This is a genomic window from Klebsiella sp. M041 (assembly GCF_059759695.1).
The window spans coordinates 286,483-401,825 of the sequence record NZ_JCAXWU010000001.1 but is presented as its reverse complement, the minus strand read 5'-3'; the positions used below and the strand labels follow the sequence as shown (position 1 = coordinate 401,825).

The 115,343-nt window shown below is 59.4% G+C and carries 98 protein-coding genes, 1 tRNA gene, 2 pseudogenes and 1 riboswitch (2 of these 102 only partly in view); of the genes and pseudogenes, 44 read left to right on the top strand and 57 right to left on the bottom strand.

From position 1 onward, the window contains the following. From AC6CWS_RS01870 to dalD, 6 genes are all read right to left on the bottom strand, one after another. Positions 1-185, bottom strand: partial view of an ABC transporter substrate-binding protein gene (locus tag AC6CWS_RS01870; protein ID WP_080901727.1) — the beginning only. The gene continues 1,438 nt to the left of window position 1, outside the view; only the first 185 of its 1,623 coding nucleotides appear in the window; its start codon is at positions 183-185; the stop codon falls past the left edge of the window. Positions 186-304: 119 nt separating this feature from the next. Further along, positions 305-1,459 (bottom strand): mandelate racemase family protein, encoded by a 1,155-nt coding sequence (locus tag AC6CWS_RS01865; protein ID WP_498256379.1) that lies wholly within the window; start codon positions 1,457-1,459, stop codon positions 305-307. 297 nt (positions 1,460-1,756) lie between these two features. Next, positions 1,757-2,419, bottom strand: a complete 663-nt coding sequence (locus tag AC6CWS_RS01860; protein WP_080901726.1) for an HAD family hydrolase — start codon at positions 2,417-2,419, stop codon at positions 1,757-1,759. 48 nt (positions 2,420-2,467) lie between these two features. Further along, positions 2,468-3,745, bottom strand: a complete 1,278-nt coding sequence (dalT, locus tag AC6CWS_RS01855) for a D-arabinitol transporter (RefSeq protein WP_032453479.1) — start codon at positions 3,743-3,745, stop codon at positions 2,468-2,470. A 69-nt stretch (positions 3,746-3,814) separates the two neighbouring features. Then, a complete protein-coding gene (gene xylB, locus AC6CWS_RS01850; protein ID WP_080901725.1) occupies positions 3,815-5,278 on the bottom strand; it encodes a xylulokinase in 1,464 nt (487 codons plus the stop codon). 9 nt (positions 5,279-5,287) lie between these two features. Then, positions 5,288-6,655 carry a D-arabinitol 4-dehydrogenase gene (gene dalD / locus AC6CWS_RS01845; protein WP_080901724.1) on the bottom strand — a complete coding sequence of 456 codons (1,368 nt, stop codon included), beginning with the start codon at positions 6,653-6,655 and terminating at the stop codon, positions 5,288-5,290. A 206-nt stretch (positions 6,656-6,861) separates the two neighbouring features. On the opposite strand from dalD, the gene AC6CWS_RS01840 reads away from it, so the two are divergent. Further along, entirely contained in the window at positions 6,862-7,803 is a 942-nt protein-coding gene (locus AC6CWS_RS01840; protein ID WP_080901723.1) for a sugar-binding transcriptional regulator, read from the top strand. 81 nt (positions 7,804-7,884) lie between these two features. Here the strand turns inward: AC6CWS_RS01840 and fbaB are convergent, their stop codons facing one another. The 3 genes from fbaB to thiM form a co-directional block, all read right to left on the bottom strand. Beyond that, complete coding sequence (fbaB, locus tag AC6CWS_RS01835; protein ID WP_004201578.1) at positions 7,885-8,937, bottom strand: class I fructose-bisphosphate aldolase; 1,053 nt, start codon at positions 8,935-8,937, stop codon at positions 7,885-7,887. Between the two features lie 146 nt (positions 8,938-9,083). Further along, complete coding sequence (gene thiD, locus AC6CWS_RS01830) at positions 9,084-9,884, bottom strand: bifunctional hydroxymethylpyrimidine kinase/phosphomethylpyrimidine kinase (RefSeq protein WP_009307429.1); 801 nt, start codon at positions 9,882-9,884, stop codon at positions 9,084-9,086. Next, entirely contained in the window at positions 9,881-10,654 is a 774-nt protein-coding gene (gene thiM, locus AC6CWS_RS01825; RefSeq protein WP_080901722.1) for a hydroxyethylthiazole kinase, read from the bottom strand. The genes thiD and thiM overlap by 4 nt, the downstream gene beginning before the upstream one ends. Before the next feature lie 34 nt (positions 10,655-10,688). Then, positions 10,689-10,786: riboswitch (TPP riboswitch) on the bottom strand. Between the two features lie 239 nt (positions 10,787-11,025). On the opposite strand from thiM, the gene AC6CWS_RS01820 reads away from it, so the two are divergent. Next, complete coding sequence (locus tag AC6CWS_RS01820; RefSeq protein WP_023290409.1) at positions 11,026-13,002, top strand: alkyl/aryl-sulfatase; 1,977 nt, start codon at positions 11,026-11,028, stop codon at positions 13,000-13,002. A gap of 67 nt (positions 13,003-13,069) precedes the next feature. On the opposite strand, the gene AC6CWS_RS01815 is transcribed toward AC6CWS_RS01820, so the two are convergent. Further along, positions 13,070-13,705, bottom strand: coding sequence for a helix-turn-helix domain-containing protein (locus AC6CWS_RS01815; RefSeq protein WP_080901721.1), 636 nt, complete (start codon positions 13,703-13,705; stop codon positions 13,070-13,072). A gap of 201 nt (positions 13,706-13,906) precedes the next feature. On the opposite strand from AC6CWS_RS01815, the gene AC6CWS_RS01810 reads away from it, so the two are divergent. Then, complete coding sequence (locus AC6CWS_RS01810) at positions 13,907-15,883, top strand: alkyl/aryl-sulfatase (RefSeq protein WP_023290411.1); 1,977 nt, start codon at positions 13,907-13,909, stop codon at positions 15,881-15,883. Between the two features lie 140 nt (positions 15,884-16,023). Beyond that, a complete protein-coding gene (locus tag AC6CWS_RS01805; RefSeq protein ID WP_023290412.1) occupies positions 16,024-16,446 on the top strand; it encodes a universal stress protein in 423 nt (140 codons plus the stop codon). Here AC6CWS_RS01805 and AC6CWS_RS01800 read toward each other — a convergent pair. Beyond that, on the bottom strand, positions 16,443-17,357 hold the full coding sequence (locus AC6CWS_RS01800) for a LysR family transcriptional regulator (RefSeq protein ID WP_044524193.1): 915 nt from the start codon (positions 17,355-17,357) through the stop codon (positions 16,443-16,445). The two genes, AC6CWS_RS01805 and AC6CWS_RS01800, sit on opposite strands and share 4 nt — an antisense overlap. Positions 17,358-17,477: 120 nt before the next feature. Between AC6CWS_RS01800 and AC6CWS_RS01795 the strand changes: the two genes are divergently transcribed. Together AC6CWS_RS01795 and AC6CWS_RS01790 are read left to right on the top strand one after the other, a co-directional pair. Beyond that, positions 17,478-19,289 carry an adenine deaminase gene (locus AC6CWS_RS01795; RefSeq protein ID WP_080901720.1) on the top strand — a complete coding sequence of 604 codons (1,812 nt, stop codon included), beginning with the start codon at positions 17,478-17,480 and terminating at the stop codon, positions 19,287-19,289. Between the two features lie 2 nt (positions 19,290-19,291). After that, on the top strand, positions 19,292-20,635 hold the full coding sequence (locus AC6CWS_RS01790) for an NCS2 family permease (protein ID WP_023290415.1): 1,344 nt from the start codon (positions 19,292-19,294) through the stop codon (positions 20,633-20,635). Here AC6CWS_RS01790 and AC6CWS_RS01785 read toward each other — a convergent pair. Further along, positions 20,625-21,524: a LysR family transcriptional regulator gene (locus AC6CWS_RS01785; protein WP_080901719.1), complete on the bottom strand. Its 900-nt coding sequence runs from the start codon at positions 21,522-21,524 to the stop codon at positions 20,625-20,627. The two genes, AC6CWS_RS01790 and AC6CWS_RS01785, sit on opposite strands and share 11 nt — an antisense overlap. A 183-nt stretch (positions 21,525-21,707) precedes the next feature. Here AC6CWS_RS01785 and AC6CWS_RS01780 point away from each other — a divergent pair, with 183 nt between their 5' ends. Beyond that, a complete protein-coding gene (locus AC6CWS_RS01780; protein ID WP_004201590.1) occupies positions 21,708-22,025 on the top strand; it encodes an RcnB family protein in 318 nt (105 codons plus the stop codon). Then, on the top strand, positions 22,000-22,461 hold the full coding sequence (locus AC6CWS_RS01775) for a GNAT family N-acetyltransferase (RefSeq protein WP_080901718.1): 462 nt from the start codon (positions 22,000-22,002) through the stop codon (positions 22,459-22,461). Before AC6CWS_RS01780 ends, AC6CWS_RS01775 begins: the two co-directional genes overlap by 26 nt. On the opposite strand, the gene apbC is transcribed toward AC6CWS_RS01775, so the two are convergent. Continuing rightward, positions 22,458-23,567: an iron-sulfur cluster carrier protein ApbC gene (apbC, locus tag AC6CWS_RS01770; protein WP_023290418.1), complete on the bottom strand. Its 1,110-nt coding sequence runs from the start codon at positions 23,565-23,567 to the stop codon at positions 22,458-22,460. The genes AC6CWS_RS01775 and apbC overlap by 4 nt on opposite strands. A gap of 153 nt (positions 23,568-23,720) precedes the next feature. Here apbC and metG point away from each other — a divergent pair, with 153 nt between their 5' ends. Then, positions 23,721-25,754 (top strand): methionine--tRNA ligase, encoded by a 2,034-nt coding sequence (gene metG / locus AC6CWS_RS01765; protein WP_080901717.1) that lies wholly within the window; start codon positions 23,721-23,723, stop codon positions 25,752-25,754. Between the two features lie 109 nt (positions 25,755-25,863). On the opposite strand, the gene AC6CWS_RS01760 is transcribed toward metG, so the two are convergent. Genes AC6CWS_RS01760 through AC6CWS_RS01750 form a run of 3 tightly spaced genes read right to left on the bottom strand, consistent with a single transcriptional unit; the run spans position 25,864 to position 28,783 of the window. Beyond that, entirely contained in the window at positions 25,864-26,334 is a 471-nt protein-coding gene (locus AC6CWS_RS01760) for a YehS family protein (RefSeq protein ID WP_023290420.1), read from the bottom strand. A 47-nt stretch (positions 26,335-26,381) separates the two neighbouring features. Then, entirely contained in the window at positions 26,382-27,101 is a 720-nt protein-coding gene (gene btsR, locus AC6CWS_RS01755; RefSeq protein WP_023290421.1) for a two-component system response regulator BtsR, read from the bottom strand. Then, entirely contained in the window at positions 27,095-28,783 is a 1,689-nt protein-coding gene (locus AC6CWS_RS01750; protein WP_004189065.1) for a sensor histidine kinase, read from the bottom strand. Before AC6CWS_RS01750 ends, btsR begins: the two co-directional genes overlap by 7 nt. 229 nt (positions 28,784-29,012) lie before the next feature. Here AC6CWS_RS01750 and AC6CWS_RS01745 point away from each other — a divergent pair, with 229 nt between their 5' ends. Beyond that, positions 29,013-29,126 carry a protein YohO gene (locus AC6CWS_RS01745; RefSeq protein ID WP_002912762.1) on the top strand — a complete coding sequence of 38 codons (114 nt, stop codon included), beginning with the start codon at positions 29,013-29,015 and terminating at the stop codon, positions 29,124-29,126. Here the strand turns inward: AC6CWS_RS01745 and AC6CWS_RS01740 are convergent. The 5 genes from AC6CWS_RS01740 to bglX form a co-directional block, all read right to left on the bottom strand. Continuing rightward, entirely contained in the window at positions 29,101-29,838 is a 738-nt protein-coding gene (locus tag AC6CWS_RS01740; protein ID WP_080901715.1) for an ABC transporter permease, read from the bottom strand. The two genes, AC6CWS_RS01745 and AC6CWS_RS01740, sit on opposite strands and share 26 nt — an antisense overlap. Next, complete coding sequence (locus AC6CWS_RS01735; RefSeq protein ID WP_023290423.1) at positions 29,822-30,769, bottom strand: ABC transporter ATP-binding protein; 948 nt, start codon at positions 30,767-30,769, stop codon at positions 29,822-29,824. Before AC6CWS_RS01735 ends, AC6CWS_RS01740 begins: the two co-directional genes overlap by 17 nt. Then, positions 30,762-31,919, bottom strand: a complete 1,158-nt coding sequence (locus AC6CWS_RS01730) for an ABC transporter permease (RefSeq protein ID WP_072422111.1) — start codon at positions 31,917-31,919, stop codon at positions 30,762-30,764. Before AC6CWS_RS01730 ends, AC6CWS_RS01735 begins: the two co-directional genes overlap by 8 nt. Positions 31,920-31,926: 7 nt before the next feature. Then, a complete protein-coding gene (gene osmF / locus AC6CWS_RS01725; protein WP_023290425.1) occupies positions 31,927-32,844 on the bottom strand; it encodes a glycine betaine ABC transporter substrate-binding protein OsmF in 918 nt (305 codons plus the stop codon). Between the two features lie 136 nt (positions 32,845-32,980). Then, entirely contained in the window at positions 32,981-35,278 is a 2,298-nt protein-coding gene (gene bglX / locus AC6CWS_RS01720) for a beta-glucosidase BglX (RefSeq protein ID WP_080901714.1), read from the bottom strand. 194 nt (positions 35,279-35,472) lie between these two features. On the opposite strand from bglX, the gene dld reads away from it, so the two are divergent. Continuing rightward, entirely contained in the window at positions 35,473-37,218 is a 1,746-nt protein-coding gene (gene dld, locus AC6CWS_RS01715) for a D-lactate dehydrogenase (protein ID WP_065812292.1), read from the top strand. Positions 37,219-37,303: 85 nt separating this feature from the next. After that, on the top strand, positions 37,304-37,858 hold the full coding sequence (locus AC6CWS_RS01710; protein WP_002912829.1) for a GNAT family N-acetyltransferase: 555 nt from the start codon (positions 37,304-37,306) through the stop codon (positions 37,856-37,858). Between the two features lie 160 nt (positions 37,859-38,018). Here AC6CWS_RS01710 and pbpG read toward each other — a convergent pair whose 3' ends face one another. After that, positions 38,019-38,969, bottom strand: coding sequence for a D-alanyl-D-alanine endopeptidase (gene pbpG, locus AC6CWS_RS01705; RefSeq protein ID WP_168377440.1), 951 nt, complete (start codon positions 38,967-38,969; stop codon positions 38,019-38,021). 188 nt (positions 38,970-39,157) lie between these two features. Further along, positions 39,158-39,745, bottom strand: a complete 588-nt coding sequence (locus AC6CWS_RS01700) for a Yip1 family protein (protein ID WP_023290429.1) — start codon at positions 39,743-39,745, stop codon at positions 39,158-39,160. Between the two features lie 153 nt (positions 39,746-39,898). On the opposite strand from AC6CWS_RS01700, the gene AC6CWS_RS01695 reads away from it, so the two are divergent. Further along, positions 39,899-40,468 (top strand): DedA family protein, encoded by a 570-nt coding sequence (locus AC6CWS_RS01695; RefSeq protein WP_080901713.1) that lies wholly within the window; start codon positions 39,899-39,901, stop codon positions 40,466-40,468. Positions 40,469-40,500: 32 nt separating this feature from the next. Here AC6CWS_RS01695 and mdtQ read toward each other — a convergent pair whose 3' ends face one another. After that, complete coding sequence (mdtQ, locus tag AC6CWS_RS01690) at positions 40,501-41,940, bottom strand: multidrug resistance outer membrane protein MdtQ (RefSeq protein ID WP_080901712.1); 1,440 nt, start codon at positions 41,938-41,940, stop codon at positions 40,501-40,503. A 128-nt stretch (positions 41,941-42,068) separates the two neighbouring features. Between mdtQ and AC6CWS_RS01685 the strand changes: the two genes are divergently transcribed. Next, positions 42,069-42,803 (top strand): class I SAM-dependent methyltransferase, encoded by a 735-nt coding sequence (locus AC6CWS_RS01685; RefSeq protein WP_023290432.1) that lies wholly within the window; start codon positions 42,069-42,071, stop codon positions 42,801-42,803. A 33-nt stretch (positions 42,804-42,836) separates the two neighbouring features. Here the strand turns inward: AC6CWS_RS01685 and AC6CWS_RS01680 are convergent, their stop codons facing one another. The 5 genes and pseudogenes from AC6CWS_RS01680 to dusC all read right to left on the bottom strand — a co-directional run bounded on the left by AC6CWS_RS01680 (position 42,837) and on the right by dusC (position 49,890). Further along, positions 42,837-44,231, bottom strand: coding sequence for a glycoside hydrolase family 1 protein (locus tag AC6CWS_RS01680; protein ID WP_080901711.1), 1,395 nt, complete (start codon positions 44,229-44,231; stop codon positions 42,837-42,839). 15 nt (positions 44,232-44,246) lie between these two features. Next, positions 44,247-46,218 (bottom strand): annotated as a pseudogene (gene bglF, locus AC6CWS_RS01675) (PTS beta-glucoside transporter subunit IIABC). A 29-nt stretch (positions 46,219-46,247) separates the two neighbouring features. Further along, positions 46,248-47,081, bottom strand: coding sequence for a transcriptional antiterminator BglG (gene bglG / locus AC6CWS_RS01670; RefSeq protein WP_023290435.1), 834 nt, complete (start codon positions 47,079-47,081; stop codon positions 46,248-46,250). Between the two features lie 155 nt (positions 47,082-47,236). Beyond that, a complete protein-coding gene (locus AC6CWS_RS01665) occupies positions 47,237-48,601 on the bottom strand; it encodes a carbohydrate porin (RefSeq protein ID WP_080901709.1) in 1,365 nt (454 codons plus the stop codon). Positions 48,602-48,957: 356 nt separating this feature from the next. Continuing rightward, positions 48,958-49,890 carry a tRNA dihydrouridine(16) synthase DusC gene (gene dusC / locus AC6CWS_RS01660; protein WP_048297901.1) on the bottom strand — a complete coding sequence of 311 codons (933 nt, stop codon included), beginning with the start codon at positions 49,888-49,890 and terminating at the stop codon, positions 48,958-48,960. A 358-nt stretch (positions 49,891-50,248) separates the two neighbouring features. Between dusC and AC6CWS_RS01655 the strand changes: the two genes are divergently transcribed. The 4 genes from AC6CWS_RS01655 to sanA all read left to right on the top strand — a co-directional run bounded on the left by AC6CWS_RS01655 (position 50,249) and on the right by sanA (position 53,413). Next, the gene (locus AC6CWS_RS01655; protein WP_023290438.1) at positions 50,249-50,653 is read left to right on the top strand and encodes a CidA/LrgA family protein; all 405 of its coding nucleotides are present in this window, start codon (positions 50,249-50,251) and stop codon (positions 50,651-50,653) included. Next, on the top strand, positions 50,643-51,338 hold the full coding sequence (locus AC6CWS_RS01650; protein WP_004201621.1) for a CidB/LrgB family autolysis modulator: 696 nt from the start codon (positions 50,643-50,645) through the stop codon (positions 51,336-51,338). The genes AC6CWS_RS01655 and AC6CWS_RS01650 overlap by 11 nt, the downstream gene beginning before the upstream one ends. Positions 51,339-51,466: 128 nt before the next feature. Further along, positions 51,467-52,351: a cytidine deaminase gene (gene cdd / locus AC6CWS_RS01645; RefSeq protein ID WP_080901708.1), complete on the top strand. Its 885-nt coding sequence runs from the start codon at positions 51,467-51,469 to the stop codon at positions 52,349-52,351. A 345-nt stretch (positions 52,352-52,696) separates the two neighbouring features. Then, positions 52,697-53,413: an outer membrane permeability protein SanA gene (sanA, locus tag AC6CWS_RS01640; RefSeq protein ID WP_004201624.1), complete on the top strand. Its 717-nt coding sequence runs from the start codon at positions 52,697-52,699 to the stop codon at positions 53,411-53,413. Positions 53,414-53,483: 70 nt separating this feature from the next. Here the strand turns inward: sanA and mglC are convergent, their stop codons facing one another. The 6 genes from mglC to folE all read right to left on the bottom strand — a co-directional run bounded on the left by mglC (position 53,484) and on the right by folE (position 60,463). Next, on the bottom strand, positions 53,484-54,494 hold the full coding sequence (gene mglC / locus AC6CWS_RS01635) for a galactose/methyl galactoside ABC transporter permease MglC (RefSeq protein WP_002912871.1): 1,011 nt from the start codon (positions 54,492-54,494) through the stop codon (positions 53,484-53,486). A gap of 15 nt (positions 54,495-54,509) precedes the next feature. Next, on the bottom strand, positions 54,510-56,030 hold the full coding sequence (gene mglA / locus AC6CWS_RS01630) for a galactose/methyl galactoside ABC transporter ATP-binding protein MglA (RefSeq protein ID WP_004201625.1): 1,521 nt from the start codon (positions 56,028-56,030) through the stop codon (positions 54,510-54,512). Positions 56,031-56,148: 118 nt separating this feature from the next. Beyond that, on the bottom strand, positions 56,149-57,147 hold the full coding sequence (gene mglB / locus AC6CWS_RS01625; protein WP_023290441.1) for a galactose/glucose ABC transporter substrate-binding protein MglB: 999 nt from the start codon (positions 57,145-57,147) through the stop codon (positions 56,149-56,151). A gap of 296 nt (positions 57,148-57,443) precedes the next feature. Beyond that, entirely contained in the window at positions 57,444-58,466 is a 1,023-nt protein-coding gene (gene galS, locus AC6CWS_RS01620; RefSeq protein WP_080901707.1) for an HTH-type transcriptional regulator GalS, read from the bottom strand. 155 nt (positions 58,467-58,621) lie between these two features. Beyond that, positions 58,622-59,779, bottom strand: a complete 1,158-nt coding sequence (yeiB, locus tag AC6CWS_RS01615; RefSeq protein WP_080901706.1) for a DUF418 domain-containing protein YeiB — start codon at positions 59,777-59,779, stop codon at positions 58,622-58,624. Between the two features lie 15 nt (positions 59,780-59,794). After that, complete coding sequence (folE, locus tag AC6CWS_RS01610) at positions 59,795-60,463, bottom strand: GTP cyclohydrolase I FolE (RefSeq protein WP_023290444.1); 669 nt, start codon at positions 60,461-60,463, stop codon at positions 59,795-59,797. A gap of 360 nt (positions 60,464-60,823) precedes the next feature. On the opposite strand from folE, the gene fghA reads away from it, so the two are divergent. Further along, a complete protein-coding gene (gene fghA / locus AC6CWS_RS01605) occupies positions 60,824-61,657 on the top strand; it encodes an S-formylglutathione hydrolase (RefSeq protein ID WP_080901705.1) in 834 nt (277 codons plus the stop codon). Between the two features lie 57 nt (positions 61,658-61,714). Here the strand turns inward: fghA and cirA are convergent, their stop codons facing one another. Next, positions 61,715-63,688, bottom strand: a complete 1,974-nt coding sequence (gene cirA, locus AC6CWS_RS01600) for a catecholate siderophore receptor CirA (RefSeq protein ID WP_064157251.1) — start codon at positions 63,686-63,688, stop codon at positions 61,715-61,717. Between the two features lie 246 nt (positions 63,689-63,934). Here cirA and AC6CWS_RS01595 point away from each other — a divergent pair, with 246 nt between their 5' ends. After that, entirely contained in the window at positions 63,935-64,594 is a 660-nt protein-coding gene (locus AC6CWS_RS01595; protein ID WP_139789855.1) for a hypothetical protein, read from the top strand. On the opposite strand, the gene AC6CWS_RS01590 is transcribed toward AC6CWS_RS01595, so the two are convergent. Continuing rightward, positions 64,584-66,053, bottom strand: coding sequence for an amino acid permease (locus tag AC6CWS_RS01590; protein WP_023290447.1), 1,470 nt, complete (start codon positions 66,051-66,053; stop codon positions 64,584-64,586). The genes AC6CWS_RS01595 and AC6CWS_RS01590 overlap by 11 nt on opposite strands. A gap of 179 nt (positions 66,054-66,232) precedes the next feature. Continuing rightward, positions 66,233-67,099 carry a DNA-binding transcriptional regulator YeiE gene (gene yieE / locus AC6CWS_RS01585; RefSeq protein ID WP_004201638.1) on the bottom strand — a complete coding sequence of 289 codons (867 nt, stop codon included), beginning with the start codon at positions 67,097-67,099 and terminating at the stop codon, positions 66,233-66,235. Between the two features lie 265 nt (positions 67,100-67,364). Here yieE and AC6CWS_RS01580 point away from each other — a divergent pair, with 265 nt between their 5' ends. Together AC6CWS_RS01580 and nfo are read left to right on the top strand one after the other, a co-directional pair. Further along, positions 67,365-68,414, top strand: coding sequence for a YeiH family protein (locus AC6CWS_RS01580; RefSeq protein WP_080901704.1), 1,050 nt, complete (start codon positions 67,365-67,367; stop codon positions 68,412-68,414). A gap of 71 nt (positions 68,415-68,485) precedes the next feature. After that, entirely contained in the window at positions 68,486-69,340 is an 855-nt protein-coding gene (gene nfo / locus AC6CWS_RS01575; RefSeq protein ID WP_023290450.1) for a deoxyribonuclease IV, read from the top strand. Positions 69,341-69,393: 53 nt separating this feature from the next. Here the strand turns inward: nfo and fruA are convergent, their stop codons facing one another. Genes fruA through fruB form a run of 3 tightly spaced genes read right to left on the bottom strand, consistent with a single transcriptional unit; the run spans position 69,394 to position 73,174 of the window. Further along, positions 69,394-71,088, bottom strand: coding sequence for a PTS fructose transporter subunit IIBC (fruA, locus tag AC6CWS_RS01570; RefSeq protein ID WP_044524221.1), 1,695 nt, complete (start codon positions 71,086-71,088; stop codon positions 69,394-69,396). A gap of 16 nt (positions 71,089-71,104) precedes the next feature. Next, positions 71,105-72,043 carry a 1-phosphofructokinase gene (gene fruK / locus AC6CWS_RS01565; RefSeq protein ID WP_002912941.1) on the bottom strand — a complete coding sequence of 313 codons (939 nt, stop codon included), beginning with the start codon at positions 72,041-72,043 and terminating at the stop codon, positions 71,105-71,107. After that, positions 72,044-73,174, bottom strand: coding sequence for a fused PTS fructose transporter subunit IIA/HPr protein (fruB, locus tag AC6CWS_RS01560; RefSeq protein WP_023290452.1), 1,131 nt, complete (start codon positions 73,172-73,174; stop codon positions 72,044-72,046). Between the two features lie 336 nt (positions 73,175-73,510). Between fruB and setB the strand changes: the two genes are divergently transcribed. Next, a complete protein-coding gene (setB, locus tag AC6CWS_RS01555; protein ID WP_032453530.1) occupies positions 73,511-74,692 on the top strand; it encodes a sugar efflux transporter SetB in 1,182 nt (393 codons plus the stop codon). Positions 74,693-74,726: 34 nt separating this feature from the next. Here setB and AC6CWS_RS01550 read toward each other — a convergent pair. Further along, a pseudogene (locus AC6CWS_RS01550) lies at positions 74,727-74,819 on the bottom strand (hypothetical protein); the annotation flags it as partial. Between the two features lie 34 nt (positions 74,820-74,853). Beyond that, complete coding sequence (locus AC6CWS_RS01545) at positions 74,854-75,108, bottom strand: YkgJ family cysteine cluster protein (protein WP_023290454.1); 255 nt, start codon at positions 75,106-75,108, stop codon at positions 74,854-74,856. A gap of 147 nt (positions 75,109-75,255) precedes the next feature. On the opposite strand from AC6CWS_RS01545, the gene yeiP reads away from it, so the two are divergent. Continuing rightward, positions 75,256-75,828, top strand: coding sequence for an elongation factor P-like protein YeiP (gene yeiP / locus AC6CWS_RS01540; RefSeq protein ID WP_002912951.1), 573 nt, complete (start codon positions 75,256-75,258; stop codon positions 75,826-75,828). 71 nt (positions 75,829-75,899) lie between these two features. Here the strand turns inward: yeiP and uxuA are convergent, their stop codons facing one another. Next, positions 75,900-77,090 carry a mannonate dehydratase gene (uxuA, locus tag AC6CWS_RS01535; protein ID WP_023290455.1) on the bottom strand — a complete coding sequence of 397 codons (1,191 nt, stop codon included), beginning with the start codon at positions 77,088-77,090 and terminating at the stop codon, positions 75,900-75,902. A gap of 207 nt (positions 77,091-77,297) precedes the next feature. Between uxuA and AC6CWS_RS01530 the strand changes: the two genes are divergently transcribed. The 9 genes from AC6CWS_RS01530 (at position 77,298) to yejF (ending at position 88,953) form a co-directional block, all read left to right on the top strand. Continuing rightward, on the top strand, positions 77,298-78,764 hold the full coding sequence (locus AC6CWS_RS01530; RefSeq protein ID WP_080901703.1) for a mannitol dehydrogenase family protein: 1,467 nt from the start codon (positions 77,298-77,300) through the stop codon (positions 78,762-78,764). 120 nt (positions 78,765-78,884) lie between these two features. Continuing rightward, positions 78,885-79,862 carry a CobW family GTP-binding protein gene (locus AC6CWS_RS01525; RefSeq protein WP_023290457.1) on the top strand — a complete coding sequence of 326 codons (978 nt, stop codon included), beginning with the start codon at positions 78,885-78,887 and terminating at the stop codon, positions 79,860-79,862. Between the two features lie 37 nt (positions 79,863-79,899). Then, on the top strand, positions 79,900-80,613 hold the full coding sequence (locus tag AC6CWS_RS01520) for a phosphatase PAP2 family protein (RefSeq protein ID WP_080901702.1): 714 nt from the start codon (positions 79,900-79,902) through the stop codon (positions 80,611-80,613). 426 nt (positions 80,614-81,039) lie between these two features. After that, positions 81,040-81,609: a bifunctional murein DD-endopeptidase/murein LD-carboxypeptidase gene (gene mepS, locus AC6CWS_RS01515; RefSeq protein ID WP_004201653.1), complete on the top strand. Its 570-nt coding sequence runs from the start codon at positions 81,040-81,042 to the stop codon at positions 81,607-81,609. Positions 81,610-81,796: 187 nt separating this feature from the next. After that, positions 81,797-83,359: a cyclic di-GMP phosphodiesterase gene (locus AC6CWS_RS01510; protein ID WP_080901701.1), complete on the top strand. Its 1,563-nt coding sequence runs from the start codon at positions 81,797-81,799 to the stop codon at positions 83,357-83,359. 68 nt (positions 83,360-83,427) lie between these two features. Next, entirely contained in the window at positions 83,428-85,233 is a 1,806-nt protein-coding gene (locus tag AC6CWS_RS01505) for an extracellular solute-binding protein (RefSeq protein ID WP_080901700.1), read from the top strand. A gap of 9 nt (positions 85,234-85,242) precedes the next feature. After that, positions 85,243-86,337: a microcin C ABC transporter permease YejB gene (locus tag AC6CWS_RS01500; protein ID WP_080901699.1), complete on the top strand. Its 1,095-nt coding sequence runs from the start codon at positions 85,243-85,245 to the stop codon at positions 86,335-86,337. Beyond that, a complete protein-coding gene (locus AC6CWS_RS01495; RefSeq protein ID WP_023290463.1) occupies positions 86,337-87,362 on the top strand; it encodes a microcin C ABC transporter permease in 1,026 nt (341 codons plus the stop codon). Before AC6CWS_RS01500 ends, AC6CWS_RS01495 begins: the two co-directional genes overlap by 1 nt. A 1-nt stretch (position 87,363) precedes the next feature. Next, a complete protein-coding gene (yejF, locus tag AC6CWS_RS01490) occupies positions 87,364-88,953 on the top strand; it encodes a microcin C ABC transporter ATP-binding protein YejF (RefSeq protein ID WP_080901698.1) in 1,590 nt (529 codons plus the stop codon). A gap of 3 nt (positions 88,954-88,956) precedes the next feature. On the opposite strand, the gene AC6CWS_RS01485 is transcribed toward yejF, so the two are convergent. The 3 genes from AC6CWS_RS01485 to rsuA all read right to left on the bottom strand — a co-directional run bounded on the left by AC6CWS_RS01485 (position 88,957) and on the right by rsuA (position 91,544). Continuing rightward, a complete protein-coding gene (locus tag AC6CWS_RS01485) occupies positions 88,957-89,301 on the bottom strand; it encodes a YejG family protein (protein WP_002912974.1) in 345 nt (114 codons plus the stop codon). 330 nt (positions 89,302-89,631) lie between these two features. Then, positions 89,632-90,828, bottom strand: a complete 1,197-nt coding sequence (locus AC6CWS_RS01480) for a Bcr/CflA family multidrug efflux MFS transporter (protein WP_023290465.1) — start codon at positions 90,826-90,828, stop codon at positions 89,632-89,634. Then, positions 90,825-91,544, bottom strand: a complete 720-nt coding sequence (gene rsuA / locus AC6CWS_RS01475) for a 16S rRNA pseudouridine(516) synthase RsuA (RefSeq protein WP_023290466.1) — start codon at positions 91,542-91,544, stop codon at positions 90,825-90,827. Before rsuA ends, AC6CWS_RS01480 begins: the two co-directional genes overlap by 4 nt. 147 nt (positions 91,545-91,691) lie before the next feature. On the opposite strand from rsuA, the gene radD reads away from it, so the two are divergent. Together radD and rplY are read left to right on the top strand one after the other, a co-directional pair. Continuing rightward, positions 91,692-93,449, top strand: a complete 1,758-nt coding sequence (gene radD, locus AC6CWS_RS01470; RefSeq protein ID WP_080901697.1) for a DNA repair helicase RadD — start codon at positions 91,692-91,694, stop codon at positions 93,447-93,449. 136 nt (positions 93,450-93,585) lie between these two features. Next, positions 93,586-93,870: a 50S ribosomal protein L25 gene (gene rplY, locus AC6CWS_RS01465; protein ID WP_032453540.1), complete on the top strand. Its 285-nt coding sequence runs from the start codon at positions 93,586-93,588 to the stop codon at positions 93,868-93,870. 58 nt (positions 93,871-93,928) lie between these two features. Here the strand turns inward: rplY and AC6CWS_RS01460 are convergent, their stop codons facing one another. Further along, positions 93,929-94,816 (bottom strand): LysR family transcriptional regulator, encoded by an 888-nt coding sequence (locus AC6CWS_RS01460; RefSeq protein ID WP_080901696.1) that lies wholly within the window; start codon positions 94,814-94,816, stop codon positions 93,929-93,931. A gap of 103 nt (positions 94,817-94,919) precedes the next feature. On the opposite strand from AC6CWS_RS01460, the gene AC6CWS_RS01455 reads away from it, so the two are divergent. Continuing rightward, positions 94,920-96,206, top strand: coding sequence for a serine hydrolase domain-containing protein (locus tag AC6CWS_RS01455; protein WP_080901695.1), 1,287 nt, complete (start codon positions 94,920-94,922; stop codon positions 96,204-96,206). A gap of 20 nt (positions 96,207-96,226) precedes the next feature. Here the strand turns inward: AC6CWS_RS01455 and AC6CWS_RS01450 are convergent, their stop codons facing one another. Continuing rightward, the gene (locus AC6CWS_RS01450) at positions 96,227-96,823 is read right to left on the bottom strand and encodes an NUDIX domain-containing protein (protein ID WP_032453543.1); all 597 of its coding nucleotides are present in this window, start codon (positions 96,821-96,823) and stop codon (positions 96,227-96,229) included. An 81-nt stretch (positions 96,824-96,904) separates the two neighbouring features. Here AC6CWS_RS01450 and AC6CWS_RS01445 point away from each other — a divergent pair, with 81 nt between their 5' ends. After that, positions 96,905-97,672, top strand: a complete 768-nt coding sequence (locus AC6CWS_RS01445) for a DeoR/GlpR family DNA-binding transcription regulator (RefSeq protein WP_080901693.1) — start codon at positions 96,905-96,907, stop codon at positions 97,670-97,672. 13 nt (positions 97,673-97,685) lie between these two features. Here AC6CWS_RS01445 and yejK read toward each other — a convergent pair whose 3' ends face one another. After that, a complete protein-coding gene (gene yejK, locus AC6CWS_RS01440) occupies positions 97,686-98,693 on the bottom strand; it encodes a nucleoid-associated protein YejK (protein WP_498256378.1) in 1,008 nt (335 codons plus the stop codon). Positions 98,694-98,879: 186 nt separating this feature from the next. Here yejK and AC6CWS_RS01435 point away from each other — a divergent pair, with 186 nt between their 5' ends. The 5 genes from AC6CWS_RS01435 to eco all read left to right on the top strand — a co-directional run bounded on the left by AC6CWS_RS01435 (position 98,880) and on the right by eco (position 103,002). After that, complete coding sequence (locus AC6CWS_RS01435; RefSeq protein WP_004195346.1) at positions 98,880-99,107, top strand: YejL family protein; 228 nt, start codon at positions 98,880-98,882, stop codon at positions 99,105-99,107. Positions 99,108-99,125: 18 nt separating this feature from the next. After that, the gene (yejM, locus tag AC6CWS_RS01430; RefSeq protein WP_049013176.1) at positions 99,126-100,886 is read left to right on the top strand and encodes an LPS biosynthesis-modulating metalloenzyme YejM; all 1,761 of its coding nucleotides are present in this window, start codon (positions 99,126-99,128) and stop codon (positions 100,884-100,886) included. A gap of 76 nt (positions 100,887-100,962) precedes the next feature. Next, positions 100,963-101,039 (top strand) — tRNA-Pro (locus tag AC6CWS_RS01425). A 187-nt stretch (positions 101,040-101,226) separates the two neighbouring features. After that, positions 101,227-102,336, top strand: a complete 1,110-nt coding sequence (locus AC6CWS_RS01420) for an AI-2E family transporter (RefSeq protein WP_032453546.1) — start codon at positions 101,227-101,229, stop codon at positions 102,334-102,336. Positions 102,337-102,510: 174 nt separating this feature from the next. After that, complete coding sequence (gene eco, locus AC6CWS_RS01415; RefSeq protein WP_023290474.1) at positions 102,511-103,002, top strand: serine protease inhibitor ecotin; 492 nt, start codon at positions 102,511-102,513, stop codon at positions 103,000-103,002. A 55-nt stretch (positions 103,003-103,057) separates the two neighbouring features. On the opposite strand, the gene mqo is transcribed toward eco, so the two are convergent. Beyond that, complete coding sequence (gene mqo / locus AC6CWS_RS01410) at positions 103,058-104,692, bottom strand: malate dehydrogenase (quinone) (RefSeq protein WP_032453547.1); 1,635 nt, start codon at positions 104,690-104,692, stop codon at positions 103,058-103,060. 281 nt (positions 104,693-104,973) lie between these two features. On the opposite strand from mqo, the gene AC6CWS_RS01405 reads away from it, so the two are divergent. Further along, positions 104,974-106,212 (top strand): SulP family inorganic anion transporter, encoded by a 1,239-nt coding sequence (locus tag AC6CWS_RS01405; protein ID WP_023290476.1) that lies wholly within the window; start codon positions 104,974-104,976, stop codon positions 106,210-106,212. Here the strand turns inward: AC6CWS_RS01405 and mgtE are convergent. From mgtE to AC6CWS_RS01375, 6 genes are all read right to left on the bottom strand, one after another. After that, complete coding sequence (gene mgtE / locus AC6CWS_RS01400; RefSeq protein WP_080901692.1) at positions 106,175-107,611, bottom strand: magnesium transporter; 1,437 nt, start codon at positions 107,609-107,611, stop codon at positions 106,175-106,177. The two genes, AC6CWS_RS01405 and mgtE, sit on opposite strands and share 38 nt — an antisense overlap. A gap of 149 nt (positions 107,612-107,760) precedes the next feature. After that, positions 107,761-109,404: a multidrug ABC transporter permease/ATP-binding protein gene (locus tag AC6CWS_RS01395; protein WP_080901691.1), complete on the bottom strand. Its 1,644-nt coding sequence runs from the start codon at positions 109,402-109,404 to the stop codon at positions 107,761-107,763. Positions 109,405-109,478: 74 nt separating this feature from the next. Next, positions 109,479-110,132 carry a DNA oxidative demethylase AlkB gene (gene alkB, locus AC6CWS_RS01390; RefSeq protein ID WP_080820375.1) on the bottom strand — a complete coding sequence of 218 codons (654 nt, stop codon included), beginning with the start codon at positions 110,130-110,132 and terminating at the stop codon, positions 109,479-109,481. Beyond that, the gene (gene ada / locus AC6CWS_RS01385) at positions 110,132-111,196 is read right to left on the bottom strand and encodes a bifunctional DNA-binding transcriptional regulator/O6-methylguanine-DNA methyltransferase Ada (RefSeq protein ID WP_080901690.1); all 1,065 of its coding nucleotides are present in this window, start codon (positions 111,194-111,196) and stop codon (positions 110,132-110,134) included. Before ada ends, alkB begins: the two co-directional genes overlap by 1 nt. Positions 111,197-111,269: 73 nt before the next feature. Continuing rightward, positions 111,270-112,322, bottom strand: coding sequence for an FAD:protein FMN transferase ApbE (gene apbE / locus AC6CWS_RS01380; protein WP_080901689.1), 1,053 nt, complete (start codon positions 112,320-112,322; stop codon positions 111,270-111,272). Between the two features lie 103 nt (positions 112,323-112,425). Further along, positions 112,426-113,538 carry a porin OmpC gene (locus AC6CWS_RS01375; protein ID WP_065812277.1) on the bottom strand — a complete coding sequence of 371 codons (1,113 nt, stop codon included), beginning with the start codon at positions 113,536-113,538 and terminating at the stop codon, positions 112,426-112,428. 772 nt (positions 113,539-114,310) lie between these two features. On the opposite strand from AC6CWS_RS01375, the gene rcsD reads away from it, so the two are divergent. Next, positions 114,311-115,343, top strand: partial view of a phosphotransferase RcsD gene (rcsD, locus tag AC6CWS_RS01370; RefSeq protein ID WP_023290483.1) — the beginning only. 1,625 nt of this gene lie beyond the right edge of the window; the window shows 1,033 of its 2,658 coding nt (coding positions 1-1,033); it begins with the start codon at positions 114,311-114,313; the stop codon falls past the right edge of the window.

Genomic DNA, 115,343 nt, shown 5'->3' with positions numbered 1-115,343 from the left:
TAGAGGTTGACCACGATTCCCACCACTTCGTTACCGGTCATCGCCGCCGGGTCAAGGGTGAGCAGGTTATTCATATTCATGCCGATGATAAGCTGATCGGGCGGCGTTTTCGCCACCGCCGCCCCGCTTCCCATCGACACGGCGAGCGTGAATAAGCACGCTGCCAGTAGGGAGTTTTTTTTCATATCTCTGTTTGCCTGTACTGTAGGGTACATGTTGCCGGATGGCGGCATTTTCGCCTTATCCGGCCTACCGGGCCGCAGACCCGATAAGCGCAGCGCCATCGGGCATATATTTTTTTGAATCAGTCGTGGCTAACGGTATTGGCTTCGATATACGCAAAATTAATGTCTTCGCCGAGGCCCGGACGTTGTGACAAATGCACAAATCCCTGGTCATCCATCGGGTCAACAATGCTATTGAGATAAGCCGCCGGTTCATCGTAGTCGAGGAACGGATGCAGCAAGCCGCGCTCGTACCAGCGGCAGTTGCGGATCGCGCCGACCACCGCCAGGCTTGCCGCGCCGTTGCCGTGGACTTCGCAATCCATGCCGAAAGATTCCGCCAGCGCCGCGACCTTCATGGTCGGGGTAATACCGCCCACGCCGTTAGCGCCGGCGCGCAGAATGTCGCAGGATCCGGCTTTCACCCATTCGGCGCGCATGTGGTGCTTGCCGCCGAAGCTCTCCGGCCCGACGATGGGGATCGACAGGTTTTCCGCCAGCCACGCGTAGGAGGACATCGAATCCTCCTCCATCGGCTCTTCAAACCAGGCGAAATTGAGTTTTTCCAGCTCTTTGCCGATCCACAGCGCCTCGGCGCGGCTGTACCAGTGATAGCCGTCAATCATCAGGTCAATATCCGGCCCTACCGCTTCGCGCACCGCCGCGCAGGCTTTAATATCCATTTTGGGATTGGGCGCAAAAGAGATTGGCGGCATCCAGGTGTGCAGCTTGATGGCCTTGTAGCCGCGGGCGACCAGCTTTTCGGCAAAGGCGGCATACTCCTCTGGGGTCGACAGACCACCCGGCAGATCGTCGCCGCACATCGTGCTGCCGTAAGCCGGGACGGTGTCGCGATAGCCGCCGAGCAGCTTGTAAACCGGCATCTTAAGGCTGCGGCCTATCAGATCCCACAGCGCCTGTTCAATAAACGACAGCGCGCGCTCCGTTAGCTGATGTGCACTACCGCGCTGCCAGTGGTTAAGATCCTGCCAGATACGCTCGCGGTTAAACGGGTCCTGCCCCACCAGCACTTTGCGGAAAAAAGTATTCACCACGAACGGGCGCACGACTTCCGGAGGCGCAAACGAAAAACCCTGCGCCCCATCATCAGCGGTGATGGTCAGCATCGCCATTTTGGCCATGCTTTCAGCCCCCGGATGGGAGTGCCCGGCGCTGTCGGAAACCCGACGTGTGGGATACTGGAAAACGGTGACATTCACAGATTCAATTTTCATGCTCAATCCTTATCACGGCCAAATCCGATCGATAGAAGCAAATCAGCAAGGTGGTTTCACATTATTGAAAATACGTTTCAATATCTAATCTAAGTACAATTACGTAGCAGTGCCTCGGACAAACACCGCTAAGCAAGGCAATAAATTTGGGCATTGGCACAACAAGACGTGACTGTTTTCACAAAAGATGAGTGAAATGTGAGGCGGATCGGCATGGAGAAAAAAGTGCGTGAGCGGAGAAGAGAGAGTGACCGACCGTGTACATCCCGGGATTTTCTGCGCTCACGAAAGCGTGAGTTATGCGACCGCCTCTGGCTCGGCGGTAAGCGCTTCCAGCAGTTCAGGCAGCGCCCGGTAGCGGCCCACGGCGGCCTGAAAACGCGCGTGCTGGCTATCTTCGGCAATCACCACCGTAGGAATACCCGCGGCCTGAGCCGCGCAAAAGCCGTTGAAGCTGTCTTCGATCACCAGGCACCGGCTGGCGTCGAGATTAAGCTTATCCAACGTCGTCAGATACACCGCCGGATGCGGCTTGCCCTGTGCTTCATCGTCCGCGCTGCAAATCACATCAAAATAGTGCCACAGCGAGAGCTTGTTCAGCACGGCGGCGATAACCTGGCGGGATGATGACGTGGCGAGGGCAATGTTATAACCGGCATGGCGAAAATAGCGTAACGCCTCATGCACCCCGCGCATCGGCTCGCCTTCGGCGGCGATCAGGCCGGTAATGCGCTGCAATATGGCGTCTTCCAGCAGCGACGGGGCAACGTTAAGCTGAAAATAGCGGCACCAGGTGCCGGCGATCTCATCGAGGCGCTTGCCTTTGGTCAGGGTTTCGCACTCCTCGACGCTCGCCGTTGCCCCCCACTGCGCGAGGGCGTCGATTTGCGCCTGCCGCCACAGGCTTTCGGAATCAATAATCACGCCATCCATGTCAAAAATCACTGCCTGAATACTCATCATTCACCTCATTAAGGCTGGCATGCCTGGCACGCCAGCCGCATCACCTTAAGAGAACTCCACCTGCTCGCTGGCCGGCGCTTCCTTGTGGGAAAATCCAGGCTGCTCGACGCGGATAAACGCACAGAGGAAAAAGGCCACCACGTACAATGCGGTATAGGCGATGACGACCCCAATGGTGCTGAAGAACGGCAGCAGCACCACGGCGATCGCCGGGGCGAGAAAGTTCGACATCCCCGCCGACAGGTTATACACCGAAATCGCCGCGCCTTTGTGCTTCGGCTCCAGCGCCGGGAACACGGCGGCCAGCGGCACGAAGGCGGCGACAAAGATCCCCAGGGCGATGGCCGGGATCAGCGCCATCGCAAAGCTGTGGCCGAAGTGCTGAGGGATGTAGTAAAACGCCAGGCTGGAGAGCGCCATCCCGATGCAGCCGAACCAGCGCACCACCTTCATCCAGCCCAGTTTTTCGCCCAGAATGCCCCACAGCACGTTAGAGAAAATGGTGGTGAAGAAGAAGACCGCCCACACCTGGAGCCATTCCGAGGTGCTAAAGCCCAGCTCATCGACGAACATCATCGGCATAATCACCGCAAAGCCGAACAGCGAGAGGGTATTGATGATCCTGACCATGCTCGACAGCAGAATATTGCGGTTGGTATAGAGCAGCGTCGCGGCGCGGCCCAGCTCGGCAAACTTCTCGCGGGTGGTCAGGTTCTGCATATGCTGCGGCGTTTTAATATGGCGCAGGGAAGCCAGAGCAATCACGCCCCCGGTAACGCAGAAGGCCAGCGCCAGCCACAGGGTGCCCATTTCGCCAATGTGCGGAATGGTGAAACTCGGAATATAGCTGCCGAAGACGCCGATGCCGATGGAATACACCGCCCAGAACCAGCCGATGGCCGAGCTGGCGTTGTCGCTTTTGACGTTATGGACAATCGCCACGATAAACGAGTAAAGGAATAGCGGATACGCGAAGCCGCGAATGCCGTAGAAAACCAGGATCAGCGCATAGTTGGCGTGACCGAGGCCGAAAACGAGGAACAGCACGTGGAATACGCACCACAGCACGAAGCCAATCATCATGGTTTTCAGCGGCGTAATAATTTCCGCCACCACGCCGGAGATCCATGCCGACAGCGCGGCGGCCAGGCCGTAGAGGGTAAAGGCAAAGGAGGCCTCCGCCGGGGAGAATCCGAGCGCTTTGATATAGTGCGAGAGAAAGGCTAATTCAAAACCGTCGCCGGTCATAAATACGGCAATGGCGATGTATCCCCAGAGCAGGTTCAGGGGTAAACCGAGCCACTGTTTATTATTGATAGACATAATGACCTCGTTTTCAGGGTACAGGAGGCCGCTCCGGTCAGTTCACCGGAGCGGTTATGGTGATAAAAATTAATGCTGCCGATAGTGCAGATCGTTTAAATACAGGGCCTTAAACTGCGCGTAGCGTTGCATCAGGGTGTGGTGGCGAACGGGATCCGCACGCCAGGTCTGCCACACTTCCGGTTTTTCACATACCGCGGCAACCGGTTTGCCCGCCGCCAGGCAGGCCAGCCGCGCCGCGCCCAGCGCGCCGCCGGTCTCTCCGCCTTTGTGGGTCACCACCGGCATAGCGAGAATATCGGCCAGCAGCTGGGCCCAGAACGGACTGCGGGCGCCACCGCCCACCAGCGAGCACTGCGCGATCGGCGTCCCGCTCTCTTTCAATACCTGCAGGCCGTCGTTGATGCCAAAGCTCACCCCCTCCAGCACCGCGTAGCCGAGCTGGGCGCGCAGGCTGGAGTGGGTCATACCCCAGAACATGCCGCGGGCGTCAGGATCGTTATGCGGCGTACGTTCCCCGGAGAGATAGGGCAGGAAGAACGGCGCGTTGGCCTTCTCCTCCTCGCTTAGCTCGGCAATCTCCGCCAGCAGCGCCACCTCCGTGGTGCCGGTCAGGCGGCAGAACCACTGCAAACAGCTGGCGGCGCTGAGCATCACGCTCATCTGATGCCACAGATTCGGCAGCACGTGACAAAACGCATGGACCGCCGACTGCGGAGCCGGACGATAGGCGTCGGTCACCACAAACAGCACCCCGGAGGTGCCAAGCGAAATGAACGCATCCCCGGGCGAAACCGCGCCGACGCCTATGGCGCTGACCGCGTTATCGCCGCCGCCTCCGGCTACCGCTACCGAGGCGTTCAGCCCCCAGCGTTCGGCCACCTGCGGGTCAAGGGTGGCGGAAACCTCGCAGCCTTCGACCAGGGTCGGCATCTGGCTACGCGCCAGGCCGCATTTATCCAGCAGAGCGTCGGACCAGTCGCGCTTCGCCACGTCCAGCCACAGCGTCCCGGCGGCGTCGGACATATCGGAGACTTTTTTACCGGTCATCCGGTAGCGCAGATAATCCTTCGGCAGCAGCACCGTGGCGGTGCGCTGAAAATTTTCCGGCTCATGGCGACGCACCCACAGCAGCTTCGGCGCGGTAAAGCCGGGCATCGCCAGGTTTCCCGCCACCTGATGCAGCTCCGGCGCCCTCTCCTCCAGCTCCGCGCACTCCGCGGCGCAGCGGGTGTCGTTCCACAGGATTGCCGGGCGAATCACCTCCCCGTCGGCATCCAGCAGAACCGCGCCGTGCATCTGCCCGGAAAGGCCAATGGCCTTAATGGCCGGCCAGTGCTGGGCGCATTTTTCCCTCAGCGTGGTCATCAGATACTCCGTCGCCTCCCACCATGACTGCGGCGACTGTTCTGACCAGTGCGGATGGGGCCGCTGAATGCTCAGCGGCGCGCTATGGCTGGCGATAACCTCATTGTTCTCATCAATGACCAGCGCTTTGACTTCCGATGTGCCAAGATCGATACCCAGATACATAGCCACCTCTTATTTAATCAGCGTGTAAACGGCGGCGACTTTCTCGCACATCAGCGCCAGGAAATCCGCGTTGTCGGCCAGGCCACCAAACAGGGCTTTATCGCGGGCGAAGACAGCCAGCGGATCCTGAGCCTCATACATCTCATGCACCGCCTGCTCATCCAGGATGCCGTCCTGGTACTGATACGGCAGGGTGCCCTTATGCCACTGCTCCATAAAGACGAAGAACAGCGCCGGCAGCATGGCGGTCGCTTCCGGGCGGACGCCGCGCTGATAGCACTCCTGCAGGGTTGGGGCGATCATCGCCGGAATTTTCGAGAAACCGTCGGCGGCGACGCGCTGGTTGGTGTCCTGGATATGCGGGTTGGTAAAGCGCTTGAGCACCACATCGCGGTAGGTCGGCAAATCAATACCGTTATCGCCCAGGCATGGGATCACATCTTCCGTGACGTAGCGGTCGGCAATGGCGTAGATAACATCGGTGAGCGTGCTTTCGTGAATATACTGCTGGCCGATTAAGGTCCCCGCCCACGCAATGCAGCTGTGCGACGCGTTCAGAATGCGGATTTTCGCCTCTTCATACGGGATAACCGACTCGACCATCTCCACGCCGACCGCTTCCAGATTCGGGCGGGCATCGCGGAAGTTGTTCTCCACCACCCACTGGATAAAGGTCTCGCCCATGACCGGCGCCTTATCGTCAATGCCGGTTTGCGCTTTGATACGGGCCGGCAGATCGGCCGCCGGACGCGGGGTGATGCGGTCCACCATGGTGTTCGGACAGGTGGTATTGGCCGCCATCCAGTCAATCACCGCCTGTTTGCCGGTGAGCTGCAGGAACTCCACCATCCCGTCGTGGAAGCGCTCGCCGTTATGACGCACGTTGTCGCAGTTGAGCAGGGTCAGCGGCCCGGCGTTGTCCGCCATGCGCTTTTCCAGAATTCGCGCGAGGGTGCCGTAAATAGTTTTGCATTCGCCTTTCAGGTCAGCCTGCAGATCGGAGTTGCTGGTTTCCAGCTGATGGCGGGTATTCAGGTAGTACCCCCCTTCCGTCACGGTAAAGGCGATAACTTTGGTTTGCGGGTTGGCCCCTTCGTTAATCAGCGGCTGCAGCCCGGCCTGCCACGGCAGCAGTTTCTGAATTGAGATGATCTCTTCATATTCACGCTCCCCTTCCGGGCTGACGGTCTCCAGGACGTAACGTCCGCCCTGCGCCGTCAGCGCCTGCACCACCTGCTCGGCGTCGTTGCGAATATTGCCCGCCGCGATGCGCCAGCGCTTATCGCCGGAAGCGATCAGACGATGCAGATACCACGCCTGATGCGCGCGATGAAAAGAACCCAGACCGATATGAAGCCATGTGAATTGATTGTTCATGTTCTGCTCTCCTTGAGTGGATGGCGTCACTGTAATTGATCATTTGACCAAAATAAGAGCCACGGATCACATAAGAGCAATTACCCACTTAAATTACAAATGACCATTAAAGAGCAAAAGCTTGCCAGTTATGGCAACCACGGCGAGAATGCGGATATTCGCCGGGCCAATTGCGTGCCCTGGCCAGCAACTTAGGGCGGGAAACCATGAGTAAAGAAGACGATATCCGGTTGGATCAGAAGGTGCGTGCCGCATGGATGTACTACATCGCCGGCCAGAATCAGAGCGAGATCGCCAGCCAGTTGGGCACCTCCAGACCGGTGGTGCAACGGCTGATCGCCGCCGCGAAAGAAGAAGGGATTGTGTCGATTAATCTGCACCATCCGGTGGCGAACTGCCTCGATTATGCGCAGTTGTTGCAGGAAAAGTACCGACTTCTCGAGTGCAATGTGGTCCCCGCCTTTAGCGAAGAGAGTACCCTCGACAGCGTATCGTTTGGCTGCTATCAGCTGATGGCTCGCTATCTGCAGGATGATAAAGAGAAAATCATCGGCCTGGGCTCGGGCCTGACCCTGAAAAAAGCGCTGCAGCGCATCGATTTCGACAGCCTGAATACCCGCTGCGTGGCGCTGATCAGCGCCATGGACGCCGACGGGCAGTGCAACTATTACGATGACGTGCCCCTGCTGCTCACCCGCAAAATTAAGGCCAAGTACTATCAGTGGCCTGCGCCGCGCTACGCCCAGACCGCGGAAGAGTATGAGATGTGGTGCACCAATCGCTTATTTCGCAGCGTCTCCGGCGTCGCCCGGGAGGCGGACGTCATTTTTGTCGGTATTGGTCCGCTGGGCACGCAAAGTCCCATCTTTAAAGACGGCTTTATCAATCAGGCGCAGATGGATGAGCTGACCGCCCGCGGCGGCATCGGGGAGATCCTCGGGCGGTTTATCGATGCAGAAGGCGAGGTGGTAGACAGCGAGATCAACCGCATGATCACCAGCTATGATATCCGCCAGAACCACTGCCCGCGGATTGCTGCGGCCTGTGGAGAATACAAACGACCGGCGATCCTGGCCGCCCTTAAAGGCGGCTGGATCAACGGTCTGGTGACCGATGAACATACCGCGCGCTGGCTGCTGACGCGCTAACGGCGCGGACTGAGGACACATACAAAACGGTAACCCCGGTGCGCGTCGCGCCACCGGGGAACCCAACGATACTGGTGCTTATCAGGCGATAGTCACTTTCCCGTCGAGATAGACATCCTGCACGGCATTGATCAGCTTCACGCCGTCGGCCATCGATTTCTTAAACGCTTTGCGGCCAAGGATCAGCCCCATGCCGCCGGCGCGCTTATTGATCACCGCCGTGCGCACCGCGTCGGCAAGGTCGGTCTCTCCGCCCGCCGCGCCGCCGGAGTTAATCAGCCCGGCGCGGCCCATGTAGCAGTTGGCCAGCTGGTAGCGCACCAGATCGATGGGGTTATCGCTGGTCAGTTTGCTGTACACCCGGTCATCGGTATAGCCGAAGTTAACCGCTTTGTAGCCGCCGTTATTCTCCGCCATCTTTTGCTTGACGATATCGGCGCCGATGGTGGCCGCCAGGTGGTTGGCCTGACCGGTCAGGTCAGCGGAAACATGGTAGTCGACACCGTCTTTCTTGAATGCCGAATTGCGCAGATAGGCCCACAGCACGGTGACCAGGCCCAGCTCATGGGCCCGCTCAAAGGCCGCGGAGATCTCTTCTATCTGACGACGCGATTGTTCCGAGCCGAAATAGATCGTCGCGCCCACGGCCACCGCCCCCATATTGAACGCCTGCTCAACGCTGGCGTAGAGGGTCTGGTCGTACTCGGTGGGGTAGCTCAGCGTTTCGTTATGGTTGAGCTTCACCAGGAAAGGAATACGATGCGCGTAACGGCGCGACACCGAGGCCAGCACGCCGTAGGTCGACGCCACGCAGTTACAGCCGGCTTCGATCGCCAGCTCGACGATATTCTTCGGGTCAAAGTACAGCGGGTTGGCGGCGAAGGAGGCCCCCGCCGAGTGCTCCACGCCCTGGTCGACCGGCAGAATAGACAGGTAGCCGGTCCCCCCCAGTCGTCCGGTGTTGTACAGGGTTTGCATATTGCGTAGCACCGCCGGCGGTCGGTTGTTATCCACCATCACCCGATCAACATAATCTGCGCCAGGCAGATACAGCTGGTCGGCCGGAATGGTTATACAACGGTGCTGCAAAAGGCTCTCGGCATCTTTGCCCAGCAACTGCGTAATATCAGTCATAGCAATCTCCCGTAAGGCCGGCCGGAGCCGGCATGCATTATCCCAACCAATTATTTTGGGCAGGTTAAGCCTGGTACCGACTTAGCCTATTTTCCAGCCGGGAGGGCATTTTTTCAGGAGATTCTGCTGTCCCGTTACGCTGCCATTTACCACCAGGCATGGAAATGGTGCACCGGCCCGATGCCGTGGCCCACCTCCAGGGAGTCGGCCTGCGCCAGGGCCGCCGACAGCCAGGCCTTGGCCTCGGTAACGGTGGCCGCCCAGTCGGCGTGACGCGGACGCAGCGCCGCCAGCGCCGCCGAGAGCGTGCAGCCGGTGCCGTGCGTGTTTTTGGTCTGTACTCGCGGCGCGGTAAATCGCTGTTCCCCTTCGCGGGTGAAGAGCCAGTCCGGGCTCTCGGCATCGTCGAGATGGCCGCCCTTCATCAATACCGCACCGCAGCCCAGCGCCAGCAGCGCCCGCCCCTGCTCCAGCATTTCGCGCTCGTTGCGCGCATGGGGTGCATCAAGCAGGGCGGCCGCTTCCGGCAGGTTCGGGGTGATCAGCGACACCTGCGGCAACAATCGTTGACGCAGGGTCTCCACCGCCGAGGCCGACAGCAGCGGATCGCCGCTTTTCGCCAGCATGACGGTATCCAGCACCACGTTGGCCACCCGGTAGCGCGCCAGCCGCTCGGCCACGGCTTCCACAATATCGGTTTCCGCCAGCATGCCGATTTTGGTGGTATCGATGCGCACATCGCTGAACACCGAATCGAGCTGCGCCGCCACAAAGTCCGGTTCAATACGATAGACCGACTGCACGCCGCGGGTATTCTGCGCCACCAGGGCGGTGATCGCCGAGCAGCCGTAGGCCCCCAGCGCGGAGAAGGTTTTCAGATCGGCCTGGATACCGGCCCCGCCGCTGGGATCGGTGCCGGCGATGGTCAGAGCATTGATGCGTTTCATGCGCGCACCTCCTGATACAGCGCGTCGAGAAACGCCGGAACAAAGCTCCCGGGCCCCCCGTGATGGGCGGCAATTTCCCCGGCCTGCTTCATGAGCCCGCAGGCGGCGGCCACGTTTTCCAGCCGGTCTCCCGGCAGCGCCGCGCTCGCCGCCACCACCGCCGATAGCGCGCAGCCGGTGCCCACCACCCGGGTCATCAGCGCACTGCCGCCCGCCACGCTGAGCACCCGCTCGCCGTCGGTGACGTAATCCACCTCACCGGTGACCGCCACGACGGTGGTCAACTGACGAGCCAGCGCCTGGGCCGCCGGCAGCGCCGCGGCGGCCGTATCGGTGGTATCCACCCCGCGCCCGCCGGCGCTCATCCCGGCCAGCGCCAGAATTTCGGAGGCATTGCCGCGAATGGCCGCCGGCTGGAAGGCCAGCAGCGCGTGACAAAAGGCCGTGCGCACGGTCAGGGCGCCGACCGCCACCGGATCCAGCGTCCAGGGCTTGCCGGCCTGGCGGGCCTGCTCCACTGCGGCACGCATGGCCACTGCGCGATCTTCGGTCAGGGTGCCGACGTTGATTAACAGCCCATCGGCGATGGCGGCGAACTGCGCCGCTTCGCGGGGATCGATCACCATCGCCGGCGAGGCGCCGACGGCCAGCAGAACATTGGCGGTAAAGGTCTGCACCACGTCATTGGTCATGCAGTGCACAAGGGGGGAATGGGCGCGCAGCAGATGGCGCAGGTGCGCGACAGGCGCGGGATTCAACAGCTCAGGCATGGTTTGCTCCCGCCAGACGAGGTAGAAGCAATGACCCTGCGGTCTCTGACTTCCCTACGCTGGCATTATCCAGATCAGGTGGTACGGGTATTTCTCAGCCTTCATTTAAGAAGGGCACCCCGAGTCATAAAAGCGGTACAACATTTTCCTGAAGCAGGGTACGAAATGTGGCGGTGTAACACAAGCTGACCGGCTTTTTTTCCCCGATCGCCAGCTAATACAAAAGGCGTAATTTCTGATTAAAAATGTGTTTTTTGCAAGCAAAACTGGATGAATGTAAATGTGTGGTTATATTTAAAAAATCTGTAACAAACAGTCACCTGCGTTAAATCGGTAAAACCGAACGAACCATGCAATAAATGAGGATTGCAATGAAATTAACCCCGATAGTGAAAGGGTTAGCGTTAGCGGGCATGTTGAGTAGTCTCGCTTTCGCCGCCTGGGCAGATACGTCAGCCAAAGAGGCAACCGAAGCGACCAAAAAAGCGAACGATGCCCTCTACAACCAACTCCCCTTCTCCGATAACACCGATTTCACCAATGCGCATAAAGGCTTTATTGCCGCCCTGCCGCCAGAAGTCATCAAAGGCGAACAGGGCAATGTCATCTGGGATCCGGGCCAGTACGCCTTCATTAAAGAAGGGGAAAAAGCGCCAGAAACCGTAAACCCGAGCCTGTGGCGCCAGTCGCAGCTGATCAACATCAGCGGCCTGTTTGAAGTCACCGACGGGGTCTACCAGATCCGCAACCTCGATCTCTCCAATATGACGATCATCGAGGGCAAAGAGGGGATCACCGTCGTAGACCCGCTGGTCTCAGCTGAAACCGCCAAAGTCGGCATGGATCTCTACTATAAAAACCGGGGTAAAAAACCGGTCGTCGCGGTGATCTACACCCACAGCCACGTTGACCATTACGGCGGCGTGCGCGGCGTGGTTGATGAAGCCGACGTCAAAGCGGGTAAAGTCAAAATCTACGCGCCGTCCGGATTTATGGAAGCGGCGGTGGCGGAAAATATCATGGCCGGGAACGTCATGAGCCGCCGCGCCAGCTATATGTACGGCAACCTGCTGAAGCCGGACGCTAAAGGCCAGGTGGGCGCGGGCCTGGGGACTACCACCTCGGCAGGCACCGTCACCCTGATTGCGCCAACCAACATCATTGATAAGGATGGCCAGAAAGAGGTGATCGACGGCCTGACCTATGACTTCATGCTGGCGCCAGGCTCCGAAGCGCCGTCAGAAATGCTGTGGTATATCGAAGAGAAGAAATTGATCGAATCCGCAGAGGATGTCACCCACACTCTGCATAACACCTACTCGCTGCGCGGGGCGAAGATCCGTGAGCCGCTGCCGTGGTCGAAATATATCAACCAGGCGATCGTTCGCTGGGGCGATAAGGCTGAGATCATTATGGCCCAGCACCACTGGCCGACCTGGGGCAACGAGAACGTGGTTAACCTGCTGAAGAGTCAGCGTGACCTGTATCGTTACATCAACGACCAGACCCTGCGGATGGCTAACGAAGGCCTGACCCGCGATGAAATCGCCGCTAACTTTAAGCTGCCGGACGGCCTCGCCAATACCTGGGCTAACCGCGGCTACTACGGCTCGGTCAGCCACGATGTGAAGGCCACCTACGTGCTGTATCTCGGCTGGTTCGACGGCAACCCGGCCACCCTTGACGAACTGCCGCCAGAAGAAGCGGCGAAGAAGTTCGTCGAGTACATGGGCGGCGCGGATGCCATCCTGAAGAAAGCGAAAGAGGATTACGACCAGGGTAACTACCGCTGGGTTGCCCAGGTGGTGAGCAAAGTCGTTTTCGCCGACCCTAACAACCAGCAGGCGCGTCATCTGGAAGCCGATGCCCTGGAGCAATTAGGCTATCAGGCGGAGTCCGGCCCGTGGCGTAATTTCTACCTTACCGGCGCCCAGGAACTGCGCAACGGCGTGGTGAAAGGTCCGACCCCGAACACCGCCAGCCCGGACACCGTCCGCGCCATGACCCCGGAAATGTTCTTTGATTATCTGGCGGTCCATATCAATGGCGAAAAAGCGGGCAATGCGAAGTCGGTCTTCAATATCGATCTGGGCAATGACGGCGGTAAATATAAACTGGAACTGGAAAACGGCGTGCTGAACCACACCGCCAATGCGCAAGCCAAAGAGGCGGATGCCACCCTGACGCTGGATCGCGCTACCCTGAATAAAATCATTCTCAAAGAAGAGACCCTGAAGCAGGCGGAAGATAAGGGGGAAGTTAAAATCAGCGGTAACGGGGCCAAACTCGATGAAATGTTAGGCTATATGGACCCGTTTGACTTCTGGTTTAACATCGTGACGCCGTAATGATTCGCTGACAGGCGTCGTGGGTAACAAGACAGAGCATTCTGCCTTGTTACCCTCTCCTGCCCGGTCAGTACTCCGCAGGCAGCGGTCGATCGATAGAGATCAGTTTGCCACGTTTCATCGTGATATATCCCCCCGCCTTTAAGTCCGCCAGCACGCGAAACACATGAGTGCGCGAAAGATTGGTACGCCGGATGATAAATAACGCCAGACCCTCGTTTTCACCCTCATGCGTATGCTGCCGATACAAATAGCGATACAGCATCGGACGAATCGTCTGGTAGCTGGTGACCTGGCGACGTTCATTGTGCAGGTCGATGGTAAAGATACTCATGAACACCAACACCTGCGCCAGCGCCTCAACGCGCTGCGGGTGGGTAGCAATAAAAAGGCGATCAAAAGTGGCGTAGGAAATTTTACGCAGCGTCACGGTTGCGCTTCCGGTATATTCAAATTTCGCCAGCGGGCAATACCGCTCCATCAGGCCAATCGGCATATGCTCAATAGTATTACCGATATTCAATCCATCATCCGGCATTAATATGGATAGCGAACCCTCGGTGCAAAAATAAATATACCCCAGTTGCGGGCACCATTTTTTATTGGCGGAGAGAATAACCTCTTCACCTTCCACGAGGATATCGGCAAAAAAGTCGGCTATGGCTAACGTCTTATAATAACTATGTATTTCCTGGAAATTCATTCTCTGCCCTCGCCTGCGCCGTTAGCGACAGTATAGCAGTCCTCGCCTGCTAAAGACGAGGGGATCCTTTGGCGGCGCCGCGCCAGTCCCATATGGGACTATTCAGCGGAATATTAGTCTTTAGAATAAACGACAAGCCATTCACTTTTTAAGCGGGAGATATTTTTTATTTCCGCAAAATAAATTACCTGAGAGGTAGTGATGAAATTAAATCAGATAGCCAAAAATCTGGCGCTGGCCGGAATGTTATCGTCTTTGTCGGTAACCGCCTTTGCCGCCGCGCAACAACAGGATGCCACACCGGCCACGCGGGAGGCGAACCAGGCGCTATACCGTAAACTGCCGTTTGCGGATAAAACCGACTTTAACAACGCCCATCAGGGATTTATCGCGCCCCTGCCGCCGGCGATGCTCAAAGGTGACCAGGGAAATATTATCTGGGATCCGGCCAAATATAATTTCGTCAAAGAGGGCGAAAAGGCGCCGGACACCGTCAATCCTAGCCTGTGGCGACAGTCGCAGCTGCTGAATATCGGCGGTCTGTTCAAAGTCACCGACGGCGTTTACCAGATCCGTAATCTCGATCTTTCCAATATGACCATTATTGAAGGCAAAACCGGGATCACCATCATCGACCCGCTGCTAAGCGCCGAACCGGCTAAAGAGGCTCTGGCGCTCTATTTTGCCCACCGGCCGAAAAAACCGGTGGTGGCGGTGCTGTTTACCCACAGCCATGTGGACCACTACGGCGGTATCCGCGGGGTGGTGGATGAAGCCGATGTCAAAGCCGGAAAAGTGAAGATTTACGCCCCGGACGGCTTTATGAAAGAAGCGGTTTCCGAAAATATCATGGCCGGTACCGCGATGAGCCGCCGCGCCAGCTATATGTATGGCAACCTGCTGAAGCCGGACGCCAAAGGTCAGGTTGGCGCCGGTCTCGGCACCACCACCTCGGCGGGTACCGTCACGCTGATCCCGCCGACCAACTACATTACCCATACCGGTCAGCAGGAAGTGATCGACGGCCTGACCTATGACTTTATGATGGCGCCGGGCTCGGAAGCGCCGTCTGAGATGCTGTGGTATGTCAAAGAGAAGAAAATGATCGAGGCGGCAGAGGATGTCACCCATACCCTGCACAACACCTACTCGCTGCGCGGCGCCAAAATCCGCGATCCGCTGGCGTGGTCGAAATACATCAATGCCGCCATCGACCGCTGGGGCAACGATGCGGAAGTGATTATCGCGCAGCACCACTGGCCGACCTGGGGCAACGATAATATCGTTAAGCTGATGAAAGGTCAGCGCGATATGTATCGCTATATCAACGACCAGACTCTGCGGATGGCGAATTTGGGCATGACCCGCGATGAGATCGCCGCCAACTTCAAGCTGCCGGAGTCCCTTGAGAAACAGTGGTCCAGCCGCGGCTACTACGGTTCCGTCAGCCACGATGTGAAAGCGACCTACGTCTTCTACCTCGGCTGGTTCGACGGCAACCCGGCCACCCTCGACGAGCTGCCGCCAGAGCAGGCGGCGAAGAAGTTCGTGGAATATATGGGCGGCGCCGATGCCATCATGCAGAAAGCCAAAGCCGACTACCAGCAGGGGAACTACCGCTGGGTGGCGCAGGTGACCAGCAAAATCGTCTTCGCCGATCCGAACAATCAGCAGGCGCGTCATCTGGAAGCCGACGCCCTGGAGCAGCTCGGGTATCAGGCGGAAGCCGGGACCTGGCGCAACTTCTACCTCACCGGCGCTCAGGAGCTGCGTAACGGCGTGCAGAAACTGCCGACGCCGAACACCGCCAGTCCGGATACCGTGCGGGCGATGACGCCGGAAATGTTCTTCGATTATCTCGGGGTGCATATCAACGGCGAAAAAGCCGGGGCAGCTAAAGCGGTCTTTAACATCGACCTCGGTAAAGACGGCGGCAAGTACAAACTGGAGCTGGAAAACGGCGTGCTTAACCATACCGCCAATGCGGTAGCCGACAACGCAGACGCCAGCATCTCGCTCAGCCGCGACACCCTGAATAAGATCATCCTGAAACAGGAGACGCTGAAGCAGGCTCAGGCTAACGGCGAGGTTAACATTAGCGGCAATGGCGCTAAGCTCGACGAAATGCTGAGCTATATGGACACCTTTGCCTTCTGGTTCAACATCGTCACCCCGTAAGCGCAACGCGCCCCACGCTCCCCCGCCGCCTGTCAGGCCGCGGGGGAACTTTATCTGCAGACAAACGCGCCGAGGGTTTGCCATCCCCCCGCCCGCGGCTCAAAATACGCTGAGGACAACTTTTTTGCGCGGAGGTATTTATGGCGCTTTATCACCATGCGCTGGTACTGATTAACAGCAGTCAGGACGGCGTCCCGCTGCTCGAGCATGCCGCCAGAATGGCGGAAGAGAACGGCATGCGCATCACTATCGCCCACATCAGCACCGACTACCGGGCGCTGAACTATGTTTCCGACAGCCTGCGCGACGATCAGGTCTCGCAGGAGGTGATCCAGGCCAAAGCCCTGCTCAACGAGCTGGCCTGCACCGTCTCCCTGCCGGTGGATACCCTCTCGCTGGTGACCACCCGCCGCTTTGAAGATGTCGAAACCTGCGTTCGACAGCGGCAGATCGATTTAATTATTGCCGGGCACCATAACCGGCTGCTGGGCGTCCTCTCCTCACACTCGCTGGAGTACATCAACCACTTAACCATAGACGTGCTGATCAAGCACCTGCCCTAGCGCAAGGCGGCCTGCAGCAGGGAAAAACAGTCTTCGATAAGCGGCGGCAGCGCCTGCGGCCCGCGCATCAGGGCCACCGTGCGGGTCAACGCCGGCTGCTGCAGCTGGGCGACCTTGAGCGCCGGGTCCTGCAGATGGGTGGTATACAGCTCCGGCAGTATCGCCACCGCTAAGCGCGAGCGCACCAGGCCATACAGGGTTTCGATATAGTCCACCTGGTAGCGGGTGGTCAGCGTCAGGCGATGGCTCTCCACTAATGCCGCCACCAGCCGCTGAATATTGCCCTTCGAGAAGACGGCAATGTCCCGCCCCACCAGCTGTTTCCACGGCAGATGCGCCTGCGCGGCCAGCGGATCGTCGCGGTGCAGCACCGCCACGAAGGGATCGTCGCGCAGCGGATAGACCAGCAGTTCTGCGGGCAGTGAGCTGTCGATCGCCCCGATGCCGAAATCAATCTCGCCGCGCAGCAGCGCCTGGATGAGCGCATCGTTGGTCTGATCGTGAAATTCAATACGCAGGCGGGGAAAGGCCTGGGCCAGGGTCTGCGGCAGCAGCGGAAACAGCAGCGAACTGACCGACGGCACCAGGCCGATGCGCACCGTCCCGTCGCCGCCCGCCTCGACGATCTGCTGCATATCGAAAAAGGCCGCCTGCGCCACGCTGAGGATCCGCTGGGCGTGGGGTAAAATCGCCGCCCCCAGTTCAGTCAGGGTGACCGCCGAAGCGGTGCGGTTGACCAGCTTGCCGCCGAGCACCGTTTCAATCTGCCGCAGAGCGCTGCTCAGCGCCGGCTGGCTAATCGCCAGCCGACTGGCGGTATCGGTAAAATGGCGCAGCTGGGCCAGGGTGACGAAATACTGAAGCTGTTTAAGAGAGAGCGCGGGCAGCCGCTGCCAGGGTTCGTTCATCATCGGGTTCGCTACGGTGGTCCTGCACAATAACCCGAGCTTATCGGGTGATAAATTTATTCATCTGGGCAAACGTTTGCTGTGCCCCTAGAGTATCCGCATTATCCTTGTGCCGGAGTGGTTATGTCCAGCAATGCTCAAGTCCGCCGTCGCGCCGTGCAGGCCGCGCGCGGCGAATCCCCGTTTGATCTGCTGCTGGTCGATGCGCAGATCGTCGATATGGCCACGGGCGAAATCCGCCCGGCTGACGTCGGCATCGTCGGCGAGATGATCGCCAGCGTCCACCCGCGCGGCAGCCGCGTCGACGCCCATGAAGTGCGTTCCCTGTCCGGCGGCTACCTGTCGCCCGGCCTGATGGACACCCACGTGCACCTCGAAAGCTCCCACCTGCCGCCCGAGCGCTACGCCGAAATCGTCCTCACCCAGGGCACCACCGCGGTGTTCTGGGATCCGCATGAGCTGGCCAACGTGCTCGGCGTCGAGGGCGTGCGCTACGCGGTAGACGCCAGCCGCCACCTGCCGCTGCAGGTGATGGTCGCCGCGCCGTCGAGCGTGCCCTCCACCCCCGGACTCGAAATGTCCGGCGCCGATTTCGCCGGCGCGGAAATGGAGACTATGCTCGGCTGGCCGGAAGTGCGCGGCGTGGCGGAAGTGATGGATATGCACGGCGTGCTGCACGGCAGCGAGCGGATGCAGGAGATTGTCCAGGCCGGTCTCAACAGCGGAAAACTGATTGAAGGCCACGCCCGCGGGCTGAGCGGCGCCGACCTGCAGGCCTACCTCGCCGCCGGCGTCACCTCCGATCATGAACTGACCTCGGCGGACGACGCGCTGGAAAAACTGCGCGCCGGGCTGACGATCGAGATCCGCGGCTCGCACCCCTACCTGCTGCCGGATATCGTGGCGGCGTTGAAAACGCTGCCGCACCTCTCCTCGCAGATCACCGTCTGCACCGATGACGTGCCGCCGGATATGCTGCTGGAGAAAGGCGGGATCATCGCCCTGCTCAACCTGCTGATCGAGCATGGATTACCGGCGGTCGATGCGCTGCGTTTCGCCACCCTCAACGCTGCTATTCGCCTGCAGCGCCACGATCTCGGGCTGATTGCCGCCGGGCGACGCGCCGACCTGGTGGTGTTTGATTCCCTGGAGAAGCTGGCGGCCCGCGAAGTCTACGTTGGCGGGGAACGGCTGGCCCATGCCGGCCGCCTGCTGAAGCCGATCGCCCCGGCGCCGGGCGTGACGCCGCCGCGCGATACCTTGCAGATAGCCCCCCTCGCCGCCGATGACTTTATCCTGCGCATCAAGGGCATTCGCCACGGCGTCGCCCGCCTGCGCCATATCCGCGGCGCGCGCTTCACCCAGTGGGGTGAGGTCGAGGTGCAGATCCGCGACGGCCAGGTCCAGCTGCCCGCCGGCTTCAGCCTGATCTGGGTCAAGCACCGCCACGGCCGCCATCAGGCGACGCCGCAAATCGCCCTGCTTGAAGGCTGGGGCGAGCTGCGCGGCGCCATCGCCACCAGCTATTCCCACGATTCACACAATCTGGTGGTGCTCGGGCGCAATGCTGAGGATATGGCGCTGGCGGCCAACCAGCTTATCGCCTCCGGCGGCGGGATGGCGCTGGCGCAACGGGGCGAGATCCTCGCCCATGTGGCGATGCCGATTGCCGGCATGCTGTCGGATCTCCCGGCCGCCGAGCTGGCGCGTCAGTTCCGCGAGCTGCGCGATCTGAGCAGCAAAATCGCCGACTGGGAGCCGCCGTACCGGGTCTTTAAGGCCATTGAAGGCACCTGTCTTGCCTGTAACGCCGGGCCGCATTTAACCGATTTGGGTCTGACCGACGGCGGCAGCCGCCAGATAGTCGACCCGTTGATAGCCTGCCGGGAAACCCCGGCGCCAACGCCTCACAACAATAATCCTCAGGGAGCCTGAGCATGGCCGATAACACACTTCACTCTTCCGCCCGCGATAACTGGCTGGAGCGCCGCTTTGCGCTGCGCTCGCGCGGCGGCACGCTGCGCAGCGAATGCCTGGCCGGGATCACCGGTTTTCTCGCCGCCGCCTATTTACTGGTGGTCATCCCGGGACTGCTGGCGATAGGCGGAATGGACAAAGGGGCCGCCACCACCGGCACCATTCTGGTCTTCGTCGTCGGCTCGCTGCTGATGGCGTTTTACGCCAACCTGCCGTTTATCGTCGGCCCGGGCATTGGCGGCTCGGTGCTGGTGGGGGTCACGCTGGCCGGTAGCGAGGGAATTGGCTGGCAGACGGGCCTCGGGATCGCCTGCTGGTCGGGGGTTCTCTTCTTCCTGCTGACCCGCTTTGGCCTGCGCGAAGTGGTCACCCGCTCGGTGCCGCAGTCGATCAAGCTGGGGCTGACGGCCTCCATCGGCCTGTTCGTCGCCGTCCTCGGCTTTCGCAACGCCGGGCTGGTGCTCGCCAATGCCAAAACCAACGCCCTGATGCTCGGCGACTTCCTCGCCCCCGGCGCGCTGGTAGCGCTGTGCGGCCTGTTCCTGGCGATAGCCCTGCAGGCGCGTAAGGTGCCGGGCGCCATTTTGTGGGCCATTCTGTGCGCTACCCTGGTGGGGATCCCGTTCGGCGTCACGAAACTGCCGACGCATTTTATCGATGTCCCCCACTCGCTGGCCCCGGTGCTGGGAGAGGTTGACCTGCTGGGGGCGTTAAACATCGCCTTCCTGCCGTTCCTGTTCGTCTTTTTCGCTTCTGAGTTTTTCTCCACCATGGGGACGACGCTGGCGGTGGGCGGCGAGGCGGGTCTGCTGGATGAAGAAGGCAACATGCCGCAGATTAATCGCCCGTTTATGGTCGATTCGATTGCCGCGGCGCTCGGCCCGTGGGTAGGTATTCCGGCGGCAACGGCGCTGATTGAGTCCTCGGCGGCGGCGGAAGCCGGGGGCAAAACCGGCCTGACCGCGCTGTCGGCGGCGGTGATGTTCCTGCTGATGCTGCTGTTCACGCCGGTGGCGCTGATGATCCCGAAGGAGGCCACCGCCCCGGCGCTGATCCTGATCGGCCTGAACATGTTCAGCGGCCTGCGCAAAGTGGATCTCGGCAACTTCACCGACGGCCTGCCGGTGCTGATGATGGTGATGATCACCCTCATCGCCAACAGCTTCGGCACCGGCATCGCCGGCGGGCTGCTGTTTTACATTGTGATCAAGGCCATCGCCGGCAAGTGGCGGGAAATCCCGATTGGCCTGTGGGTGCTGGCCGTCCCGCTGGTCTACTACTTCGCGACCTTAGTTAGACATTAAGCCCTTCACAATGTGATTTCACCTCTTCATATAACAAACGCACCGCGGCAGAGAGCTGTTTGCGGTGCGGACAAATCAGGTTCAACGGCACCACATCCCCCTGGTAACGCGGCAGCAGGCGCCGCAGGCGGCCCGCCCGCAGATCGTCGCTGACGTCGAGCATCGATTTATAGGCAATGCCCTCCCCGGCCACCGCCAGCCGGCGGATCACCTCCGCGTCGTCGCTCATCACCGTGCCGGAGACCTTCTGCTGCAGGACTTCGCCGTCGAGGCTCAGCGACCAGCGGTCGAACGGGCGGCCGCGCAATATGTAGATCAACGCATTGTGCTGGCCGAGCTCCTCAAGGGTCTGCGGCTCGCCGTGGCGGGCGATCCACTCAGGAGAGGCCACCAGCACCCGACGATTTTCCGGCGCCACCGGCAGCGAAATAAACGAGGCGTCATCGTTATTACCATAGCGAAACGCGACGTCCACCGGATCTTTAAACACGTCGGTCAGCTGGTCGGAAAAGAGCAGCCGCAGGCGCAGCGCCGGGTGGCGTTGCCGAAAGTCGCGGAACAGGGTCAGGAGCAGGTTACGCCCGAGATCCGACGGCACGGCGATCTGCAGCATGCCGCGAATTTCATCGTCCGGGGTCTGGATCTTCTGCAGGCCGGCCTCGAGGGTATCGAGCATCTGGGTGGCATACGGCAGCCAGGTCTCCCCGTCCGGCGTCAGGCGCAGGCTGCGGGTCGAGCGGGCGAACAGGCGAATATTGAGGATCGTCTCCAGACGCTTAATCGCCGCGCTCACCTGCGCCGGTTGCTGCCCCGCCTCGCGCGCGGCGTCGCTAAAACTGCCCAGTGCCGCGGCGCGGACAAATAAGGTCAGATCTTCCAGCCTGAACATGCCGATACTCCCCTGCTTCAGATTGCTCCCAAAATAGGCATCACCGTCGCTGCAACGCAAGCGGCGCAGGACTTGCGCCGTGTTTTGCTTACACTTTTTAAAAATCCAGTGCTTGCCATTTCAGCAACGCATCAGGAATGATACGAGGCTGCTATTTTGAGTCCAGGTAATATTGAGGAAACTATGCGTAAAACAAAAATGATGCTTCTGGGCGTACTCCTTGCCACCGCCGGCGCCAGCTGGACGGCTTCTGCCGCGGGGATCGATCAGTATGCGCTGAAAGAGTTCACCGCCGACTTCACCCAGTTTCACATTGGCGACACCGTTCCGGCGATGTACCTCACCCCCGAATACAACATCAAAGGGTGGCAGCAGCGTAATCTGCCCGCGCCGGACGCCGGCAGCCACTGGACCTATATGGGCGGTAACTACGTGCTGATCACCGACACCGAAGGCAAAATCCTCAAGGTGTACGATGGCGAGATCTTCTATCATCGCTGATCCGCTCAAACTCCGCATCCGCCCCGGCGAACCAGCGGACTTTCCGGCGCTGCGCCAGCTCTTTCTGCGGGCGCGCAGTGTGTCGTGGACCTGGCTTCCCTCCACGACGTGGCGGCTGGAAGATTTCGATGCCGCCACCGCGGATGAACAGCTGTGGGTCGCGGAATACGACGGCCTGCCGGTGGGCTTTGCCGCCGTATGGACCGCCGATAACTTTCTTCACCATCTGTTCGTCGACCCGGACTGGCAGGGCAAGCATATCGGCAGCGCGTTGCTGGCGCAGGTCGAACGGACCTTTACCGCCAGCGGGACGCTGAAGTGCCTGATGGAAAATAAAAACGCCCTGCGCTTCTACCAGCGTCACGGCTGGACCATCGAAGCACAGGGCGCCTCGCCCGAGGGCGGATACTGGCTGATGCGCTCGCCGCGGCCTTAAACGGCGCGGAAGGCAATCTCACCCGGGATCACTTCTCCCTGCCAGTACATCTGGGCCGCCACCCGACCCGCCAGCTGGCGGTAGATGTCGGTAAATTCGCTTTCCGGACGCGCCACCACCGTCGGCGTGCCGTTATCGAGATCTTCCCGCAGCGTAATATGCAGCGGCAGCTGGCCCAGCAGCTGGGTGTGGTATTTCTCGGCCAGTTTTTGTGCGCCGCCGGTGCCGAAGATCGGCTCATGGTGCCCGCAGTTGCTGCAGATATGCATGCTCATGTTTTCCACGATCCCCAGCACCGGCACTTCCACTTTTTCGAACATCACGATGCCTTTTTTGGCGTCGATCAGCGCGATATCCTGCGGCGTGGTGACTACCACCGCGCCGGTGACCGGAATGTTCTGCGCCAGCGTCAGCTGGATGTCGCCAGTGCCCGGCGGCATATCCAGCACCAGGTAGTCGAGATCCGGCCACAGGGTCTCCTGCAGCATCTGCATCAGCGCCTTGCTGGCCATCGGCCCGCGCCACACCATGGCGTTGTCGTCGGTCACCAGGTAGCCGATGGAGTTGGTGGCCAGACCGAACTTCATGATCGGCGCCATATGGGTACCGTCCGGCGAAGTCGGGCGGCTGTCTTCCGCGCCAAGCATGGTCGGAATCGACGGGCCGTAGATATCGGCATCCAGAATGCCCACCTTCGCCCCTTCCGCGGCGAGCGCCAGCGCCAGGTTTACCGCCGTGGAGGATTTACCGACGCCGCCTTTCCCGGAGCTGATGGCGATAATGTTCTTCACGCCGTTGATGCCGGGCTGGTTTTTCACGCGCTTGAGGGTCGCGATGCTGTGGGTCAGCTTCCAGTCGATGGCCTTCGCGCCAGTGATGCGCAACAGCTCGGCGCTGCACTGCTCTTTGAGCGCTTCGAAGGCGCTGCTCCAGACGAACGGCATTTGTAGCTCGATATGAACGGTATCGTCCAGCCAGGCGACATGGTGCAGCGCCTTGAGGGTGGTGAGATTATGCTTCAGGGTTGGGTGCTGGAAATTGGCCAGCGTCCCGGCGACCATCGCGCGGAGGCGCTCGGGGGATTTGGCCTGGGATTGCGAATTCATCCCGACTCCTTTGTTGTTTTGAGATGCTTTCAGTAATCACAGAGTTTATCACAGGAAAGGATTATCCATATATGGGCAGCCATTTATGGCGCACCCACAGCCCTTTTGGTAATATCGGAAGCCCTTTTTACAACAGAAGATGTAATGCTCACTATGACTCAAGTCGCGAAGAAAATTCTGGTAACGTGCGCCCTGCCGTACGCCAACGGCTCCATCCACCTCGGCCACATGCTGGAGCACATCCAGGCTGATGTCTGGGTCCGTTACCAGCGAATGCGCGGCCACGAGGTCAACTTCATCTGCGCCGACGACGCCCACGGCACGCCGATCATGCTCAAGGCGCAACAGCTCGGTATCACCCCGGAGCAGATGATTGGCGAGATGAGTCAGGAGCATCAGACCGATTTTGCCGGCTTCGACATCAGCTACGATAACTATCACTCGACGCACAGCGACGAGAACCGCGAGCTGTCGGAGCTTATCTACACCCGTCTGAAAGAGAACGGTTTTATCAAAAACCGCACCATCTCTCAGCTCTACGATCCGGAAAAAGGCATGTTCCTGCCGGACCGTTTTGTGAAAGGCACCTGTCCGAAGTGTAAATCTCCGGACCAGTACGGCGATAACTGCGAAGTGTGCGGCGCGACCTACAGCCCCACCGAACTGATCGACCCGAAATCGGTGGTCTCCGGCGCCACGCCGGTGATGCGTGACTCCGAACACTTCTTCTTCGACCTGCCGTCGTTCAGCGAAATGCTGCAGGCGTGGACCCGCAGCGGCGCGCTGCAGGAGCAGGTGGCGAACAAAATGCAGGAGTGGTTCGAATCCGGCCTGCAGCAGTGGGACATCTCCCGCGATGCGCCGTACTTCGGCTTCGAAATTCCCAACGCGCCGGGCAAATATTTCTACGTCTGGCTGGACGCGCCGATCGGCTACATGGGCTCTTTCAAGAACCTGTGCGACAAGCGCGGCGACACCACCAGCTTCGACGAATACTGGAAGAAAGACTCCACGGCCGAGCTGTATCACTTTATCGGCAAGGACATCGTCTACTTCCACAGCCTGTTCTGGCCGGCGATGCTGGAAGGCAGCCAGTTCCGTAAACCGACCAACCTGTTCGTGCATGGCTACGTGACGGTCAACGGCGCGAAGATGTCTAAGTCGCGCGGCACCTTCATTAAGGCCAGCACCTGGCTGAAGCACTTTGATGCCGACAGCCTGCGCTACTACTACACCGCCAAGCTCTCTTCGCGCATCGATGATATCGACCTCAACCTGGAAGACTTTATCCAGCGCGTTAACGCCGACATCGTCAACAAGGTGGTTAACCTCGCTTCGCGCAACGCCGGCTTTATCAGCAAGCGTTTTGACGGCATGCTGGCCGCTGATCTGGCCGACCCGGCGCTGTACAAAACCTTCACCGACGCGGCGGAAAGCATCGGCGAAGCGTGGGACAGCCGCGAGTTCGGTAAGGCCATCCGCGAAATCATGGCCCTCGCCGACGTGGCCAACCGCTATGTCGATGAGCAGGCGCCGTGGGTGGTGGCGAAACAGGAAGGCCGCGACGCCGACCTGCAGGCCATCTGCACCATGGGCCTGAATATGTTCCGCGTGCTGATGACCTGGCTGAAGCCGGTCCTGCCGCAGCTGGCCGCGCGTGCGGAAGCGTTCCTCAACAGCGAGCTGAGCTGGGACGCCATCCAGCAGCCGCTGCTGGCGCATAAGGTCAATCCGTTTAAGGCGCTGTACAACCGCATCGAGATGAAGCAGGTGGAAGCCCTGGTGGAAGCCTCCAAAGAAGAGGTGAAAGCCACCGCGGCGCCGGTCACCGGCCCGCTGGCGGACGATCCGATTCAGGAAACCATCACCTTTGACGATTTCGCCAAAGTCGACCTGCGCGTGGCGCTGATTGAAAACGCGGAATTCGTCGAGGGCTCCGACAAGCTGCTGCGCCTGACGCTGGATCTTGGCGGCGAGAAGCGTAACGTCTTCTCCGGCATCCGCTCCGCTTATCCGGATCCGCAGCCGCTGATTGGCCGCCTGACGGTGATGGTCGCCAACCTGGCGCCGCGCAAAATGCGCTTCGGCATCTCGGAAGGGATGGTGATGGCCGCCGGCCCTGGCGGGAAGGATATCTTCCTGTTAAGCCCTGACGACGGCGCGAAGCCGGGTCAGCAGGTGAAATAATAAAAAAGCCGGAGAATATCTCCGGCTTTTTTTTGCCCGGCGGCGCTACGCTTGCACGGGCCGACGGGTTTTGTAGGCCGGGTAAGGCGAAGCCGCCCCCGGCTAACCATCACGCCTTCGGGTTATGCACCCGCTGGGTCAGGCCGCGCAGGAAATTGCGCAGAAACTGGTCGCCGCACTCGCGGTAGTTTTTGTGGTCAGGCGACCGCATCATGGCGGTCACTTCCGGCACCGAGACGCGGTATTTCTGCTCGCTCATGATCGCCACAATATCGTCCGTTTTCAGCGAGAAGGCGATCCGCAGCTTTTTCAGCACCGTATTGTTATTCACCCGGCGCTCCAGCGCCAGCTCCGGCGCTGAATCGTCTTTACCGCGCTTGTCATAGATAAGGCCGTTGAGGAAACCCGACAGGATAATGTCCGGGCAGCGGACAAAGCCCTCTTCATCCTCTTTCGTCGTCCAGGTGTCAAAGCTGGCGGAGGTGGATTCCATATCGGATAGCGCAAGAATGCGCACCATATCGTTATTATTGACTTTCAGGGTGTAGCGCAGGCTACGAAGAATATCATTACTGAGCATGAGTGCCTTTTACTGTCGATGATGCAATGGGGCGCAGTGTAGCAGCTTTACAGGCCAATCGCCTCTTTCAGGCTTTTTAAATAGCGCCGGCTCACCGGCACCGTTTGCCCGGCGCGCATCAGCAGCTCCGCCTGACCATTCTCCTCCAGGCGAATCTCCTTCAGGTGCGCCATATTCACCAGATACTGGCGATGACAGCGCAGCAGCGGCGTGCGGCTCTCAAGGGTGCGCAGGGTTAGCTCGGTAAACCCTTCCTTGCCCTCGCGGTCGGTCACGTAGATCCCGCTCATCCGGCTGCTGACGAAGGCCACATCCTCCATCTGCAGCAGCCAGATACGGCTGTGGCCGGTACAGGGTATGTATTTCAGCGTCTGCCGGGCGTCATCCAGCAGCGACACATCCTGCAGATTACGCTCCTGGCGCAGACGGGCGAGGGTTTTCTCCAGCCGGGCAGCTTCAATCGGCTTGAGCAGATAGTCAAAGGCGTGCTCCTCAAAGGCTTTCACCGCGTATTCATCAAAGGCGGTGAGAAACACGATATAGGGGCGGTGCTCCGGGTCGAGCATCCCGACCATCTCCAGGCCGCTGATGCGCGGCATCTGGATGTCGAGAAACAACACGTCTGGACGCAGCTTATGGACCGCGCCAATCGCCTCCACCGCGTTGCCGCATTCGCCGACGATCTCGATATCGCGCTGAGTCTCCAGCAAAATACGCAGGTTTTCCCGCGCCAGCGGCTCATCATCGACGATCAATACTCTCAGCATGCATTCTCCTCCAGGGGCAAACGTAGGGTGACACGGGTAAAGCGCTCCGGTTCGCAGGTGACGCTGATGCCGCAGTCGGCGCCAAAACGCGCCCGAAGCCGCCTGTCCACCAGATTCATCCCCAGCCCGCTGGCCTGAGGGTTGGCCCGGTACAGCCCGGCGTTATCTTCGATATCCAGCTGCAGCCAGCGATCGTCCTGGCTGGCACGAATGGTAATTTCGCCGACGCCAAGATGTTGCGATGTGCCATGCTTAATGGCGTTCTCCACGATCGGCTGCAGGGTAAAGGCCGGCAGCTGGTGATGCGCCAGCCCTTCCGGCACCGCCATCTGGATCTGCAGGTTAGCCTGAAAGCGGGCCTTCTCAATCTGCAGGTAGGCGTTAACATGCTCGATCTCATCGGCGAGGGTGACGATTTCTGTCGGCCGCTTCAGGTTCTTGCGAAAGAAGGTCGACAGATACTGCACCAGCTGGCCGGCCTGCTCGCTGTCGCGACGGATCACCGCCTTCAGGGTGTTAAGCGCGTTAAACAGGAAGTGCGGGTTGACCTGGGCATGCAGAAGCTTGATTTCGGATTGCGTCAGCAGCGCCTTCTGCCGCTCGTACTGCCCGGCGAGGATCTGCGCCGACAGCAGCTGGGCAATCCCCTCCCCCAGGGTGCGGTTGATCGAACTGAACAGGCGGTTTTTCGCCTCATACAGTTTGATGGTGCCGATCACCCGCTGGTTCTCGCCGCGCAAGGGGATCACCAGCGTCGACCCCAGCTTACAGTGCGGATGAATCGAGCAGCGGTAGGGCACCTCGTTGCCGTCGGCATACACCACCTCGCCAGTCTCAATCGCCCGTTGCGTATACGAGGAGGAGATAGGTTTGCCCGGCAGGTGATGGTCGTCGCCGATGCCGGTAAACGCCAGCAGCTTGTCGCGGTCGGTGATCGCCACCGCGCCGATATCCAGCTCCTGGATCAGCACCTGGGCCACCTTCATGCTGTTCTCTTCGTTGAACCCCTGACGCAGGATCCCCTCGGTGGACGCCGCCACCTTCAGCGCCGTGGCGGAAAAGGCGGAGGTGTACTTCTCGAACATCGCCCGCTTGTCCAGCAGAATGCGCATAAACAGCGCCGCGCCGACGGTATTGGTCACCATCATCGGCGCGGCAATGCTCTGCACCAGATGCAGGGCGTCCTGGAACGGGCGGGCGATCAGCAGAATAATCATCATCTGCACCAGCTCGGCCACGAAGGTGATCGCCCCGGCGGTCAGCGGGCTAAAGACTTTGTCCGGCCGGCCGCGCTTGACCAGCACGCTGTGCACCAGACCGCCCAGCAGCCCCTCGACGATAGTGGAGACCATGCAGCTTAAGGCGGTCATCCCCCCCAGCGAGTAGCGGTGCAGGCCGCCGGTCAGCCCCACCAGCCCGCCGACCACCGGGCCGCCGAGCAGGCCGCCCATCACGGCGCCGATGGCGCGGGTGTTGGCGATAGAGTCTTCGATATGCAGACCAAAATAGGTCCCCATAATGCAGAAAATGGAGAAGGTGACGTAGCACAGCAGCTTGTGCGGCAGGCGAACGGTGACTTGCATCAGGGGGATAAACAGTCGGGTTTTGCTCATCAACCACGCGATGACCAAAAATACGCACATCTGCTGAAGCAGCAGCAACACCAGATCAAACTCGTACATACCCGCAAACCACACATTCCTGAAAGCGCGTACCTTACACTGCCTGGAGGAGACTTTCTTTGAAGCCCTGCATAAAAATGAAAAATGACGGGCAGGATCACACTTTTTTGCGGCGCCTGACGCAGCGAAAGCGGCAAAAAGCCCGGCGCGGCGCGCTAAACCGCAATTAATGTTTCATTAACACCTGTGCTTCACCGTATAATCCCCCTGTTAACATCAGGAGCCTATTATGAAGCCAGCGAAAATCGCGGTCGTCACTCTCTTCTTACTTATGGCCATCGGCGGGATCAGCGGCGTGATGCTGGCCGGCTATTCCTTTATTGTACGTGGCGGTGTCGGCTGAGCCAGCGGGCCAGGCGCTCAAATGCGCGGTCGACAATAATCGCCGCCAGCGCCACCAGCAGCGCCCCCTGCACGATATAGGCGGTATTAAACCCGCTCAGGCCGATGATGATCGGCGTCCCAAGCGTATTGGCCCCCACCGTCGAGGCTATCGTCGCGGTACCAATATTGACGATGACCGAGGTGCGGATCCCCGCCAGGATCACCGGGGCCGCCAGCGGCAGCTCCACCTTGCACAGACGCTGCCAGCCGGTCATGCCCATCCCTTCTGCCACTTCTGACACGCCCGACGGTATCGACCCCAGACCGGCCAGAGTCCCTTGCAGCACCGGCAGTATGCCATACAGCGCGAGGGCGATCAGCGCCGGCAGCCAGCCAAAGCCCAGCACCGGCACCGCCATCGCCAGCACCGCCACCGGCGGAAAGGTCTGCCCGATAGCGGCGATGGTCTCCACCAGCGGACGAAACGCGCTGCCCGCGGGCCGGGTGACCGCCACCCCTGCCCCCAGCCCGACAGCGGTCGCCGCAAGGCTGGACGCCGCCACCAGCCAGCCGTGATCGACAGTGAGCGCCCAGAAGCTCTCCTGCTGGTAGACCGGCCGCGGCAGTTCCGGAAACAGCCGGCTGAACAGCGGCGCGCTGTAGGGCAGCCCCGCCAGCAGGCCGATAAACAGCGCGCTAAGCCACCACAGCGGCTCACGAAGCGCCTTCATGACTCGCCTCCTGGCGCAGCAGATCGGCAAAATGCAGCGTGCCGCAGGGTTGCCCCTCGGCATCCACCACCGGCAGCGCTTCGCAGCGCCGGGCGACAAACTGCGACAGCGCTTCCCGCAGGGTCATGGTGACGGTCAGCCCCTCGCCCGCCAGCCGCTCGTCGGGACGCAGATAGTCCCGCACCTCGCGCAGCGACAGCAGGCGCACGCCCAGCTCGCTGCGGCCAAAAAAGGTTTGCACAAAGCGATTCTCTGGCCGCATGAGCATCTCAAGCGGCGCCCCCTGCTGGACCACCTCGCCGCCGTCCATCAGCACCAGGTGGTCCGCGAGACGCAGCGCTTCATCAATATCATGGGTCACCAGGACAATCGTCCGCCCCAGCAGGCGATGGATGCGCAGCATCTCCTGCTGCAGCGCCTCACGGGTCACCGGGTCGAGGGCGCCGAAGGGCTCATCCATCAGCAGTACCTCCGGGTCTGCCGCCAGCGCCCGCGCCACCCCGACCCGCTGCTGCTGGCCGCCGGAGAGCTGATGAGGGTAGCGGTCGCGCAGCGTTGCCTCCAGCCCCAGCAGCGCCATCAGCTCGTCGACCCGGTCGGCGATCCTCCCCCGCGGCCATTTTTGCAACTGCGGCACGGTGGCGATATTCTGCGCCACCGTCCAGTGGGGAAACAGGCCGATGGACTGGATGGCATAGCCCATCCGCCGCCGCAGGGTCAGGAGCGGCTGCTGGCGGATGTCTTCGCCGGCAAAGCGAATCATGCCCCGGTCCGGCTCCAGCAGGCGGTTGATCATTTTCAGCGTCGTCGACTTGCCCGAGCCGGAGGTTCCCACCAGCACCGAGAAAGCGCCTTCGCGCAGCTGCAGGGTCAGGTCCTTCACCGCCGGGTGGCCGGCAAACGCTTTGCTGACCCCTTCAAATTCAATCATTGGCCTCTCCTTTCAGCCAGGCGCCCCACAGGGCGAACAGGGCATCCACGACCACCGCCAGGGCAATGGTCGGCACGACCCCGAGCAGCACCAGATCCAGCGCGCTGCTCAGCAGCCCCTGGAACACCAGCGCGCCAAAGCCGCCGGCGCCGATCAGCGCCGCCACCACCGCCATGCCGACGGTTTGCACGCTGACCACCCGCAGGCTGCGCAACAGCACCGGCATCGCCAGCGGGAGCTGTACCTGACGAAAGCGCTGTCCGGCGCTCATGCCCATCGCCGTCGCGCTCTCCAGCGCATCCCGCGGCACCTGCTGCAGGCCGGTCACCACCCCGCGCACCAGCGGCAGCAGCGCATACAACGTCAGGGCGATCAGGGCCGGCGCCACGCCGGTCCCGGAGACGCCCAGCTCGCCCAGCGCCGGGAAATAGCGCGCCAGACCGGCAAGCGGGGCAATCAGCAGGCCGAACAGCGCCACCGACGGGATAGTCTGGATCACATTGAGCACGGTGAAGGCCGGCGCCTGCCAGCGCGGACGCCGCCAGAGCCATACCCCCAGCGGCAGGCCAATGATCAGGCCCGGCAGCAGGGTGCCAAACAGCAGAAGCAGATGCTGGCGCAGGGCGTCGTCAAACACCTCCTGGCGGTTGGCATACTCCTTCAGCAGCGAGAGCTGATCGAGCGCCCCGGCGGCGAGCAGGATGATGGGCAGAAGCCAGACTTGCGCATTGAGCAGCCAGCGCCACAGCGGCCGGACGGTAAGATGACGAATGGCCTCGCTGGCCAGCAGCAGGCAGAGCGCCAGCGACAGCCACAAACCGCTGCCGGGCGAGGTGCGCGCCAGCGGCGAGCCGTGCCGGGAGAGCTCAATCGCCGCCTGGCCGCTGCCCCAGATAAGCAGCGGGAAAAGCAGTTCGGCCAGCAGCAGATGGAGAAGCGGCGCAACCCTGCCCGGCAGCCAGCAGAGCAGGATCCCGGCGAGGGCTGCCGCCAGCTGAACGCCGGCGAGCCAGGGCATCACCTGCCACAGCCCGCGCCCTTCCCCGGAGAGTAAGCGATTCGGCGCGTAAGCGATAAACGGCAGCGCCAGCGTAACCAGCAGCAGGCCTGTCAGCAGCAGGCCGACGCGGTGAGTACAGCGAATGGTCACCGGTGGCTTACTTCAGCAGGCCTTTCTGCTGCAGATAATCTGCCGCCACGCGCTTCGCATCCTGGCCTTCCACCGCGATGCGGGCGTTGAGCTGCTGCAGGGTCTTTTCATCGAGGCTGGCGAAGACCGGCTTCAGCCAGTCGGCGATCTGCGGGTAGGCTTTAAGCACCGCCTCGCGCACCACCGGCGTCGGGGCGTAAATCGGCTGCACGCCCTGCGGGTCGCTCAGCGTCTGTAACCCCAGAGCCGCCACCGGGCCGTCGGTGCCGTAGGCCATCGCCGCGTTGACGCCGGAGGTCTGCTGCGCCGCCGCTTTGATGGTCACCGCCGTATCGCCTCCGGCCAGCGACAGCAGCTGGTTCTGGTTGAGTTTGAAGTCATACGCTTTTTCAAACGCCGGCAGCGCGTCCGGGCGTTCAATAAACTCCGCCGAAGCCGCCAGCTTAAATTCGCCGCCCTGCTGCAGATAGCGGCTGAGGTCGGCCAGCGAGGTGAGATGATTTTTCTCCGCCAGCTCCTGGCGCACGGCGATGGTCCAGGTGTTGTTAGCCGGCGCCGGGGTGAGCCATACCAGCTGATGTTTCTCCTGATCCAGGCGTTTCACCTTCTCATAGCCCTGCCGGGCATTCTTCCATGCCGGGTCGTTTTCATCTTTAAAGAAGAAAGCGCCATTGCCGGTATACTCCGGGTAGATATCCAGCTCGCCGGCGACAATCGCCCCGCGCACCACCGGCGTGGTGCCGAGCTGGATTTTATTAATCGTTTTGACGCCGTGGTTTTCCAGCACCTGCTGGATCATATTGCCCAGCAGCGCCCCTTCGGTATCAATTTTCGAGCCGACCTTCACCGGCTCCGCCGCCTGCAGCGGCACACTTATCAGGGCGGCCAGCGCCAGCGCGCCGGACCATTTCGTCGCCATCTTCATCCCGCTTCCCTCAGTTCTTTTGCGCTTCGCTTACAGAAGCTTAAGAGAAAAGCGTAGTCCATTTGCCAGCGATACGAAAAAGAAAAGGCCGATTAATCGGCCTTTAACGTGTGACGCTGGGCTTAAGGGCTCTGCCTTACAACAGCTCAAACTCGCTCTGCTTCACGCGGGCGGAGTCCACGCCGATAAAGACATTGAATTTGCCCGGCTCAGCGACGTATTTCATCTGCTGGTTCCAGAACTTCAGCCCGTCGACGTCGATCGGGAAGCTGACGGTTTGCGTTTCACCCGGCTTGAGGGTGACCTTTTTAAAGCCGCGCAGCATTTTCACCGGCCGGCTCATGGAGGCGGTGACGTCCTGCAGATACAGCTGAATGACCGTCGCCCCTTCGCGTTTGCCGGTGTTGGTCACCTGCACGCTGGCGGTCACGCTGCCGTCGCGCGGCAGGGTGGCCGACGACATGGTGACATCGGAGACGCTAAAGGTGGTGTAGCTCAGGCCGTAGCCAAACGGGTACAGCGGGCCGTTGGCCTCATCGAAGTAACGCGAGGTGTACTTGTTCGGCTTCTCCGGATTATACGGCCGACCGGTATTCAGATGGCTGTAGTAGGTTGGGATCTGCCCCACCGAGCGCGGGAAGGACATCGGCAGCTTGCCCGACGGGTTATAGTCGCCAAACAGCACGTCGGCGATGGCATGCCCGCCTTCGGTGCCGGCAAACCAGGTCTCCAGCAGCGCATCGGCTTGCTGATCCTCTTTCACCAGCGCCAGCGGACGGCCGTTCATCAGCACCAGCACCAGCGGTTTGCCGGTGGCTTTGAGAGCGGCAATCAGATTGCGCTGGCTCTGCGGCAGGGTGATGTCGGTCCGGCTGGAGGCCTCATGGGCCATCCCCTGCGCCTCGCCCACTACGGCGACCACCACGTCGGATTGCTTCGCCGCCGCGACGGCTTCGTCGATCATTTCCTGCGGCGAGCGCGGGTCAACCTGCACTGCTTTCTCATACAGATTGAGGAAATCGACAATGCCTTTGTCGTCGGTAACGTTCGCCCCTTTGGCGTAAATCACTTTGCCGTTATCGCCCAGCGCTTCTTTGATGCCGGTCAGGACGGTCACCGACTGATCGGCCACGCCCGCCGCCGACCAGCTGCCCATCATGTCGCGTTTGCTGTCCGCCAGCGCGCCCACCACCGCGATAGTGCCGGATTTTTTCAGCGGCAGCGTATCGAGACGGTTTTTCAGCAGCACCAGGCTCTCGCGGGCCACTTCGCGCGCCTCTTTACGATGCAGACGGCTTTCCGCGTTGGTGTCCTGCGGGTCAGAATCTTTTGGTCCCAGGTGGCTGTACGGATCGTTGAACAGCCCCATGTCATATTTGACGTTGAGCACGTGACGGGTGGCGTCATCCAGCTCAGCCATGGTCACCTTGCCGGATTTCACCAGCCCCGGCAGGTATTTGCTGTAATACTCGTCGCTCATGCTCATGTTGATGCCGGACTTCAGCGCCACGCGCACCGCGTCTTCCGGGTCGGAGGCCACGCCGTGCTTGATCAGCTCTTTGATGGCGCCGTGGTCGGAAACCGTGATGCCTTTAAAGCCCCACTGGTCGCGCAGGACATCTTTCAGCAGCCAGGAATCGGCGGTCGCCGGGGTGCCGTTCAGCGAATTCAGGGCCACCATCACCGCGCCGCTGCCGGCATCGAGTCCGGCTTTATACGGCGGCATATAGTCGTTGAACAGACGCTGCGGGCTCATGTCGACCGTGTTGTACTCTTTCCCGCCCTCCACCGCGCCGTAGGCGGCGAAGTGCTTGACGCTGGTCATCACCGAATAGCGGTCAGCCGGGCTCTTGCCCTGCATCGACGCCACCATCGCCTGGCCCATCATCGTGGTCAGATACGTGTCTTCCCCGAAGCCTTCGGAAGCGCGTCCCCAGCGCGGGTCGCGGGAGACGTCGACCATCGGCGCCCAGGTCATGTTCAGCCCGTCATCGGCGGCTTCATAAGCTGACACGCGGCCCACGGTTTTCACCGCGTCGAGGTTAAACGACGAGGCCAGACCGAGGCTTATCGGGAAGACAGTGCGCTGGCCGTGCAGCACATCGTAGGCAAAGAACAGCGGGATCTTCAGGCGGCTAAGCTGCATCACCTGATCCTGCATGACGCGGATATCCGGACGGGTGACGGTGTTAAAAATCGCTCCCACCTGGCCCGCTTTGATCATCTCGCGGATCGCTTCTTTCGGGTTATCCGGGCCGACGCTTATCAGACGCAGCTGGCCGATTTTCTCGTCCACGGTCATTTTTTTCAGCAGGTCGGTAACAAAGGCATCCCGCGCCTGCGGGGTCAGGGGGTGGTTACCAAACAGTTCATCCGCCAGCGCGGGTTGCAGCGCCAGACTCACGGCGACGCCTACAGTGCAGAGCCATTTCATTATTATCTCGCTTTTTCTCAGACGGGGACTTGGTAAAACATAATAAAAACCGCAGTTTGCCATATATATAAACAACGCGCCCGCAGAATGCTAAGGTTCTTCTCTGATTTTTGCGAAACATTCATGCATCAAATTGTCATACAAAGCGCTATGCTTATCCTCGATATTTCGCGCACCACCACAAGGAGTGGAACATGTCATCTGCACCCACTAACACCCATAAAACGTTTCTGGCTGACCTGGCGCGCCTGGTTGGCCCTGCGCATCTGCTGACCGACCCGGCAAAAACCCAGCGCTACCGCAAAGGCTTCCGCTCCGGCCAGGGCGAAGCGCTGGCGGTTGTCTTTCCCGGCACCCTGCTGGAACTCTGGCGCGTGCTCAACGCCTGCGTCGACGCCGATAAAATCATTTTGATGCAGGCGGCCAACACCGGCCTGACCGAAGGGTCCACCCCCAACGGCAATGATTACGATCGCGAGATCGTGATTATCAGCACCCTGCGCCTGGATAAGCTGCATCTGCTGGACAAAGGCGAGCAGGTGCTGGCCTGGCCCGGCACCACTCTCTATTCACTGGAAAAAGCGCTGAAACCGCTGGGGCGCGAGCCGCACTCGGTGATCGGCTCATCGTGCATCGGCGCGTCGGTGATCGGCGGGATCTGCAACAATTCCGGCGGCTCCCTGGTGCAGCGCGGGCCAGCCTATACCGAGATGTCGCTGTTCGCGCAGATTGACGCCGACGGTAAGCTGAAGCTGGTCAACCATCTGGGCATCGATCTCGGCAGTACGCCGGAGCAGATCCTCAGCCGACTCGACGACGAGCGGATCAGCGATAGCGATGTGCTGCATGATGGCCGCCACGCCCACGATCACGACTATGTTACCCGCGTGCGCGATGTCGATGCCGACACCCCGGCGCGCTACAACGCCGACCCGGACCGCCTGTTCGAATCCTCCGGCTGCGCCGGTAAACTGGCGGTTTTCGCCGCGCGTCTCGATACCTTCCCGGCGGAGAAGCGCCAGCAGGTGTTTTACATTGGCACCAATCAGCCGCAGGTATTGACCGAGATCCGCCGCCATATCCTCGCCGAGTTCCAGCATCTGCCGGTGGCCGGGGAATATATGCACCGCGATATTTACGATATCGCCGAGAAGTATGGCAAAGACACCTTCCTGATGATCGACAAGCTCGGCACCGACAAAATGCCGTTCTTCTTCACCATGAAGGGGCGCACCGACGCGATGCTGGAGAAAGTGTCGCTGTTTAAGCCGCACTTTACCGACCGCTTTATGCAGAAGCTCGGCCACGTCTTCCCGGCGCATTTACCGGAGCGGATGAAAACCTGGCGCGACAAATATGAACACCATCTGCTGCTGAAGATGGCCGGCGACGGCATCGAAGAAGCGCAGCGCTGGCTGACGGCGTACTTCCAACAGGCCGAGGGGGAGTTCTTCGCCTGCACGCCGGAGGAAGGCAGCAAAGCGTTCCTCCATCGCTTTGCCGCCGCGGGCGCGGCGATCCGCTATCAGGCTGTGCATGCTGACGAGGTGGAAGATATTCTGGCGCTGGATATCGCCCTGCGCCGCAACGATACCGAGTGGTTCGAACATCTGCCGCCGGAAATCGACAGCCAGCTGGTGCATAAGCTCTACTATGGCCACTTTATGTGCCATGTATTCCATCAGGATTACATCGTCAAGAAAGGGGTCGACGCCCATGCGCTGAAGGAGCAGATGTTGGCGTTGCTGAAAGCCCGCGGCGCCCAGTACCCGGCGGAGCATAACGTGGGTCATCTGTATGAAGCGCCGGAGAGCCTGCAGCAGTTCTATCGCCAGAACGATCCGACCAACAGCATGAACCCGGGGATCGGCAAAACCAGCAAGCAGAAATACTGGGGTGAAGCGGCCCCGGCGCCAGTCTCCCCGACAGATCCGCAATAATCGGCGGCAGGACTATTCAGCCTGGCGCTTCTGTATTACGCTGCACGCCGGAGAATGTCTCTCCGGCAGATTCAGGAGCGCCGCCATGCCTGCAGAGGCCCCGTTACTCGACAGTGATTTAGAAATTCGTGAAGCGCTGCCCGACGATGCCCACGCCATCGCCGCGCTGTATGTCTGGCACGTGCTCAATGGCCGCGCCTCCTTCGAAGAGATCCCCCCCACCGTTGACGAAATGCGTAAACGGATCCAGACCGTGCGCGATAACGGGTTGCCCTGGCTGGTAGCGCTGTGGCGCGGGGCTATCGTCGGCTACTGCTACGCCACTTTCTATCGCCCGCGCCCGGCCTATCGCTACACCCTCGAAGAATCGATCTACGTGGAATCCGGAATGGGCGGGCGCGGCATCGGCAGCGCGCTGCTGTCGCGGCTGATCGCCGAATGCGAGAAAGGCCCATGGCGGCAGATGCTGGCGATCATCGGCGATGGCCATAACAATGCCGGCTCGCTGGCGATCCATAAAAAGTTCGGTTTTACCGTGGCAGGTCAGCTGCGCAGCGTCGGCTATAAGATGGGCGACTGGCGGGATACGTTGATTATGCAGCGCGCGCTGGGTGACGGCGACTGGACGCTGCCGGAGTAATATTCGGCGTCACATCCCGCGGCTCGCGGTATAAACCTCCCAGCCCGATCGCCCGGCGGCGCTGCGCTTGCCGGGCCTACAGGCCATGATAACCCTTTGATATAAATGCATCTTTAGCCCGAATAAGGCGCAATGCGCCGTTATCCGGGGCATATGCAGATTAATCGTTCTGCGCGGTCTGGGCGCCGCCTTTCAGCATCGTCTCCGCCATCTGCGCTTCGCGCTGCTTTTTATAGCTCAGCGCCGAAGCCGGGACCGGCATCACCTTCCCCGTCTCGATCCACGTCCGCAAACGGCTGGCGTCGGCGAAGTGGGTATATTTGCCGAAGGCATCCATCACCACCAGCGCCACCGGACGTTGGTTAATCACCGTGCGCATAATCAGGCAGTGGCCGGCAGCGTTGGTGAAGCCGGTTTTGGTCAGCTGGATGTTCCAGTTGTCGCGATACACCAGATGGTTAGTGTTGCGGAACGGCAGGCTGTAGGCCGGATGGGCAAAGGTGGCGGTCTCTTCTTTGGTGGTGCTCAGCTGGCCAATCAGCGGGTACTGCTCGCTGGCGATCAGCAGTTTGGTCAGATCGCGGGCGGTGGAGACGTTATGCACCGACAGACCGGTGGGCTCCACATAGCGGGTATGGGTCATACCCAGCGCCTGCGCTTTGGCGTTCATCGCGCGAATAAAGGCGTCGTAGCCGCCCGGATAGTGATGCGCCAGGCTGGCGGCCGCGCGGTTCTCGGAAGACATCAGCGCCAGCAGCAACATATCGCGGCGGCTGATCTGGCTATTGAGACGCACGCGGGAGTAAATCCCCTTCATTTCCGGAGTATGGCTGATATCCACCGTCAGCATTTCGTCCAGCGGCAGATGGGCATCGAGTACCACCATGGCGGTCATCACCTTGGTAATCGACGCCATCGGGCGCACCAGATCCGGCTGGCTGGCGTAGATGATTTTTTTAGTGGCCAGATCGACGATCATGGCGCTGCCGGAAGCGATGTCCGGCTGCGAGGCGGTTACCGCCGTCGGGGTTTTTGCTAACGCCTGGGGCGCAAAAGGCACAGCCAGCAGCAAGGTCAGGCTGAGCAAAGAGACTCGGAATTTCGGCATCATGGGCATTCTGAAAAGTATTTTTGCACGTTATGGAACGTACGCCGCGAGGTTAAGTGGGCAACTTCGCTGGCAAACGCCATCATACCGCGCCGTAAGGCCCTGTGCCTAATAAGAATCGTGAAGAAATGCTGCATTGCCGACATAAAATACATATTTGCCGGCAATGCATATTGACCCGTTTCGTCCGATCAGAACAGTCGGTAGCCATACCCCCATAGCACCACGGTGATCGCCAGCAGTACTTCCAGCACCAGCACCCCGATGGCCAGGGTCGAGCTGGCGAAACTGAGCCCCTCTTCCCGGTTAATGCTCAGGAAGGTCGGGATCCCGAGATAGAGCAGATAACCGGTATAGAACAGGGCAACGGTACCGATCAGCGCGCACAGCCAGACCAGCGGATAGAGCGCCACAATCCCGCTCAGGAACAGCGGCGTGGCCACATAGCCGGCAAAGACCATGCAGCGTTTCAGGGAAGGCTGCTGCGGATATTGCCTGGCCATCCACCAGATAACCCGCCCCATGATCGCCACCCCGGCCAGCATCACGGCATAAAACAGGACAGCCAGCGCCAGCCCGGTCCACATCGACAGTTTAATAACGGTGCCGTCGCCGAAGTTCCAGCCCAGCTGCGTGGTGCCGATAAAGGCGCAAACCACCGGAACCGCCGCCATCAACAGCACATGGTGCGTATAGTGATGAGAAATGGTTTCATTCTCGCTCTTTATCACGCTCATCTCCCGGTTGGGATGAGCGAAGAGCCCCCAGACATGGTTCATAGCGTCCCCCTTGTCACGGCTTCGTACTGCACTGATCCAAGTATAATTCACCCTGTAGATTATTTTGTGTACAGCACAAAAAATCTGCGTCGACGCGTTTTGGCCTGCAGGGTGTATGATTAACAGGTGATGAGGTAAGGAGATAAGCTGTTTATGGATATCAATCACCTGATTTCCCAGTATGGCTACGCGGCGCTGATCGTCGGCAGCATGGCGGAAGGTGAGACCATTACCCTGCTGGGCGGCGTCGCGGCGCATCAGGGGCTACTGAAGTTTCCCCTGGTGGTGATCGCTGTCGCCCTCGGCGGGATGATTGGCGATCAGTTGCTCTATCTGCTTGGTCGCCGCTTCGGCGGGCGCATTCTGCGCCGTTTCGCCAGCCAGAAGGCGCGGATCAGGAAAGCCCAGCGCATGATCCAGCACCGGCCGTGGCTGTTTGTCATCGGCACCCGCTTTATGTACGGCTTCCGGGTGATCGGCCCCCTGCTGATCGGCGCCAGCCGCCTGCCGCCGCGCATTTTCCTGCCGCTGAATATTGCCGGGGCGCTGGTGTGGGCTCTGCTGTTTACCACCATAGGCTATCTTGGCGGCGAGGTGGTTGGCCCGTGGCTGCACCACCTCGACGCCCATCTGAAGCACTGGATCTGGCTGATCCTCGCGATGGTGGTGGTCGTGGCCGCCCACTGGTGGTTCAGGCGGCGCGAAGGGAAGAAGAAAGACTGAGCGGCGCGCCCGCTGACGCGCCGGGGGGCCGGTTACTTCACCGCCTGGTGGTAGCCGCCGCCGAGGGCCGAGGTCAGCTGAATGCTGGCGTCAATCCACTGGCCGTGCAGGCGCAAGGCGGTGATACGCTCCTGCAGCGCCGGGAGCTTCGCCATACTGACCCGGGAGCCGGGCAAGATCCCCGCCGCCATTCGGGCCTGCGCCAGGTCCACTACCCGCTGGGCGTCTTTTTCAACCTGCTGCTGCTGTTGGCTCTTGGCCATCAGCGTCTCGACCTGGCTGGCGGTTTTCGCCACCTGGTTGACGGCGTCCACCACCGCTTTGTTGTACTGGGCGATGGACAGGCTGTTCTGCGCGCTGGCGATATCCAGATTGGCATTGAGGCGACCGCTGTCGAAGATCGGCAGCGTCAGTCCGGCGGTGACGCCCATCTGCTGCGCCGAATGGCGGAAAAGATCGCTTAAGTGCAGGGCATCCTGCTGCAGGAACGCCATCAGATTGATGTCCGGGTAAAACGCCGCCTTCGCCGCGTCCACCTCGCTCAGCGACGCCTCAATATACCAGTGAGCGACCTGCAGATCCGGGCGACGCGCCAGCAGCTCATAGCCAAGGGTGTCCGGCAGCTGCGCGCTGACCGTCGGCAGGCTGGCGGGTTTGAGGTTTAGCGACTGGCTCTGGCTGTTGGTCAGGGCCATCAGCCGCGCTTCAATCTCTTTCATCGTGCCCGCCACGTCCGCTAGCTGCTGGTCGGTTTTGCTGACGTTAATATCGTTTTCCGCCCCTTCGGCGGAGTTGGTGATCCCGCGCTGATACAGGGCCTTGTCGACCGTCACGATATTATTTTGCTCGTTTTTCACCTGCTGCAGCACCGCTTTGATCGCCGCTTCCGTCTGCCACTGCCAGTACAGGCGCGCCACGCTGCCGGAGAGCAGCTCCCGGGTCTGAGCCTGCTCGGCCACCTGGGCTTTCAGCTCGCCGATGCGGGCTTTCACCAGCGCACGGTTTTTGCCCCACAGATCGAGATCCCAGCCGGCGGTCAGGCCGAAGGTACCGTTGGTGTACCACGGGCCGGTATTGCCGTCGGTGTCGGTGGCGAACGGCCCCATCAGACCTTCGGCCGACATGCGTTGACGTTCGATGTCAGCGGAGAAATCCATCTCCGGGCCAAGATTCGCCTGCGACATTCTGGCCTGCGCTTCGGCAAGCCTGATGCGCTGTTCGGCAATCTGCATATCCGGCGCGTTGGCGAGCGCGCGCTGAATCAAATTATCCAGTTGGGCATCGTGGTAGTCTTTCCACCAGTCGGTCTGCGGCCAGCCGTTTTTGACGGCGGCGGGAAGATCCATGGCAACGTGGGAAGCCGGAATTTGCTGCTGCGGCGGACGAGCAACCTCATGGGAAGGCGCGCAGCCTACCAGCGCGATGGCCAGGGGCAAGGCCGCCAGCGCGCTATTATTTAATCTCAATTTCATTAGACAGGTCAGATAATATAATCAGGTGAGTGATCATAAGTTAATTGAATTAAACGCGTTTAGTAAAGCGTGTGACTAAATTATTAGTTTGCTAAAAATAAACAAACTTATCAATTCAAGGGATGAATATGAGCCAGAATATTTATGACGATCCGCACTTCTTCGCCGGCTATGCAACCCTCGATCGTTCGGTGAAAGGGCTGGATGGCGCACCGGAGTGGCCATCGCTACAGGCAATGCTGCCGCCGCTAGCCGGTTTGCGGGTGGTGGATCTCGGCTGCGGCTACGGCTGGTTTTGCCGCTGGGCGCAGCAGCAGGGAGCCAGCCAGATAATGGGGTTTGATATCTCCCGGCGTATGCTGGCGCAGGCACGGGAAATGACCCGCGGGGATGAGATTGACTACCGCTGCGCCGATCTGCAAACCCTGACGCTGCCCGCCAACAGCTGCGATCTGATCTACAGCTCGCTGGCCCTGCATTATTTACCCGACATCGCCCCGCTCTTCTCCACCCTGCAGCAGGCGCTGGTCCCTGGCGGTATACTGGTCTTTTCTGCCGAACATCCCATCTATACCGCGCCGCTGCAGCAGGGATGGCAGGTGAATGAACAGGGGCAAAAGAGCTGGCCGGTCAGCCACTATCAGCAGGAGGGGGAGCGCGTCAGCAACTGGTTTGCCGAGGGCGTCATTAAACAGCACCGCAAACTCTCGAGCTGGATAAACGCGCTTATCGCCGCCGGTTTTGTGCTGGAGCAGCTGGATGAGTGGGGACCAGGCGCCGAACAGATTGCTCAACAGCCCGCCCTGGAGGAAGAGAAAGAGCGGCCGATGATCTTTTTACTGCGCGCGCGTAAACCGGCTTAATCCCCCGCCCGACGATGGCCGGGCGGAGAAGCGTTACGCTTTCAGGCTGGCGCCGCGGCTGGCAATCACTTCTTTATACCAGTCAAAGCTCTTCTTCTTACTGCGCGCCAGGGTGCCGGTGCCGTCATCATGGCGGTCGACATAGATAAAGCCGTAGCGCTTCGACAGCTCCGCCTTCGAGGCGCTCACCAGGTCAATCGGTCCCCAGCTGGTAAAGCCCATCAGCTCAACGCCATCGTCAATGGCCTCCCGCGCCTGCACCAGATGGTCGTTCAGGTAGCTGATGCGGTAGTCATCGTTAATGCTGCCGTCGGCTTCCACCTTATCTTTGGCGCCCAGACCGTTTTCCACGATAAACAGCGGCTTCTGATAGCGATCCCACAACACGTTCAGCAGCGTACGCAGGCCCAGGGGGTCTATCTGCCAGCCCCACTCCGAGCTCGCCAGGTGCGGGTTCGGCACCATGCTGAGAATATTGCCGCGCGCCTGCTGGTTCAGCGCCTCATCGGCGGTGACGCACCCGGTCATGTAGTAGCTGAAGGAGATAAAATCGACGGTGGTTTTCAGCGTGTCGCGATCGGCCTCGGTGATGTCGAGCGTGATGCCGTTGTCGCGGAAAAAGCGCTGCATATAGCCCGGGTACGCCCCGCGCGCCTGCACGTCGCCGAAGAACTGCCAGCTGCGGTTCTCCTGCAGCGTCTCGAACACATCTTCCGGTTTGCAGCTCAGGGGATACATCAGTCCGCCGAGCAGCATATTGCCGATTTTGCCCTCGGGCACCAGCTCGTGACAGGCTTTGACCGCCAGGGCGCTGGCCACCAGCTGGTGGTGAATGGCCTGATACACCTCGCCTTTGCTGCTGCCGGCCGGCAGGCCGACGCCGGTCATCGGGGCATGCAGCGACATATTGATTTCGTTAAAGGTCAGCCACAGTTTGACCCTGTTTTTATAACGGCTGAACACCGTCCGGGCGTAGCGCTCAAAGAAGCCAATCACCTCCCGGCTACCCCAGCCGCCGTAGTTTTTCACCAGCGCCCACGGCATTTCATAATGCGACAGAGTCACCAGCGGGGTGATGTTGTGCTTCGCCATCTCGTCGAACAACTTGTCGTAGAAGGCAAGGCCGGCTTCGTTCGGCTCGGCGTCATCGCCGTTGGGGTAGATACGGGTCCAGGCGATGGACACCCGCAGGCAGTTAAAGCCCATCTCGGCAAACAGGGCAATATCTTCCGGGTAACGATGGTAAAAATCGATCGCCACATCCTTAATCCCGCTGTCGCCGGGTACGCGCTCGACCACTTCGCCGAAGACGCCGTGCGGCTGCACATCAGAGGTGGATAACCCTTTGCCATCTTCCAGGTAAGCCCCTTCCACCTGATTCGCCGCGGTCGCGCCGCCCCATAAAAAATCTGCCGGGAATGTTTTCATCTCTCTCTCCTGTGATTAATGGCTGACTGACAACAGCGGCTGACCGGCTTCGACGGCGCTGGGCGCCACCGTGTCGATCTCACGATAGTCTTCGCTGTTGCTGATAATAATCGGGGTCGCCAGGTCGTAACCGGCGTCCAGAATCGCCTGACGATCGAACTCAATCAGCAGATCGCCGGCCTGTACTCTGTCGCCCTCTTTCACATGCGCGGTAAACGGCACGCCGTCGAGTTTGACCGTGTCGATGCCGACGTGGATCAGCAGCTCAATACCGCTGTCGCTCTGCAGGCCGATGGCGTGTTTGGTCTGAAACAGAGAGGCCACTTCGCCCGTGAACGGGGCGATGACTTTGCCCACCGCCGGGATAATGGCGACCCCATTCCCCAGCAGGCCGCTGGCGAAGGTGCTGTCCGGCACCTGATCGAGGGCGATGACGCTGCCGCTCATCGGCGCCAGAATGTCGTTTGCCGAGACCGGCGCTACCGCCACGGCGCCCGGCGCGGCGCTGGCGCGCGGCAGGCCGGCGAAGAAAGTTAAACCACAGGAGATAATCAACGCCGCGAAGATGCCCACTACGCCGCCCCAAACGGTGCTATCAAGCCCTTGGGGCGGGATCATTTGCGCCACGGTAAAAATGTTCCCGAAGCCGAATGAATAGACGTTAGCGTTACTGAAACCCACAATAGCGCCGCCGATGGCGCCCGCCACGCAGCCGAAGATAAACGGCCGACGCAGCGGCAATGTTAAGCCATAGATAGCGGGCTCGGTAATGCCGAAGATGCCCGCTGAAAACGCCGAACCGGCCAGCACTTTCTGACGGGCATCGCGGGTTTTCAGCAAAATACCCAGCACCGCGCCGACCTGCCCCATAACGGCCGGCAGCAGCATGGGCAGCATGGAATCATGGCCAAGCACCGTCAGATTGTTAATCATCAGCGGAATCAGTCCCCAATGCAGGCCGAAGATCACACAAACCTGCCACAGCGCGCCCATCGCAGCTCCCGCCAGCCACGGCGCCACCGCGTAGATAATCTGATACCCCTGGGCCAACAGATGACTGAGCCAGGTCGCCAGAGGGCCAATCAGCAGAAACGTCAGCGGAACCACAACGGCGAGACAAATCGCCGGCGTAAAAAAGTTTTTCATCGATGACGGCAGCAGCGCGTTGCTCTTGCGCTCCAGCCAGCAGCAGACCCATGAGGCGAGAATAATCGGGATCACCGATGAGCTGTAATTAATAAAGGTTACCGGGATGCCGAGAAAGTGCTCCACCGCCGCGCCCGGCGCCTGGCTGGCCTCAAAGGCCTGAATCATCAGCGGGTGGGTTAACGCCCCGCCGATCACCATCGAGACAAACGGGTTACCGCCAAATTTTTTACCGGCGGTGTAGCCGAGAAACAGCGGGAAGAAAAAGAACAGCGCGTCGCTGGCGGCAAACCAGATTTTATAGGTTCCCTGTTGCGGGGTTAGCCAACCGCAGACGACCGCCAGCGCCAGCATCCCTTTCAGGATACCAGAGGCCGCCAGCACGCCGATAAACGGCGTGAAAATTCCCGACACGACATCGATGATCTGCCCCAGCAGCGACCCTTTTTCAACGCTTTCCGCCACCGGCTCGCTGTCGTCGCTTAACCCTGCCTCCTGACGCACCGCCAGCCAGACGTCGTGGACATGGTTGCCAATCACCACCTGAAACTGGCCGCCGCTCTCCACCACCATAATGACGCCCGGGTTGGCCTTCAGCCCTTCGGCATCGGCTTTGCCGTTATCTTTCAGCTTAAAACGCAGACGTGTCGCACAGTGAACCAGACTCACAATGTTCTCTTTGCCGCCGACGCGGCGGAGAATATCCTGCGCGAGTGCTTTATATTCCATGCTCTTTTCCTTACTGCCGCTGCCCGCAGACAACCGGCGACTGAGTAGTAAAAATAAAAAAAACCCGAGAACCACGCCGGTAGGCGTCGCGCTCAGGTTTTGCCTGCATCATGCAGTAACAATCCAGTTTTGTCGGGAGACTTAGCGTCCCTCTTTTCTTACCCGTTCAATATGAATGGCAAGAAACATAATTTCTTCGGTGGTCAGCGCCCGCTGATACTGCTTTTGCAGATGCGTCGCCACCGTTTCCGCGCACTTCCACGCTTTGGCGTAGTTGTCTTTCACCGCGCTGTGCAGCGAGACGTCGTCATCTTCCACCACCGTGCGGGTCAGCATCCGCTGGGCGAAAAACTTCAGGTGGGTGACGAAACGCTGATAGCTCAGCGACTCCTCGTCGTAGTTCAGCTGCAGCTGATACTTCACCAGCTGCAGGATCTCCTGCATCACCCGGGTCACGTGCATGACCTCCGGCATTTCGCTGTTGAGCTGCGCCGTCACCAGATGGAGGGCGATAAATCCGGCTTCATCCTCCGCCAGCGCCACGCCGAGCCGTTTGCCAATAATGGCCCTTGCCTCCTGGCCCAGCGCGAACTCCTTCGGATAGAGCCGCTTGATCTCCCACAGCAGCACGTTACGCAGTGCGATACCCTTTTTCTGCCGCTCGATAGCAAAGTGACAGTGATCCGTTAACGTGATGTACAAACTTTCCTGTAACTTGCCCAACCGCCCGCGCGCCAGGTCGATAATGCGATCGCAGGTGGTCATCACTTCTAACGGAATCTGACTGAGCAGTTCACCTAAGCGGCCGACCAGTTCATCGCTTTGTAAGGCGAAGACTTTTTCAATTTTGCTGTCGTCCAGCGCGTCGCCCGGGCGTTTCTGAAAGGCCAGCCCTCGCCCCATCACCACCTGTTCGCGCTGGTGTTCGTCAAGAACCACCACCACATTGTTATTGAGTACTTTGGCGATTTGCATATTGACCCCAGAAACAAAAAAACCTGACCCCCGACTAAACGCCAGGTAATCAGGTTTTGCCTGCCGCAGCAGTTGCAATCCAACGCCAGCACTGTAACAACTTCTGCTGCGTGCTCAACCTGACAAGTGAAAAAACGTGATTAAGATCGCGACTATCAGAAGGTGACGACGGTTTTCCACTCCACCACCCACGCGTCCTGGGTCTGCGCAACGCCGCCCGGACGGTGCCAGTACTGCAGGCCCGGCTGCAGCTCCAGCCAGGAGACCGGGCGGAAGCGATAATAGAGTTCGCCGTTCAGCGAGTGGCCGGCCACCGGCTGCCAGGCCGGATCGTTATAGTCGGCGGCGCCGCTGAGCTGGTTCATATAGCGCTGATTGCGCGCGTAGTGGCTGCTCATGTCGATCCGCGTCAGGCCGAAGCCGATCCAGTCCTCCGGACGGGCGTCAAACAGCCCGCGGTAACGCATCGAGGCGGCGACGGCGGAGTGGATATAGTTGCTGCGCTGGTCGCTGAGGCTGCCGCTCAGCGAGACGCTCATTCCCCGCAGCGGATCGTCGGCGTGGCGGGTAATCTGCTGGTTCAGGCCGGCGTACATAAACCAGGTGCTGTCGTGCTCGGCGTAGCCCTGCGGGTCCGTCGCCCCGGCGCCGCCGGATTTGCCGCTGTAGAGGTCGCTTTGCGGCGCGTTAGTCCAGACCACGCCGAGGTTATAGGCCCCCGGCAGGCCATTCATCAGCGGACGGGTTTCGATCTCCAGCGGCAGTAAAATGCCTTTGCTGCCCTTCGTCGACCAGCTCCAGGCATGGCTGCGCGCGGTAGCCTGCGGGTTTTGCTCCATCACCCCGCCTTTGAGGGTCACCGTCGGCGTCAGCTTGTACTCCAGGGTGGTGCCCCAGGTGTGGATGTTCCAGTTATTCCAGGTCAGCGAGTTGGCCGATTTGCCGCCGCACTGGGTCAGCAACTGGAAATCGCAGGGAATGATCTGGTCGAAGGTTTGCACCTTGTTCATCATGCCGATGCGCCAGGTCAGGCGACGGTCGTCAAAGCTGCGGGCGAAGGTCAGCCAGCCGAGGCGGGTGATCGACCCGCCGCCCCAGCTCTCCTGCGACAGATCGTTGAAGCTGACCCGCGGATCCTGCAGCCGTTTCGTGGTGAGGTTATCATCGTGGTTGCGGTTGACGATGTTGCCCTCGAGACGGGCGTCCGGTATGCCGGTCCAGCGCTCCAGATCCTGGGTAAAGGTCAACGACACCTGGTCAATATAGGCCAGATGTTTATCATGGTTATAGCCGCCGCCGGCGTTGTAGGCCATCTCGTTAAGATAGCCAAGATTATAATGAAAGCCGTTCTCTTCAAGGATGGGACGAATACCCAGCATATCGCCCAGCAGCCCTGGCTGTCCGGCTTCAAACCCCAGCACGCTGCCGTTCCACGCCGGGGTTTGCGCCGCGTTCACGGCGGGCGCCATAGTCGCCAGCGCCGCGCCGATAAAAAGCTGATTTATTTTTTTGTTATACATTGTGATCTCCACCGTGACTGAATAAAAACAAAGGGGATCCCCAGGCTATTTATTTACCTGTTTTCTTTTTTAAAAAATGAATGGCAAGGGGCGTCCTTCGGTAATAAAACCGCGACCGTGCCAGAGAAAAGATGAATTACAACCTCTTGTTTTACGTCATCATTTATCCACCGTTAAATTTTGGCCAAAAAAAAACCTAAGCACTTGCCGCCACGAATGACGGAAGTGCTTAGGTTTTGCCTGCGTTCAGTAGCAATCCTGAATTGATTGACCGCACAGTATCACTTTATTTCACTCATGCCTATCATCAATAGGGAGGCAAGTAATAATATGTGAAGCGAATAACAATATGGCGCTTAATAGCGGGCGATCGCCGCCGCTATTTCAGCAGAGGTTTGCAGGGCGCGAATTTCATTAAACAGCGTCAGCGCCTCGGTATATTCCTTGCGTAAATAGCCCAGCCACTGCTTAATTCTCGCCACATGATACAGGCCGGTATCGCCCTGCTTTTCCAGACGGGTATATTTTTGCAACAGCTGAACCACCTGCGGCCACGGCATGCGCGGTTCGTTGTATTTGATCACCCGGCTGAGGTTCGGTACGTTGAGCGCCCCGCGGCCAATCATCACCGAATCGCAGCCGGTGACGGTCATACAGTCCTGAGCGCTTTGCCAGTCCCAGATTTCGCCGTTGGCGACTACCGGAATGGTCAGGCGCTGGCGGATCTCGCCGATGGCCTGCCAGTTGATGCGCTCCGCTTTGTAGCCATCCTCTTTGGTGCGGCCGTGGACCACCAGCTCGCTGGCCCCCGCCTGCTGCACCGCGTCGGCGATTTCAAAGCGCCGTTCGCCACTGTCCCAGCCGAGACGAACTTTCACCGTCACCGGCAGATGTCCGGGCACTGCCTCGCGCATCGCCTTCGCGCCGCGATAGATAAGCTCCGGATCTTTCAGCAGCGTCGCCCCGCCGCCGCTGCCGTTCACCAGTTTCGACGGACAGCCGCAGTTTAAATCGACGCCCCACGAGCCCAGCGCCACCGCGCGGGCGGCGTTTTCCGCCAGCCACTCGGGATATTGCCCCAGCAGCTGGACGCGCACGCGGGTACCGGACGGGGTGCGGCTTTGATGATGCAGTTCCGGGCACAGCCTGTAGAACGATTTAACCGGCAGCAGTTGATCCACCACCCGCAGAAACTCGGTGATGCACAGATCGTAATCGTTCACTTCGGTCAGCAGCTCGCGCACCAGCGAATCGAGCACGCCTTCCATCGGCGCCAGTAGTACACGCATATCGTTACCCGGAAAAAAAAGAGGCGCTATGGTAGCGCCTCCGGGCGTTGGTTGAAAGTGCTCAATGCGTCCCGCCTGTCGTACGCCATTCCCCATTCGGCGAATGCGGCAAAGCGAGGAGATAATCTCTATGCTTTACAGGAGCCTGCGGTATCTCATACCGCCTTCATTTGCCGCTTCTCTTCCAAAAAGGTAGCGTGGGACCCGATATACCCAAAGCTGCGAGCTGTCAGGTCCTGCCGGGAGAGGCTATTGTTCCCGTACGCTATCAGCGCTATGTATAGAATTCATGATGTGATCGGTAGCACATTTTAGGGATTAATTGTATGATGAATGCACTTCATCAAGGGTTATTACCATGAGTAAATCGCTGACTATTATCTGGCACTACCTGCGGGCTTTCGTCCTGATTTACGCCTGCTTATATGCCGGAATATTTATCGCCGGGCTGCTGCCCATCACCATCCCCGGCAGCATCATCGGCATGCTGATCCTCTTCGTGCTGCTGGCGCTGCAAATTATGCCGCCGCAGTGGGTCAACCCCGGCTGCAATATCCTGATCCGCTATATGGCGCTGCTGTTCGTGCCGATCGGCGTCGGCGTGATGCAGTACTGGGATCTGCTGCGCGCCCAGCTGGGGCCGGTCGTCATCTCCTGCGCCATCAGCACGCTGGTGGTGTTTGTGGTGGTGAGCTGGAGCTCACATCTGGTGCATGGCGAACGCAAAGTGATTGGGCAAAAGGAAAAGAAAAATGATGCATGAAATCTGGTGGTCGCTGCCGCTAACCCTGATCGTCTTTTTCCTCGCCCGCAAACTGGCGGCCCGCTTCAAATTCCCGCTACTCAACCCGCTGCTGGTGGCGATGGTAGTGATAATCCCGTTTCTGCTGCTGACCGGGATCTCCTATGAGCGTTACTTTGCCGGCAGCAAGATCCTGAACGATCTGCTGCAGCCGGCGGTGGTCGCGCTGGCTTTCCCGCTGTATGAACAGCTGCACCAGATCCGCGCGCGCTGGAAATCGATCATCACCATCTGCTTTATCGGCAGCTGCGTGGCGATGATCACCGGCACCACCGTGGCCCTGCTGATGGGCGCCACACCGCAGATCGCCGCCTCTGTTCTGCCCAAATCGGTGACCACGCCGATTGCCATGGCGGTGAGCGGCAGTATCGGCGGCATCCCGGCCATCAGCGCCGTGTGCGTGATTTTTGTCGGCATCCTTGGCGCGGTATTCGGCCATACCCTGCTCAACCTGATGCGTATTCGCACTAAAGCGTCGCGCGGCCTGTCGATGGGCACCGCCTCGCACGCCCTCGGTACCGCGCGCTGTGCGGAACTGGACTATCAGGAAGGGGCGTTCAGCTCGCTGGCGCTGGTGCTGTGCGGGATCATCACTTCGTTGATGGCACCGTTTTTATTCCCGCTGATCCTTGCGGTAGTGGGATGAAATGTGATTCAAATCACATTTATCAATGCAACAATGAAAAGTTGCATTAGCAATGAGACGTAAATCACATTTGAAACCCCTTGACGCCCGTACACTGGTTTCCCATTACACTGTTATGAGGCAACGCTATGCACTCACGTTTTCAAGCTGCTTTGACGACTCTGGCAGCAGACCTGCAGGCGGCCATCGCCCCGATGCTCGTCGACCCGCACTTCCCGGCGCTGCTCGAGGCCGATCAGGTGGCGACGCTGCAACAGGCGACAGGTCTGGACGAAGACGCGCTGGCCTTTGCGCTACTGCCGCTTGCCGCCGCCTGCGCGCGCGCCGACCTTTCCCACTTTAACGTCGGGGCTATCGCCCGCGGCGTCAGCGGCCGCTGGTACTTTGGCGGCAACATGGAGTTTCTCGGCGCCACCATGCAGCAGACCGTCCATGCGGAGCAGAGCGCCATCAGCCACGCCTGGCTGCGCGGTGAAACCTCCCTGCGCGCCATCACGGTGAACTACACGCCGTGCGGCCATTGCCGTCAGTTTATGAACGAACTGAACAGCGGACTGACGCTGCGCATTCATCTGCCCGGTCGCGAAGCCCATGCGCTGCAGCACTATCTGCCGGATGCCTTCGGCCCGAAAGACCTGGAGATCAAAACCCTGCTGATGGACCACCAGAACCACGGCTTCCCGGTCAGCGGCGATGCCCTGTCCCAGGCGGCGATTGAGGCCGCTAACCGCTGCCACGCGCCGTACAGCCACTCGCCTTCCGGCGTAGCGCTGGAGCTGAAAGATGGCACCCTTTTCAGCGGCAGCTATGCGGAAAACGCGGCGTTCAACCCGACGCTGCCGCCGCTGCAGGGGGCGCTGAATCTCCTCAGCCTCAACGGCTATGATTATCCGGACATCCAGCGGGCGATCCTGGCGGAGAAAGCCGATGCGGCGCTGATTCAGTGGGACGCCACCGTCGCCACCCTGAAGGCGCTGGGCTGCCACAATATCGAGCGCGTGCTGTTAGGTTAATCAGCCTGCGCGCCTGAGCAGATGGCCGGATGACGGTTTCGTCTAATCCGGCCGACCTTTTATGCCGTTATGTTGTCGGGAGGCGCTCCGCTAACCCGACCTACCGTTCGCGCCATTGCGAGCTGAAGATCGCTATGGCTGCTGAAACTGCCGACCTGACGGCCTCAAAGTCGCTGAGACGTTCCCGGAGGACCGGAGAACAGGTTGCGGCTACGCCTTGCCCGGTCTGGGATCGGCGATCGGTCCATATTGCTGAAAATCCCCGCAATTAAACGCGGGTTTCTTGCGCTTACCCGGCGGGTAAAGTAGCCTGAAGACTCCGTTGTCTATTATTGAGCCAAGTTCATGTTAAAGCGTGTGTTCTACAGCCTGTTAGTCCTGCTCGGCCTGCTGCTGTTGACCGTGCTGGGTCTTGACCGCTGGATGAGCTGGAAAACCGCGCCCTATATCTATGACGAGCTGCAGGACCTCCCCTACCGCCAGGTCGGCGTGGTGCTGGGCACCGCTAAATACTACCGCACCGGGGTGATCAATCAGTATTACCGCTACCGCATCCAGGGCGCGCTCAACGCCTACAATAGCGGCAAGGTCAACTATCTGCTGCTGAGCGGGGATAACGCCCTGCAAAGCTACAATGAACCGATGACTATGCGCCGGGACCTGATTAAAGGCGGCGTCGATCCGGCGGATATCGTGCTGGACTATGCCGGTTTCCGCACGCTCGACTCGATCGTCCGCACCCGCAAAGTGTTCGACACCAACGACTTCATTATCATCACCCAACGCTTCCACTGCGAACGGGCGCTGTTTATCGCCCTGCATATGGGGATCCAGGCTCAGTGCTACGCGGTGCCGTCGCCGAAGGATATGTGGAGCGTGCGGCTGCGCGAATTCGGCGCCCGCTTCGGCGCGCTGGCGGACCTCTACATCTTCAAACGGGAACCGCGCTTCCTCGGTCCTTTAATCCCGATTCCGGCGCAGCAGCACGACGTGCCGGATGACGCCCAGTCCTACCCGGCGGTCACCCCGGAGCAGCTACTGGAGCTGCAGAAAGAAAAGTAGCCTCCATCAACGCATCCGTTTCAGGCATAAAAAAACCCGCGTCAGGCGCGGGTTTTTACTCAGGCATAAATTACTTCTTACGGGCGTATTTCAGGGAATCCAGCGCCACGGCGAAGATAATGATCGCCCCCTTAATGATGTACTGCCAGTAAGGGTTAACGCCGATATAGGTCAGGCCGTAGTTGATCACGGTGAAGATAATCACCCCGGTCACCACGCCGAATACGGTCCCTACCCCGCCGCTGAACGATACGCCGCCCACCACGCAGGCGGCGATGGCGTCCAGTTCGTACATAAAGCCGAGGTTATTGGTCGCCGAGCCGATACGACCAGCTTCCAGCAGGCCGCCGAAGGCGTAGAACACGCCGGAGAGGGCGTAGATCATCAGCAGGTTCAACGCTACGTTGACCCCGGAGACCTTCGCCGCTTCCGGGTTACCGCCGATAGCGAAGATGTTTTTGCCAAAGCGCGTTTTGTTCCACAGGATCCAGACAAAGAAGACGGCAATCAGCGCGTAGAAGGTGATGTAGGACAGGCGGAACGAGCCCAGCGCCACAAAACCCTGCGCGAAATGGGAGAAATGGCTGTCGAAGCCGGAGATCGGCGACGCGCCCACGAAGTCGTAGTACAGCGAGTTAATGCCGTAGACGATGATCATGGTCCCAAGGGTGGTAATAAACGGCGTCACGTTCAGATAGGCAATGACGATCCCGTTAATCAGGCCGATGACTGCCCCGATGGCGCATACCAGCAGGATGACCAGCGGGATCGGCATGGTCGCCATATCCGGGAACACCTTGTTGGCATTATCCACCGCCTGCAGCATGGTCGCGGCAATCACCGCCGCCAGTCCCACCTGACGGCCGGCGGAGAGGTCGGTGCCCTGCGTGACAATCAGTCCGGCCACCCCGAGGGCAATAATAATACGCACCGAGGACTGGGTCAGAATATTACTCAGGTTGAGCAGACTTAAAAATGTCGGATCCTGGAAGATAATAATGGCCAACAGGACCAGAAGGACGACATATATCCCACCCTCTTTCAGGTAAGTGAGAAAACTCTTTTTATTTAACGCACTCATGTGAAGCCCCTGATCTTAAAGGTGCAATGACGCAAGACGCAGTATTTCGTTTTGCGTGGTGGTTTTAGTCTCAACAATGCCCGCGACCAGGCCGTTGCTCATCACCAGAATGCGGTCGGTAATCCCCAGCAGTTCCGGCATTTCGGAGGAAATAATAATGATCCCTTTATCTTTTTTAGCCAGCTCGGCAATCAGCTGATAGATCTCGAATTTGGCGCCGACGTCGATACCGCGCGTCGGCTCGTCCAGCATCAGGATCTCCGGCTGGGTCAGCAGCCAGCGGCCAATAATAACCTTTTGCTGGTTACCACCGGAAAGCGAACCAATCTGCGTATGCTGGCCGGGGGTTTTAACGCGCATAGAGTCAATGACCCATTGGGTATCGCTCTTCATCCGCGAGTTATCCAGCAAGCCGACGCTGTTTTTATATTTCTTAATATTGGAGATCAGCGAGTTAAAACCGATATCCAGATAGGCGTAAATCCCGGTGGAGCGCCGCTCCTCGGTCACCAGCGCAAAACCGTGGTTAATCGCCTCATTGGCGCTGTGGTTGTTGATCTTCTTCCCGTGCAGGGTGATGGTGCCGCTGGCCTTCTCACGGATCCCGAACAGGGTCTCCACGATGTCGGTACGCTTCGCGCCCACCAGACCGGCGATACCGAGAATTTCGCCCTTATGCAGATCGAAGGAGACATCGCGAATGGACGGCTGGCGCAGGGAGGTGAGATTGCGCACCTGGAGGATCACTTCTCCCGGGGTGTTTTCTCGATCCGGAAAGCGCTGGTTGAGCGAACGCCCGACCATCATGGCGATGATCTTGTCCATATCCAGCCCTTCCAGCGGCTGGGTGGCGATCCACTGGCCGTCGCGAAGGATGGTAATTTCATCGCACAGCTGGAAAATCTCTTCCATTTTGTGCGAGATATAGACGATACCGCAGCCGCGATCTTTCAGCTTGCGGATAATCTTAAACAGATGGTTGACCTCTTTTTCCGTCAGCGAGGACGTCGGCTCGTCCATGATGACGATTTTGGCGTCATAGGAAAACGCCTTGGCGATCTCAATCATCTGCATCTGGGATACCGATAAGGTACCGACGCGGGCGCGCGGGTCGATATCAATATCCAGCTCATCAAATATGGCCTTGGTGTCCCGGTACATTTTGTCCTGATCGACAAACATACCTTTAGTGGGATAACGCCCGAGCCACATGTTGTCCATGACCGAACGCTGTAAGACCAGGTTTAATTCCTGATGTACCATCGAAATACCGTTTTCCAGGGCTTCTTTCGCCGAATGGAAATCGATCTCTTTTCCCTGAAAAAGAATGCTGCCGGAATCTTTTTGATAGATCCCAAAAAGGCATTTTAATAATGTCGATTTACCGGCGCCGTTCTCACCCATTAACGCATGAATGGAGTGCGGACGAACCTTCAGGTTGACATTATCAAGAGCCTTGACGCCAGGAAACGATTTGTTGATGTTGGTCATTTCCAACAAATATTCGCCTGACCGTTCGCTATTATTGCTGACCATAGTTATACCTGGCTGCGTTCATGCACGCCCCGTCCGGCGCAATAACGCCAGCAGGAGTCTGGTTCTGTATCAGGAATAATCGGGCGTGGATAACCCACGCCCGCAACTCACATCACGATTATTTGCCGGTAAACTGGCTCAGGTTGTCTTTATCGACGCCCACATAGGGGACGCGAACAATCTTGTTGTCAATTTTCCAGTTGGTGCCTGCCGCAGCGTCTTTCCCGTCGGCCAGGTTTTTCGCCAGATCGAAGGTCGCTTTCGCCTGGTTGTTAGCATCGTTCAGCACGGTTCCGGCCATCGCGCCGGATTTCACCAGCGCCAGGGCTTCCGGCAGCGCATCCACGCCGAACACCGGAATGCTGCTCTTGTTGTGCGCTTTCAGCGCTTCAACCGCGCCCATCGCCATGGCGTCGTTGTTAGCGATCACCACTTCAATCTTGTTCGCATTCGGGCCGGAGAGCCAGGCGTCCATTTTGTCTTTCGCCTGGGCGGTATCCCACATGGCGGTGTCCATCTGCAGCTGCTGGGTCTTCAGGCCTTTATCATTCAGCTCTTTGATAACGTAGGTGGTACGCGCTTCCGCATCCGGATGGCCCGGCTCGCCTTTCAGCAGGACGTACTGGATCTGGCCGTCTTTATTCAGATCCCAGTTCGGGTTGGCTTTCCAGTGCTTGGCGATCAGATCGCCCTGAATAATCCCGGACTCTTTCGAGTCGGTACCGACGTAATAAGCTTTGTCATAGCTATCCAGCGCTTTACGGGAAGGCTCTTTGTTGAAGAACACCACCGGAATGTTCTGCCCGCGCGCTTTTTCGATGACCGTTCCCGCCGCAGCCGGGTCAACCAGGTTGATCGCCAGGGCTTTCACGCCTTTCGCCAGCAGCACGTCAATCTGATCGTTTTGTTTCGACTGGTCGTTCTGCGAGTCATTCATCAGCAGCTGGACGTCAGGCGCGGATTTGCCATCTTTTTCAATCGCCTTACGCACCACCGACATAAAGTTGTCGTCATATTTATAAATCGTCACGCCGATACGGGTATCTGCTGCGTGTGCTGCGGCGCCAAATAACAGACCAGCCATTACAGCAGAGAGGGTAAACACCTTCTTATTCATGGAATCTCCGGTTTTATTATGCAGGGTCATTTTTGTGAAAAAGTGCGGGCGGGATTTGTTGCATTAGTGTTACCGCACAACGCATTTCACGACGAAAATTCGGTCTTCCGTGTCGGGTAACGCTCCAGAAAAATACGACTCTAATACTCGTTTAACGCCTTGTTCCTACTGAAGAAAGTGAGGATTTCCCATCACCTCGCGGTTCAGACTGGTAAACGCTGCCATCATAATCAGGTGAATGTTAATATACTGTGAATTTACTCACAAATTGAAAGCGGTTACATCCCGCCGCCGCTTCAGTTAGTGATCGGCCCCACAGTTTGCCGCTGGGCAACGGAGTGACGGCGCACCAGGGTGGGCATAAAGCAGTGCGTCGCCTCGCGATCCAGCTTGCCGGCCGCCCCCAGCAGCGCCAGCTCGGTGGCCAGCTTCGCCATCGACATTACCGGATAGCGCACGGTGGTCAGCTGAGGATCGGTGTAACGGGAAATAGGAATATCATCAAAGCCAATCAGCGACAGATGCTGCGGCACGACAATGCCGTTGTCCTTCAGCGTGGTCAGCGCGCCGGCCGCCATGCTGTCGTTATAGGCGAACACCGCAGTGAGGCCGAGATTCCGCCCCAGCAGTTCGACCATCGCCGCTTCGCCGCCCTGCATGTCCGGGGAGCCGGACCCCACCCAGCTGTCCGGGGCGATGATGCCCTGCTCCTGCAGCGCTTTGCTCCACCCTTCCCGGCGCATATCGTCGTCTTCAATGCCGTGATTAGAGGAGAGATAACCGATGCGCTGGTGGCCGTGATTGAGCAGCATGCGGGTAGCCATCAGCGCGCCGCTAACGTTGTCGAGGCCGACGCAGCGATGGGCAAAGCACGGCACGATGCGGTTGATCAGCACCATCCCCGGGATATGTTGCATAAAGTCGCTCAGTTCAGCATCGCTGAGCGCTTTAGAATGGACGATCAGCGCCGAGCAGCGCTGGCGGATCAGCACCTCGATGGCATGGCGCTCTTTTTCCGCCTCGTGATAGCTGTTGCCGATCAGCACATACTTATGATGCTGCTGGGCGACGGTATCCACCGCTTTCACCAGCGCGCCGAAGAAGGCATCGGAGACGTCCATCACCACCACGCCGATGGTATCGCTGACCTGGGTGGCCAGCGCCTGGGCGTTGGCGTTGGGCCGGTAGCCCAGCTGGGTCACCGCTTTCATCACCACGTCGCGCGTATCCGGACTCACCAGCGCGCTATTGTTCAGCACCCGCGACACGGTGGCCACGGATACGCCCGCCTGGCGGGCGACATCACGAATGGTGATCATACTCAGCGACCTTAAGAGAATTACCGCACGTCACATTCACCTCCTGTGCTCAGCAAGGAGGCTATTCTGGCAGCGACCCGCGGTCCGCTACGTGAGTGAGGTCACACGGCTGGAAACGTTTACATCCGTTTTGTTAATGATTGTGATCGAGATCGTTATCTGGATGTGTCTTTCAATGATGTCCCTGACGCACGCAGGGTTAACTGACGCCACAGCCATTCCACCGGCCCCTGGCGGAAGCGGCGCAGCCAGAGTGATGATACGAGGAGGTTGACGGCCCAGATGGGGGGAACAAAGGCCAGCAGCTGCAGACGATCGAAGCGCATAAACAGCCCGAGATGATAAAACAAGGTGGTGCAGATCAGGGTCTGCAGCAGGTAGTTGCTCAGCGCCATGCGTCCGACGCAGGCGATAGCCCCCACCAGGCGGAAACGGCAGAGCTGCGGCCAGTAACCCCAGGCCAGCGAGGCATAGCCGATAGCCTGCAGCGGGGCGCTCAGTTCACGCGGCGCCTGCAGTAAAAACGCGCACCAGCGATAGTCCCAGGCCAGATACCACTGGGCGACAATAGCCGGCACATTCACCGCCATCCCGGCTAGCACCAGCAGCGCGCCGGTGCGCCGATAGTGACGCTGGCTGAACTGCCCTTTCAGCCAGCCGCTGCGCATCAGCGCCGCGCCTATCAGCATCATCCCCGCCAGCTGCCAGCCATACTGCGCGCCGAGCGCCAACAGATTGTCCGACAGCATATCCGCCCGGTTGCTGACCGCCTCCATGCCGCCGTGCAGCTTCCAGTACTGCTCATACTGCAGATTGGCCGCGTCCGGTACCCAGGAGCGATTCGAGGCCGTCCCCGAGATAATCCCCAGCAGGACCAGCACCGCAATACCGGTGAGGTAGAGCACCACCCCGGTGTTAAACAGCGATTTAACATGCTGCGCCTCGCGCACCATGCGCCAGCTCACCAGCCCCACCAGGGCGTAAGCCAACAGAATATCGCCATCCCAGAAGAAGAGACCGTGAATGAAACCAAGCAGCGCCAGCAGGGTCAGCCGCGACTGGATCCAGCGTTTGCCGCGGGGGAGCAGGAGCTGCAGACCGGCGCCAAACAGCAGCGCGAACAGGGTAAGAAACTTCACCTGCGCCAGCAGGTCAAGGATCGCCCAGGTCCAGGCGTCGCTGAGGGTCGCGCTTCCTGACCAGGCCGGATTGAGGTAAGCGGCCTTCGGCAAGCCGAAGGCGCTGATATTGAGAAGCAGGATACCGAGGATGGCGACGCCGCGGACAAAGTCCAGCGTGACATTTCTCTCCATGTACCCTGCTCCGTTTTAGTTGTGGTGACGTACTGCGCGCAGGAATTCCTGGCGGGTATTCTGGCTGGATTTGAACAGGCCACCGAGGGAGGTGGTGGTAGTGGCGCTGGTCGCGTCGCGGATGCCGCGCGCTTTCACGCAGTAATGCACCGCGTCAATGGATACCGCCACGTTGCTGGTGCCGAGCAGCGTCTGCAGCGCGATCAGGATCTGCTGCGTGAGACGCTCCTGGACCTGCGGGCGCTGGGCGAAGAACTGCACGATGCGGTTGATTTTCGACAGGCCGATCACCGAATCTTTCGGGATATAGGCTACCGTCGCTTTACCATCGATGGTGACAAAGTGGTGTTCGCAGGTGCTGGTCAGGGTGATATCGCGCACGGTGACCATTTCATCGACCTTCATTTTGTTTTCAATGACGGTGATTTTCGGGAAACGGGAGTAATCCAGTCCGGAGAAGATCTCATCGACATACATTTTGGCGATGCGATGCGGGGTCTCCATCAGACTGTCATCACTCAGATCCAGATTCAGCAGTTGCATAATCTCGGTCATATGACCGGTAATCAAACGCTTGCGTGTTTCGTTATCAATTTCTTGTACTGGCGCACGCATCGGCGTCTCCAGCCCACGAGCGACCAGCGCTTCATGAACGAGGACGGCTTCTTTACTCAGTGATGACATTTGGGTTTCTCCTGCAGGTGTGGCGCTCTTTGCTTTTTCTGGGGGCAAAGTTTGTATTCATTGTGCGTGAGGTGGCGCACAGAATCCAGTAGCCGTAACGATAATTATTGAAATTGGCGCTGCCTTTTATTAAGGCGCGAAGCCACGCCTCAGGCGCGACGCCAAATCCCTATCGCCGAATCCGGAATGATCCAACCGCTGTACGCATCCATAAGCGCCATCGCTACACCGGCATGTTGGCTATAAGTTGCATTAATGATGCAGTAAGTTCTCAAAAGGAGAAAGTGAAAGTTGCTCACCGGCTAATGAAATATCTGTATTATGAACGTTTACGCGCACATCCCTTCCGAGGAGCCTTGCATGGAACTGCTTGAAGAGCATCGCTGTTTTGACGGCCGGCAACAACGCTGGCGTCATCACTCCCCTGTCCTGAACTGCGCCATGACGTTCAGCATTTTTTTACCGCCTGAGCGCGAAGCGCCGCCGCCGGTGCTGTACTGGCTGTCCGGGCTGACCTGTAACGATGAAAACTTTACCACCAAGGCGGGCGCTCAGCGCATTGCCGCCGCGCTGGGCATCGCGCTGGTGATGCCGGATACCAGCCCGCGCGGTGACGAGGTGGCCAACGATGACGGTTACGATCTGGGGCAAGGCGCTGGCTTCTACCTGAACGCCACCGAGGCGCCGTGGGCGGCGCACTACCGGATGTACGATTACCTGCGCGACGAACTGCCCGCGCTTATCCGCAGCGAGTTTACCGTCGGCGAGCGCTGCGCCATCAGCGGCCACTCGATGGGCGGTCACGGCGCGCTTATCATGGCGCTCACCAATCCCGGCCGCTACGCCAGCGTCTCCGCCTTCGCGCCAATCGTCAATCCCTCCCAGGTGCCGTGGGGCAAGAAAGCGTTTACCGCCTATCTCGGCGCCGATGAATCGACATGGCGCGCCTGGGACAGCTGCGCCCTGATGCAGGCCAGCCAGCCGGCGGACGCGGTGCCGACGCTTATCGATCAGGGCGATAACGATCCGTTCCTCGCCGGACAGCTGCAGCCCGCGGTGCTGGCGGAGGTCGCGCGGCAGAAGGCCTGGCCGTTAACGCTGCGCATCCAGCCCGGTTACGATCATAGCTACTACTTTATTGCCTCGTTTATCGAAGACCATCTGCGTTTCCACGCGCAGCATCTCTTTAACTAAACGCAACCTGCGCCGCGAATCCACGTCGCGGCGCTGGCCATCGTTAAGCGCCAACGATCAGAAGCGATAATCCACGGCCATAAAGTAGCGACGGCCCTCTTCGGTATAGCTGTAGTCGTCCCGGTTGAGATCTTTATCGCCCACGTTCTGCACCCCGGAGCGCAGTTTCACATTCTTGGTGACCTGCCACGCCGCGCCGACGTCAAACAGGGTATAGCCGCCCGGCGTTTTGCCGGTGGCGCTCACCGCGCGCTGCTGGCCGGTATAGTTGGCCGTCACGTAGAAGGACCAGTCGTCCAGCGGTTTCCAGTCAAGCGTGCCGTTGGCGGTATGGAACGGCAGCGTCTGCAGCGGTTTGTCGCCGCCGTTGCTCAGATCGCGACCATCGTTGTAGGTGTAGTTCACCGTCAGCTTCCACTCATCGCCGAACGGGATCTTCACCTCGGTCTCCACCCCTTTGATGCGGGCTTTGTTGACGTTGAAATAGCGGAAGATCGGTACGCGCTTACCGTTGACGGTTTTCCAGCCGACAAAGTTCGGGTAGCCCGGCGCTTCGCTGGCGCTGGAGGTGCGCAGAACATCAATCATATCGTCGACATTGTTCTGGAAGGTGGTGATGCTGCCTTCAACATCCTGCAGCCAGCCCTCTTCCCCACGATAGTAGAGACCAAGCTCGAAGCTTTCGCTGGTTTCCGGCTTCAGATCCGGGTTACCGATGATGCTGCACGAGCCGCGGCAGGAGTTGGTGGTCCAGTCGGGGTTAAGCTGCAGTAGCGACGGGGCTTTAAACGCCGTCGCCCAGCCGCCTTTGACGGTGACGGTATCGGTGGCGTTATACACCAGATAGGCGCGCGGGCTCCAGTGATCGCCATAGGTCTGATGGTCGTCCATACGAATGCCGGTGGTCAGCGCCAGCGGCTCGATGATGCGCCATTCGTCTTCAATAAACAGGGCGTACTGGCTGGCTGAGGTCGACTGGCCGCCGCTGCTCAGGTTGACCGGATCTTTCAGCTTGTCGTGGCGCCATTCGCCGCCGAAGGTCACCAGCTGGTTAATCATGTCCAGCGGCAGGACATACTTGCCGTCGATGGCATTGCTTTCGGAGGTGATGGTGCCGTTCTGCCCTGGATTTTTATTATCCACCTTTTCGCCGTAGAACTTGAGCTCGCTGTTGCCCATCTCCCAGCGTCCGTTATGGCTCAGGGAGTAGTTCTCACGCTCAAGGCGGTTGCGGTCAAGGGAATCGGAGTCGCGATCCTGGCGGTCAAAGCCATAGCCCGCGGTGAAATCGTGGTTGTCGCTCGGCGTCCAGGCGAATTCAACATTGCCATCGCGGCTGGTGAAGCCCTCGATGCGCGGCGTTTCGCCGGTGGCATTGCTGGAAGACTGCGGATCGTCCTTGGCGCGCTTCGCCAGGCTGCCGTAGGCCTTCATCCCGAGCACGCCGTCGATCAGCGGGCCGCTGGTGAAGAACTGGCCGTTCCAGGTATCGCCGCGGTCGCGGTGTTCCTGAATGGTGGTATCGGCGCTCAGCGTCCCGGTCCATTTCTGGCCGATTTTTTTGGTAATAATGTTGACCACGCCGCCGAGCGCATCGGAGCCGTACAGGGAGGACATCGGGCCGCGCACCACCTCGATACGTTCGATGGCATCCACCGGGATCCAGTTCAGGTCGAAGTCATTGTGGCGGAAGACGGCGTTCCGGGAGTTGACGCGTTTCCCGTCGACAAGGATCAGGGTATAGCTGCTGCTCAGACCGCGAATGCTGACGCCCTTGCGGTTATCCCCTTCGTTGGTGAGCTGGACCCCGGGCACATCGCGCAGTACGTCTTTCAGGTTCTGCACCGGCTTGCGCTGCAAATCCTGCTGGGTGATGACGCTGATGCTCGCCGGTGCGTCTTTGACGCTCTGTTCAGTGGCCGAGGCGGTCACCACCAGCGTTTCTTCATTCACATCGGCCAGGGCCGGAAACGCCAACGATACGACGGACGCAGACAATCCCGCCCGGATAAAAGGGTTTAACCTGAACATTCCAAATCTCCATGAGGTGTACAACCAAACAAACAAAAAGGTGCTGCTCACACGCGCTGGCGGCCTGCCGCTCTGTCGGCGGTAGACTCGCGCTGTTTTCTCGTCGATGTGGCTGGTCGCCCGATGTCAGTTTGTACACATAGCAGAGACGGGGGGAGTGGCTTCATCCGTAATGGTCGGAAATGATAAAGATAATGATTTCTATTATCAATATAATTATGAAGAATTGTGTCAGGCTGTAACCGTGTGGACATAAAAAAAGCCCTCTTTTCAGAGGGCTTCCGGGTGATGCAAACCTGTTTTCGTTATCGTACTCATCTGTCTGCCGGGTGGCGGCTTTCGCCTTACCCGGCCTACGAAGAATTGCAATATCAAACAGTTACGCAAATATCTGTAGGCACGCGTAAGCGCAGCGCCGCCGGGCAATTCCTGAAGATTGCACTTGGCCAGCAAGATGAAGCCCTCTTTTCAGAGGGCTTCCGGGTGATACAAACCTGTTTTCGTTATCGTACTCATATGTCTGCCGGGTGGCGGCTTTCGCCTTACCCGGCCTACGAAAAATTGCAATATCAAACAGTTACGCAGATATATGTAGGCCCGCGCAAGCGCAGCGCCGCCGGGCAATTCCTGAAGATTGCACTTTGCCAGCACGATGAAGCCCTATTTTCAGAGGGCTTCCGGGTGATACAAACCTGTTTTCGTTATCGTACTCATATGTCTGCCGGGTGGCGGCTTTCGCCTTTCCCGGCCTACGAAAAGTTGAAATATCAAACAGTTACGCAAATATCTGTAGGCCCGCGCAAGCGCAGCGCCGCCGGGCAATTCCTGAAGATTGCGCTTGGCCAGCAAGAGGAAGCCCTCTTTACAGAGGGCTTTTATCGCACAATAGCGAAGATTAACGCTTAAAGCGGTCCGGGAAGGTCATTTCGCTGTAGCGAACGAAGCGGGTGCCTTTCGCCAGTTTGTACCCAAACCAGATGACGAGGAACAGCGGAATACCGATGTAGGTCGCCGCCACGCCGCCCCAGTCAATGGTGTCCTTGAGGAACGCTTCGTAGTTCTGTCCGAGGGTGATGATCAGGCACAGCACGAAGGCGAAGATCGGCCCCAGCGGGAAGAACCCGGAACGATACGGCAGATTATTAATATCGTTACCCTGCAGGACGAAGCCACGACGGAAACGATAGTGGCTGATGGCAATCCCCAGCCAGGCGATAAAGCCCGTCATCCCCGAGGTGTTCAGCAGCCACAGGTACACCGTCTGGTTACCGAACATCGAAGTCAGGAAGCACAGCGCCGCGATAACGGTGGTCGCATACAGGGCGTTGCGCGGTACGCCGCCACGCGACAGCTTCGAGAAAATGCGCGGCGCTTTGCCGTCGCAGGCCAGGGTATACAGCATACGCGTAGAGGCGTACATCCCCGAGTTACCCGCCGACAGAACGGCCGTCAGGATAACGGCGTTCATGATCGCCGCCGCCGACAGCAGACCGGCGTGCTGGAAGACCAGCGTGAACGGGCTGACGGAGATATCTTTAACGTCGTTGCGCAGCAGGCTCGGATCGGTATACGGAATGATCAGGCTGATAATCAGGATCGCGAAGACGTAAAACAGCAGGATACGCCAGAAGACCTGGCGCACCGCGCGCGGAATGTTCTTTTCCGGGTTCTCAGACTCACCGGCGGCAATACCGATAAGCTCGGTGCCCTGGAAGGAGAAGCCGACAATCATCGCCACGCCGATCATCGCCGAGAAGCCGCCGGCAAACGGCGCATCCGCGATCCCCCAGTTGCTCCAGCCGGCAGGCTGCGCCCCTTTGAAGATGCCGACAATCATCATCACGCCGACGATGATAAAGATAATGACGGTGGCCACTTTGATCAGCGAGAACCAGTATTCCGCCTCGCCAAAGCCGCGCACCGAGATCCAGTTCAGCAGGAACATAATGCCGAGGAACAAGGCGCTCCAGATCCAGCCTGGGGTGTCAGGGAACCAGTAGCTCATCACCAGCTGCGAGGCCACGAGGTCAACGGCGATCGTTACCGCCCAGTTGTACCAGTAGTTCCAGCCCAGCGCGAAGCCGAAGCCCTCTTCAACATAATTCTGCCCGTAGGTGGCGAAGGAACCGGACACCGGCATAAACGCCGCCAGTTCGCCCAGGCTGGTCATCAGGAAATAGACCATCAGACCGATCAGAATATAAGACAGCAGCGCCCCGCCGGGACCTGCTTGCGAAATCGTTGCGCCAGAGGCAACAAAAAGACCCGTACCGATGGAACCGCCGATGGCGATCATGGTCAAGTGGCGCGCCTTTAGTTCACGACGTAGCGTGGGCGCTTCTGTGGTTTTAGTTTCCGAAACCATGTGATAATGCTATCCATCCAAAAAATGAGGCGCGATTGTAGCAGACGATCGGGGTTCCATCCGGTACAAATGCAAAGTTATAAGAGAGCTTCATGATCGACCGCAAATTATTAGTAAAGCACTAACCTGCGGAATTGCCAGCAAATTCCCCCCCTTTATCAGGCGATAACGCCGGATCGCTACACCTGGCAATACTGTAGAAAACGTTGTAATGCTTTGGAAATATGCTTCTGCCGGTGGTGGATCCGCCACAGCGTGCGCGTCAGCCGGGGCAGCGGCACTTTCAGCTCCGCCAGCGTGCCGGAGGCCAGCTGTTCGGCAATCACCCGCCGCGATAAGCAGCTGATCCCCAGCCCATGGCGCACCGCGTGTTTGATCGCCTCCGAGTTGCCCAGCTCCATCCCCAGATGAAACGCCGGCAGATGCGACAGCAGAACGTAATCGACAATCTCCCGGGTGCCAGACCCATGCTCGCGCAGGATCCACGGCGCCTCGGCCAGCTGCTGCAGGGTCACCTCCCCCGCCAGCAGCGGCGAGTCAGGCGCGGCAAACACCACCAGCTCATCTTCCAGCCACGGCTCGGCGATAATATCGGCGGCATGGCACGGCCCCTCGATCAGACCGAAATCCACCCGCAGGTCGGCAACGGCGTTAATCACGTCCAGGCTGTTGCCCACGCTCAGCTCAACCGGCAGATCCGGGAAGTCATGGCGATAGCGGGCAATGATCTCCGGCATAATATAGTTGCCGATGGTGCTGCTGGCGTAGACCCGAATCGCCCCGTTGTCGCCGCGAAACAGCTGCTCGATCTCCAGGGCCCGCTCCAGCAACGCCAGGGCGCGCGGATAGAGCAGCCGTCCATGCTCATTGACCACCAGCCGCTTGCCGACGCGGTCGAACAGCTGTACGCCGAGCTGCCCTTCCAGATCGGTCAGCGCGGCGCTGACCGCCGATTGCGAAAGCGCCAGCATCTGTGACGCCTGAGTGGTCGACCCACTCTTATGGACTTCGGCGAACACTTCCAGCTGCCGCAGCGTAATATGCATAACCCACCCGTTTAGTAATCCAGTCTGAATAACCTTCCTTACTATGGTGACACAAATCGAGGCGGCTGACGGAAGGAAAATCCCCTTACGTCACAAAATCATCGTCTTGCTGACAAGAGCAGCTCGCTTGCGCGCCTCACTCCCCTGCCCCGTTATCCCCGGCGAAGCGGCCATTAACCACTTATTACGATTGATTATAAACATATAATCAATTTTATATTTAATCCCGCGCGGCGTAACCTTTAGGCAGACAAAGGAGAAGGTTATGACAGCACTCACTTTACCCACCAAACATCGTTCCCTGTGGCATTTTGTCCCAGGCCTGGCGCTGACCGCCGCCCTGACCGGCGCCGCCCTGTGGGCCGGTAGCTTCCCGGCCATCGCCGGGGCGGGCTTCAGCGCCCTGACCCTCGCTATCCTGTTCGGGATGGTCGTCGGTAACACGGTCTATCCGAAAATCTGGCAGCCCTGCGACGGCGGGGTGATCTTCGCCAAACAGCATCTGCTGCGCCTGGGGATCATCCTCTACGGCTTCCGCCTGACGTTCGCCCAGATTGCCGACGTCGGCGTGAGCGGTATTTTGATTGACGTTCTGACGCTCTCCAGCACCTTTTTCATTGCCTGCTTCCTGGGCCAGAAAGTGTTTGGGCTCGATAAGCACACCAGCTGGCTGATCGGCGCCGGCAGCAGCATCTGCGGCGCGGCGGCAGTGCTCGCCAGCGAGCCGGTGGTCAAAGCCGAAGCCAGTAAAGTGACCGTCGCCGTCGCCACGGTGGTGATCTTCGGTACCATCGCTATCTTCCTCTACCCGGCGATGTATCCGCTGCTGGCGCACTGGTTTACCCCGGAGACCTACGGGATCTATATGGGTTCTACCATGCATGAAGTGGCGCAGGTCGTCGCCGCCGGCCATGCGGTCAGCCCGGATGCGGAGAACGCCGCGGTTATCGCTAAAATGCTGCGCGTGATGATGCTGGCCCCGTTCCTGCTGTTCCTGGCGGCGCGAGTTAAACAACTGACCCCGGCAGATAACGGCGAGAAAAGCAAAATCACCATTCCGTGGTTTGCCATTATGTTCATCCTGGTGGCGGTGTTTAACTCCTTCCATCTGCTGCCGAAAGCGGTCGTGGAGATGCTGGTGACGCTGGATACCGTCCTGCTGGCGATGGCGATGGCCGCTCTTGGGGTGACCACTCACGTCAGCGCGCTGAAAAAAGCCGGGGCGAAACCGCTGCTGATGGCGCTGATGCTGTTCGTCTGGTTGATTGTCGGCGGCGGGGCCATTAACGTCGCCATCCACAGCCTGATGGCATAAAGCACTACATCTTTCTCCAGTTAAGCCGCTATCATTACCCACCCCCCAGCGGCTTTAACTGGAGTTTTTTTATGAAATACGTAGGAGCGCACGTGAGCGCCTCAGGTGGACTGGCCAATGCCGCCATTCGCGCCGCCGAAATCGAAGCAACCGCCTTCGCCCTCTTCACCAAAAATCAGCGCCAGTGGCGCGCCGCGCCGCTCAGCGACCAGACCATCGCCGAATTCAAAGCCGCCTGTGAAAAGTATCACTTTGGCCCCGGACAGATCCTGCCGCACGACAGCTACCTGATTAACCTCGGCCACCCGGTGGAAGAGGCGCTGGAAAAATCCCGTGACGCCTTCATCGATGAGATGACCCGCTGTCAGCAGCTGGGGCTGACGCTGCTCAACTTCCACCCCGGCAGCCATCTGCAGCAGATCCCGGAGGAAGAGTGTCTGGCGCGCATCGCCGAATCGATCAATATCGCGCTGGCGAAGACCGAAGGCGTCACCGCGGTTATCGAAAATACCGCCGGCCAGGGCAGCAACCTGGGCTTTAAGTTCGAGCACCTCGCGGCCATCATCGACGGCGTGGAAGATAAAACCCGCGTCGGCGTCTGCATCGATACCTGCCACGCCTTCGCCGCCGGCTATGACCTGCGCAGCGCCGAAGCCTGCGAGAAAACCTTTGCCGACTTCGACCGTATCGTCGGCTTTCAGTATCTGCGCGGCATGCATCTCAACGATGCCAAGAGCGCCTTCGGCAGCCGGGTCGACCGTCACCATAGTCTGGGGGAAGGCAACATCGGCCACGATTGCTTCAGCTGGATCATGCAGGACAACCGCTTCGACGGCATTCCGCTGATTCTGGAAACCATCAACCCGGATATCTGGGCGGAAGAGATAGCCTGGCTGCGGGCGCAGCAGATCGCCGAAGTGGCGTAAATAGAGACATAAAAAAAGGGCCGAACAGTCGGCCCTTTTTTATTGCGGAGAAATTATGCCGCTTTTTCGACTTCCGCTACCTGCGCTTCCGGGCGTTTCAGCACCGCGTAGGAGAGGCCCGCCACCAGCGTCCCGGCAACAATCGCCAGCAGGTAACCCAGCACTGGCGTAATCGCCCCCGGGATCAGCAGAACAAACAGCCCGCCGTGCGGCGCCATCAGTTTCGCGCCAATCGCCATCGAGATAGCGCCGGTTACCGCGCCGCCGACGATACAGCAAGGCAGCACGCGCATCGGGTCACGGGCGGCAAAAGGAATCGCCCCTTCAGAGATAAAGCACAGGCCGAGAACCAGCGCGGCTTTACCCCCTTCCCGCTGCCCTTTGTCGAACTTATTGCGGGCAACCAGCGTCGCGATACCCATCGCCAGCGGAGGCACCATACCGGCCGCCATGATCGCCGCCATCGGCGCGTAGGTCTGGGTACTCAGCAGGCCAACGCCGAAGGCATAGGCCGCTTTGTTCACCGGGCCGCCCATGTCGGTACACATCATCGCGCCGAGGATCGCGCCCAGCAGAACCGCGTTGGCGGTGCCCATGGTTTGCAGCCAGTGGGTCAGCCAGGCGAGGATACCGGCGACCGGTTTACCAATCAGGTAGATCATCGCCAGGCCCACGATCAGGCTGGAGACCAGCGGAATGATCAGGATCGGCTTCAGCGCTTCCATACTCTGCGGCAGTTTCAGCTTAGTGCTGATGGCTTTCGCCACGTAACCGGCAAGGAAACCGGCAATGATCCCGCCGATAAAGCCGGAGCCGCCGCTGACCGCCAGCATACCGCCGATAAGACCCGGGGTCAGACCCGGACGGTCGGCAATGGAGAAGGCGATAAAGCCCGCCAGCACCGGCACCATCAGCGCGAAGGCCGAGCCGCCGCCGATTTGCATCAGCGCCGCCGCGAGGGTGTCTTTCACTTCAAACGCTTTGATCCCGAAGGCAAAGGAGAGCGCGATACACAGGCCGCCCGCCACCACCATCGGCAGCATGTAGGAGACGCCGGTCAGCAGGTGGCGGTAGGCGCCCGCCGACTCTTTTTTACCTTCGCCAGCAGCCTGAGGTTTACCGGAAGGCTGGTACGGTTTGGCTTCAGCCACCGCTTTGTCCAGCTCCTGGGCGGTTTTCTTCAGCGCCAGACCGGTGGTGGTGCGATACATCGGCTTGCCGGCGAATTTCGCCAGGTCGACTTCGATATCGGCGGCGACGATCACCAGATCCGCCTCGGCCACCTCTTCCGGGGTGATAGCATTGCCCGCGCCGACGGAGCCGCGGGTTTCCACTTTCACCCACCAGCCGCGTTTTTTCGCTTCGGTTTCAATGGCTTCAGCCGCCATAAAGGTATGGGCAACGCCGGTCGGACAGGCGGTGACCGCGACAATACGTTTCGGTCCGCCGGTGGCCGCCGGGACTGCCGCGGCGGCAGGCGCCGCGTACGGCGTCGCGTGGCCTTTAGCTTCGCTGAGGAACAGCTCCGGGTGCGCCACGGCGCGATTAATATCGCCGAGGTAGACCTGTTTGCCGTTCAGCGCGCTGTCAGTGGGCAGCGCCGACCCGAGAACAATCACCAGTTCGGCGTCGTTCGGATTATCAATCAGTTCAAGGTGCGCTTTTGGCGCTGCGGCACCCAGCAGGGTTTTCGCCATATAGGCGCGCGCCTGTCCGAGTCCGGCATCAATAATCAGCAGCGTTTTCATTATGCCTCTCCTGCTGTCAATTAAAGGGTTGTAAGTCGACGCGCGCCATCATCGCGGCCAACTGGGTACGGTCGGTGATCCCGACGTTGCTCTGGCTGACGGCCAGGGCAGCGACGGCGGTCGCCAGGCGCAGGGTATGCTCGCTGGATTCACGCATCAGCAGGCCGTAAATCAGGCCGCCGACCATCGAATCGCCGGCGCCAACGGTGCTGACCACTTCGACTGAAGGCGGTTTGGCAATCCACTCGCCTGAGGCGTTCACCCACAGCGCGCCCTCTTCGCCCAGGGAAATCACCACGTGGGCGATCCCCTGCTCGCGCAGCGCATGGGCGGCGTCGATAACGTCTTTCATCTCCGGCAGCTTACGGCCAGCCCAGATCTCCAGCTCGCGACGGTTCGGTTTCACCAGCCACGGCGCCGCTTTCAGTCCGGCAACCAGCGCTTCGCGGCTGCTGTCAAAAATGATGCACGGGCACTGGCTGCGCAGACGGGTCATCCAGTCGGTAAAGGCTTCCGGGCTGACGCCGGACGGCAGGCTGCCGCTGACGCAGACCATATCGAACTGCCCCAGCCAGCTCAGGGAGTCGTTGACGAAGCGTTCCCAGTCGCCTGGGGTGACTTCAAAGCCGGAGAAGTTGAAATCGGTCACTTCGCCATCTTTTTCCGTCAGCTTAACGTTGATGCGGGTCCGGCCCTGCACCACCTGGAAACGGTTGGCGATCCCCAGCTCGCTGAACAGCTGCTGAAAGCCATCCTGGTTGTCTTTCCCCAGGAAGCCGCCGACGGTGACGTCAATGCCAAGATCTTTCAGCACCTTCGCCACGTTGATGCCTTTCCCGGCGGCGTGCAGGCCGGTGGTACGCACCAGGTTCACTTCACCGCGCTCGATCTCCGGGGTGAAGCCCACCAGATCGTACGCCGGGTTTAAAGTAATGGTTGCTACACGTCTGCTCATTTATGCGCCCTCCCCAAGGCCTGCGGCGATCGCTTCGCCAATCGCATCCAGCGCTTGTTGCGCATCCTCACCCTGCGCGGTAAAGCGCAGACGGTGACCTTTTTTCACACCCAGCGCCACGACCTTCATCAGGCTGCGGCCGTTGGCCGGCTTGCCGGAACCGTCGAGGTTAGTGACGGTGACGTCGCTGGAAAATTGTTTAATGGTGTTGACCAGCATGGTGCCCGGACGGGCATGCAGGCCGTGCTCATTGCGCACCACGAATTCGGCGCTCAGCACATCTTCGGCAATCGCGTCGTCGCTGGTCAACAGCGCCAGCACGGTGGCGGCGTCGGCTTTCAGCAGATGGTCAGCTTTCTTGTCCAGCAGCAGCTTGCTCAGGCGGTTCAGCACCGCGGTTGGCTGATCGTCGGTCATCGCCACCGTAACCAACAGGGAAACCGGCTGGTCGTCGCGGGTGAAGGCGGTGGCGGCGCGGCTGACCGCCACGGCGCTGCGCAGATTGCCTTCGGCGCTGTCGTTCAGCCAGATGCCCTGACCGAGGTTCAGCGGCGTATCGTTAATGACGTGGCTAACGAAGGCGGAATCCACAGCGCCTGCTTCTTTCAGACGCGCGGCGTTCAGCGCCTGCAGGGTCAGCAGATCGCTGGCCGCGACGTCGAGACTCAGGGTCTCGTTGTCCAGCTTCAGCGCTTCGCTCTGCTTCTCCCCCATCAGCAGCGCCCGCAGCTCTTCCGCGGTGGTGGCGGACTGCAGCTGGGCGGCGACCGCGTCATCGCTCAGCACATGGGTCAGCTGACGCAGCAGGCCGAGGTGTTCATCTGAGCTGGCGGCAATCCCGATCGCCACATAGGCGGTCTGCCCTTCGCCCCAGGTGACGCCCTGCGGGAACTGAAACACCTGAACGCCGGTCTTCAGCACCTGGTCACGCGTATCCGTCGTGCCGTGCGGGATCGCGATCCCGTTGCCGAGGAAGGTGGAGGTCTGCTGCTCGCGCGCCAGCATGCCGTTCACGTAGCCATCGGCCACGTTGCCAGCGCTGACCAGCGCGGCGGCGACCTGCCGGATGGCCTCTTCTTTATTACCGGCCTGCTGGCCGGGATGAATATCCTGCACAGATAACTGGAACATGGTTCTCCTCTCCTGCTGAATTGAATCGTTTCAGCTAACTTGAGAAAAAAGGCGCCATCTGACGGTGAACGATATGCCGAATGACGCTGAAACGTTTCAAGAATTCTGTACCTTTCTTGCTCAACGCGCAAGGTACGTCAGCGACTTGATTGCAGAACTTAGAGGTACTGCACACTTTTGCTGAAGCCCTGGCGCCTGGCCGCGGTAAACGTCAGCTTTTTGCTGAACCCTCTATTTTGAAACGCCTTTTTAATTATTCGTGCCATACTACTGTTTATTTTCAGCCAGCAGGCGTAAACTCCGCGCCGTCTCCTGAAACTACAGAAAACCAAACACATGGAAAACCGAAGCGCCGCCCTTCCCCGACGCGGGTTCGATGTCACCTCTTCCGCCTTCCTGATCGTCGCCTTTCTGACGGGCATTGCCGGGGCGTTGCAGACGCCGACCCTGAGCCTGTTTCTGACCAATGAAGTGCATGTCCGCCCGGCGATGGTGGGTTTCTTTTTTACCGGCAGCGCCGTCATCGGCATTCTGGTCAGCCAGTTCCTCGCCGGACGTTCTGACCGTCAGGGCGATCGCAAGCAGCTGATTGTCGTCTGCTGCCTGCTGGGGGTGCTGGCTTGCGTGCTGTTTGCCTGGAACCGGAACTATTTCATTTTGCTGTTCATCGGCGTATTCCTTAGCAGCTTTGGTTCGACCGCCAACCCGCAGATGTTCGCCCTCGCGCGCGAGCATGCCGACAAAACCGGCCGCGAAGCGGTGATGTTCAGCTCCATTTTGCGCGCCCAGGTCTCACTGGCCTGGGTGATTGGTCCCCCGCTGGCCTATGCGCTGGCGATGGGGTTTGGCTTTACCGCGATGTACCTCAGCGCCGCGGCGGCGTTTATCGTCTGCGGGATCATGGTCTGGCTGTTCTTGCCCAGCATGCGCAAAGCCAAGGCGGTGGCGACTGGCCGGCTGGAAGCCCCGCGCACGCACCGCCGCGATGCGCTGCTGCTGTTCAGCATCTGCACGCTGATGTGGGGCACCAACAGCCTGTACATCATTAATATGCCGCTGTTTATCATTAACGAGCTGCATCTGCCGGAGAAGCTGGCCGGCCTGATGATGGGGACCGCCGCCGGGCTGGAAATTCCCACCATGCTGATTGCCGGTTACTACGCCCGGCGCTTCGGTAAACGCTTTCTGATGCGCCTTTCCGCGGTGGCTGGGGTGCTGTTTTATGTGGGTATGCTGACGGTGCACACGCCGGCGCTGCTGCTGGCGATGCAGGTGCTGAACGCCATCTATATCGGGATCCTCGCCGGGATTGGCATGCTTTATTTCCAGGATTTGATGCCCGGGCAGGCGGGCGCGGCCACCACCCTCTACACCAATACCACCCGCGTCGGCTGGATCATCGCCGGCTCACTGGCGGGCGTGGTGGCAGAGATCTGGAGCTATCATGCGGTGTTCTGGATAGCGCTGGTTATGGGGATCGCCACCCAGGCCTGCCTGTGGCGGATCAGAGACGTATAGATAAGGTTGCCCGGCCGGAGCCGGGCAGTGCGGATTAGTGATCCAGATAGAGATAATGCAGCCAGCTGGTCATGCGCAGCAGCACCTTGCGCATAATCGACACATGGGCAAAATAATCGGTATACACATATCAAAAACCTGTCTCATTTGCTGCTTTAAGCTCAGGGCGCGGTGGCCAGCTCAAGCTCCAGCAGCCAGGTGATGGCGTCATCACGATGAGTGAAGCACATCTCCGGCGAGGGCTGCAGGCTGGCGCACACCTTCGGACGCAGTGGGGAGCCGAAAATCAGGCACAGATTGTGCTCGGAGAGCTGAATACAGCGGGTATTGGCCGGCTTGCCCTGCGGCATGCCGGGGATCGGCGAGGATATAGAGGGGGCGATGCAACATGCGCCACAATCAGTACGACATTCCACAACCCAGCTCCCAAACGCTCATTTTGCGCCACAGCCTAAACGTTTTGCCAGAAGATAGCAAAACTCGCGAATTCCACTTGCCTGAACGCCCGGGCGCGAGTAGTTTTACGCGATATTTTTGACTCGTTAAGTGACAGGATTACTGCAATGCCAAGAGCGAATGAAATTAAAAAAGGTATGGTGCTGAATTACAACGGCAAGCTGCTGATTGTAAAAAATATCGATATTCAGTCACCCAGCGCCCGCGGTGCTGCGACACTGTATAAAATGCGCTTCTCCGATGTGCGTACCGGCCTGAAAGTAGAAGAGCGCTTCAAAGGCGACGATATCGTCGATACCGTGACCCTGACCCGCCGTTTCGTTGACTTCTCCTATGTCGATGGCAACGAATACGTGTTCATGGATAAAGAAGACTACACCCCTTACACCTTCACGAAAGAGCAGATCGAAGAAGAGCTGCAGTTTATTCCGGAAGGCGGCATGCCGGATATGCAGGTGTTGACCTGGGACGGCCAGCTGCTGGCGCTTGAGCTGCCGCAGACCGTGGACCTGGAAATTATCGAAACCGCGCCGGGTATTAAAGGGGCATCCGCCAGCTCCCGCACCAAGCCCGCCACCATGAGCACCGGCCTGGTGATTCAGGTGCCGGAATACCTGACCACCGGTGAGAAAATCCGCATTCATATCGAAGAGTGCCGCTATATGGGCCGCGCGGATTAATTTTCCGTGACGAGTTGACCAGAAAAAAGGACAGCCGCTGGCTGTCCTTTTTGTTATCCCCGTTGCCGCGATTACAGCAGTTCAGGGTATTTGGTCATCTTCAGCGCCAGCTCCACGCCGCGCACTTCCGCCATCCCCTTGAGACGGCCAATCGCCGAATAGCCTGGGTTGGTTTTCTTGCGCAGATCGTCCAGCATCTGATGACCATGATCCGGACGGAACGGGATCGGGCGCAGATCGCCGGCCTGTTTACGCCGCTGCTCTTCACGCAGAATCGCATCCACCACCGCCACCATATTGACGTCGCCGCTAAGGTGCGCCGCCTCGTGGAAGGTTTTCGGGTTCGCCTCGCGGCAGGTGGCGCGCAGATGGGTAAAGTGGATGCGATCGCCAAAGGTCTCCACCATCTTCACCAGATCGTTATCGGCGCGGACGCCATAGGATCCGGTGCACATGGTAAAGCCGTTATTGATGCTGTCCACTGTCTCTTTCAGCCACTGCATATCTTCGATGGTCGACACGATACGCGGCAGGCCCAGGATCGGCCGCGGCGGATCGTCCGGATGCACTGCCAGTCGGATCCCCACCTCTTCGCACACCGGTACGATGGCCCGCAGGAAATAGGCCATATTTTCGCGCAGCTGCGCTTTATCGATGTGGTCATATTCCGCCAGGCGCGCGCGGAACTGGTCGAGGGTGTAGCCCTCTTCCGCCCCCGGCAGGCCGGCGATGATATTGCGGGTCAGTTTCTCAATGTCCGCTTCGCTCATCGCCTTGTAATACGCCTCGGCCTGGCGCTGCTCTTCTTCGCTGTAATCCGCTTCCGCCCCCGGTCGTTTGAGGATATGCAGTTCAAAGGCGGCGAAGGCGATCTGATCGAAACGCAGCGCCCGGGAGCCGTCCGGCAGCTCATATTCCAGATCGGTGCGCGTCCAGTCGAGGATCGGCATAAAGTTGTAGCATACGGTATCGATGCCGCAGGCCGCGAGGTTGCGGATGCTCTGCTGATAGTTGGCAATCCAGGTCGCATACTGCCCGCTGTGGGTTTTAATATCCTCGTGCACCGGAATGCTTTCGACCACCGACCAGGTCAGCCCTTTCGCCGCTAACAGCGCCTGACGCTCTTTAATCTCGTCGACCGGCCAGACCTGACCGTTTGCAATATGGTGCAGCGCAGTGACGACCCCGGTCGCCCCCGCCTGTCGTACATCATCAAGCGATACCGGATCGTTCGGCCCATACCACCGCCAGGTTTGCTCCATCGCTATGCCCTCACAAAAGTTGTTATACCAATAATGGCGACAATCATGACGACTACCATACATGTTTCTCGTCAGGCTGCAAACAGAGCCGGCGCATTGATTGATCCAGCTCACAGTCAGCGGATAATTTCGGCTTACCAATTTAATTTCCTGTCATATAACTTTAGACTGGCAATGTTAATAAGCAGTTAAACAGGTGTGTAAAGAATGACAACAATTGCAACCGCTACGCTACCGGAAAACGTGCAACGTCCTCAGTACGATCGCAGCCAGCTCCGCTCGCGTATTGTCCATTTCGGCTTTGGCGCGTTTCATCGCGCGCACCAGGCGCTGCTGACCGATCGCGTGCTGAATAACATCGGCGGCGACTGGGGGATCTGCGAAATCAGTCTGTTCAGCGGCGATACGCTGATGAGCCAGCTTCGCGAACAGGACCACCTGTTTACCGTACTGGAAAAAGGCGCCGACGGTAATCAGCCCATTGTTATCGGCGCGGTGCACGAATGCCTGAACGCCAGGCTCGATTCGCTGGCGGCGATTATCGAGAAATTTTGCGAGCCGCAGGTAGCGATTGTCTCGCTGACCATCACGGAAAAAGGCTATTGCATCGATCCGGCGACCGGCAAGCTGGATCCGACGCATCCGCGTATCGTTCACGATCTGGAAAATCCGACGCTGCCGCAGTCGGCTCCCGGTATTTTAGTTGAAGCGCTGGCCCGCCGCCGGGAACGGGGCCTGCCGCCCTTTACCGTGCTCTCCTGCGATAACATTCCCGACAACGGCCACGTGGTGAAAAATGCCGTCCTCGGCATGGCGGAAAAACGCAGTCCGGCGCTGGCGAGCTGGATCGCCGACAACGTCAGCTTCCCGGGCACCATGGTGGATCGCATTGTTCCCGCCGCCACCGCGGAGTCGCTGGCGGAAATCGCCGCCGTGCTGGGGGTGGAAGATCCCTGCGCCATCAGCTGCGAACCCTTCATTCAGTGGGTGGTCGAAGACCACTTTGTCGCCGGGCGCCCCGCCTGGGAGACGGCGGGCGTGCAGATGACCGACGACGTGCTGCCCTGGGAGCAGATGAAGCTGCGGATGCTCAACGGCAGCCACTCTTTCCTCGCCTGGCTTGGCTATCTGGCAGGTCATGCGCACGTCAGCGACTGCATGCAGGATGAGGTCTTCCGCCGCGCCGCCCGCCAGCTGATGCTTGACGAACAGGCCCCGACGCTGACCATTACCGGCGTCGATCTGGCGGCCTATGCCGACAGCCTGATCGCGCGCTTCAGCAACCCGGCGCTCAAACACCGTACCTGGCAAATCGCCATGGACGGCAGCCAGAAGCTGCCCCAGCGTATGCTCGACGGTATTCGCGTGCATCTTGACCGCGGCAGCCGCTGGCCGCTGCTGGCCCTCGGCGTAGCCGGCTGGATGCGCTACGTCAGCGGTACGGACGATGCCGGTCAGGCCATCGACGTCCGCGATCCGCTGGTGGACAAGATCCAGCAGCGGGTGGCGCAGAGCGATGAGCAGCAGCGCGTTGACGCCCTGCTGGGTCTGGAGGAAATATTTGGCCGCGACCTGCCGCGCAACGCGCAGTTTGTCGCCGGGATCCGCGCCGCCTGGCAGCAGCTGGCGATGCACGGCGCCCGCGAGGCGGTTGCCCGCGCGCTCAATTCTTAACAATATTTGCGCTTATGCGGACAGAATTTCCTTCTGTCCGCCTCAGGACTTCTCTTTTCCCTCTTTTTTCGTCAGGATAGACGTAACTGTTACAACATTACATTTATCCTGGAGAAAAGAGTGACCAGAACCAATTTGATCACCGGCTTTCTCGGCAGCGGTAAGACGACCTCGATTCTTCATTTGCTGGCGCAGAAGCCTGCGGATGAAAAATGGGCCGTACTGGTTAACGAGTTTGGCGAAGTCGGGATAGACGGCGCCCTGCTGGCCGACAGCGGCGCCCTGCTCAAGGAGATCCCCGGCGGCTGCATGTGCTGTGTCAATGGCCTGCCGATGCAGGTCGGGCTGAATACCCTGCTGCGCCAGGGGAAACCCGATCGTCTGTTGATTGAGCCCACCGGACTTGGCCATCCAAAGCAGATCCTCGATATCCTCACCGCGGCGGTGTATGAACCCTGGATCGATCTGCGCGCGACCCTGTGCATTCTCGATCCGCGTCAGCTACTGGACGAGAAAGCGGTCAACAACGACAACTTTCGCGACCAGCTGGCGGCGGCGGATATCATCGTGGCCAATAAAAGCGATCGGGAAACGCCCGAAAGCGCTCAGGCGTTTGTCGACTGGTGGCAACGCTGGGGCGGCGATCGCCGCCAGGTGTCGGCGACCCAGGGTAATATCGACCTGGCCCTGCTTGATGAACCGCGGCGCAATACCGCCCCGCTGCCGGCGAGCGCGGAGCACGCCCACCGCCATCCCCCCACAGCCGGTCTCGCCGCCCTTAGTCTGGCGGAACACCAGCGCTGGCGCCGCCACCTTAACAGCGGCCAGGGCTATCAGGCCTGCGGCTGGATCTTCGACGCGGAAACGGTCTTTGACACCATCGCCCTGCTGGAGTGGGCCCGGCTGGCGCCGGTGGCGCGGGTCAAAGGTGTGCTGCGCATTGCCGAAGGGGCGGTGCGGATCAACCGCCAGGGCGAGGATCTGCATATCGAGACCCTTAGCGTCGCCCCGCCCGATAGCCGCATCGAGCTTATCTCCGCCCATGAAGCCGACTGGAACGCGCTCCAGACCTCATTGTTGAGGCTTCGTTTAAGTTAAGGCGGCTAAGGTTGCCGCCGACTGTCACAAAATCGCAATGGCTATGATGAAAAACCGAATTCCTTTAATCCTGCTGCTTAACTTCGCGGGTGTGGCGCTATTTTGCTCCTGGTATCTGCCAGCCAACCACGGCGCGTGGGCGCCGGTAGACGCCGCGATCTTCCATTTCTTTAACCATGGCGTCAGCGTCAGCCGCGCTTACGCCTGGCTGCTGGCGATCATCAACAATCGCGCCTTCGACGCCTGCTCGCTGCTGGCGATGGGTTGCCTGATGCTCAGCTACTGGCTCAAGGCGCCGGCGGCAGGCCGTCGTCAGATCGCTATTATGGGCGTGGTAATGCTGCTGGCGGCGGTGATCATCAACCAGTTGGCGCAGCACCTGATGCCGGTTCAGCGCGCCAGTCCGTCGCTGTTTTTCAGCGATGTCACCCGCGTCAGCGACGTCGTTAACTTCCCCACTAAGGATGCTTCCAAGGACAGCTTCCCCGGCGATCATGGGATGATGCTGCTGATCTTCGCGAGCTTTATGTGGCGCTATTTTGGCCGCCGCGCGCTGGCCGTGGCGCTGGTGATATTTGTGGCCTTTGCTTTCCCGCGGGTGATGATTGGCGCCCACTGGTTCAGCGATATTGCCGTCGGCTCTCTGACCGCCGTGCTGATTGGCGCGCCCTGGGTATTGATGACGCCGCTGAGCGATAAACTGATCGCCTTTTTCGATCGCTACTTACCCGGCGGAATATCGGCCAAATAAAGCCGCGGGCAGCCGCCAGGGGCATTATCTATAAGGGGACCTTTTGGGTCCCTTTTTTCAATTTTCCTTTTTTTCAACATCGCGTTCATCTTCTTGTCACATTAATCCCGTGACAAATGAAGGAATTGTCTGTTTTTTGCCCGTAATTGCCGCAATTTTGGCCTTTCCCGATGATTCACTTTTTGTCACCAAAATACTTATAAGAAATCGCGCAAAACCGCTCGCCATGCGGCGTTTGATAGGGTAATCTCGTTCTCGTTTTGCCTTTTCCGCAACATTAATTCAGGCCCTGAATAAAATTGTGCGTGACTGCACAAATTTAAGCTTAAGGAATTGTCTCATTGCGGATGGGTATTTAGGCTCTAACACGTTTGGCATTTTTTATAACGACATTGTCGTTAAGGACAACAAGGGAAAATAAACAGCATGGTCAAATCTCAGCCGATTTTGAGATACATCTTGCGGGTAGCCCCCGCGATTGCAGTAGCGGTTCTGCTTTCCGCGTGTAGTTCAACAAGTACCGCCAGGAATATGCATTCTGAGACGCATGCTGTGGGTAGTGGCGATTTATCATCACTGCAAGCCTCTCAGGATGAATTTGAAACGATGGTCCGTAACCTGGACGTGAAGTCCCGTTTAATGGATCAGTATGCCAGCTGGAAAGGCGTGCGTTACCGCCTCGGCGGCAGCACTCGCAAAGGTATCGACTGCTCGGCGTTCGTGCAGCGCACCTTCCGCGAACAATTTGGTCTGGAACTGCCGCGTTCAACTTCTGAACAGCAGGAAACTGGAAAATCGATTTCCCGTACCCAGCTGCGTACTGGCGATCTGGTTCTGTTCCGCGCCGGCTCTACCGGCCGCCATGTCGGGATCTACCTCGGCAACAACCAGTTTGTTCACGCCTCTACCAGCAGCGGAGTGACCATCTCCAGCATGGATGAGCCATACTGGAAAAAGCGCTACAACGAAGCGCGTCGAGTCCTGAGCCGCTCGTAAACTGTCCTCTACCGCCGCCGGTTATCCCTTGGCTGGAAGCGGGATAAAAAACACTGCCCCGGCAGTGTTTTTTTTTGCCACCTGATTCTGAACGACGCAAAATAAGCTATGTCTTTTAAGTGGGAATGAGAAAAACGACGACTGACAACCCGTTGCTGCGCATCAATAACACGGAAAGACTATAGCTATGCTGACTCGCTACTTTTCGCCCCAGCGTAAAACCTGGCTAACCAGCCTGTGCGTGGGCATTATCGTCGCGCTACTGGCTGGCAGCATTCAGTTTATGGTGATTTACCATAACCGGGCCGAGCGTTTCGACGCCATTATCAACAATGTTAATACCTATCTGAAAAGCTATTTTCACGACCTGCGCCAGACCATTGACGGCCTGCAGCCGCTCGTGGACCAGCCCTGCGAGAATATTGACTCCGGGCTCACCTCCCACGCCGCGTTCAGCCCTAACGTCCGCGCTTTTCTGCTGGTCAAAAACGGCGTGGCCTTTTGCTCCTCGGCAACCGGCGCCATGAATACCCCCCTCACCCAGCTGATCCCGGCCATTGATATCCGCAAACCCCTTGATATGGCGATTTTGCCAGGCACGCCGATGATGCCGAAGAGCGCGGCGCTGGCACTATGGGTAGGCAAACCCGGTGATGAAAACAGCGGCATTTTCGTGTCGATTAACGCCAATCTCACGCCGTATATCCTCTATTCCGCACGGCAGAATGATTTCAGCGGTATTGCGCTGGTCATCGGCCACACCGCTATCTCCACCTTCAGTAACCGGCTGGTGGATCCGCAAACGCTGCATAATGTGCCGATCCGCGAAGTGCAGATCGACGGTTTCCCCCTCAAGGTCTACCTGTATGCCAACAGCTGGCTGGCGGAAAATACGCAGTTTGCTCTGCTGCTCGGGGTGGTGTGCGGCCTGCTGGCGGGGCTGCTCTGCTATTACGTGCTGTCGATCAAATCCGATCCGCGAAAATCCATTCTGCTGGGGATCAAAAACAACCAGTTCTACGTCGTCTATCAGCCGGTGGTGAATGCCCAGACTCTGCGTATCAGCGGCGTGGAGGTCCTGATGCGCTGGCGCCATCCGGTGGTGGGCGAAATTCCGCCTGACGTCTTTATTAACCTCGCGGAAACCCAGCAGATGATCGTGCCGCTGACCGATCACCTGCTGGCGCTGATCGCCCGCGACGCGCCGGCGCTGAAGCGTATTCTGCCGCACGGCGTCAAGCTGGGGCTCAATATTTCCCCAGCCCATCTTCAGGCCGACAGCTTCCGCGACGATATGCTGCGCTTCGCCGCCGCGCTGCCCGCCGGCCATTTTCACGTGGTGCTGGAGGTCACAGAGCGGGCGATGATTGACAAAGAAAAATCGGTCGCTAACTTCGCCTGGCTGCACCAGCACGGTTTTGAAATCGCGATCGATGATTTTGGCACCGGGCATAGCGCGTTGATCTATCTCGAACGCTATAACTTCGATTATCTGAAGATCGATCGCGGCTTTGTGCAGGCGATCGGCACCGAAACCGTCACCTCGCCAGTGCTGGATGCGGTGCTGACCCTCAGCCGCCGGCTGAAATTGATGACCGTTGCCGAAGGGGTGGAGACCCAGGAGCAGGCGGAGTGGCTCCGCGCTCAGGGAGTGCATTTCCTGCAGGGGTACTGGATCAGCCGGCCGCTGTCGCTGGCGGCGCTAGTGGCCGCGCACGATGAACCCGCGAATTATTTCACAACGCGTTAAGTCTCACTTATGATGCGGGAACAGAAGTCGGCCACGGGGGCCGGCTATGACAGGGTATTCTGCCGCCTATGTATGCGCGACTTTTTCTGCTTCTGCTTGCTCTGTTTAGCCTGAGCGCTAAAGCGCAATCCATTCAGGAAAGCGTCGCCTTCGCAATTATCGGCGAACCCAAATACGCCGCCGGTTTCAGCCATTTTGATTATGTTAATCCACAGGCGCCGAAAGGCGGCACCCTCACCCTGGCGGCGATTGGCACCTTTGACAACTTCAACCGCTACGCGCTGCGCGGCAATCCCGCGGTACGCACTGAGGCGCTCTACGATCCCCTGTTCACCACCTCGGATGATGAGCCCGGCAGCTACTATCCGTTGATTGCCGAACGGGCGCGCTACGCCGGGGACTATTCATGGATGGAGATCGCCCTCAACCCGCGCGCCCGTTTTCACGACGGCACGCCAATCACCGCCCGCGATGTCGCTTTTACCTTCAATAAGTTTATGACCGAAGGGGTGCCGCAGTTCCGCCTCTTTTATAAAGGCACCACCGTGAAGGCCATCGCGCCGTTGACCGTGCGTATCGACCTCGGCCAGCCCGGTAAAGAGAACATGCTGAGCCTGCTGAGCCTGCCGGTGATGCCCGAGGCGTTCTGGCGTCATCACAAACTCAGCGACCCGTTGTCAAAGCCGCCGCTGGCCAGCGGGCCCTACCGCATCAGCGCCTGGCGGATGGGACAGTATATTACCTATTCCCGGGTCGCCGATTACTGGGCGGCCGACCTGCCGGTCAACCGCGGTCGCTGGAACTTCGATACGCTGCGCTATGACTATTATCTTGACGACAACGTCGCTTTCGAAGCCTTTAAAGCCGGGGCCGTCGACCGCCGGGAAGAGACGGTCGCCAAAAACTGGGCCACCCGCTACGTCGGCCGCAACTTCAGCCGCGGCTACATCATTAAAGAGGAGTATGCCAACACCTCGGCGCAGGATACCCAGTGGCTGGCGTTCAATATTCAGCGCCCGGTATTCGCCGATCGCCGGGTGCGGGAGGCCATTACCCTGGCGTTTGATTTTGAATGGATGAACAAGGCGCTGTTTTACAGCGCGTATCAGCGCGCCAACAGCTATTTCCAGAACACCGAATATGCCGCCCGCAGCCTGCCCGACGCGGCCGAGCTGGCCCTGCTGACGCCGATGAAAAACGAACTGCCCCCCGAGCTCTTCAGCCAGGTTTACCAGCCGCCGGTCTCCCGCGGCGATGGCTTCGACCGCGCCAACTTACTCAAAGCCGACGCCCTGCTTAACGCGGCGGGCTGGACGGTGAAGAACCAGCGCCGGGTTAACGCCGCCACCGGCAAGCCGCTGCGTTTTGAACTGCTGATGCCGGCCGGAAGCAATGACCGCTGGGTGCTGCCGTTTCAGCACAACCTGCAGCGCCTGGGGATCGTCATGGATATTCGTCAGGTGGATAACTCGCAGTACAGCAACCGCCGCCGCAGCCGCGATTACGACATGATGCCGAGCCTGTGGCGCGCCATGCCCTGGCCGGGGACTGACCTGCAAATCTCCTGGGCGTCGGACTATATTCACTCCAGCTACAACGCGCCGGGGGTGCAAAGTCCGGTGGTGGATAAACTGATTGCGCAGATCCTGCAGTGGCAGGGTAATAAGCAGAAGCTGATCCCGCTTGGCCGGGCGCTGGACCGCGTCCTCACCTGGAACCACTACATGTTGCCGATGTGGTATATGGCGCAGGACCGCACCGCGTGGTGGAATAAATTCTCGTTCCCCCAAACCCGCCCCATTTATTCGTCCGGCCTTGATACCTGGTGGTATGACGCGAACAAAGCGGCCACCCTCCCCGCGGACAGACGCTAAGGACATACCATGGGCAGCTACCTGATCCGCCGTTTGCTGTTAGTGATCCCCACCCTGTGGGCCATCATTACCATTAACTTTTTTATTGTACAGATCGCTCCCGGCGGCCCGGTCGACCAGGCCATCGCCGCCATCGAATTTGGTCAGCACGGTGGAATGCCAGGCGCCGGCGACGGCGGGATGGGCGCCAGCCATGCCCGCACCGGCGCCGGCAATATCAGCGAGGGTCACTATCGCGGGGGGCGCGGCCTCGATCCGGAAGTCATCGCCGAGATCACCCACCGCTACGGCTTCGACAAACCGCTGCACGAGCGCTACCTGAAGATGCTGGGCGATTATCTGCGCTTTGATTTTGGCGACAGCCTGTTTCGCAGCGCCTCCGTACTGCAGCTGATTAAAGACAGCCTGCCGGTCTCGGTGAGCCTCGGGCTGTGGAGCACGCTGATCATCTATCTGGTCTCCATTCCGCTGGGCATCCGCAAAGCCGTCAGCAACGGCAGCCGCTTTGACATCTGGAGCAGTACGCTGATTATCATTGGCTATGCGATCCCCGCCTTTCTGTTCGCCATCCTGCTGATCGTGATTTTCGCCGGCGGCAGCTATTTCGACCTCTTCCCGCTTCGCGGTCTGGTCTCGCCAAACTTCGACACCCTCCCGTGGTATGAAAAGATCCTCGACTATCTGTGGCACATCGCCCTGCCGGTGCTGGCGACGGTGATCGGCGGCTTTGCCGCCCTGACCATGCTGACTAAAAACAGCTTCCTGGACGAGATCCGCAAACAGTATGTGGTCACCGCCCGCGCCAAAGGCGTCGGTGAGAAACAGATCCTCTGGGGACACGTGTTCCGCAACGCCATGCTGCTGGTGATCGCCGGTTTCCCGGCCACCTTTATCAGTATGTTCTTTACCGGCTCGCTGCTGATCGAAGTGATGTTCTCCCTGAATGGTCTGGGACTGCTGGGCTATGAAGCGACGGTCTCCCGCGACTATCCGGTGATGTTCGGCACGCTCTATATTTTCACCCTGATCGGCCTGCTGCTGAATATCGTCAGCGATATCAGCTATACGCTGGTCGACCCGCGTATTGATTTTGAGGGCCGCTAATGTCGTTCTTCAGTCCCGTTAATCAGGCCCGCTGGGCGCGCTTTCGCCACAACCGTCGCGGTTACTGGTCGCTGTGGCTGTTTTTAATCCTCTTCCTCTGCAGCCTGGGGGCTGAGCTGCTGGCCAACGATCGGCCACTGCTGGTGCAGTACCGGGGCCAGCTGTACGTCCCGGTGTTAAAAAACTATACCGAGCAGACCTTCGGCGGCGCATTCGCCACCGCCGCCGACTATCAGGATCCCTGGCTGCAGCAGCAGCTGGCCAGCCACGGCTGGGCGCTTTGGCCGCCGGTGCGCTTCGGCGCGACGACGATCAATTTTGCCAGCACGGTTCCTTTTCCATCGCCGCCCTCGGCCAGCAACTGGCTCGGCACCGACGCCAACGGCGGCGATGTGCTGGCGCGGATCCTTTATGGGACGCGCATCTCGGTACTGTTTGGTCTGCTGCTGACGCTGTTCTCCAGCGTGCTGGGGGTGCTGGCCGGTGCGATACAAGGATATTACGGCGGTAAAATCGACCTCTGGGGGCAGCGTTTTATCGAAGTCTGGTCCGGTATGCCGACGCTGTTTCTGATCATCCTGCTCTCCAGCGTCGTGCAGCCGGGCTTCTGGTGGCTGCTGGCGATCACTGTCCTGTTTGGCTGGATGACGCTGGTGGGCGTGGTGCGCGCTGAATTTCTCCGCACCCGCAACTACGACTACATCCGGGCGGCGCAGGCGTTAGGGGTCAGCGACCGGCAGATCATCCTGCGGCATATGCTGCCCAACGCGATGGTGGCGACCCTCACCTTCCTGCCGTTTATTCTCTGCAGCTCTATTACCACCCTGACGTCGCTGGATTTTCTCGGCTTCGGCCTGCCGCTCGGCTCGCCCTCCCTCGGCGAGCTGCTCCTGCAGGGCAAAAACAACCTGCAGGCACCCTGGCTGGGCATTGCCGCGTTTCTCTCTGTCGCCGTGCTGCTGACGCTGCTGATTTTCATCGGTGAAGCGGTGCGCGACGCCTTTGACCCCAGTAAGGCGGTGTAATATGACCCACCCGCTGTTAGCTATCGACAATCTCTCTATCGCCTTTCGCCAGCAGGGGGAGACGCAGACCGTCGTGCATAATCTGTCGCTCGAGGTGGCGGCCGGCGAAACGCTGGCCCTGGTGGGGGAATCCGGCTCCGGTAAGAGCATCTCCGCCCTGTCGGTGCTGCGGCTGCTCCCTACCCCGCCGGCCAGCTACCCCAGCGGCGATATCCGTTTTCATGGCCAGTCGCTGCTGCATGCGGATGAGGCGACCCTGCGCGGCGTGCGCGGCAACCGGATCGCGATGATCTTTCAGGAGCCGATGGTGTCGCTCAATCCCCTCCATACCCTGGAAAAACAGCTCTACGAGGTGCTGTCGTTACACCGGGGAATGCGCAAAGAGGCGGCGCGCGGAGAGATCCTCGACTGCCTGGAGCGCGTCGGGATCCGTCAGGCGCCGCGGCGGCTGGCGGACTATCCGCACCAGCTCTCGGGCGGCGAGCGCCAGCGGGTGATGATCGCCATGGCGCTGCTGACGCGCCCGGAGCTGTTGATTGCCGACGAGCCGACCACCGCCCTCGATGTGTCAGTGCAGGCGCAAATTCTGCAGCTGCTGCGCGAGCTAAAGCGGGAGCTGAACATGGGGATGCTGTTTATCACCCATAACCTGAGCATCGTCCGCCAGCTGGCTGACCGGGTGGCGGTGATGCAGAACGGCCGCTGCGTGGAGCACAATCACTGTCGGGCGCTGTTTAGCGCGCCGGCCCATCCTTACACCCAACGCCTGCTGGATAGCGAACCGGACGGCGAGCCGGTGCCGCTGGCCGCCGATGCCCCGGTGCTGCTGCAGGCGGAGGAGTTACAGGTGGCGTTCCCCATTCGTCGGGGGATCCTGCGTCGGGTGGTCGATCACCATCGGGTGGTCAATGATCTCCATTTCCAGCTACGGGCCGGCGAGACGCTGGGTCTGGTGGGAGAATCGGGTTCCGGCAAAAGCACGACCGGTCTGGCGCTGCTGCGCCTGATCCCCTCCGAGGGCAAGATAACCTTTGCCGGCCAGCCGATTCAGGGACGCGGTCGCCGACAGCTGCTGCCGCTGCGCCGACAGATGCAGGTGGTTTTTCAGGATCCGAACTCGTCGCTCAATCCGCGCCTGACGGCGCAGCAGATCATTGAGGAGGGCCTGCGCGTCCACCAGCCGACGCTGACGGCGGCTGAACGCGAACAGGCGGTGATCCTTGCCATGCAGGAGGTCGGCCTCGACCCGGCCAGCCGCCAGCGCTACCCGGCGGCTTTCTCCGGCGGCCAGCGCCAGCGTATCGCCATCGCCAGAGCGTTAATCGTCAAGCCGCAGCTGATCGTCCTCGACGAGCCGACTTCCTCGCTGGATAAAACCGTTCAGGCGCAGATCCTGAATCTGCTGAAAGCGTTACAGCTGAAGCATCAGCTGGCCTATATTTTTATCAGCCATGATTTAGGCGTGGTGCGCGCGCTGTGTCACCAGGTGATGGTGCTGCGGCAGGGAGTGGTGGTCGAACAGGGCGAGTGCCAGTCCGTCTTCAGCGCGCCCCGGCATGAGTATACCCGCCAGCTGCTGGCGCTAAGCTGACGGTCAGAAAGGGTTATTGCCGGAGAAGGGCTCGGCGATCGCCACGCCAAAGTTTTTCAGACGACAGGTGGCGGCAAACTCATCCTGCAGATTAACGAACAGGCAGGGCTCGCCTTCGCACTCAAGAACGGAACAGTCGACTTCAATGTCGCTTAACGCCTGGCTGAGCTTATGCATCACCGGCCAGGCTTTTTCACCGTCCGGACTCAGCAGCTTCAGGGCGACGAGACTGTTTTCGTTCTGCGCGCCGTTTTGCGGAATCGGTTCAACTCTGGAACCCGCAAAACCGGCCAGCCAGCGATAGCTCTGCGGCAGACGGTGTACGATAGAGAGTTGTTGTGTATTCACGTGGTTTCCCCGGAAGCAAAAGGCTTCACAATAAATTTACATCAATATTAACACACTGTTGACAAATAGTCCTGCTCAGACGCAGAAAACGTTTACAGCCGCGGCGGCCCAGGGTTAAGCGCTTATATTCCAGCGTGTTATTTTTTAACCCGGCAAGCCGATTGGCGCTATATGTACCCGTTTCTGTGATCCAAAACAACTTTTTTATCGCAACAATGCGACTTTTTACACTAATTGATTTTACATAAAGGAAACAAATCGCAGAACCCTGAAGCCCATTGCGGTTGACGTGCATCAAGAAAGGGGCGATTTCGCCCCTGAAAATGTGACCTAGCGTGCGATTTTTCGCCGGCGGGAAGCGTAAAGGGAGAAGAAAATAGAGCTGGTGGCGCAGAAGGCGATGGAGATCAGCATCGGCCAGGCGGTGGTAAAGGTGGCCATCGACAGCAGCGCGCCGATAATCGCCCCGATACCAAAGCGGAAAGTCCCCGCCAGCGACGAAGCGGTGCCCGCCATATGCGGAAACTCATCGAGGATCACCGCCATAGCGTTCGACGACACCATCGATACGCAGCCAACGAAGGCCGCCACGCCGATGACCAGCGACCAGAAGCCGACGTCGAGCAGCGCGCAAACCACCATCCACACCGCCATGGCAAACTGGATCCACAGCCCGGCGCGGAACATGCGCAACGCCCCTACCCGCCGCACAAACCGGCTGTTGAACATGGTCATCAGGAACAGAAAGACAATGTTCAGCGCAAAATAGTAGCCAAAGTGCTGAGGCGCGACGTGGTTAATATTGATATAGACGAAAGGCCCGGCGCTAAGGAAAGAGAACATGCCCGCGAAGCTGAAGCCGCTCGCCAGCATATAGCTCAGGACCCGCTTATGGCGGAACAGGGTGGCAAAGTTACCCATCGTGGTGCGCAGGTGGAACGGCTGACGCCTTTCAGCCGGCAGCGTTTCGCGGATAAACAGGCCGATCATCAGCGACGCCAGCAGGGCCGCCAGGGCGAGGATCCAGAAGATGGCATGCCAGCTGAACCAGACCAGCACCGCCCCGCCGACCATCGGCGCCACCAGCGGCGCAATGGTCGTCACCAGCATGACAAACGACATCATCCGCGAAAACTCATCTTTCGGATAGATATCGCGCATCAGGGCGTTGATCACCACGCTGGCCGCCGCGGCCGCCAGACCGTGGAAGAAGCGCATGGCGATCAGCATCTCGATGGTCTGCGACAGGGCGCAGGCCACCGCCGCCGCGGCGAAGACCAGCGTTCCGCCGAGGATCACCGGCTTGCGGCCGAGGCTGTCAGCCATCGGACCGTACAGCAGTTGCCCCAGCGCAAAGCCGAGGATATAGGTGCTGAGGGTCATCTGCGCGCTGCCGTCCGGCACGTGGTACTGGGCAGCGATCACCGGCAGGGCCGGGAGATACATATCGATCGACAGCGGCATCAGCATGGCCAGCAGGCCAAGGATAAAGACAATCCCCAGAGACGAATTTTGCTTCAGCGTCACGTTTTGCTCCGTGGCTGCGGGGCGCCCACGCTGGCGATTTCCGCTTCCGTCAGCGGACGATATTCACCCGGCGCCAGAGATTCATCCAGCAGGATGTCGCCGATGCGTTCCCGATGCAGGCCAACCACGTGGTTGCCCACGGCGGCGAACATGCGTTTCACCTGATGGTAGCGGCCTTCGCTAATGGTGAGGCGCACTTCGGTCGGAGTGATAACTTCCAGCACCGCCGGTTTGGTGAGATCTTTTTCGTTATGCAGTTGGACGCCTTTGGCAAACAGCTCCGCGGTCCCTTCCGCCAGCGGGCTTTCCAGCGCCACCAGATAGGTTTTTTCACAGTGGTGTCGCGGCGAGGTAATGCGGTGCGACCATTGGCCGTCATCGGTCATCAGCACCAGTCCGGTGGTGTCGATATCCAGCCGACCGGCGGCATGCAGCTTATGCGCCACCGGCTCGTCGAGGAAATAGAGGATAGTCGGATGATCGGGATCGTCGGTGGAACAGACGTACCCCTGCGGCTTGTTGAGCATAAAATAGCGCGGGCCGTTCTGCTGGGTCAGCGTGTTCCCGTCATACTCCACCTCGTGCTCCGGCTGAAGCTTAAAGGAAGCATCTTTTACAATGTCGCCGTCCACGGTAACGCGGCTGCCGCGGATTTCACGCCCGGCAATAGCCCGGCTGACGCCAAGCTGCTGAGCGATAAACTTATCAAGTCGCATGAGATTTTTTTAGCCTGTCAAAGTGCTGGAGCGGGCAAATCGCCCGAAAAAGAAGAAATTCACTGGCTAGTATAACGGGCTCTTAACACCACTCAAGGGAAAAGATTCATGGCATACTATTCGCGAGTTAATTAGCCCCGTGAATTCATGACTTTTACATTACGTCCCTACCAACAAGAAGCCGTCGATGCCACCCTCGCCTGGTTTCGTCGCCATACCGAGCCGGCGGCGATTGTCCTGCCCACCGGCGCGGGCAAAAGCCTGGTGATCGCCGAGCTTGCCCGACTGGCCCGCGGCCGCGTGCTGGTGCTGGCCCACGTCAAAGAGCTGGTGGCGCAGAATCATGCTAAATACTGCGCCCTTGGCCTCGAGGCGGATATCTTTGCCGCCGGACTGCAGCGTAAAGAGAGCCACGGCAAAGTGGTGTTCGGCAGCGTGCAGTCGGTGGCACGCAATCTGGCGCAATTTCGCAGCGAGTTTTCGCTGCTGATCGTCGATGAATGCCACCGCATCAGCGATGATGACGACAGCCAGTATCAGCAGATCATCAGTCACCTGCGGCAGGTCAACCCGCAGCTCCGGCTGCTCGGCCTGACGGCGACCCCGTTTCGCCTCGGCAAGGGGTGGATCTATCAGTTCCACTACCACGGGATGGTGCGTGGCGATGAAAAAGCGCTGTTCCGCGACTGCATCTATGAGCTGCCGCTGCGCTATATGATTAAGCACGGCTACCTGACGCCGCCGGAACGCCTCGATATGCCGGTGGTACAGTACGATTTCAGCCGCCTGCAGGCGCAAAGCAACGGCCTGTTCAGCGAGGCCGATCTTAATCACGAACTGAAAAAACAGCAGCGCATTACACCGCATATCGTCAGCCAGATCGTGGAGTTCGCCGAAAGCCGCAAAGGGGTGATGATCTTCGCCGCCACCGTGGAGCACGCCCGGGAAGTGACCGGCCTGCTGCCGGCAGGCCAGGCGGCGCTGATCACCGGGGAAACCCCGGGTCCGGAACGAGATCGCATCATCGAGGCGTTTAAAGCGCAGGCGTATCGCTATCTGGTGAACGTCGCGGTGCTGACCACCGGCTTCGACGCCCCGCACGTCGACCTGATCGCCATCCTCCGCCCCACCGAGTCGGTGAGTCTTTACCAACAGATCGTTGGCCGCGGCCTGCGCCTGGCGCCGGGAAAAACCGACTGCCTGATCCTCGACTACGCCGGCAACCCGCACGACCTGTACGCCCCGGAAGTGGGAACGCCGAAGGGTAAAAGCGACAACGTGCCGGTGCAGGTCTTCTGCCCGGCCTGCGGCTTCGCCAATACCTTCTGGGGCAAAACCACCGCCGACGGCACCTTGATTGAGCATTTTGGCCGCCGCTGCCAGGGGTGGTTCGAAGATGACGACGGCCACCGCGAACAGTGCGACTTCCGCTTTCGTTTCAAAAACTGCCCGCAGTGCAACGCGGAAAACGATATCGCCGCCCGCCGCTGCCGGGAGTGCGACACCATTCTGGTTGACCCGGACGACATGCTGAAGGCGGCGCTGAAGCTGAAGGACGCGCTGGTGCTGCGCTGTAGCGGCATGGCCCTGCAGCACGGTAGCGACGAGAAAGGCCCGTGGCTGAAAATCACCTACTACGATGAGGACGGCGCCGACGTCAGTGAGCGCTTCCGTCTGCAAACGCCCGCCCAGCGTACCGCCTTTGAGCAGTTGTTTATCCGCCCGCATACCCGCACGCCGGGCGTGCCGCTGCGCTGGATAACGCCGGCGGATATCGTGGCCCAGCAGACGCTGCTGCGCCATCCGGACTTTGTCGTCGCCCGCATGAAAGGCCAGTACTGGCAGGTGCGGGAAAAAGTGTTCGATTATCAGGGGCGTTTTCGCCGCGCCAACGAGCTGCGTTAATCACCCGAAAGCTGAGGTTTTGATTGCCCGGGTGTCGTTTGGCGGCTATAATGCCGCCCGCTTTTGCATTCGCAAAGCAGATAATCCGCCTGTTGCTGGGTCGCCTGTAGCAGGCTTTATATATAGAGAGACATCAATGTTTACTATCAACGCAGAAGTACGTAAAGAGCAGGGTAAGGGTGCGAGCCGCCGCCTGCGCGCAGCTAACAAGTTCCCGGCAATCATCTACGGTGGCGAAGCTGCTCCGGTTGCTATCGAACTGGACCACGACAAAGTATGGAACATGCAGAGCAAAGCTGAGTTTTACGGCGAAGTTCTGACCGTCGTTGTTGATGGCAAAGAAGAAAAAGTCAAAGTTCAGGCTGTTCAGCGCCACGCGTTCAAGCCGAAACTGACTCACATCGACTTCGTTCGCGCGTAATCGCCGATAGCAAGTTGTATGGCAAGCGCCCCGGGGTCTTCGGCTCCGGGGCGTTTTGTTATCCGCGCCGCCAAAGCGCCGGCGCCTCGTCCACGATGTCGCTCAGCAGCCGGTGCTTATTCATTCCGGGCAGCCAGAGCATCACCATGGTGACGTTCAGCCCCTGACTGCCGACCTCCGTCGCGATTTCACCGACTCCCTGCCACTCGCCTGGCCGCAAATGGTCCGGTAAAAACCCCCAGCCCCTCCCCTGCTCCATCGCATGGCGCAGCAGGGTAATTTCGTTCATATACAGCGTATGGCCGGAGATCTGCAGCCGGCGGGCAATCTGATCGTCGCTGCGCCGGTGCATCACCAGCTGCGGCGTTAACGAGAGATTGAGCAGCGTCAGCGGCCGCGCGGCATCCCGGAACAGGCGGTCCGCCGCGTAGAAACGCAGATCCACGGTGCCGAGCGCCCGCCACTCCATTTCGCTGCCCAGCGTGCGGTTGTTGGCCTGGCACATCGCCATATCCGCCACGCCATCGCTCAGCGCCTGCTCGGCTTCGCGCCGCGAGGCGCTCCAGCAGCTTAACCGGATCTGCCGCCGGGCCAGCGTATCGGCCAGTGCGCAGAGAAAATCACGTGGGATAAAGGGATCGTATACCAGACGCAGCGCCTGCCCGGCGGTTTGCGGCAGCGTTTGCGCAAAAGACTCGAAAGCCTGCGCCTGGCGCAACAGCAGATGCGCCTGACGAAAAAGCTGCTCCCCTTCGGCGGTTAAGGTCAGGGTACGCCCTTCCCGGCTGAACAGCCGATAGCCCAGCGCATCTTCCAGATAGTCCAGCAGATCGCGCAGCGTGGTTCGGTCTTTACCTAACCGAATGGCCGCCCGCGACAGGCTACCAGTCTCGGCGATGGTGGCGAATGCTTCAATCTGCGCGAAAGAATACTGCAGGGTTTTCATCCTTCTCTCCCTTGCGGGGGAAAATCCCCCCTTTACTGATTTTAGCCGCCGCGCGCCGATTTATATACTGCGATGCGAATCTATGGCAAACGAGGAAAGGATGATGATAAGAAAACCACTGGCCCTGGCGTTAATCCTGGCGGCGCTGCCGGCCGCGGCAATGGCACAACGCTGCGGCGACCTGACGCTGGATGTCTGCCCAACGCCTTACGACCAAACGCTACCCGCCGCCAAAGATATGCTCAGCTGGGATCAGACTTCACGCGTGATTGGCTTTCGAAATGACTATCGCAACTATGCCGGCGATGTTTTCCGCCACGGCGCCTCGGCGCCGCTGGAACGCGCTGAAAAACAATTGACCGATGCCCGCTATACCCTCAACGGCCACACCTGGACCCTGCAGGATTACCTGAAGCGCGAGAACGTCAGCGGTATGCTGGTGCTGAAAGACGGCAAAGTCGCCTGGAAATATCTTGGCGACGGCAACACCGATACCACCCTGTGGACCTCACGCTCGGTGGGAAAATCGGTGGTCTCGACGCTGGTGGGCATCGCCATTCAGCAGGGTAAGATCCACTCCCTTGATGATCTGATTACCGTTTATGAACCCGAACTGAAAGGCACCGCCTGGGACGGCGTGACGCTGAAGCAGTTGATGCAGCACACCAGCGGTGTGGAATGGAATGAAGACTACACCGACCCGCAGTCGCACTTCGCCCGCCTGACCCAGTGCGAGGCGCAGCCCGGGGCCTATGCCTGCGTGCGCAAGATCGTCACCGGCCTGGCGCGCAAACATCCGGCGGGCGAGCAGTGGTCCTACTCTTCCGGCGGCGCCTGGCTGCTGGGCGATATCCTGGAGCGCGCCACCGGCATGTCGCTGGCCGCCTGGCTTGAGCAGTCGCTGTGGCGGCCCGCCGGGATGGCCCACGACGGCGTATGGCATGCTTATCAGCCAGGGAAGCACGATGTCGGCGCCCACGGCTTTAACGCCACCCTTGAAGACTGGGGCCGCTTCGGCGAATTCGTCGCCCGCGATGGTCGGTTAAGCAACGGCAAACAGCTGGTGCCGGCGGGCTGGTTCGATCAGGCCGCAAGCTGGACCACTGCGCTGAACTCGGTCTCGGCGGCGCATCCGCAAGGTATCTACGGCTATCAGTGGTGGAATAACGCCATTCCGGCGAATGCGCAAAACGTCCAGCCGACGCCGCAGGAAGGGCTGAAAGACTCGCTGTGGGCGCTGGGGATCTACGGCCAGGTGATCATGGTGAACCGTGCGGAACACCTGGTGATCGTCCAGTGGTCGACCTGGCCGCAGGCGGAACCTTCCTTTAACGCCCAGCCGCTGGAAGCGGCGCTGATGTACAGCGCCATTGCCCGCGAGCTGCGTTAACCCTCCCTGCTCCTTGCCGCTCAGCCGGCGAGGAGCGTGTCGGCATTCAGCGCCAGGTGCTGCAGCAGGATAATGGTTTTGGCATCCATGATCTCGCCATCGCGAATGGCCTGCAGCGCCCGCGCCAGGGGCCACTCCAGCACTTCAATGTCCTCACCTTCCGCCGCCAGCCCGCCGCCGTCTCCCTGCCGGTCATCGGCCTGATATTCGGCGATAAAAAAGTAGAGTTTTTCGGTGACAGAGCCGGGGCTCATAAAGACGGTGAAGAGGGGCTCGATGCGCGTCACCCGAAAGCCGGTCTCTTCTTCCGCTTCGGCAACGATCCGCGCCTCCGGCGAGGCGTTATCCAACAGCCCTGCCGCCGCTTCAATGAGATATCCGTCGTGACCGTGAGTAAACACCGGAAAACGGAACTGACGGGTCAGGACCACCGTCCGCTTTTCCCGGTTGTAGAGTAAAATGACCGCGCCGTTGCCGCGATCGTAGGCCTCGCGGCTCTGCTCCTGCCAGCGTCCGTCCCGGCGCTGCAGTTCAAAGGTATATTTTTTCAGCGTGTACCAGTTATCAGAGAGCAGCGTCTCGCGAACGTGTCGGACGTGCGGTGCGTGAGTTTGCATGTTATATCCCCTTTCAGATGACAGCAGGCACCATAACATGCATAATCGTGCACAAACAAGATCACTCGTGAAGGAAAAATCATGCTCGCCAGTCAACGAAAACAGCAAATCCTGCAGATCCTTGCGGAGGAAAAACAGGTGATGTCCGGGGAGCTGAGCCAAAGGTTTAACGTCTCTGAGGACTCCATTCGCCGCGATCTGCGCGAGCTGGCGGCGGAAGGAAAACTGCAGCGAGTCCACGGCGGGGCGCTGCCGGTCTCTGCCGCCATCGCCCCTATTGAAACACGCAAAAGCGTGCAAATCGCCTCCAAACAGGCGGTGGCGCGCGCTGCCGCCGGCCTGATCCAGCCTGGACAGGTGGTGATTGTCGATGGCGGCACCACGACCGCGACGATGATCGGCTTATTACCCGCCGACCTCAGTTGCACGGTGGTCACTCACAGCCCCGGCATCGCCGTGGCGCTGGTCGATCACCCGCGAATCGAGGTGATCCTGCTCGGCGGCAAAGTGTTTAAGCATTCGGTTGTCGCCGTCGGCCCTGAAACGCTGGAAGCAATGGCGCGGATCAACGCCGATGTGTTCTTTATGGGGGTGACCGGCGTCCACCCGCGAGCGGGTTTTACCACCGGTGATTATGAAGAGGCAGGCATCAAGCGCGCGCTGGCGGCCAGGGCCGCGGAAACCGTGGTGATGGCCTCCCGGGAAAAGCTCAACGCCGCGTCGGCCTTTGCCATCGGCGAGCTGAACCTCGCCAGTACGCTTATCGTCGATGGGGAGCCCGACGCCGCGCTGCGCCAGCGGCTGGTGCAGAGCGGCGTGGAGATCGTCCCCGTTCAGCGGTCGCGCTGACGGGGCGTGGCGCTTAGTTGCCGCCGGACGTCCGGCGCTGCAGCTGGTCGCGCAGGTTCGGCGGGGTGCCCTTAATGGTCAGGGTATCGGTGGCGGGATCCCAGAATACGCGTTCGCCCAGCAGCATCGCGTCGAAGTTAATGGTCAAACCGCCGCCGCTGCCGGCAAACTTGGTCAGCTGACGTAAGGTGCTGCGATCCGCCGGGAAGCTCTCTTCCAGCTCGTAGCCCTGCTCGGCGGTGAACTCCTGGAAGCTCTTTTCGCTGACGCCGGCGAGCTCTTTGGACAGCGACTCCAGCTCAATCTCTTCCCCGGCCTGCAGCTGTTCATTGCAGTAAGCATAGACCTGCTGACGCACATTCTGTCGCTCGGATTTATCAAGCTGCGCGTCGGCGGCAAAGTCATCCACCGCCTGCAGCAGGCCGCGGTTCTGCGCTTTGGCGTTGAGACCTCCGCTGGCGCCGAGGAAATCCATGAAGAAATCGGCCACTTTGCGCCCCACCCGCCCTTTCAGGAAGGTCAGGTAGCGGGTCGACTCCGGGTTGGTTTCCCACTCGGTCAGATCGATGCGCGCGACGATATCGGCATGGTTAATATCCAGATAATGGGTCGAGCGGATATCCAGCTCTTCGTTGACGCGCATGCTGCTCAGGTTATTGAGCACCGCCACCAGCAGATACTCGACCGCCAGGTAACGATACTGACAGAAGAGGACAATGCCCCCTTCGGCGAACGGGTATTTCGCCAGCTCATCGCGCAGGCGGCCGGTCGCCGCACGGCTGAACGCCAGAAACTCCTCTTCCCCCTGACGCTGCAGGCGCAGCGCCTGCGCCAGTTCGCTCTCTTCATTGAACAAGCCATAGGCTTTGCTTTTGGCGCTATAAACCCGGTGCAGTTCAGCCATCATCTCGACGACCGTCGCATTCGGCTCCAGCAGTGACTCGCGCAGCACCAGCTCCAGATTTTGTTCATCACGTTTGATTAACTGATGCAGGGCAATCTGGTCGATATCCAGACTCATGTTAAACTCTCCTTTTAGACCGGGCGGTATTCAACCACCGCCGGGTTGCCGACGCAACTGGCGCCACACATTTCGACGTCATGACTGACGATCGGTGCGCTTTTGCGCCGCGGCGAAAAAATGCGGAAAAAAAGCTGCTGCTACGGTAATATGTTGCCCTTTCACGAACAAACAGATTTTGAGTTTATGCCGCAAATTTCCCGCTATAGCGATCAACAGGTCGAACAGTTGCTCAGCGAGCTGACGAACGTCCTGGAATCACACAAAGCCCCGGTTGACCTTTCACTGATGGTGTTAGGCAATATGGTGACCAACCTGATCAACAGTAGCGTCGCGCCGGCGCAGCGTCAGGCCATCGCCCGTTCTTTCGCGCAGGCTTTGCAATCTTCGATTAACGACGATCCAGCGCATTAAGGATAACAGCAACAGTATATGGTGACTCTACGTCAGCCCTACCGAGAAAAAGTCTCCCAGATGGTTAGCTGGGGGCACTGGTTCGCCCTGTTCAACATGTTGTTGGCCATGGTGCTCGGCAGCCGCTACCTTTTTGTCGCCGACTGGCCGACGACGCTTGCCGGACGACTCTTTTCGTACGTCAGTCTCGTCGGGCACTTCAGCTTCCTGGTGTTTACCAGCTATGTGCTGATCCTCTTTCCGTTGACCTTTATCGTGGTCTCGCAGCGCCTGATGCGCTTCCTGTCGGTGATCCTTGCCACCGCCGGGATGACGCTGCTGCTGATAGACAGCGAGGTCTTTACCCGCTTTCATCTTCATTTAAACCCGGTGGTCTGGGAGCTGGTCATCAACCCTGACCAGAATGAGATGGCGCGCGACTGGCAGCTGATGTTTATCAGCGTCCCGGTCATCTTTTTGATTGAAATGCTCTTCGCCACCTGGAGCTGGCAAAAGCTGCGCAGCCTGACGCGTCGCCGCCATTATGCCCGCCCGGTCGCCTGGTTCTTCTTTTTGTCGTTCATCAGCAGCCACCTGGTCTATATCTGGGCGGATGCCAATTTTTATCGCCCGATCACCATGCAGCGAGCGAATCTACCGCTTTCTTATCCGATGACCGCCCGACGTTTCCTTGAGAAACATGGCCTGCTCGACGCCCAGGATTATCAGCGTCGCCTGGTGGAGCAAGGGGCGCCGGAGGCGGTATCGGTCCAGTATCCGCTCAGTAACCTGCGCTACCGCGACCTCGGTGCGGGCTATAACGTGCTACTGATCACCGTCGACAACCTGAACTACTCGCGGTTTGAAAAAACGATGCCGGCGCTGGCGGCGTTTGCCAAAGAAAACGTGAACTTTACCCAGCATATGAGCTCGGGCAATACCGCCGACAGCGGCCTGTTTGGCCTGTTCTACGGCATTTCGCCAGGCTATATGGACGGTGTCCTCTCGGCGCGTATTCCCGCGGCGCTGATCACCGCTCTCAACCAGCAGGGCTACCAGCTGGGCCTGTTCTCTTCTGATGGGTTTAGCAGCCCGCTGTATCGCCAGGCGCTGCTCTCCGACTTCTCGCTGCCGAGCGCGAAGACCCAGAGCGACGAGCAGACCGCCAATCAGTGGATCGGCTGGCTGGACCGTTACGCGCAGGATGAGAATCGCTGGTTCTCGTGGGTCTCGCTCAATGGCACCACCCTCGACGATACGCAGCAGCAGGGCTTTGTCCGCCGTTATAGCAAGGCGGCAGGCGACGTTGATGCCCAGATCGATCGGGTGCTGACCGCGCTGCGCGAAGCCGGCAAGCTCGATAATACGGTGGTCATTATCACCGGCGGCCACGGCAAGCCGCTTAACGTCAAACACGACCCGTTCGACTGGTCGCGCGAGCAGCTGCAGGTGCCGCTGGTTATTCACTGGCCGGGCACGCCGGCCCAGGAAATTGCCACCCTGACCGATAACAAAGATGTGATGACCACGCTGATGCAGCGCCTGCTTCACGTGTCGACGCCGGCCAATGAGTATTCGCAGGGGGAAGATCTGTTCAGCGCCGCGCGGCGTCGGAACTGGGTCACCGCGGCCAACGGCGATACGCTGGCCATTACCACCCCGGCTATCACCGTGGTCCTCAACCATAACGGCACCTATACCACCTGGAGCCGCGACGGCGAGAAAATCAAAGATCAGAAACCGCAGCTCAGCCTGTTGCTGCAGGTCCTGACCGATGAAAAACGCTTTATCGCTAACTGATTGATTAATTATGAATCAATCGCGCGCGACCCGCTTGCATTCGCCTGGGGAACGGGTAATATTGTTCCCCACGCGTCGGCACGTAGCGCAGCCTGGTAGCGCACCGTCATGGGGTGTCGGGGGTCGGAGGTTCAAATCCTCTCGTGCCGACCAAAAATCCCTGAGAAACCAGCCTTTTAAGGCTGGTTTTTTTATGCCCCTCTTTTACGCCTGTTCCCCTCTGCTCGTTGAATTTGTGCCCTTTCCGCGCCACAGCGTATAGAGTACGACTATCCTGATGGTAAATTACGTCGTAGCATCTATTATTCGACCGTATGACTCATAAGCAGGAGCGGATGACATGAGAGTTAATGGACTTACCAAAGGATTTTTCATCCTTATCGTCTTCATTGTAACCCTGGCCTTTTTTGATGTTCTCTCACCCTATTATTCCGCCATCCTCTGGGCCGCCATCCTCGCGGTGATTTTCAATCCGGTCAAAAACAAGATGCGCACCCGCCTCGGCGAACGTAACGGCCTTGCGGCGCTGATGACCATCGTCATTATCTGCCTTATCGTGTTCACGCCGCTGGCGATTATCCTGTCGTCACTGGCCTACGAGCTGAACGTGGTGTACAGCAAACTGCAGCATAACGATACCCAGTTTCCGACGGTGGTCGCCAGCCTGATCGCCCACCTCCCCGGCTGGGCCAGAAGCTTCCTCGCCGAACATAACCTGGATAGCGCGCAGCAGATCCAGCAGCAGCTCTCCGATGTCGCCCTGAAAGGCGGCCAGTATCTGGCCGGCAGCGCGTTTCTGATTGGTAAAGGCACCTTTGGCTTCACCGTCAGCTTCGGCATTATGCTCTACCTTCTGTTCTTCCTGCTGAAGGATGGCCCTCACCTGGTGCTGTTGATCCTCGAATCTCTGCCGTTATCCAGCTACGTGAAGCAGCACCTGTTCGCTAAGTTCGCCGCGGTGGCCCGCGCCACGGTAAAAGGCACCGTCGCCGTGGCGCTGGCGCAGGGGGCGCTGGGCGGCTTTGCCTTCTGGATCGCCGGTCTGGACGGCAGCATTCTCTGGGGTGCGCTGATGGCGTTCCTGTCGCTTATCCCGGCGGTAGGCTCGGCCATTATCTGGGTGCCGGCGGCGATTTACCTCTTCGCCACCGGGCAGCTGTGGCAGGGCGCCTTTATCGTCGGCTTCTTTGTCATTGTGATTGGCCTGGTGGACAACATTCTGCGTCCGCTGCTGGTGGGCAAGGATACCAAAATGCCGGACTACCTGATCCTTATCGCCACGCTGGGCGGCATGGAGATCTACGGTATTAACGGCTTTGTTATCGGCCCGCTGATCGCCGCCTTGTTTATCGCCTGCTGGAATTTGCTGTCGGGGCGGGAACACGCTGGCAACACCGATGAAATCGATGAAGAATTTATTGAGGAAGCGAAAAATAGCCGTAATGAATAATTTCACCGGCAGGCCTCTGGCGGCCTGCCAGCGCCCCTGTTGCGCTCTGCGCGGCCGACGTCTTACCAGTAGATAACACTATTCATTTTGCAAAAATTGGTAAATAAATCTTAACATTTAGCAAAGTGATGATAGGCTATCTCTGTCAGGAACGAAAATAAAGGATGATCAACCGTGAAAAAAATCACTACGCTAGCCGTTTCTCTGCTGACCGCCGCCTGCATGTCTGCCGGCGCCCTGGCCGCAGACCAGCCGCTGGAAAAAGTCGCGCCGTTCCCGAAAGCGGAAAAAGGCATGAAGCGTCAGGTTATTCAGCTGCCGCAGCAGCAGGATGAATCGGCGCTGAAGGTTGAGCTGATGATCGGCCAGACGCTGGAAGTTGACTGCAACCACCATCGTCTTGGCGGGGAGCTGGAAAGCAAAACCCTGGAAGGCTGGGGTTATGACTACTATGTTTTTGATAAGCTGAGCGGCCCGGTATCCACCATGATGGCCTGCCCGGACGGCAAGAAAACGAAGAAATTTGTGACTGCCGGCCTCGGCGATGACGCCATGCTGCGCTACAACAGCAAGCTGCCGATCGTCGTCTACACGCCGACCAATGTCGATGTGAAATATCGCATCTGGCGCGCGGAGGAGACTATCGGTAACGCCGAGGTCCGCTAAGGCGCGCCATTAAAACGGCAATAAAAAAACGGCAGCCCGCAGGCTGCCGTTTTTGTCAGAGCGCGATATCCGCTATCGGCTTGCCGCCGCTCAGCGGCTTCAGCTCCGCCTGCGGGGCTTCATCCATCGCCGCGGCTGGCTCATATTTCAGCTCCAGCACTTCACTGGTCCACGCCAGCGCTTTCTCAATCTCCGCCGGGTTGCCATCAAGGCGAATACCGTAGGTCGGGATGATCGCCTTCAGCCTGGCCTGCCATTCCGGCGAATTAACTTTGTCCTTAAACACTTTTTCCATCAGCTGCAGCATGATAGGCGCCGCGGTGGAGGCGCCTGGCGATGCGCCGAGCAGCGCCGCGACGGTGCCTTCGTCATCGCTGACCACTTCGGTGCCCAGGCGGAGCACCCCGCCCTTCTTCGCATCGCGCTTGATGATCTGCACGCGCTGACCGGCCTGCCACAACCGCCAGTCCTCTTTCCGCGCTTCCGGATAGTATTCGCACAGCGCGGCCAGACGATCTTTGTCTTTCTGCATCACCTGGCTAATCAGATATTTCACCAGATCGAAGTTGTCCAGGCCGACGTTGAGCATCGGCAGGATATTCGAGGTATTGGTCGAGGCCAGCAGATCCCACAGCGAACCGTTCTTCAGGAAGCGGGTCGAGAAGGTCGCAAACGGCCCGAACAGCACCACGCGTTTACCGTCGATAATACGGGTATCGATATGCGGCACCGACATCGGCGGCGCGCCCACTTCGGCCTGGCCGTAAACCTTCGCCAGATGGTGGTTTACCACCTCCGGATTTTCGCAGACCAGGAACTGGCCGCCGACCGGGAAGCCCGCATACTCTTTGGCCTGCGGAATGCCGGTTTCCTGCAGCAGGGTCAGCGCCGCACCGCCGGCGCCGATAAAGATAAATTTGGCTTTAATAACCCGCTTCTGACGACGGTTGTCGGCATCCGCGAGGGTGACCGTCCAGCTCTTGTCGGCGTTGCGCTTGAAGCGACGCACCACGGTGCCCAACTGGAGGGAGAAATTATCATGCTTTTGCAGGCTGGCGATCAGCTGGCGGGTGATTTCGCCATAGTTGACGTCGGTTCCCACTTCCGTACGGGTGGCGGCCACTTTTTGCAGCGGGTCGCGACCTTCCATCACCAGCGGCGCCCAGGCTTTGATCTGCTGATGGTCTTCAGAGTAACGAATGCCGCGGAACAGTTCGCTCTGCTGCAGCGCCGCATAGCGCGCGCGCAGGAAGTTGACGTTATCTTCGCCCCACACAAAGCTCATGTGCGGCACGCTGTTAATGAATGATTTTGGTTTGTTCAGGACGCCGCGCGTCACCTGATGCGCCCAGAACTGACGCGAGATGTGGAAGGCTTCGTTGATGTCGACCGCTTTGTCGATATTGATGCCGTTGGCGGTCTGCGGCGTGTAGTTCAGCTCCATCAGCGCCGCGTGGCCGGTCCCCGCATTGTTCCACCCGTTTGAGCTCTCTTCCGCCACGCTGGACATCTGCTCAACCATGGTAATAGACCAGTCTGGCTCAAGCTCCTGCAGCCAGGTTCCCAGTGTGGCGCTCATAATGCCGCCGCCAATCAACAATACATCCGTCTCTTGCTCATGGCGGGTGTTGGTCCGAGTGCTGTTGGGACCAACCGCCTGTGAGCGTGGTACGGCCATCTTTTTATTCATCGGATTTGAGCCTTACTTTACTCGCTGTTTTTATTTAGCGCAGGTGATACGATTCTCACCCCTCACGTTACCACCGAAGCTCAAAAATTTAAATATTGTTTAAATTTTAAGTTCTGTTTTGAGATCCGTTATAAAAATGTTTAATAAATGTATACAGCAAATCACTTTTTGTACTGGTGCGCTGGTAGATTCCGCGCTATCATCCCTGGTTTTGTGACAGACCGCACGGAAGCTGGGTCTGACGCCGCTCCTCCTTTTTTTATAAGCTGCGAACTTTTTTTATGCCTCCAGTTTCTGACTCCGCCGCTTCCGGCAACCTGCGCACCATCCTCCGTTCTCCGTCGCTGCTGACGCGCGAAGCCCTGGCCGGCGTGCTCACCGCCCTGGCGTTAATCCCGGAAGTGATTTCGTTTTCTGTCATCGCCGGCGTTGACCCGCAGGTGAGCCTGATTGCTTCCGTGGTGCTCTGTCTGGCGATGTCGCTACTCGGCGGACGTCCGGCGATGGTCACCGCCGCCGCGGGCTCAGTGGCGTTGGTCATTGGCCCGATGGTGCATCAGCACGGCGTGGGTTACATTCTGCCAGCCGTCATTCTGGCGGGTATTATTCAAATTTTGTTTGGTCTGTGCGGCATGGCGCGCCTGATGCGCTTTATCCCCCCAGCGGTGATGACCGGGTTCGTCAACGCCCTCGGGATCCTGATTTTCTTTGCCCAGGTGCCGCACTTCTGGAGCCGCCAGCCGCTCATCGTCGGCCTGTTTGTCCTGACGCTGCTTATCGTCCTGTGGGCGCCGCGCTTTATTAAGGCTATCCCGGCGCCGCTAATCGCCATCGTCGCGCTCACTCTCTATACCGTCACCACCGGCCAGCTGCTGCCGACCGTCGGCGATGAAGGCTCGATGAGCGGCGGCCTGCCGGGATTCACCGCCCTGACCGTTCCCCTCAATCTTGCCACGCTGCAGATTATCTGGCCGTGCGCCCTCAGCATCGCCTTTGTCGGCCTGATGGAGTCTTTGCTGACGGCTAAGCTGGTGGATGACCTGACCCATACGCCGTCGAATAAATCGCGGGAGAGCGCCGGGCTGGGTATCGCCAACATCCTCGCCGGCTGTTATGGCGGTATCGCGGGCTGCGCGATGATCGGCCAGACCATCGTTAACGTGGAAATGGGTAAAGCCCGCAGCCGTCTCTCTACGGCGATCGCCGGCCTGGTGCTGCTCCTGCTGGTGACAGCGCTCAGCCAGGTGATGGCGAAGATCCCGATGGCGGTCCTGGCCGGGGTGATGGTGATCGTGGCGGTGAAGACCTTTAGCTGGCACAGCATTCGCCCGGGCGAGCTGGCGCGCAATCCGTGGCCGGAAACGCTGGTGATGCTGGTGACCGTCGCCGCGACGGTAGGAACCAGCAATCTGGCGATTGGCGTGCTGGCGGGGATCGTCGCGATGGCGATCATCCCCCGCCGCCTGCGGGCAAAAGCGCAGGCTACATCAGAAACAGCGTCGCCAGCCCCAGAAAAATAAAGAAGCCGCCGGTGTCGGTGATAGCGGTGATCATCACGCTGGAGCCGACCGCCGGGTCGCGCCCCAGCTTCACCATGACCATCGGGATTATGACGCCCATCATCGCCGCCATCAGCAGGTTGAGCATCATGGCCAGCGTCATCACTCCGCCAAGCTGCGGATCGTCATACAGCCACCAGGTGATGGCCCCCATGATCCCGCCCCACACCAGGCCATTAATCAGCGCAACGCCCATTTCACGCAGGATCAGGAAGGTAAAGCTGCCGGGCTGGATCTGCTGCAGCGCCATCGCCCGGACGATCATGGTGATCGTCTGGTTGCCGGTATTGCCGCCGATCCCGGCGACGATCGGCATCAGCGAGGCCAGCGCCACCAGCTGAGAAATGGTGTGTTCGAAGCCGTCGATGACCCTGGAAGCGATAAACGCCGTACACAGGTTGACCGCCAGCCACGCCCAGCGCGTTTTCACCGCCTTGCTGACCGGGGCGAAGACATCTTCTTCATCGCTCAGACCGCCCATCCGCCGCAGATCGTTGTCGGTCTCTTCATAGACCACATCGACGATCTCATCGATGGTCAGACGGCCGATCAGCTTACCATCGGCATCGATAACGGCGGCGCTGAGCAAGTCATCACGTTCGAAGGTGCGCGCCACCTTCTCCGCCTCTTCGTGCGGCTGAAAGGTGACCGGATCGCCCTCCATCACCTCCCCCACCCGCTTCTGCGCATCGTTAAGCAGAATGGTCTGCAGCTCCAGCTCGCCGAGCAGCAGCTTATTGCGGGTGGTGACAAACAGTTTGTCGGTGTTCTCCGGCATTTTACCGAGACGCCGCAAATAGCGCTGCACCGCCGCCAGGGTGGCCTCCGGCCGCACCGTAATGACCTCAAACTCCATGATCGACCCGACGCTGTTGTCGGCGTAGCGCATGATCTGGCGAATACGGGCGCGCTTCTCGGCCGGCAGGGTCGCCAGCAACCGTCCGGTCAGGTTGCGCGGCAGATGCTGCAGCAGGTAAACCTGTTCATCGATATCCAGCGGCTGCATCGCCTGCAGCAGCTCGTGGTCGCTCATCTTATCGATGAGGTCGCCCCAGACGTTTTCTGAGGCTTCCAGCAGCACTTCGCCGCGTTTATCGTCGGGCACCTGGCACCACAGCGCGGTGCGGGCGTCATAGGGGAGCGCTTCCAGCGCATCGGCGAGATCCGGCGGCGGCAGATGCGAGACCAGGATTTCCACTTCGGCCAGGTCATCGGCGAGCGTACCTTCATCGTAACGTTCTGCCAGCGTCAGTTTGCCCAGCAGCGCAGAGGTCACCGCTTTATCGGTGCTCAACAGCCAAATCAGACGGGCGCGCTCTTCGTCACGCAAGCGGGCGCTTTTTTTATGCAAAACGGACATCGGTCGGGCAATCCTTTTGAGAATAGTGAGCCGGCCTGCAGGCCGGAAGCCTTAAGCATAGCGCGAGGAGGGGGAAATAATAACCGTCAGCAATGTAGACGCTGAAAATTTCAGCGGCGCCCGGGCTTTCCCCGGGCGCGCAGCGTGAATCAGGCCGTGCGGGCCACCGCATCGCGGGAGGCCTGCTCCCGCTCTTCGCCGGTGAGCTCTGACAGCTGCCCGGCACGCATCTCCAGCAGGCGATCGGCGTGCTGGAAGTAGTGATCGTCATGGCTGATGGCGAACACGGTTTTCCCCATCTGCTTCATCAACGGCAGCAGGACCTGGTAGAACTCGCGGCGGAAATGCGGATCCTGATCCGCCGCCCATTCATCCAGCAGAATGATATCCCGGGACTCGGCCAGCGCCAGCAGGAGCGCCACACGCTTCTTCTGCCCTTTCGACAGCCGCAGGTCGCCGATCTTACCGTTTTCCAGCTGCAGCTTGTGGGCCATTTGCAGACGCTCCAGCCACGTTGCCACCAGCGCCGGATCGGCCTCCTCGCCCTGCGGCCCGAGCAGACGGTCGAACAGCCAGACGTCGGTAAACACGGCGGAGAACAGTTTGCGGTACGCCTCCGGTTTATCCGCCGCCAGCGGCTGGCCGTCCACCAGAATCTGACCGGAAACCGGCTGATACAGGCCGGTCAGGAGCATCGCCAGGGTTGACTTGCCGCTGCCGTTGCCGCCGATCAGAAACACCAGTTCGCCGCGTTTTAGCGTCAGATTAAGCGGCCCTACCGCAAAGCGATGGTCCGGATAATGGAAAGTGACATCGCGCAGCTCCAGCGTCTGCCAGTCAGCCTGCGGCTGCGGCCGGGGGAAATCGGCCCGGTAAGGGGCGAGGGAGAACTGGCGCAGCTTGTTGAACGCCACCTGGGCGCTCAGCAGCGTGGGCAGCGCGCCGACGGCGGAGAGCAGCGGCGTGCGCAAAAACAGCAGCGTCAGGGAGTAGGTCGCCGCCACGGCGGTATCGGCCCAGCCGAGGCTGTTGGCCATCCAGAACACCAGCCCGATGGCGCCAAGCATCATAATATTCGACCAGTTGACCGCGCTGAGGTGGAAGGTATCGGCGCGAACGATGTGGTGCCGGTACTCACGGGCGTCCGGGAGGTAGAGCTGATTAAACACATACTCCGCGCGCTCGCGGTTGAGGGTTAGCTCTTTGCGCCCTTCCAGCACCGTCTGGTAGTCGTGATAAAGCTTATCTTCCGTTTCGCGCAGGCTGGCCATATGTCTGTAGACCCGCGACACCAGCACAAAACCGCCCCAGATGGTGAGCGCCATCCACAGGGCCGTCACCAGCATCATTTTTCCTGACAGCCAGGCCAGATAAGCGGCGGAGCCGAAGGTGAGAATGATCCCCTGCACCAGCTCAGGGAGGCGTACAAAGGCGATGGTAATATTGCGGATATCGCTGGTCAGCCCGGCAAGCAGCGACGCGCTGCCGATCTTCTCCACCTGTTCAATCTGGGTATCGAGGATGCGTTTCACAAACTCGCCGCGCAGGCGATAAACAAAATGATGGCCGAGGGTGGTCAACGCCAGCTGCGAGCCCAGGGTCACCGCCATCAACAGCCCCAGCAGGCCAAGAAATTCCGGCAGCACCCGCAGCGAGGTATCGACAATGGCGATCAGGCGCAGGTTAATAAAGGCGATTAAGCCGATACCCAGCGCGGCGCTGAGCAGGCTGAGGGCAATCACGCCCAGAAACGGCCAGCGATACTGGCGCCAGACGAGAGAAAGAAGTTCCATAACAGGCTATCCGGAAAAGCAAAACAGCCAGCAGTTTAAACGGCTCGCCGGTGACATCAAGAATAATTCTTATTTTAATCGCCGGGACGGCCCGCCTGCCGAAAGGTGAGGTTATATCGACAGTCTCCGGTCTCGGGATGATGGCCCGCTTTCAGCGGCTGAACGCCATGATAAAACAGGCGCGACTCCCCGCCCCAGACCACCACATCGCCATGCTCCAGCAGCAGCCGCTGCAGCGGGTCGCTGCGCTGCAACCCGCCAAACTGAAAGATGGCCGGCACCCCCAACGAGACCGAGACGATCGGCGCCCGCAGATCCTGTTCATCTTTATCCTGATGCAACGACAGCTTTGCGCCGGGCTGGTAGCGGTTAATCAGACAGGCGTCGGGGGAAAAGCCCGGATAGCCGCCGGCCACGGCTGCCGCCAGCGCCAGTTCACGGAATACGGCCGGCATCGGCGGCCAGGTGTGATGAGTTACCGGGTCGACCGGGGCGTAGAGGTAGCCGTGGCGATCGGTGGTCCAGCCCAGCCGGCCGCAGTTGGTCATCGCCACCGACATGGTGTACCCGCCCGGCGTGACCATCTGGCGAAACGGCGACTGACGGGCGACATCGGCAATCGCCTGCAGCAGCCCCGGAGCGTGCTCGCGGGCAAAGCGCCGAAGGACCACCGCGCCGGGGGCCAGCGGCTCCTGCCACGGTGGGGTATCGCTAAACAGATCGAGCATTACTCCTCCTCTCGTTGCGCCTCGCGCGCCAGCAGCTGCGCTTTTCGCGCGGTTCCCCAGCGATAACCGGACAGCGCGCCATTCTCACGCACCACCCGATGGCAGGGAACGATCACCGCCAGCGAATTCGCCGCGCAGGCGCCGGCCACGGCTCTTACCGCCCGCGGCTGGCCAATATGCTCCGCCACCTGGCGGTAGCTGCGGGTCTCGCCCGCCGGGATCTGCCGCAGCGCCTGCCAGACCTGCAGCTGGAACGCGGTGCCCTGCAGATCCAGCGGCAGCGACACCGGCCGCCGGCTGTCGTCGAGGTGGGCGAAAATCTCCGCCATCTGACGACGAAACTCAGGGTCGCCCTGGCGCAGCTCGGCGCGGGGAAAGCGCTGGCGCAGATCGTCGAGCAATGCAGCATCGTTATCACCCGGCAGCACGGCGCAGACGCCGCGTTCGCTTTGCGCCACCAGGCAGCGGCCCAGCGCGCAGTCGCCCGTCGTCCAGGTCACCACGGCGGCGGCGCCGCCGCGGCGAAACTGGCTGGCGGTCATCCCTAAGGCGGCATCGGCCTGGCGATAATAGCTGCTGCTGTCGGGGAAGCCGGCAGCCAGCGCGGCGCGGGTCACCGGATTCCCCTGCTCCAGCGCCTCCCGCAGGCGTCTCGCGCGCCACGCCTGCTGCCAGGCTTTGGGGGTCATACCGGTCACGGATTTGAATAAACGGTGGAAATGAAACGGGCTAACCGCCAGCTCGCGCGCCAGCGCCTCGAGGGTCAGGGGCGCCTCCTGCTCCAGCAAGCGACAGGCCTGCGCCACTTTATCGCTCCTTTGCTGCTGCGGGCAGGCTTTATCCGGCTGGCAGCGTTTGCAGGGGCGGAATCCCGCCGCCACGGCAGCAGCGACGTCAGCAAAAAAGCGCACGTTTTCCCGCCGCGCGCGCCGCGAGCGGCAGGAGGGACGGCAGCAGATGCCGGTGGTCAGTACCGCAAAGACGAACTGACCATCGGCCCGGGTATCACGCTCGCAGACCGCCTGCCAGCGGCGGTCATCAGTATCGGCAACTATCGGTTTCATCACGGGTCTCCTGCTGTAAGTGTATCCTCAGTCTGCGGTAAAGCCCGCCGCAAAAAACCCGCAATCTTGCTTTTTAATTTTTTTCGCCGACGAGGAAGGTACGGAACTGCGGCGACATCCAGGTTTTAAAGCCCTCCCCCTCTTTGACGATCATGTAGACCGCCAGCCCCTGCTCGCGCACCACCTGCTGCGCTTTTTCCGGCCCCAGCACCATCAGCCCGGTATCCCAGCCGTCCGCCTCCAACGCCGTTGGCGCAATAACGGTCACCGAGACCAGCTTATGGGTTATCGGCTGCCCGGTCTGCGGGTCGATGACGTGTGAGATACGTTTCCCGTCGAGTTCATAGTAGTTGCGATAGCTGCCGGAGGTGCTGATGCCGTGGCCATTGATGTCGACAATCGCCTGAACGCCGTTTTCCCGGTCGGTCGGTTTCTGGATCGCCACCCGCCAGGGCTTGCCTTCGCCATTCATCCCGCGGCTGACCAGCGCCCCGCCCACCGACACCAGATAGCGGGAGATCCCCTCCTGCTCCATCAAGCGCGCAAGGTGGTCGGCGGCATAGCCTTCCCCCACGGTGGAGAGGTCGACAAACAGATCGGGAATATCTTTTTGCAGGAACTGCCTGCCGCTCTGATTGATAACCTGCAGATGCTGCAGGCCGGTGCGTGCTTTCGCAGCGGCGATCGCCTGCGCATCCGGGGTGGCGACCGGCTGTTTATCCGGGCCAAAGCCCCACAGATTGACCAGCGGCCCCACGGTGATGTCCATCGCGCCGTCCGTTTTGGCGCCAATCCGCAGCGACAGGGTCACGATGTCCGCCATCGCTTCGCTCACCGGCCAGGGCCGGGTATCCGCCGCGTGGTTGAAACGCATCAGCGCCGAGTCGTTTTTCCAGGTCGACAGCAGGCGATCGTCGGCGTCCAGCTGGGCCTGAACCTTGGCGCGCAGCGCCTGGGCCTTTGCCTCATCCACACCGATAACGCTGACCCGCCAGAAGGTGCCCATCGTTTTACCATCCAGTACGGTGGCCGTTGAAGCGGGTGTCGCGGGAGTGGTGGCTGAATCGCAGCCAGAGAACAGTACGCAGGCGCCCAACAGCGCGGCGCGAAAGAAAGTCATATCCATTAATCGAGGCTCCTCTTACCAGGGCGACAAGAGTATACCAGCGAGGTTAAACCAGACATAAAAAAAGGCGCCAGAGGCGCCTTTTTGTTATACAGCTTGCAACTTAGAACTGGTAAACCAGGCCCAGGGCAACCACGTCGTCGGTAGAGATACCGGCTTTACGAGTGAAGTCGTTTTCATCCAGCAGGTTGATTTTGTAGTCAACATAGGTGGACATGTTTTTGTTGAAGTAGTAGGTCGCGCCCACGTCAACATATTTCAGGATGTCCTGGTCGCCGTAGTTTACACCTGTGAAGTTATTCTGCAGGTTTTTACCTTTAGACTGCAGGTAAGCGACGGACGGACGCAGACCGAAGTCGAACTGGTACTGAGCAACCACTTCGAAGTTCTGCGCTTTGTCAGCAAAGCCCAGGGAACCAGCGCGAGTTGCGTTGTAGGTCTGGGTGTACTGAGTGGCCAGGTAGATGTTGTTCGCGTCGTATTTCAGGCCGCCGGTGTAGGTTTCAGCGTTGTCGCCACGACCCAGTGCCGGAACACTATTCTGCTCGTCGGTACGTTTGGAGTGAGAGTACGCGAAACCAGCGCTGATGCCATCAAAGATGTCATAGGTCAGAGAGGTGCCGAAGCCGTCGCCGTTCTGTTTGCTCCAACCACGACCGTTGTTGGTCGCGCCTTCGCCGCTGACGCTGCCGTTTTTACCCTGGTACTGCAGAGCAAAGTTCAGGCCGTCAACCAGACCGAAGAAGTCAGAGTTACGGTAGGTTGCAACGCCGTTAGCACGGGACTGCAGGAAGTTGTCAGAACCGTAGGTGTCGCCGCCGAATTCCGGCAGAACGTCAGTCCAGGACGTTACGTCGTATACTACGCCGTAGTTACGACCGTAGTCGAAAGAGCCCGCGTCGCCAAATTTCAGACCGGCGAATGCCAGACGAGTCCAGGCCTGATCGCTGGAGCTTTCAGTGTTGTTCGCCTGAACGTTGTATTCCCACTGGCCGTAACCGGTCAGCTGGTCGTTGATCTGAGTTTCACCTTTCACGCCTACACGCATGTAGGTCTGGTCGCCGTCGACGCTCTTGTCGTCAGAGAAGTAGTGCAGACCGTCAATTTTACCGTACAGGTCTAATTTGTTGCCGTCTTTGTTATAAATTTCAGCCGCATTTGCTGCGCCTGCTACCAGCAGAGCCGGTACCAGGAGGGACAGTACTTTAACTTTCATGTTATTAACCCTCTGTTTGTTATATGCCTTTTATTATGCCACTGCTTACTGATTACCCTTCTAATCAGTCGGCTATTTCATTGTGCTGCAAAATGCAGAATAATCCAACAAGAATATGATACTAAAACTTCTAAGATGTTTCAAAGTTCCCACAAGATGTTTCAATTTGTAAATGCAGCGGAACTTTTTTTCACCCCAAAATGGCCAGGGAAATACGCACTTATAATCAAAAAAAATATTTAGCCATTCAAAATCAATATGATATACAAAACCAAGCCTATAGCACTGAATGGTAAAACAAAATGATCATTGGTGACTAAAATAAGAGTCGCTATCATCATTAACTTTATTTATTACCGTCATTCAGTTCTGAATGTCTGTTTACCCCTATTTCAACCGGATGCCTCGCATCCGGTTTTTTTTACCCTTCTTTACACAACTTTAATTTATCTGTGCTACCGCCAATGATTCCCTAACGACTATTAATCAATCAATTAGGCCGCTTTTCGTGCTTATTCTGTCAATGTCTTGTTATTTCGTGCGATTCTTCGCTTTTGTTTCTGCCAATATCGTCAGCTGCCAGCCTTTTGGACGCGGTTTCATTTACGCTTCGTTTCTAAGATAATTCCTGGGCGGTATCGCGCCGCTGGCGCCAATCTGTAGTATGGATTTACGCCATTAGCCTTTATACTGCCTGCAGCATCTGCTTTGTTGCCAGTTACTCTGGCGCTACATCCTGTTTACAAACAATGATGAGTCGTTCAGCCACAAGATGACCCCGAAAAAATTCTCTTTGATCCCCGGCAACATCAGCCGCTTCTTCATTTTGATGGTTATTGTCCTGCTGGCGACGATGGGGGTGATGATTCAAAGCGCCGTCAATGCCTGGCTGAAAGAGAAGAGCTATCAGGTGGTTGATGTCTCTCATGCCCTGCACCAGCGCATTGATACCTGGCGCTATGCCACCTGGCAAATCTACGACAATATCGCCGCCACCTCTTCCAACACCGCCAGCGGCGGCCTGCAGGAGACGCGTTTAAAGCAGGACGTTTACTATCTGGAGAAGCCCCGACGTAAAACCGAAGCCCTGATCTTTGGCTCCCACGACAGCTCGACCCTCGAGATGACGCAGAAAATGTCCGATTATCTGGATATTTTGTGGGGTGCGGAGACCATTCCGTGGTCGATGTACTATCTCAATGGTCTGGATAATAGCCTGATTCTCATCTCCACCCTGCCGTTGAAGGACCTCTCCTCAAGCTTTAAAGAGTCAACCATCAGCAGCGTGGTGGAATCCCGGCGCGCGGAAATGCTACTGCAGGCCAACACCCTTGATGAGCGCGAGACCTTCTCGCCGCTGCGCCATCTTGCCTGGCAGAACGCGCACTACTTTACGTTACGTACTACCTTCAATCAGCCAGGACACCTGGCGACAGTGGTCGCCTTCGACCTGCCGATTAACGATCTGATCCCGCCGGGCATGGCGCTGGACAGCTTCCGTATCGAGCCTGATCCCTCGCAAAATGTTGCCGCCAGCCCCGAGAAAGAGGCTAGCGATCATATCGGGATCACCTTCAACGGCATGCAGATTGACATCGCCACCGACATCAGCACCACCGGTATGCAGGTGCTGTGGACGGTCCCGATGAGCACCATGCTGCTGGAGTCCCTGCAGAACATTCTTCTGCCGCTGCTGCTTAACATCGGCCTGCTGGCGCTGGCCCTGTTCGGTTTCACCACCTTTCGGCATTATAAAGGACGCAGCAGCGCCTCGGGCGCCGGGCTCCCCTCCGCCGCCAATAGCG

Bases quoted from the DNA above. Each gene is read 5' to 3' on its own strand.
- dalD (WP_080901724.1), bottom strand. From the start codon at position 6,655: ATGAACAATCAATTCACATGGCTTCATATCGGTCTGGGTTCTTTTCAT.
- AC6CWS_RS01740 (WP_080901715.1), bottom strand. From the start codon at position 29,838: ATGAAGGCGCTTCGTGAGCCGCTGTGGTGGCTTAGCGCGCTGTTTATC.
- AC6CWS_RS01810 (WP_023290411.1), top strand. From the start codon at position 13,907: ATGAAATTAAATCAGATAGCCAAAAATCTGGCGCTGGCCGGAATGTTA.
- AC6CWS_RS01750 (WP_004189065.1), bottom strand. From the start codon at position 28,783: ATGTACGAGTTTGATCTGGTGTTGCTGCTGCTTCAGCAGATGTGCGTA.
- AC6CWS_RS01805 (WP_023290412.1), top strand. From the start codon at position 16,024: ATGGCGCTTTATCACCATGCGCTGGTACTGATTAACAGCAGTCAGGAC.
- AC6CWS_RS01710 (WP_002912829.1), top strand. From the start codon at position 37,304: ATGCCTGCAGAGGCCCCGTTACTCGACAGTGATTTAGAAATTCGTGAA.
- AC6CWS_RS01455 (WP_080901695.1), top strand. From the start codon at position 94,920: ATGATAAGAAAACCACTGGCCCTGGCGTTAATCCTGGCGGCGCTGCCG.
- alkB (WP_080820375.1), bottom strand. From the start codon at position 110,132: ATGCTCGATCTGTTTAGCGATACCCCACCGTGGCAGGAGCCGCTGGCC.
- radD (WP_080901697.1), top strand. From the start codon at position 91,692: ATGACTTTTACATTACGTCCCTACCAACAAGAAGCCGTCGATGCCACC.
- AC6CWS_RS01590 (WP_023290447.1), bottom strand. From the start codon at position 66,053: ATGGTTTCGGAAACTAAAACCACAGAAGCGCCCACGCTACGTCGTGAA.
- cirA (WP_064157251.1), bottom strand. From the start codon at position 63,688: ATGTTCAGGTTAAACCCTTTTATCCGGGCGGGATTGTCTGCGTCCGTC.
- AC6CWS_RS01790 (WP_023290415.1), top strand. From the start codon at position 19,292: ATGGCCGATAACACACTTCACTCTTCCGCCCGCGATAACTGGCTGGAG.
- fghA (WP_080901705.1), top strand. From the start codon at position 60,824: ATGGAACTGCTTGAAGAGCATCGCTGTTTTGACGGCCGGCAACAACGC.
- dusC (WP_048297901.1), bottom strand. From the start codon at position 49,890: ATGCGTGTACTACTGGCGCCGATGGAAGGCGTGCTCGATTCGCTGGTG.
- AC6CWS_RS01505 (WP_080901700.1), top strand. From the start codon at position 83,428: ATGTATGCGCGACTTTTTCTGCTTCTGCTTGCTCTGTTTAGCCTGAGC.
- AC6CWS_RS01420 (WP_032453546.1), top strand. From the start codon at position 101,227: ATGAGAGTTAATGGACTTACCAAAGGATTTTTCATCCTTATCGTCTTC.
- AC6CWS_RS01460 (WP_080901696.1), bottom strand. From the start codon at position 94,816: ATGAAAACCCTGCAGTATTCTTTCGCGCAGATTGAAGCATTCGCCACC.
- fbaB (WP_004201578.1), bottom strand. From the start codon at position 8,937: ATGACTGATATTACGCAGTTGCTGGGCAAAGATGCCGAGAGCCTTTTG.
- mglC (WP_002912871.1), bottom strand. From the start codon at position 54,494: ATGAGTGCGTTAAATAAAAAGAGTTTTCTCACTTACCTGAAAGAGGGT.
- pbpG (WP_168377440.1), bottom strand. From the start codon at position 38,969: ATGATGCCGAAATTCCGAGTCTCTTTGCTCAGCCTGACCTTGCTGCTG.
- galS (WP_080901707.1), bottom strand. From the start codon at position 58,466: ATGATCACCATTCGTGATGTCGCCCGCCAGGCGGGCGTATCCGTGGCC.
- nfo (WP_023290450.1), top strand. From the start codon at position 68,486: ATGAAATACGTAGGAGCGCACGTGAGCGCCTCAGGTGGACTGGCCAAT.
- osmF (WP_023290425.1), bottom strand. From the start codon at position 32,844: ATGAAGATGGCGACGAAATGGTCCGGCGCGCTGGCGCTGGCCGCCCTG.
- AC6CWS_RS01780 (WP_004201590.1), top strand. From the start codon at position 21,708: ATGCGTAAAACAAAAATGATGCTTCTGGGCGTACTCCTTGCCACCGCC.
- thiD (WP_009307429.1), bottom strand. From the start codon at position 9,884: ATGAAACGCATCAATGCTCTGACCATCGCCGGCACCGATCCCAGCGGC.
- mglA (WP_004201625.1), bottom strand. From the start codon at position 56,030: ATGGTCAGCAATAATAGCGAACGGTCAGGCGAATATTTGTTGGAAATG.
- AC6CWS_RS01865 (WP_498256379.1), bottom strand. From the start codon at position 1,459: ATGAAAATTGAATCTGTGAATGTCACCGTTTTCCAGTATCCCACACGT.
- AC6CWS_RS01760 (WP_023290420.1), bottom strand. From the start codon at position 26,334: ATGCTCAGTAATGATATTCTTCGTAGCCTGCGCTACACCCTGAAAGTC.
- AC6CWS_RS01685 (WP_023290432.1), top strand. From the start codon at position 42,069: ATGAGCCAGAATATTTATGACGATCCGCACTTCTTCGCCGGCTATGCA.
- AC6CWS_RS01700 (WP_023290429.1), bottom strand. From the start codon at position 39,745: ATGAACCATGTCTGGGGGCTCTTCGCTCATCCCAACCGGGAGATGAGC.
- AC6CWS_RS01860 (WP_080901726.1), bottom strand. From the start codon at position 2,419: ATGAGTATTCAGGCAGTGATTTTTGACATGGATGGCGTGATTATTGAT.
- AC6CWS_RS01395 (WP_080901691.1), bottom strand. From the start codon at position 109,404: ATGGAACTTCTTTCTCTCGTCTGGCGCCAGTATCGCTGGCCGTTTCTG.
- mepS (WP_004201653.1), top strand. From the start codon at position 81,040: ATGGTCAAATCTCAGCCGATTTTGAGATACATCTTGCGGGTAGCCCCC.
- AC6CWS_RS01655 (WP_023290438.1), top strand. From the start codon at position 50,249: ATGAGTAAATCGCTGACTATTATCTGGCACTACCTGCGGGCTTTCGTC.
- AC6CWS_RS01435 (WP_004195346.1), top strand. From the start codon at position 98,880: ATGCCGCAAATTTCCCGCTATAGCGATCAACAGGTCGAACAGTTGCTC.
- folE (WP_023290444.1), bottom strand. From the start codon at position 60,463: ATGTCATCACTGAGTAAAGAAGCCGTCCTCGTTCATGAAGCGCTGGTC.
- AC6CWS_RS01745 (WP_002912762.1), top strand. From the start codon at position 29,013: ATGAAGCCAGCGAAAATCGCGGTCGTCACTCTCTTCTTACTTATGGCC.
- thiM (WP_080901722.1), bottom strand. From the start codon at position 10,654: ATGCCTGAGCTGTTGAATCCCGCGCCTGTCGCGCACCTGCGCCATCTG.
- dld (WP_065812292.1), top strand. From the start codon at position 35,473: ATGTCATCTGCACCCACTAACACCCATAAAACGTTTCTGGCTGACCTG.
- AC6CWS_RS01520 (WP_080901702.1), top strand. From the start codon at position 79,900: ATGGCTATGATGAAAAACCGAATTCCTTTAATCCTGCTGCTTAACTTC.
- ada (WP_080901690.1), bottom strand. From the start codon at position 111,196: ATGAAACCGATAGTTGCCGATACTGATGACCGCCGCTGGCAGGCGGTC.
- fruA (WP_044524221.1), bottom strand. From the start codon at position 71,088: ATGAAAACGCTGCTGATTATTGATGCCGGACTCGGACAGGCGCGCGCC.
- bglG (WP_023290435.1), bottom strand. From the start codon at position 47,081: ATGCAAATCGCCAAAGTACTCAATAACAATGTGGTGGTGGTTCTTGAC.
- fruK (WP_002912941.1), bottom strand. From the start codon at position 72,043: ATGAGCAGACGTGTAGCAACCATTACTTTAAACCCGGCGTACGATCTG.
- bglX (WP_080901714.1), bottom strand. From the start codon at position 35,278: ATGAAATGGCTCTGCACTGTAGGCGTCGCCGTGAGTCTGGCGCTGCAA.
- xylB (WP_080901725.1), bottom strand. From the start codon at position 5,278: ATGTATCTGGGTATCGATCTTGGCACATCGGAAGTCAAAGCGCTGGTC.
- mglB (WP_023290441.1), bottom strand. From the start codon at position 57,147: ATGAATAAGAAGGTGTTTACCCTCTCTGCTGTAATGGCTGGTCTGTTA.
- rsuA (WP_023290466.1), bottom strand. From the start codon at position 91,544: ATGCGACTTGATAAGTTTATCGCTCAGCAGCTTGGCGTCAGCCGGGCT.
- sanA (WP_004201624.1), top strand. From the start codon at position 52,697: ATGTTAAAGCGTGTGTTCTACAGCCTGTTAGTCCTGCTCGGCCTGCTG.
- AC6CWS_RS01495 (WP_023290463.1), top strand. From the start codon at position 86,337: ATGTCGTTCTTCAGTCCCGTTAATCAGGCCCGCTGGGCGCGCTTTCGC.
- AC6CWS_RS01510 (WP_080901701.1), top strand. From the start codon at position 81,797: ATGCTGACTCGCTACTTTTCGCCCCAGCGTAAAACCTGGCTAACCAGC.
- AC6CWS_RS01580 (WP_080901704.1), top strand. From the start codon at position 67,365: ATGACAGCACTCACTTTACCCACCAAACATCGTTCCCTGTGGCATTTT.
- fruB (WP_023290452.1), bottom strand. From the start codon at position 73,174: ATGTTCCAGTTATCTGTGCAGGATATTCATCCCGGCCAGCAGGCCGGT.
- cdd (WP_080901708.1), top strand. From the start codon at position 51,467: ATGCACTCACGTTTTCAAGCTGCTTTGACGACTCTGGCAGCAGACCTG.
- setB (WP_032453530.1), top strand. From the start codon at position 73,511: ATGGAAAACCGAAGCGCCGCCCTTCCCCGACGCGGGTTCGATGTCACC.
- btsR (WP_023290421.1), bottom strand. From the start codon at position 27,101: ATGCTGAGAGTATTGATCGTCGATGATGAGCCGCTGGCGCGGGAAAAC.
- AC6CWS_RS01840 (WP_080901723.1), top strand. From the start codon at position 6,862: ATGAGTAAAGAAGACGATATCCGGTTGGATCAGAAGGTGCGTGCCGCA.
- AC6CWS_RS01695 (WP_080901713.1), top strand. From the start codon at position 39,899: ATGGATATCAATCACCTGATTTCCCAGTATGGCTACGCGGCGCTGATC.
- dalT (WP_032453479.1), bottom strand. From the start codon at position 3,745: ATGTCTATCAATAATAAACAGTGGCTCGGTTTACCCCTGAACCTGCTC.
- mdtQ (WP_080901712.1), bottom strand. From the start codon at position 41,940: ATGAAATTGAGATTAAATAATAGCGCGCTGGCGGCCTTGCCCCTGGCC.
- AC6CWS_RS01530 (WP_080901703.1), top strand. From the start codon at position 77,298: ATGACAACAATTGCAACCGCTACGCTACCGGAAAACGTGCAACGTCCT.
- AC6CWS_RS01735 (WP_023290423.1), bottom strand. From the start codon at position 30,769: ATGATTGAATTTGAAGGGGTCAGCAAAGCGTTTGCCGGCCACCCGGCG.
- AC6CWS_RS01665 (WP_080901709.1), bottom strand. From the start codon at position 48,601: ATGTATAACAAAAAAATAAATCAGCTTTTTATCGGCGCGGCGCTGGCG.
- mqo (WP_032453547.1), bottom strand. From the start codon at position 104,692: ATGAATAAAAAGATGGCCGTACCACGCTCACAGGCGGTTGGTCCCAAC.
- apbC (WP_023290418.1), bottom strand. From the start codon at position 23,567: ATGAATTCGCAATCCCAGGCCAAATCCCCCGAGCGCCTCCGCGCGATG.
- yeiB (WP_080901706.1), bottom strand. From the start codon at position 59,779: ATGGAGAGAAATGTCACGCTGGACTTTGTCCGCGGCGTCGCCATCCTC.
- AC6CWS_RS01795 (WP_080901720.1), top strand. From the start codon at position 17,478: ATGTCCAGCAATGCTCAAGTCCGCCGTCGCGCCGTGCAGGCCGCGCGC.
- uxuA (WP_023290455.1), bottom strand. From the start codon at position 77,090: ATGGAGCAAACCTGGCGGTGGTATGGGCCGAACGATCCGGTATCGCTT.
- AC6CWS_RS01775 (WP_080901718.1), top strand. From the start codon at position 22,000: ATGGCGAGATCTTCTATCATCGCTGATCCGCTCAAACTCCGCATCCGC.
- yejK (WP_498256378.1), bottom strand. From the start codon at position 98,693: ATGAGTCTGGATATCGACCAGATTGCCCTGCATCAGTTAATCAAACGT.
- apbE (WP_080901689.1), bottom strand. From the start codon at position 112,322: ATGGATATGACTTTCTTTCGCGCCGCGCTGTTGGGCGCCTGCGTACTG.
- AC6CWS_RS01650 (WP_004201621.1), top strand. From the start codon at position 50,643: ATGATGCATGAAATCTGGTGGTCGCTGCCGCTAACCCTGATCGTCTTT.
- AC6CWS_RS01500 (WP_080901699.1), top strand. From the start codon at position 85,243: ATGGGCAGCTACCTGATCCGCCGTTTGCTGTTAGTGATCCCCACCCTG.
- mgtE (WP_080901692.1), bottom strand. From the start codon at position 107,611: ATGTCCGTTTTGCATAAAAAAAGCGCCCGCTTGCGTGACGAAGAGCGC.
- metG (WP_080901717.1), top strand. From the start codon at position 23,721: ATGACTCAAGTCGCGAAGAAAATTCTGGTAACGTGCGCCCTGCCGTAC.
- AC6CWS_RS01785 (WP_080901719.1), bottom strand. From the start codon at position 21,524: ATGTTCAGGCTGGAAGATCTGACCTTATTTGTCCGCGCCGCGGCACTG.
- AC6CWS_RS01450 (WP_032453543.1), bottom strand. From the start codon at position 96,823: ATGCAAACTCACGCACCGCACGTCCGACACGTTCGCGAGACGCTGCTC.
- yeiP (WP_002912951.1), top strand. From the start codon at position 75,256: ATGCCAAGAGCGAATGAAATTAAAAAAGGTATGGTGCTGAATTACAAC.
- AC6CWS_RS01405 (WP_023290476.1), top strand. From the start codon at position 104,974: ATGCCTCCAGTTTCTGACTCCGCCGCTTCCGGCAACCTGCGCACCATC.
- yieE (WP_004201638.1), bottom strand. From the start codon at position 67,099: ATGCATATTACGCTGCGGCAGCTGGAAGTGTTCGCCGAAGTCCATAAG.
- AC6CWS_RS01820 (WP_023290409.1), top strand. From the start codon at position 11,026: ATGAAATTAACCCCGATAGTGAAAGGGTTAGCGTTAGCGGGCATGTTG.
- AC6CWS_RS01445 (WP_080901693.1), top strand. From the start codon at position 96,905: ATGCTCGCCAGTCAACGAAAACAGCAAATCCTGCAGATCCTTGCGGAG.
- AC6CWS_RS01680 (WP_080901711.1), bottom strand. From the start codon at position 44,231: ATGAAAACATTCCCGGCAGATTTTTTATGGGGCGGCGCGACCGCGGCG.
- AC6CWS_RS01815 (WP_080901721.1), bottom strand. From the start codon at position 13,705: ATGAATTTCCAGGAAATACATAGTTATTATAAGACGTTAGCCATAGCC.
- AC6CWS_RS01375 (WP_065812277.1), bottom strand. From the start codon at position 113,538: ATGAAAGTTAAAGTACTGTCCCTCCTGGTACCGGCTCTGCTGGTAGCA.
- yejM (WP_049013176.1), top strand. From the start codon at position 99,126: ATGGTGACTCTACGTCAGCCCTACCGAGAAAAAGTCTCCCAGATGGTT.
- AC6CWS_RS01800 (WP_044524193.1), bottom strand. From the start codon at position 17,357: ATGATGAACGAACCCTGGCAGCGGCTGCCCGCGCTCTCTCTTAAACAG.
- rplY (WP_032453540.1), top strand. From the start codon at position 93,586: ATGTTTACTATCAACGCAGAAGTACGTAAAGAGCAGGGTAAGGGTGCG.
- yejF (WP_080901698.1), top strand. From the start codon at position 87,364: ATGACCCACCCGCTGTTAGCTATCGACAATCTCTCTATCGCCTTTCGC.